General features: G+C 39.3%; 104 protein-coding genes, 3 pseudogenes and 1 riboswitch (2 of these 108 cut by a window edge). Of the genes and pseudogenes, 68 read left to right on the top strand and 39 right to left on the bottom strand.

Annotated elements, in window-relative coordinates:
* The 8 genes from queG to QFZ73_RS06590 all read left to right on the top strand — a co-directional run.
* A protein-coding gene (queG, locus tag QFZ73_RS06625; RefSeq protein WP_307264419.1) for a tRNA epoxyqueuosine(34) reductase QueG crosses the window boundary here: on the top strand, positions 1-992 show its 3' portion. It extends 148 nt beyond the left edge of the window; only the last 992 of its 1,140 coding nucleotides appear in the window; its start codon lies beyond the left edge, outside the window; it ends in the stop codon at positions 990-992.
* Positions 993-1,190: 198 nt separating this feature from the next.
* Positions 1,191-2,048 carry an amidase domain-containing protein gene (locus QFZ73_RS06620; protein WP_251437274.1) on the top strand — a complete coding sequence of 286 codons (858 nt, stop codon included), beginning with the start codon at positions 1,191-1,193 and terminating at the stop codon, positions 2,046-2,048.
* 67 nt (positions 2,049-2,115) lie between these two features.
* The gene (trmL, locus tag QFZ73_RS06615) at positions 2,116-2,604 is read left to right on the top strand and encodes a tRNA (uridine(34)/cytosine(34)/5-carboxymethylaminomethyluridine(34)-2'-O)-methyltransferase TrmL (RefSeq protein WP_098370923.1); all 489 of its coding nucleotides are present in this window, start codon (positions 2,116-2,118) and stop codon (positions 2,602-2,604) included.
* A gap of 81 nt (positions 2,605-2,685) precedes the next feature.
* Positions 2,686-3,435: an oxygen-insensitive NADPH nitroreductase gene (gene nfsA / locus QFZ73_RS06610; protein WP_251437273.1), complete on the top strand. Its 750-nt coding sequence runs from the start codon at positions 2,686-2,688 to the stop codon at positions 3,433-3,435.
* A gap of 303 nt (positions 3,436-3,738) precedes the next feature.
* Positions 3,739-4,587: an ABC transporter ATP-binding protein gene (locus QFZ73_RS06605; protein WP_307264413.1), complete on the top strand. Its 849-nt coding sequence runs from the start codon at positions 3,739-3,741 to the stop codon at positions 4,585-4,587.
* Positions 4,538-5,458 carry an iron-hydroxamate ABC transporter substrate-binding protein gene (locus QFZ73_RS06600; RefSeq protein WP_251437271.1) on the top strand — a complete coding sequence of 307 codons (921 nt, stop codon included), beginning with the start codon at positions 4,538-4,540 and terminating at the stop codon, positions 5,456-5,458. The genes QFZ73_RS06605 and QFZ73_RS06600 overlap by 50 nt, the downstream gene beginning before the upstream one ends.
* A gap of 66 nt (positions 5,459-5,524) precedes the next feature.
* Entirely contained in the window at positions 5,525-6,535 is a 1,011-nt protein-coding gene (locus QFZ73_RS06595) for a FecCD family ABC transporter permease (RefSeq protein WP_307264410.1), read from the top strand.
* A complete protein-coding gene (locus tag QFZ73_RS06590) occupies positions 6,532-7,539 on the top strand; it encodes a FecCD family ABC transporter permease (protein WP_307264405.1) in 1,008 nt (335 codons plus the stop codon). Before QFZ73_RS06595 ends, QFZ73_RS06590 begins: the two co-directional genes overlap by 4 nt.
* 81 nt (positions 7,540-7,620) lie before the next feature.
* On the opposite strand, the gene QFZ73_RS06585 is transcribed toward QFZ73_RS06590, so the two are convergent.
* On the bottom strand, positions 7,621-8,571 hold the full coding sequence (locus QFZ73_RS06585) for a response regulator (RefSeq protein ID WP_251437266.1): 951 nt from the start codon (positions 8,569-8,571) through the stop codon (positions 7,621-7,623).
* Between the two features lie 4 nt (positions 8,572-8,575).
* Positions 8,576-9,839, bottom strand: a pseudogene (locus QFZ73_RS06580) (ATP-binding protein).
* Between the two features lie 436 nt (positions 9,840-10,275).
* Between QFZ73_RS06580 and QFZ73_RS06575 the strand changes: the two are divergent.
* The 3 genes from QFZ73_RS06575 to QFZ73_RS06565 all read left to right on the top strand — a co-directional run bounded on the left by QFZ73_RS06575 (position 10,276) and on the right by QFZ73_RS06565 (position 15,512).
* Positions 10,276-11,265, top strand: a complete 990-nt coding sequence (locus QFZ73_RS06575) for a glutaminase (protein ID WP_251437293.1) — start codon at positions 10,276-10,278, stop codon at positions 11,263-11,265.
* 204 nt (positions 11,266-11,469) lie between these two features.
* On the top strand, positions 11,470-13,104 hold the full coding sequence (locus QFZ73_RS06570) for a glutamate/serine transporter AimA (RefSeq protein WP_251437265.1): 1,635 nt from the start codon (positions 11,470-11,472) through the stop codon (positions 13,102-13,104).
* Between the two features lie 512 nt (positions 13,105-13,616).
* Positions 13,617-15,512 (top strand): PrkA family serine protein kinase, encoded by a 1,896-nt coding sequence (locus QFZ73_RS06565; protein WP_251437263.1) that lies wholly within the window; start codon positions 13,617-13,619, stop codon positions 15,510-15,512.
* A gap of 232 nt (positions 15,513-15,744) precedes the next feature.
* Here the strand turns inward: QFZ73_RS06565 and QFZ73_RS06560 are convergent, their stop codons facing one another.
* Positions 15,745-15,954 carry a hypothetical protein gene (locus tag QFZ73_RS06560; protein WP_063235974.1) on the bottom strand — a complete coding sequence of 70 codons (210 nt, stop codon included), beginning with the start codon at positions 15,952-15,954 and terminating at the stop codon, positions 15,745-15,747.
* 118 nt (positions 15,955-16,072) lie between these two features.
* On the opposite strand from QFZ73_RS06560, the gene QFZ73_RS06555 reads away from it, so the two are divergent.
* Both QFZ73_RS06555 and yhbH read left to right on the top strand, forming a co-directional pair.
* Positions 16,073-16,252 (top strand): hypothetical protein, encoded by a 180-nt coding sequence (locus QFZ73_RS06555; RefSeq protein WP_063235975.1) that lies wholly within the window; start codon positions 16,073-16,075, stop codon positions 16,250-16,252.
* A gap of 492 nt (positions 16,253-16,744) precedes the next feature.
* Positions 16,745-17,914: a sporulation protein YhbH gene (gene yhbH / locus QFZ73_RS06550; RefSeq protein ID WP_307264395.1), complete on the top strand. Its 1,170-nt coding sequence runs from the start codon at positions 16,745-16,747 to the stop codon at positions 17,912-17,914.
* 313 nt (positions 17,915-18,227) lie between these two features.
* On the opposite strand, the gene QFZ73_RS06545 is transcribed toward yhbH, so the two are convergent.
* The 3 genes from QFZ73_RS06545 to QFZ73_RS06535 all read right to left on the bottom strand — a co-directional run bounded on the left by QFZ73_RS06545 (position 18,228) and on the right by QFZ73_RS06535 (position 21,990).
* Positions 18,228-19,409 (bottom strand): CynX/NimT family MFS transporter, encoded by a 1,182-nt coding sequence (locus tag QFZ73_RS06545; protein ID WP_307272642.1) that lies wholly within the window; start codon positions 19,407-19,409, stop codon positions 18,228-18,230.
* 56 nt (positions 19,410-19,465) lie between these two features.
* On the bottom strand, positions 19,466-20,143 hold the full coding sequence (locus QFZ73_RS06540; RefSeq protein WP_307264392.1) for a FadR/GntR family transcriptional regulator: 678 nt from the start codon (positions 20,141-20,143) through the stop codon (positions 19,466-19,468).
* 515 nt (positions 20,144-20,658) lie between these two features.
* Complete coding sequence (locus tag QFZ73_RS06535) at positions 20,659-21,990, bottom strand: amino acid permease (RefSeq protein WP_307272638.1); 1,332 nt, start codon at positions 21,988-21,990, stop codon at positions 20,659-20,661.
* Between the two features lie 453 nt (positions 21,991-22,443).
* Here QFZ73_RS06535 and QFZ73_RS06530 point away from each other — a divergent pair, with 453 nt between their 5' ends.
* Entirely contained in the window at positions 22,444-22,551 is a 108-nt protein-coding gene (locus QFZ73_RS06530; protein WP_373458995.1) for a YjcZ family sporulation protein, read from the top strand.
* A 346-nt stretch (positions 22,552-22,897) separates the two neighbouring features.
* On the opposite strand, the gene QFZ73_RS06525 is transcribed toward QFZ73_RS06530, so the two are convergent.
* A complete protein-coding gene (locus tag QFZ73_RS06525) occupies positions 22,898-24,292 on the bottom strand; it encodes a cytochrome P450 (RefSeq protein ID WP_307264390.1) in 1,395 nt (464 codons plus the stop codon).
* Between the two features lie 607 nt (positions 24,293-24,899).
* Positions 24,900-25,760, bottom strand: a complete 861-nt coding sequence (gene galU / locus QFZ73_RS06520; RefSeq protein WP_251438232.1) for a UTP--glucose-1-phosphate uridylyltransferase GalU — start codon at positions 25,758-25,760, stop codon at positions 24,900-24,902.
* A 177-nt stretch (positions 25,761-25,937) separates the two neighbouring features.
* Here galU and QFZ73_RS06515 point away from each other — a divergent pair, with 177 nt between their 5' ends.
* The 8 genes from QFZ73_RS06515 to QFZ73_RS06480 all read left to right on the top strand — a co-directional run bounded on the left by QFZ73_RS06515 (position 25,938) and on the right by QFZ73_RS06480 (position 35,133).
* The gene (locus QFZ73_RS06515) at positions 25,938-27,602 is read left to right on the top strand and encodes a DUF6044 family protein (RefSeq protein WP_307272635.1); all 1,665 of its coding nucleotides are present in this window, start codon (positions 25,938-25,940) and stop codon (positions 27,600-27,602) included.
* Positions 27,603-27,617: 15 nt separating this feature from the next.
* The gene (locus QFZ73_RS06510) at positions 27,618-28,640 is read left to right on the top strand and encodes a glycosyltransferase family 2 protein (protein ID WP_307264384.1); all 1,023 of its coding nucleotides are present in this window, start codon (positions 27,618-27,620) and stop codon (positions 28,638-28,640) included.
* Positions 28,600-29,055: a GtrA family protein gene (locus QFZ73_RS06505; RefSeq protein WP_251438234.1), complete on the top strand. Its 456-nt coding sequence runs from the start codon at positions 28,600-28,602 to the stop codon at positions 29,053-29,055. Before QFZ73_RS06510 ends, QFZ73_RS06505 begins: the two co-directional genes overlap by 41 nt.
* A 349-nt stretch (positions 29,056-29,404) precedes the next feature.
* Positions 29,405-29,548: riboswitch (cyclic di-AMP (ydaO/yuaA leader) on the top strand.
* 139 nt (positions 29,549-29,687) lie between these two features.
* The gene (locus QFZ73_RS06500; protein WP_307264379.1) at positions 29,688-31,514 is read left to right on the top strand and encodes an APC family permease; all 1,827 of its coding nucleotides are present in this window, start codon (positions 29,688-29,690) and stop codon (positions 31,512-31,514) included.
* Between the two features lie 930 nt (positions 31,515-32,444).
* On the top strand, positions 32,445-32,681 hold the full coding sequence (locus QFZ73_RS06495) for a copper amine oxidase (protein WP_251438236.1): 237 nt from the start codon (positions 32,445-32,447) through the stop codon (positions 32,679-32,681).
* Between the two features lie 49 nt (positions 32,682-32,730).
* Positions 32,731-33,111 (top strand): hypothetical protein, encoded by a 381-nt coding sequence (locus tag QFZ73_RS06490; protein ID WP_307264374.1) that lies wholly within the window; start codon positions 32,731-32,733, stop codon positions 33,109-33,111.
* Positions 33,112-33,477: 366 nt separating this feature from the next.
* The gene (locus QFZ73_RS06485) at positions 33,478-34,332 is read left to right on the top strand and encodes a RhaT/GlcU family sugar-proton symporter (protein ID WP_251435363.1); all 855 of its coding nucleotides are present in this window, start codon (positions 33,478-33,480) and stop codon (positions 34,330-34,332) included.
* Positions 34,333-34,347: 15 nt separating this feature from the next.
* Positions 34,348-35,133 carry a glucose 1-dehydrogenase gene (locus QFZ73_RS06480; RefSeq protein WP_307264370.1) on the top strand — a complete coding sequence of 262 codons (786 nt, stop codon included), beginning with the start codon at positions 34,348-34,350 and terminating at the stop codon, positions 35,131-35,133.
* Between the two features lie 79 nt (positions 35,134-35,212).
* Here the strand turns inward: QFZ73_RS06480 and QFZ73_RS06475 are convergent, their stop codons facing one another.
* The gene (locus QFZ73_RS06475) at positions 35,213-35,758 is read right to left on the bottom strand and encodes an NADPH-dependent FMN reductase (RefSeq protein WP_307264366.1); all 546 of its coding nucleotides are present in this window, start codon (positions 35,756-35,758) and stop codon (positions 35,213-35,215) included.
* A gap of 117 nt (positions 35,759-35,875) precedes the next feature.
* The gene (locus tag QFZ73_RS06470) at positions 35,876-36,832 is read right to left on the bottom strand and encodes a bile acid:sodium symporter family protein (RefSeq protein WP_307264363.1); all 957 of its coding nucleotides are present in this window, start codon (positions 36,830-36,832) and stop codon (positions 35,876-35,878) included.
* Positions 36,833-37,142: 310 nt separating this feature from the next.
* On the opposite strand from QFZ73_RS06470, the gene QFZ73_RS06465 reads away from it, so the two are divergent.
* The 4 genes from QFZ73_RS06465 (at position 37,143) to cobT (ending at position 40,399) form a co-directional block, all read left to right on the top strand.
* The gene (locus QFZ73_RS06465) at positions 37,143-37,559 is read left to right on the top strand and encodes an RrF2 family transcriptional regulator (RefSeq protein WP_307264360.1); all 417 of its coding nucleotides are present in this window, start codon (positions 37,143-37,145) and stop codon (positions 37,557-37,559) included.
* A 114-nt stretch (positions 37,560-37,673) separates the two neighbouring features.
* Positions 37,674-38,381 (top strand): nitroreductase family protein, encoded by a 708-nt coding sequence (locus QFZ73_RS06460; protein WP_251435371.1) that lies wholly within the window; start codon positions 37,674-37,676, stop codon positions 38,379-38,381.
* A gap of 289 nt (positions 38,382-38,670) precedes the next feature.
* A complete protein-coding gene (gene lepB / locus QFZ73_RS06455; protein WP_251435373.1) occupies positions 38,671-39,219 on the top strand; it encodes a signal peptidase I in 549 nt (182 codons plus the stop codon).
* A 133-nt stretch (positions 39,220-39,352) separates the two neighbouring features.
* A complete protein-coding gene (cobT, locus tag QFZ73_RS06450; RefSeq protein ID WP_307264353.1) occupies positions 39,353-40,399 on the top strand; it encodes a nicotinate-nucleotide--dimethylbenzimidazole phosphoribosyltransferase in 1,047 nt (348 codons plus the stop codon).
* A gap of 73 nt (positions 40,400-40,472) precedes the next feature.
* Here cobT and QFZ73_RS06445 read toward each other — a convergent pair whose 3' ends face one another.
* Entirely contained in the window at positions 40,473-41,873 is a 1,401-nt protein-coding gene (locus QFZ73_RS06445) for a sigma-54 interaction domain-containing protein (protein WP_373458914.1), read from the bottom strand.
* Between the two features lie 259 nt (positions 41,874-42,132).
* Between QFZ73_RS06445 and QFZ73_RS06440 the strand changes: the two genes are divergently transcribed.
* Together QFZ73_RS06440 and QFZ73_RS06435 are read left to right on the top strand one after the other, a co-directional pair.
* The gene (locus QFZ73_RS06440) at positions 42,133-43,815 is read left to right on the top strand and encodes an alpha-keto acid decarboxylase family protein (RefSeq protein ID WP_373458913.1); all 1,683 of its coding nucleotides are present in this window, start codon (positions 42,133-42,135) and stop codon (positions 43,813-43,815) included.
* A 705-nt stretch (positions 43,816-44,520) separates the two neighbouring features.
* On the top strand, positions 44,521-44,685 hold the full coding sequence (locus tag QFZ73_RS06435) for a hypothetical protein (RefSeq protein ID WP_307264344.1): 165 nt from the start codon (positions 44,521-44,523) through the stop codon (positions 44,683-44,685).
* A gap of 168 nt (positions 44,686-44,853) precedes the next feature.
* Here the strand turns inward: QFZ73_RS06435 and QFZ73_RS06430 are convergent, their stop codons facing one another.
* The 6 genes from QFZ73_RS06430 to QFZ73_RS06405 form a co-directional block, all read right to left on the bottom strand.
* Positions 44,854-46,026, bottom strand: coding sequence for a C40 family peptidase (locus QFZ73_RS06430; RefSeq protein WP_251435386.1), 1,173 nt, complete (start codon positions 46,024-46,026; stop codon positions 44,854-44,856).
* 293 nt (positions 46,027-46,319) lie between these two features.
* Positions 46,320-46,496 carry a TIGR03943 family putative permease subunit gene (locus tag QFZ73_RS06425; protein ID WP_307264340.1) on the bottom strand — a complete coding sequence of 59 codons (177 nt, stop codon included), beginning with the start codon at positions 46,494-46,496 and terminating at the stop codon, positions 46,320-46,322.
* The gene (locus QFZ73_RS06420) at positions 46,477-47,157 is read right to left on the bottom strand and encodes a TIGR03943 family putative permease subunit (RefSeq protein ID WP_307264337.1); all 681 of its coding nucleotides are present in this window, start codon (positions 47,155-47,157) and stop codon (positions 46,477-46,479) included. The genes QFZ73_RS06425 and QFZ73_RS06420 overlap by 20 nt, the downstream gene beginning before the upstream one ends.
* A gap of 14 nt (positions 47,158-47,171) precedes the next feature.
* A complete protein-coding gene (locus QFZ73_RS06415) occupies positions 47,172-48,053 on the bottom strand; it encodes a permease (protein WP_373458912.1) in 882 nt (293 codons plus the stop codon).
* Positions 48,054-48,568: 515 nt separating this feature from the next.
* Positions 48,569-49,201 carry a DNA-3-methyladenine glycosylase gene (locus tag QFZ73_RS06410; RefSeq protein WP_251435391.1) on the bottom strand — a complete coding sequence of 211 codons (633 nt, stop codon included), beginning with the start codon at positions 49,199-49,201 and terminating at the stop codon, positions 48,569-48,571.
* A 115-nt stretch (positions 49,202-49,316) separates the two neighbouring features.
* Positions 49,317-50,873, bottom strand: a complete 1,557-nt coding sequence (locus QFZ73_RS06405; protein WP_307264335.1) for an MDR family MFS transporter — start codon at positions 50,871-50,873, stop codon at positions 49,317-49,319.
* A gap of 271 nt (positions 50,874-51,144) precedes the next feature.
* Here QFZ73_RS06405 and proC point away from each other — a divergent pair, with 271 nt between their 5' ends.
* Positions 51,145-51,951, top strand: a complete 807-nt coding sequence (gene proC, locus QFZ73_RS06400; protein WP_251435395.1) for a pyrroline-5-carboxylate reductase — start codon at positions 51,145-51,147, stop codon at positions 51,949-51,951.
* Between the two features lie 84 nt (positions 51,952-52,035).
* Positions 52,036-53,403, top strand: coding sequence for an FAD-binding oxidoreductase (locus QFZ73_RS06395; protein ID WP_307264330.1), 1,368 nt, complete (start codon positions 52,036-52,038; stop codon positions 53,401-53,403).
* A 335-nt stretch (positions 53,404-53,738) separates the two neighbouring features.
* Here QFZ73_RS06395 and ald read toward each other — a convergent pair whose 3' ends face one another.
* The 6 genes from ald to QFZ73_RS06365 all read right to left on the bottom strand — a co-directional run bounded on the left by ald (position 53,739) and on the right by QFZ73_RS06365 (position 60,446).
* On the bottom strand, positions 53,739-54,872 hold the full coding sequence (gene ald, locus QFZ73_RS06390) for an alanine dehydrogenase (protein WP_076367639.1): 1,134 nt from the start codon (positions 54,870-54,872) through the stop codon (positions 53,739-53,741).
* A gap of 171 nt (positions 54,873-55,043) precedes the next feature.
* Positions 55,044-55,865 (bottom strand): EcsC family protein, encoded by an 822-nt coding sequence (locus QFZ73_RS06385; RefSeq protein WP_307264326.1) that lies wholly within the window; start codon positions 55,863-55,865, stop codon positions 55,044-55,046.
* Between the two features lie 49 nt (positions 55,866-55,914).
* Positions 55,915-57,171 (bottom strand): PucR family transcriptional regulator, encoded by a 1,257-nt coding sequence (locus QFZ73_RS06380; protein WP_307264323.1) that lies wholly within the window; start codon positions 57,169-57,171, stop codon positions 55,915-55,917.
* A 137-nt stretch (positions 57,172-57,308) separates the two neighbouring features.
* Positions 57,309-58,307, bottom strand: a complete 999-nt coding sequence (locus QFZ73_RS06375; protein ID WP_141993004.1) for an inorganic phosphate transporter — start codon at positions 58,305-58,307, stop codon at positions 57,309-57,311.
* Between the two features lie 15 nt (positions 58,308-58,322).
* Positions 58,323-58,943, bottom strand: coding sequence for a DUF47 domain-containing protein (locus QFZ73_RS06370; protein ID WP_063235631.1), 621 nt, complete (start codon positions 58,941-58,943; stop codon positions 58,323-58,325).
* Between the two features lie 504 nt (positions 58,944-59,447).
* Positions 59,448-60,446: an inorganic phosphate transporter gene (locus QFZ73_RS06365; RefSeq protein WP_251435407.1), complete on the bottom strand. Its 999-nt coding sequence runs from the start codon at positions 60,444-60,446 to the stop codon at positions 59,448-59,450.
* Between the two features lie 395 nt (positions 60,447-60,841).
* Between QFZ73_RS06365 and QFZ73_RS06360 the strand changes: the two genes are divergently transcribed.
* Both QFZ73_RS06360 and QFZ73_RS06355 read left to right on the top strand, forming a co-directional pair.
* Positions 60,842-61,672, top strand: a complete 831-nt coding sequence (locus QFZ73_RS06360; protein WP_307264316.1) for an aldo/keto reductase — start codon at positions 60,842-60,844, stop codon at positions 61,670-61,672.
* 475 nt (positions 61,673-62,147) lie between these two features.
* The gene (locus QFZ73_RS06355) at positions 62,148-62,402 is read left to right on the top strand and encodes a GlsB/YeaQ/YmgE family stress response membrane protein (RefSeq protein ID WP_170946860.1); all 255 of its coding nucleotides are present in this window, start codon (positions 62,148-62,150) and stop codon (positions 62,400-62,402) included.
* Between the two features lie 218 nt (positions 62,403-62,620).
* Here the strand turns inward: QFZ73_RS06355 and QFZ73_RS06350 are convergent, their stop codons facing one another.
* Positions 62,621-63,532: an RluA family pseudouridine synthase gene (locus QFZ73_RS06350; RefSeq protein ID WP_307264312.1), complete on the bottom strand. Its 912-nt coding sequence runs from the start codon at positions 63,530-63,532 to the stop codon at positions 62,621-62,623.
* Between the two features lie 225 nt (positions 63,533-63,757).
* Between QFZ73_RS06350 and QFZ73_RS06345 the strand changes: the two genes are divergently transcribed.
* Positions 63,758-64,177 (top strand): DUF5365 family protein, encoded by a 420-nt coding sequence (locus tag QFZ73_RS06345; protein ID WP_251435415.1) that lies wholly within the window; start codon positions 63,758-63,760, stop codon positions 64,175-64,177.
* 68 nt (positions 64,178-64,245) lie between these two features.
* Here the strand turns inward: QFZ73_RS06345 and QFZ73_RS06340 are convergent, their stop codons facing one another.
* Together QFZ73_RS06340 and QFZ73_RS06335 are read right to left on the bottom strand one after the other, a co-directional pair.
* Positions 64,246-64,716 (bottom strand): thioredoxin family protein, encoded by a 471-nt coding sequence (locus tag QFZ73_RS06340; RefSeq protein ID WP_307264308.1) that lies wholly within the window; start codon positions 64,714-64,716, stop codon positions 64,246-64,248.
* A complete protein-coding gene (locus tag QFZ73_RS06335; RefSeq protein WP_307264305.1) occupies positions 64,713-65,153 on the bottom strand; it encodes a disulfide oxidoreductase in 441 nt (146 codons plus the stop codon). Before QFZ73_RS06335 ends, QFZ73_RS06340 begins: the two co-directional genes overlap by 4 nt.
* A 202-nt stretch (positions 65,154-65,355) precedes the next feature.
* Between QFZ73_RS06335 and QFZ73_RS06330 the strand changes: the two genes are divergently transcribed.
* The 3 genes from QFZ73_RS06330 (at position 65,356) to QFZ73_RS06320 (ending at position 69,483) form a co-directional block, all read left to right on the top strand.
* The gene (locus QFZ73_RS06330) at positions 65,356-66,903 is read left to right on the top strand and encodes a carbon-nitrogen hydrolase family protein (protein WP_307264302.1); all 1,548 of its coding nucleotides are present in this window, start codon (positions 65,356-65,358) and stop codon (positions 66,901-66,903) included.
* 154 nt (positions 66,904-67,057) lie between these two features.
* Positions 67,058-68,788 carry a phospho-sugar mutase gene (locus QFZ73_RS06325; protein WP_307264299.1) on the top strand — a complete coding sequence of 577 codons (1,731 nt, stop codon included), beginning with the start codon at positions 67,058-67,060 and terminating at the stop codon, positions 68,786-68,788.
* Positions 68,789-68,955: 167 nt separating this feature from the next.
* A complete protein-coding gene (locus tag QFZ73_RS06320) occupies positions 68,956-69,483 on the top strand; it encodes an NADPH-dependent FMN reductase (protein WP_307264296.1) in 528 nt (175 codons plus the stop codon).
* 131 nt (positions 69,484-69,614) lie between these two features.
* Here the strand turns inward: QFZ73_RS06320 and QFZ73_RS06315 are convergent, their stop codons facing one another.
* Entirely contained in the window at positions 69,615-69,857 is a 243-nt protein-coding gene (locus QFZ73_RS06315; RefSeq protein ID WP_048689737.1) for a YhdB family protein, read from the bottom strand.
* 132 nt (positions 69,858-69,989) lie between these two features.
* Between QFZ73_RS06315 and QFZ73_RS06310 the strand changes: the two genes are divergently transcribed.
* The 9 genes from QFZ73_RS06310 to QFZ73_RS06270 all read left to right on the top strand — a co-directional run bounded on the left by QFZ73_RS06310 (position 69,990) and on the right by QFZ73_RS06270 (position 79,432).
* The gene (locus QFZ73_RS06310; protein ID WP_307264286.1) at positions 69,990-70,958 is read left to right on the top strand and encodes a M14 family zinc carboxypeptidase; all 969 of its coding nucleotides are present in this window, start codon (positions 69,990-69,992) and stop codon (positions 70,956-70,958) included.
* Positions 70,959-71,007: 49 nt separating this feature from the next.
* Entirely contained in the window at positions 71,008-71,328 is a 321-nt protein-coding gene (locus tag QFZ73_RS06305) for a DUF3889 domain-containing protein (RefSeq protein WP_251435427.1), read from the top strand.
* A 241-nt stretch (positions 71,329-71,569) separates the two neighbouring features.
* The gene (locus tag QFZ73_RS06300) at positions 71,570-72,451 is read left to right on the top strand and encodes a radical SAM/SPASM domain-containing protein (RefSeq protein WP_307264279.1); all 882 of its coding nucleotides are present in this window, start codon (positions 71,570-71,572) and stop codon (positions 72,449-72,451) included.
* A 201-nt stretch (positions 72,452-72,652) separates the two neighbouring features.
* Entirely contained in the window at positions 72,653-73,495 is an 843-nt protein-coding gene (locus QFZ73_RS06295) for a MurR/RpiR family transcriptional regulator (RefSeq protein WP_063235642.1), read from the top strand.
* A gap of 63 nt (positions 73,496-73,558) precedes the next feature.
* On the top strand, positions 73,559-74,710 hold the full coding sequence (locus tag QFZ73_RS06290) for a M20 peptidase aminoacylase family protein (RefSeq protein ID WP_307264275.1): 1,152 nt from the start codon (positions 73,559-73,561) through the stop codon (positions 74,708-74,710).
* The gene (locus QFZ73_RS06285; RefSeq protein ID WP_307264272.1) at positions 74,707-75,501 is read left to right on the top strand and encodes a GNAT family N-acetyltransferase; all 795 of its coding nucleotides are present in this window, start codon (positions 74,707-74,709) and stop codon (positions 75,499-75,501) included. Before QFZ73_RS06290 ends, QFZ73_RS06285 begins: the two co-directional genes overlap by 4 nt.
* A 13-nt stretch (positions 75,502-75,514) precedes the next feature.
* Positions 75,515-76,624, top strand: coding sequence for an o-succinylbenzoate synthase (menC, locus tag QFZ73_RS06280; protein ID WP_307264269.1), 1,110 nt, complete (start codon positions 75,515-75,517; stop codon positions 76,622-76,624).
* A 142-nt stretch (positions 76,625-76,766) separates the two neighbouring features.
* Positions 76,767-77,846, top strand: coding sequence for a YkvI family membrane protein (locus QFZ73_RS06275; RefSeq protein WP_307264267.1), 1,080 nt, complete (start codon positions 76,767-76,769; stop codon positions 77,844-77,846).
* A 170-nt stretch (positions 77,847-78,016) separates the two neighbouring features.
* The gene (locus QFZ73_RS06270; RefSeq protein ID WP_251435438.1) at positions 78,017-79,432 is read left to right on the top strand and encodes a SpoVR family protein; all 1,416 of its coding nucleotides are present in this window, start codon (positions 78,017-78,019) and stop codon (positions 79,430-79,432) included.
* Between the two features lie 381 nt (positions 79,433-79,813).
* Here the strand turns inward: QFZ73_RS06270 and QFZ73_RS06265 are convergent, their stop codons facing one another.
* Complete coding sequence (locus QFZ73_RS06265) at positions 79,814-80,104, bottom strand: oxidoreductase (RefSeq protein ID WP_307272628.1); 291 nt, start codon at positions 80,102-80,104, stop codon at positions 79,814-79,816.
* Between the two features lie 364 nt (positions 80,105-80,468).
* Between QFZ73_RS06265 and QFZ73_RS28880 the strand changes: the two genes are divergently transcribed.
* The 4 genes from QFZ73_RS28880 to arsC all read left to right on the top strand — a co-directional run bounded on the left by QFZ73_RS28880 (position 80,469) and on the right by arsC (position 83,194).
* Positions 80,469-80,795 (top strand): LysR substrate-binding domain-containing protein, encoded by a 327-nt coding sequence (locus QFZ73_RS28880; protein ID WP_373458994.1) that lies wholly within the window; start codon positions 80,469-80,471, stop codon positions 80,793-80,795.
* A 283-nt stretch (positions 80,796-81,078) separates the two neighbouring features.
* Positions 81,079-81,426, top strand: a complete 348-nt coding sequence (locus QFZ73_RS06260) for an ArsR/SmtB family transcription factor (protein ID WP_251435440.1) — start codon at positions 81,079-81,081, stop codon at positions 81,424-81,426.
* 17 nt (positions 81,427-81,443) lie between these two features.
* Positions 81,444-82,742: an arsenic transporter gene (locus QFZ73_RS06255; protein ID WP_307264260.1), complete on the top strand. Its 1,299-nt coding sequence runs from the start codon at positions 81,444-81,446 to the stop codon at positions 82,740-82,742.
* 32 nt (positions 82,743-82,774) lie between these two features.
* The gene (arsC, locus tag QFZ73_RS06250) at positions 82,775-83,194 is read left to right on the top strand and encodes an arsenate reductase (thioredoxin) (RefSeq protein ID WP_251435445.1); all 420 of its coding nucleotides are present in this window, start codon (positions 82,775-82,777) and stop codon (positions 83,192-83,194) included.
* A gap of 188 nt (positions 83,195-83,382) precedes the next feature.
* On the opposite strand, the gene QFZ73_RS06245 is transcribed toward arsC, so the two are convergent.
* Positions 83,383-84,159, bottom strand: a complete 777-nt coding sequence (locus QFZ73_RS06245) for a SurA N-terminal domain-containing protein (protein WP_307264255.1) — start codon at positions 84,157-84,159, stop codon at positions 83,383-83,385.
* Between the two features lie 269 nt (positions 84,160-84,428).
* Between QFZ73_RS06245 and QFZ73_RS06240 the strand changes: the two genes are divergently transcribed.
* Positions 84,429-84,764, top strand: a complete 336-nt coding sequence (locus QFZ73_RS06240; RefSeq protein WP_251435451.1) for a hypothetical protein — start codon at positions 84,429-84,431, stop codon at positions 84,762-84,764.
* A 216-nt stretch (positions 84,765-84,980) separates the two neighbouring features.
* Here QFZ73_RS06240 and QFZ73_RS06235 read toward each other — a convergent pair whose 3' ends face one another.
* Genes QFZ73_RS06235 through QFZ73_RS06225 form a run of 3 tightly spaced genes read right to left on the bottom strand, consistent with a single transcriptional unit; the run spans position 84,981 to position 87,515 of the window.
* Positions 84,981-85,532, bottom strand: coding sequence for a TVP38/TMEM64 family protein (locus tag QFZ73_RS06235; protein WP_251435453.1), 552 nt, complete (start codon positions 85,530-85,532; stop codon positions 84,981-84,983).
* Positions 85,529-86,212 carry a response regulator transcription factor gene (locus QFZ73_RS06230; protein WP_307264249.1) on the bottom strand — a complete coding sequence of 228 codons (684 nt, stop codon included), beginning with the start codon at positions 86,210-86,212 and terminating at the stop codon, positions 85,529-85,531. The genes QFZ73_RS06235 and QFZ73_RS06230 overlap by 4 nt, the downstream gene beginning before the upstream one ends.
* The gene (locus QFZ73_RS06225) at positions 86,190-87,515 is read right to left on the bottom strand and encodes a HAMP domain-containing sensor histidine kinase (protein ID WP_307264246.1); all 1,326 of its coding nucleotides are present in this window, start codon (positions 87,513-87,515) and stop codon (positions 86,190-86,192) included. Before QFZ73_RS06225 ends, QFZ73_RS06230 begins: the two co-directional genes overlap by 23 nt.
* Positions 87,516-88,498: 983 nt before the next feature.
* On the opposite strand from QFZ73_RS06225, the gene chrS reads away from it, so the two are divergent.
* Entirely contained in the window at positions 88,499-88,975 is a 477-nt protein-coding gene (gene chrS, locus QFZ73_RS06220) for a chromate efflux transcriptional regulator ChrS (protein WP_307264243.1), read from the top strand.
* Between the two features lie 37 nt (positions 88,976-89,012).
* On the opposite strand, the gene chrA is transcribed toward chrS, so the two are convergent.
* The 4 genes and pseudogenes from chrA to QFZ73_RS06200 all read right to left on the bottom strand — a co-directional run bounded on the left by chrA (position 89,013) and on the right by QFZ73_RS06200 (position 92,230).
* Positions 89,013-89,564 carry a chromate efflux transporter ChrA gene (gene chrA, locus QFZ73_RS06215; protein WP_063232396.1) on the bottom strand — a complete coding sequence of 184 codons (552 nt, stop codon included), beginning with the start codon at positions 89,562-89,564 and terminating at the stop codon, positions 89,013-89,015.
* Positions 89,564-90,151, bottom strand: coding sequence for a chromate efflux transporter ChrB (gene chrB / locus QFZ73_RS06210; protein WP_285847343.1), 588 nt, complete (start codon positions 90,149-90,151; stop codon positions 89,564-89,566). The genes chrA and chrB overlap by 1 nt, the downstream gene beginning before the upstream one ends.
* A gap of 402 nt (positions 90,152-90,553) precedes the next feature.
* Positions 90,554-91,427, bottom strand: a pseudogene (locus tag QFZ73_RS06205) (DMT family transporter).
* A 590-nt stretch (positions 91,428-92,017) separates the two neighbouring features.
* A complete protein-coding gene (locus QFZ73_RS06200) occupies positions 92,018-92,230 on the bottom strand; it encodes a hypothetical protein (RefSeq protein ID WP_101224302.1) in 213 nt (70 codons plus the stop codon).
* 461 nt (positions 92,231-92,691) lie between these two features.
* On the opposite strand from QFZ73_RS06200, the gene QFZ73_RS06195 reads away from it, so the two are divergent.
* Positions 92,692-92,985 carry a response regulator gene (locus tag QFZ73_RS06195; protein WP_307264232.1) on the top strand — a complete coding sequence of 98 codons (294 nt, stop codon included), beginning with the start codon at positions 92,692-92,694 and terminating at the stop codon, positions 92,983-92,985.
* Between the two features lie 172 nt (positions 92,986-93,157).
* Here the strand turns inward: QFZ73_RS06195 and QFZ73_RS06190 are convergent, their stop codons facing one another.
* Positions 93,158-93,487, bottom strand: a complete 330-nt coding sequence (locus QFZ73_RS06190; RefSeq protein WP_307264229.1) for a transposase — start codon at positions 93,485-93,487, stop codon at positions 93,158-93,160.
* A gap of 168 nt (positions 93,488-93,655) precedes the next feature.
* On the opposite strand from QFZ73_RS06190, the gene QFZ73_RS06185 reads away from it, so the two are divergent.
* The 4 genes from QFZ73_RS06185 to QFZ73_RS06170 are packed head-to-tail and all read left to right on the top strand — an operon-like array spanning position 93,656 to position 97,054.
* Positions 93,656-94,324: a GntR family transcriptional regulator gene (locus QFZ73_RS06185; RefSeq protein ID WP_251435460.1), complete on the top strand. Its 669-nt coding sequence runs from the start codon at positions 93,656-93,658 to the stop codon at positions 94,322-94,324.
* Positions 94,308-94,979, top strand: coding sequence for a DUF2848 family protein (locus QFZ73_RS06180; protein ID WP_251435461.1), 672 nt, complete (start codon positions 94,308-94,310; stop codon positions 94,977-94,979). The genes QFZ73_RS06185 and QFZ73_RS06180 overlap by 17 nt, the downstream gene beginning before the upstream one ends.
* Positions 94,980-94,991: 12 nt before the next feature.
* Complete coding sequence (locus tag QFZ73_RS06175) at positions 94,992-96,260, top strand: MFS transporter (protein WP_251435463.1); 1,269 nt, start codon at positions 94,992-94,994, stop codon at positions 96,258-96,260.
* Between the two features lie 5 nt (positions 96,261-96,265).
* Positions 96,266-97,054, top strand: coding sequence for a carbon-nitrogen family hydrolase (locus tag QFZ73_RS06170; protein ID WP_251435466.1), 789 nt, complete (start codon positions 96,266-96,268; stop codon positions 97,052-97,054).
* Positions 97,055-97,197: 143 nt separating this feature from the next.
* Here the strand turns inward: QFZ73_RS06170 and QFZ73_RS06165 are convergent, their stop codons facing one another.
* Positions 97,198-98,376 (bottom strand): HAD family hydrolase, encoded by a 1,179-nt coding sequence (locus QFZ73_RS06165; protein ID WP_307264216.1) that lies wholly within the window; start codon positions 98,374-98,376, stop codon positions 97,198-97,200.
* An 868-nt stretch (positions 98,377-99,244) separates the two neighbouring features.
* Positions 99,245-100,065 (bottom strand): annotated as a pseudogene (locus tag QFZ73_RS29135) (transposase); the annotation flags it as partial.
* Between the two features lie 377 nt (positions 100,066-100,442).
* Here QFZ73_RS29135 and QFZ73_RS06155 point away from each other — a divergent pair.
* The 12 genes from QFZ73_RS06155 to QFZ73_RS06095 form a co-directional block, all read left to right on the top strand.
* On the top strand, positions 100,443-101,798 hold the full coding sequence (locus QFZ73_RS06155) for an APC family permease (protein WP_307264210.1): 1,356 nt from the start codon (positions 100,443-100,445) through the stop codon (positions 101,796-101,798).
* Positions 101,799-101,825: 27 nt separating this feature from the next.
* Positions 101,826-103,451, top strand: coding sequence for an amidohydrolase (locus tag QFZ73_RS06150; protein WP_307264207.1), 1,626 nt, complete (start codon positions 101,826-101,828; stop codon positions 103,449-103,451).
* A gap of 32 nt (positions 103,452-103,483) precedes the next feature.
* Positions 103,484-104,383, top strand: a complete 900-nt coding sequence (locus QFZ73_RS06145; RefSeq protein ID WP_307264204.1) for a carbon-nitrogen hydrolase — start codon at positions 103,484-103,486, stop codon at positions 104,381-104,383.
* Between the two features lie 569 nt (positions 104,384-104,952).
* Positions 104,953-105,093 carry a hypothetical protein gene (locus QFZ73_RS06140; protein WP_153246179.1) on the top strand — a complete coding sequence of 47 codons (141 nt, stop codon included), beginning with the start codon at positions 104,953-104,955 and terminating at the stop codon, positions 105,091-105,093.
* 1,101 nt (positions 105,094-106,194) lie between these two features.
* Positions 106,195-107,499: an MFS transporter gene (locus QFZ73_RS06130; RefSeq protein ID WP_251435478.1), complete on the top strand. Its 1,305-nt coding sequence runs from the start codon at positions 106,195-106,197 to the stop codon at positions 107,497-107,499.
* A gap of 327 nt (positions 107,500-107,826) precedes the next feature.
* Positions 107,827-108,744 (top strand): class II fructose-bisphosphate aldolase, encoded by a 918-nt coding sequence (locus QFZ73_RS06125; protein ID WP_251435481.1) that lies wholly within the window; start codon positions 107,827-107,829, stop codon positions 108,742-108,744.
* A 147-nt stretch (positions 108,745-108,891) separates the two neighbouring features.
* Complete coding sequence (gene tpx, locus QFZ73_RS06120; protein WP_307264196.1) at positions 108,892-109,422, top strand: thiol peroxidase; 531 nt, start codon at positions 108,892-108,894, stop codon at positions 109,420-109,422.
* A gap of 600 nt (positions 109,423-110,022) precedes the next feature.
* Positions 110,023-110,688 (top strand): GntR family transcriptional regulator, encoded by a 666-nt coding sequence (locus QFZ73_RS06115; protein ID WP_307264192.1) that lies wholly within the window; start codon positions 110,023-110,025, stop codon positions 110,686-110,688.
* A gap of 368 nt (positions 110,689-111,056) precedes the next feature.
* Positions 111,057-112,454: an NCS1 family transporter gene (locus QFZ73_RS06110; protein ID WP_251435490.1), complete on the top strand. Its 1,398-nt coding sequence runs from the start codon at positions 111,057-111,059 to the stop codon at positions 112,452-112,454.
* A gap of 132 nt (positions 112,455-112,586) precedes the next feature.
* Positions 112,587-113,969, top strand: coding sequence for an allantoinase AllB (allB, locus tag QFZ73_RS06105; protein ID WP_307264188.1), 1,383 nt, complete (start codon positions 112,587-112,589; stop codon positions 113,967-113,969).
* Between the two features lie 166 nt (positions 113,970-114,135).
* The gene (locus QFZ73_RS06100; RefSeq protein ID WP_251435496.1) at positions 114,136-114,891 is read left to right on the top strand and encodes an IclR family transcriptional regulator; all 756 of its coding nucleotides are present in this window, start codon (positions 114,136-114,138) and stop codon (positions 114,889-114,891) included.
* 312 nt (positions 114,892-115,203) lie between these two features.
* On the top strand, positions 115,204-115,343 hold the start of the coding sequence (locus QFZ73_RS06095; protein WP_307264182.1) for an IS1182 family transposase. 1,219 nt of this gene lie beyond the right edge of the window; only the first 140 of its 1,359 coding nucleotides appear in the window; its start codon is at positions 115,204-115,206; its stop codon lies beyond the right edge, outside the window.

Raw genomic sequence — 115,343 nt, 5'->3', positions numbered from 1 at the left:
AAGAAGCCGATATAGAAAAAAGGGTCATGCCTGAATTGATATTCGATAAACCGCAATCCATCATTTCGATTGCGCTTGCTTATCCTTCGAAATTGAAGGATGCTCCGCAAAGTACAAAAAGTGAGCGCCGAGGGATCTTTTGCCGGGCTTCTTGGGGAACGGATTATCATACCGTTCTTCGTAATAAATTGCAGTTACTTGAGGATTTCATTAAAGATAAAGTGCCCGGGGCAGTGACGAAGTCCATGGTCGATACGGGCGAATTATCAGATAGGGCAGTGGCTGAGCGTGCAGGAATTGGCTGGAGTGCAAAAAACAGTATGATCATCACTCCGGAATTCGGGTCTTATGTATACTTGGGCGACATGATTACCAACCTGCCATTTGAACCGGATCAACCGATGGAAGATCAATGCGGGACATGCAATAAATGTGTCGATGTTTGCCCGACTGGTGCGCTCGTTCAGGGCGGGCAGCTAAATTCCAAGCGTTGCATTGCGTTCTTAACGCAGACAAAAGGTTTCCTTCCTGATGAGTTCAGGACAAAAATAGGCAATCGTTTGTATGGATGTGATACATGCCAGACCGTTTGTCCGAAAAACAAAGGAATGGATTTTCATTTTCATGAAGAGATGGAACCCGACCCTGAACTTGCAAAACCGCTGTTGAAACCACTGCTTACGATTTCAAATCGTGACTTTAAAGAGACATATGGCCATGTATCGGGCTCTTGGCGCGGAAAAAAACCAATCCAACGAAATGCCATTTTAGCATTGGCCCACTTCAAAGATGAAACGGCATTGCCCCAATTGATACAGGTGATGAAGGATGATCCGCGGCCTGTCATACGGGGAACGGCGGCCTGGGCAGTTGGAAAAATCGGTCGGGAGCAGGCCATTTCCATTCTGGAAGAAGCACGAATGAAGGAAACGGATGAAGAGGTACTGACGGAAATTGAGAAAGGGCTGCAGTTTACCTTGGAAACAAAATGATATATAAAATGCAGCCGCTCCGTTAAATATTAACGGGGCGGTTTTTTTGATTTAGATATTCCGGTGCCTTCAAGAAAACCTTTATAGTAATTTCTTTAGACTTAAAGTCGATCGAACCCCCACATTTAATGAAGTTGTGTTTTTGTCATGCCCTCTTACATACACATTAGCATAGATGGTAAGAAGGAGGGCATGAACTTGAGGGAACAATTGCAACGCCTTTTACAAGAAAGAGTGGAGCTTTATACCTCCGATGATCTGGAACGGAGTGAAAGGAAGTTACATTTGAAAAAGGAATTGATGAGGAACCGCGCTGCGGAAATTGTTCGGGTGAATGCGGCAGGCAAGGTTCATTCGAAGAGGAAGGAAGACAGTGATACAGTCCTGACATATCATGTGCACCTGCAATATTTATTGAAACAGGAGGATTCCTTTTATATAGAAGAAGAAATGGAAGAAAGGGAGGCCTGGTTTCGAAATGGGTATATAGTGGATGAACGTGAGCTGATTCCCAGCTTTGAAACCGAAGAGGCACCGCCAAAATGTGATCCAGGCGCAGAGCGTCTCGCATATAAGTATGATCGAATGAAGGCCGTCCAATATGCCGAGCGTTGGTGGAATGAATTCAACCCGGCTTATCATAAATTCACAGATGATTGTACGAATTACATTTCACAATGTTTACATGCGGGAGGAATACCGATGTGGGGGGCGCCAAACAAAAGTAAGGGCTGGTGGATAAGAGGGAAAAGCTGGAGTTACACATGGACGACGGCCCATTCTTTATATCATCTGCTCAGAGCCGGGAATGCCATCAGGACAAAGCAGGTGGAGTCGGCCAAGGAACTGAATTTGGGTGATATCCTCTGCATAGATTTCGAAGGGGACGGACGGTTTGATCATAACTTGATCGTAACGGCGAAGGATCAGGACGGCGTGCCGCTTGTGAATGCACATACGATGAACAGCCGTCACCGGTATTGGACGTATGAGGATTCAACCAGGTACACACCGAATATCGTTTATAAATTCTTTGTGATCTTGGATGGAAGGTGATTGGTTTTTAGTCTTTTTTGTTTAATGCTATAATTAAGGTGAAGTTCAAACTAGAGGTGAAAATGAAGTGTCAATACATGTAGTTTTATATCAACCACAGATTCCAGCAAATACAGGTAATATCGCAAGAACGTGTGCAGGGACGGATACGTCTTTACATCTCATTCGCCCGCTCGGTTTCTCGACGGATGACAAACAGCTCAAACGTGCCGGGCTCGATTACTGGGAAAATGTAAAGATCCATTATTATGATTCGTTAGAAGAGTTTTATGAAAGAAATGCCGGCGGTGAATTTTATTACTTAACGAAATTCGGAGAGCAGCCGCATTCCAGCTTCGATTACAGTGATCAAGACAGTGAGATATACTTCATTTTTGGCCGTGAAACGACGGGTCTCCCGAAAGAGCTGATCCAAGAAAATATGGATCGGTGCCTGCGGATTCCAATGACGGATAAAGTGCGTTCCCTAAATCTGTCGAACACGGCTGCCATCTTGGTTTATGAAGCACTGAGACAGCAAAATTACCGTGAATTGGATTTGAAAACAAAAGGTTGAGTTTCATCCATGCCATACTGTCATCGGGGATACTTCAGCCCCGATGATGGATACTTTACATATTCTTTAGGGGTGGGAGCATTGAATAATATTATTGAGAAGATTTTAGATCACCGTTCCATTCGTTCTTTTGAGGACAAGCTATTGTCTGAGGAGCAAATCAATACGATTGTGGAATGTGCCCAAGCTGCATCGACTTCAAGTTATATTCAAGCGTATTCAATCATAGGGGTAACCGATCCGGAAAAGAAAGCCAAGCTTGCTGAACTTGCCGGACCGCAATCTTATGTAGAGAAGAATGGACATCTATTCGTTTTTTGCGCCGATTTATATCGTCAGGATATGGTTTCCGAAATGGAAAACACGGACCTGTCCGAATCGATTGAAAGTACGGAGAAATTCATGGTTGCCTGTATTGACGCTGCTCTTGCGGCTCAAAATGCAGCATTGGCAGCAGAATCGATGGATCTTGGCATTTGCTATATAGGCGGGATCCGCAATAATCTCCCGGAAGTGTCAGCGATTTTGAATATACCGCATCGCGTTTTACCATTATTCGCTCTAGTGGTCGGATATCCGAAAAACCGTTCGGATAAAAAGCCGCGTTTGCCGCTTTCCAATATCTATCATGAAAATGGATATCAGGAGGATAAGCAAGAGTTCATCGGACAACTTGAAGAGTATAATGAAACGATTTCCAGTTATTACGAGCGACGGACTAAAGGTGAACGAAAAGACACGTGGACCGAGCAAATGGCTGGAATGCTTGGTAAGAAAAGCAGGTTGTACATGAAAGATTACGTTGAGAAACAAGGATTTAAGAAACATTGATGATAAAATGCCCTATTAGGAATATTATTCTTGCCTTCTCATAAAGGACATCTTTCAAAGTCCTGGGTAAGGGCCAAACAGTAAAGATCCCGGAAATGTTTCCGGGATCTTTACTGTTTTCATTTGTCAGTTGGGATATACGGTTCGGATCAAAAAATCCTGGCAGAATTTCTTCTTATATACCCATGAAATTACCATTGACAATATATTTAGATAGAATTATAGTAATTAAGTAATAGATAATGATAATCATTTTCATTTGAGTTTTTACTTATCTATTTTTAAGTAAATGGAGGTTGAAAAATGGTTCGCCTATATACAGAGAATTTAAATATTGGTTATGGTGAACGTTTAATTGTAAAAGATCTCAGTGTGGAAATTCCAGATAAAAAAATCACAACGATCATCGGTTCAAATGGATGTGGAAAATCCACACTTTTGAAAGCGATCACCAGGATCATTCCAAATCAATCAGGTACGGTTGTTTTAGATGGGGTGAATATCTCAAAGGAAAGCACTAAGATCCTTGCAAGAAAAATGGCCATACTTCCGCAGGCACCCGAGAGTGCAAGCGGATTGACAGTTGGGGAGCTCGTATCATATGGGCGCTTTCCCTATCAAAAGGGTTTTGGGCGCCTGACCCAAAAAGACTATGATGTGATTGATTGGGTACTTGAAGTGACCGGCACGAAAGACTTCAAGTTCCGTCCGGTGGATGCTCTTTCAGGAGGTCAGCGCCAGCGTGTTTGGATTGCCATGGCCCTTGCCCAGGAAACGGAAATCATCTTCCTTGATGAGCCGACCACCTATTTGGATATGGCGCATCAACTGGAAGTTCTAGAATTATTACAGAGGCTGAATGTAGAACAGGGACGTACAATTGTCATGGTTCTTCATGATTTAAACCAAGCTGCTCGCTTTGCCGACTATATCATTGCCTTAAAGGACGGGGAAATAGTCAAAGCGGGAAATTGTGAAGAAGTCATCACTCATGAAGTGCTTAAGGAAGTATTCCATATTGATGCGGTTATCGGACGAGATCAACGAACGAACAAACCAATGTGCAGCACATACAATTTATTAAAAGGAGATTTGACAAAAAATGAAAAAGATATTGATCCCGTTTATACTGCTGTTAGTGTTAATTATTAGTGCTTGTGGTAACGAGTCAACCGAAAAAGAAAAAAGCCCCTCATCCAAAAAGGAAAAATCAGGTACCATCACATATCAATCTGAAAATGGTCCTGTTGAAGTTCCGGCAAATCCTAAGCGTGTTTTAGTACTATCTACTTTCGCTGGTAACGTAATGGCTTTGGATGTTAACCTTGTAGGGGTTGATTCCTGGTCTAAAATGAACCCGAATTTTAAAGAGTTAAAAGACGTCGAGGAAGTTACGGACGAAAACCTGGAAAAAATCATCGAATTGAATCCGGATTTAATCATTGGTTTATCAACGATTAAAAATGTCGATAAATTAAAGGAAATTGCTCCAACTGTAACATATACATACGGAAAAGTGGACTATTTAACACAACATGTAGAAATTGGTAAACTTTTGAATAAAGAAAAAGAAGCCCAAGCTTGGGTGGATGATTTCAAAAAACGGGCAAAAACAACCGGTGAAGACATTAAAGCTAAAATCGGTGAAGATACTACAGTTTCCGTATTTGAAAAGTTTGACAAACAGTTCTATGTGTTTGGCGATAATTGGGGCCGCGGAACGGAAATCCTTTATCAAGAAATGAAATTGGCCATGCCTGAAAAAGTAAAAGAAGTGGCGTTGAAAGATGGTTACTTTGCTTTATCTTTAGAAGTTCTGGCAGACTATGCTGGAGATTATGTGATTTTGAGTAATAATAAAGACGAGGACAATTCATTCCAACAAACTGATACGTATAAAAACATTCCTGCTGTTAAAAACAAGAAACTATTTGAAGTTAATGCAAAAGAATTCTACTTCAATGACCCAATAACATTAGATTACCAATTAGACTTCTTTTCCAAAAGTTTTCTTGGAAAATAATACAGCGAGGGAGAGGGATTCCAATTCCTCTCCTTTTATTCTATAAAAAAGAGATGAGAGAGACAGATGACTAATGAAAATCAACATTTCATCCCATTTATATATAAACTGATCATAGGGATTGCTCTATTCATAGCCATGTTCATTATTTCAATGGCATTTGGTGCGGCTGATGTTACCGTGAAAGATGTCTGGCAAGCCCTGACATCAGATGCTGCCGGTGAAAAGATTTCAATCATTCGGGAAATCCGACTCCCTCGTGAAGTGGGGGCAATCTTTGTTGGTGCAGCACTTGCCGTTTCTGGTGCCATCATGCAGGGAATGACCAGGAATCCACTTGCTGATCCGGGGTTGCTTGGATTGACGGCAGGAGCCAATGCAGGTCTGGCCATTACTTTGGCATTTATTCCAAATGCTAATAACTTAGGGATCATGACTGCATGTTTTATAGGTTCCGCTGTGGGGGCAACCATGGTTTTCGGGATAGGTGCGATGAAAAAGGGAGGATTTTCCCCTTTGCGGATCGTTTTGGCCGGTGCTGCAGTCTCTGCCTTCCTATTTGCCGTTTCGCAAGGGGTAGGCATTTATTTCAAAGTATCAAAAGATGTATCGATGTGGACTGCAGGAGGGAATATCGGAACATCATGGGTACAGCTTCGTGTAATCGTCCCGTTCATTTTAATAGGCATCCTGATCTCCCTTATCTTTTCCAGACAGCTCACCATACTTAGCTTAAGTGAAGAAGTGGCGGTAGGCTTAGGTCAAAAGACAACACAAATAAAGGCGGTTCTCTTCGTAGTCATCATTCTCCTGGCAGGCGCTGCCGTTGCACTTGTTGGAAATATGGTGTTCATCGGGTTAATGGTCCCCCATATGGTTCGGGCTATCGTGGGTACGGATTATCGATTCATCCTCCCTATGTCCGCAATTTTGGGTGCCACTTTCATGCTACTTGCCGATACGATCGGCCGTACCATCAATTCACCATATGAAACACCTGTAGTAGCGGTTGTTGCGATGATAGGTTTACCTTTCTTCCTCCTAATCGTGCGTAAAGGAGGTAAAGCATTTTCATGATCCAGTCAGCTTTAGTCAAAAAACAGCGATGGATAATAGGTGCATTATCTGCACTCATTATCATTACGATCATTATCGGGACGTGTTCGGGATATTCTAATCTTTCTTTAGGACGACTCTTTCCAACGCTTCTCGGGCAAGGGACGTTTAAAGAGGAATTCATATTATTTTCCGTCCGATTACCACGAATCATCATTACCATTTTAGCAGGCATGGCCCTTGCACTGTCGGGAGCCATCCTACAAGGAATCACACGTAATGATTTAGCCGATCCCGGAATCATCGGAATCAACTCAGGAGCTGGTGTTGCCATAGCCGCTTTCTTTCTGTTTTTCCCGCTTGACGCCGGTTCGTTTGTTTATATGGTTCCGCTTGTCGGTTTTATCGGCGCATTATTGACGGCCTGTTTAATATATATCCTCTCATTCAAGAGAGAGGGTGGCCTTGCACCCGTTCGGTTAGTGTTGATCGGCGTTGGTTTTTCAATGGCGCTTTCAGGTCTGATGATTGTCCTCATTTCATCAGCAGAACGAGCAAAAGTCGATTTCATAGCAAAATGGTTGGCGGGAAATATATGGGGCACGGATTGGCCTTTCATTTGGGCAGTTCTTCCATGGTTAATCATCCTCATTCCATTCACTTTATATAAAGCAAATCGTTTGAATCTGCTTGGTTTAAGTGAACCGGTCGCAATCGGGGTCGGTGTATCGATTGAAAAGGAGCGGATCGTATTGCTAATCACGGCTGTAGCACTGGCCGCGGCTGCCGTTTCTGTTACAGGCGGAATTGCATTCATTGGACTCATGTCCCCGCATATAGCAAAATCTTTGGTAGGACCTCGAAATCAACTATTCATTCCGGTTGCCATTTTAATCGGTGGATGGCTATTGTTGCTTGCCGATACGATCGGCCGTAATATAGTTGAACCCGAGGGGATTCCTGCAGGCATCATGGTTGCATTGATCGGTGCACCTTATTTCATGTATTTATTGTTGAAAAAATAAGATATTGTTAAAATCCCTTGAAATCATTCAGGGGATTTTATGTTTTTTGGTGCTTCCGTAATTTTTTGTTTTAATCATGTATTATCTATATCTAATTATTTCATCTGGATTCAATCGTTTCGCTTCGAAATAAAATACTTGAATAAACTTTTTTGTATTTACCCGGGTAGGTGTAAGAACTATTTTTGAATCATTTTGCAGTTCTTTCATCTTTTGGCGAACGACTGTGAAATCAAAAAATTTAGAAGCGTAATTTTCAAACTTCGGATTCGAAAAATCCGTTAAACCGAGCGAAGCAAAATGATTTAACGAATGGTTAATCGTTCTGCGTATTCTCTGTTCGGCAGCTTTTATTTCCCGATTGATATCAACCGGCAAAGCTGATGTTCCGAGCTTTTTTTTGGTGATTTCTACAAAGATCTCTTTAAGGGTAGGGAAATGCTGTCCAAAAGTAAAAGTCCGTTCATACATAAATAAATATTGAAGCATTTCGATTAAATCTTTTGCCCCATTTTCTCCCACGATCCCTAATTCCGATAAAAGGAATTCGCCCACCTCCCTTATACTTTTTTCATTAAAATTATTTGATTTATCAACAACTTTTGGCTGTTCAAAATTCAATACACTATTTAAAGAGGCTTGGATATTAGTGATCGATCTTTCTAAATGAATGCGTTCCATAACTTTTCGGATGACTGTTAATATTTCAATACGATTGATTGGTTTAGTAATATAATAATCGATTCCGAGCGAGTATGCCTCACCAATCAACTCCTTGGATTCAACCTGCGAAATCATTATTATTTTCCCGTTAAATGTACTTTTTATATGACGAAGTGTCTCAATGCCATCCCGAATGGGCATTAATAAATCAATAAATAATATATCAATTTGTTTTAAATTCAAAATATGTCCTTCTAATAGACTGCCATCTTCCGCTTCCTCCACCACTTCTCCTAAATCTTCGTTCTCTATAATTTGGCTTAAGTTTGAACGTATGGCACAATCATCATCTGTTATAAAAAAACGCATGGAATCACCCTTTCTGAATCAACTTCTGGATTGGTAACTTTATTGAAAAAACAGCGCCATTAAAACTATTCTCAAACAGGATATCCCCCCCCAGTTCTTTCACGACTTCTTTAACATATGAGAGTCCAATCCCTGTTGAAGGTGTCCCGAACTGATCATATTTTGATGTGAATCCAGGTTTGAATATAACGTTCTGATATTTTGGAGGGATCCCAGGTCCATTATCAGCAACTTTAAATTCTAAATTATCGTAAAGCTCACACAAATTTAAACTAATGATTCCCTTTTCTTTAATTGCTTCGACTGCATTGGCGACTAAATTATTTAAAAGAGATAATACGGTATATACATGATAATGTGAATCATTGTTTCCCTCTAATGAGTATTCAAATTGAATATCCTTTCCTAATGATAAGGCATATTTTTCATTAATTCGGATAATTAAATGAAAAAGTTCAACAGCATTCATATAATCTTTAAAACTCTCATTGGAGATCAATTTGGAGAGACCAGCAAAAATTCGTTGATTATCTTTCTTGACTTCATGCATTTCACCGGCGATGCGCAATGCTTTTTGACTATATTGCTGTGTAAGGACAAGTGGTTGCTTTTCCCGTTTTTCCAGTGCTTTTAATTCGCGATACAAATCATACGATTCCTTTGTAATATTCTCTGCATTTTTTAAGGTTTTTTTTAAATGAATCGTTTCCTCGTATAAATTGGAAATGAGCATCAGCATATGTTCATTTTGTTTTCTGATTTGCCTCTCCCTTGATTGTGCTTCATAAAGTTTCATCATATTAAAAAAGCTCAAAACGATAAAACTGTGGCCGAATGCGATCACGATCATCTCATTTAGTGAACCAAACGTAATCGTTGTTTCTAATACAATATATTGAAAGATTAATTCTACAGAGTCGGACAATATTTCGATAATGAGACCAATAAATCCAATAATCAAAGATCTGTTATTGAAAGCGGTTGATTTTCGCAAAATAAAATAGAACGGAATAGGTAAAATAAAAGAAAAAACTAGGATAATGAGCGTGAAAAGCGGAAATCCAGGAGAAATTATCCTGCATGAAAAAGTCGATTAGAATGCGAAATACCACAACCATTGTTCCTGTCAAGATGCCCGAAAATATGGCAGGTGTTTTTTGTAATAATAGTAAAAAGAAGAAAAATGCAGGCACACCAAAACTTACTCGAAACGTTTCATTGAAAGGATAAAAACTCAATTCGCCTGCTAATGGCACAGTTAACAACATCAAAGCAAGGACATAGACCTCTTTTTTCATTAACGTACTGAGATACAAGTCGTCACCTCCTAATTTGTTTAAAAAATCAGTATACAGTTTCATCGGCTTCAATACAACGCTTACTTTGTTCCTGAATAGAACGGCTTATAATCAATTATGGCAAAACCAATCTGTTTTTCTATCCACAAAAAATGGTAACGGGACATGTGAGATGATCACGTTTATTTAGTGGATTTTTATTTTTTAGATTTTGTAGGTTTTCGTATGATTATGTAGTTCCCGATTTATAATTAATGGGAGACAGAAATTTTTGAAAGCGCTTAACAATTTTTAGAATATTCATTATTTTTTCATCGAATCTATTACATGTAAGCTTGATGGCATTCGGTAAAACGTTCATATAGAAAATATAATGATACAACAACTGAAGAGGTGGAAGAATGTGATTGAAGAATTGTCGAAAGAGTATGACATTCACGTTAATAGTCAAAGAAAATCCGACTTAGATGAATGGGTAGCACATTACAGATCCTTTGCTATTGAAGGACAAACCGCTAATTATATACCGGCATTGAGAAATGCACATTTATCGCAATTGGGCATTACCATACTGGAGCCGGGTGGAACAATGATCAAGTCAGGGGATTGGGAAGTAACGTTCACGCTGCAAAGTATTTCAAAAGTGCTTAGCTTTATAGCCGCATGTTTGGGTCGCGGCATTTCTTATGTGTTAGATAGGGTCGATGTGGAACCGACTGGGGATGCTTTCAATTCCATTATTCGTTTAGAAATGCATAAGCCGGGAAAGCCGTTTAATCCTATGATAAATGCTGGGGCGATTACAGTAGCTTCGCTTCTCCCAGGGAATTCTTCACAAAAGAAATTGGAATTTCTCTATGAGCTATTTGAAAATTTGTTAGGGAAGCGCCCGACAATCAATGAGGAAGTGTATCAATCCGAGTGGCAAACCTCTCATAGAAATAGGGCTTTAGCTCACTATTTAAAAGAGACGAATTATTTGGAATCGGAAGTAGAGGAAGCTTTAGAGGTTTACCTCATGCAATGTTCCATAGAAGTAACCACAGAAGACATAGCCCTGCTTGGACTGATTCTTGCTCAAGATGGTTATCATCCCATTCGTAAAGAACAAGTAATCCCTAAAAAATTGGCAAAGCTGGCCAAAGCATTAATGCTTACTTGCGGTATGTACAATGCTTCGGGGAAATTTGCGGCTTTTATTGGGGTGCCAGCCAAAAGTGGAGTATCTGGCGGGATTATGGCACTAGTTCCTCCAAGTGCCAGAAACGGAATGCCTTTTCAAGATGGATGTGGCATTGGTATTTATGGACCAGCCATCGATGAATATGGGAATAGCGTAGCAGGTAGTATGTTATTGAAACAAATGGCACAAGAATGGGATTTAAGCATTTTCTGAAATGCAGAAAAATTCAGTTCCGGTGTAATTAATAGAAGCAATAAGGGGACATCCTTAAGATTCCCTTATCAATTTCCAAACTTTTACAAGAGGTGATGTAAATGCAGCAATTACTTTAAGATTAATTGGACGCACTAGCACAAATCATTAATCCAGTTACTTTTAAACGTAAGGAATAATTTTGGAAAGCATGGTGAAAAATATATGAATAATATGCAGCGAAAGATGGGAACATTTTCGTTAATGATGGTAGGACTCGGGTCAATTATTGGCTCAGGTTGGTTATTCGGAGCTTGGAGAGCGGCACAGATTGCAGGACCAGCTGCCATTATCTCTTGGATTATCGGGATGGTTGTTATTTTATTTATCGCACTATCTTACAGTGAATTAGGGTCTATGTTTCCTGAAGCTGGGGGAATGGTAAAATACACGCAGTACTCTCATGGTTCTTTTTTAGGGTTTATTGCAGGCTGGGCAAACTGGATTGCAATCGTTTCCGTAATTCCAGTTGAAGCGATTGCTTCTGTTCAATATATGAGCTCATGGCCATGGGAATGGGCACAGTGGACACATGGTTTAGTAGAAAATGGAAGTCTTACTGGGGGAGGCTTGGCAATTGCCTCTGTATTGCTGATTGTCTACTTTTTATTAAATTACTGGACAGTCAGTTTGTTTTCGAAAGCTAATTCATTTATTACAGTCTTTAAGGTTATTATTCCTGGACTTACGATTGGATCACTTTTATTTGCCGGGTTTCATGCATCCAATTTTACATCTGCAGGAAGTATCGCTCCTAATGGTTGGGCAAGTGTACTTACTGCTGTAGCAACTTCTGGTATCATCTTTGCATTTAACGGTTTTCAAAGTCCGATTAATATGGCAGGTGAGGCAAAGAATCCTGGACGTTCGATCCCAATTGCAGTAATTGGCTCCATTTTAATTGCAACGGTCATCTACGTTTTATTACAGGTTGCGTTTATTGGAGCCGTTGATCCGTCCATGATTGTGAATGGATGGCAACATTTGAATTTCAATTCACCGTTTGCTGACTTGGCAATTGTTTTAGGCATAAACTGGTTGGTTATTTTACTATACGTAGATGCTTTTATTTCTCCTTCCGGGACGGGAATAACATACACGGCGACAACATCACGAATGCTTTATGGAATGGAAAAGAATAAATATTTACCAAGCGTGTTTGGAAAACTGCATCCTCTTTATGGTATTCCGCGTCAAGCCATGTTTTTTAATCTAGGCGTATCTTTCTTATTTTTATTCATGTTTAGAGGCTGGGGCGTATTGGCAGAGGTTATTTCAGTTGCGACTTTAGTCTCTTATATTACAGGTCCAGTTACTGTTATGACATTAAGACGCACAGGTCAGAACTTGTACAGACCATTACGTTTAAAAGGATTAAGCATCATTGCGCCACTGGGCTTTGTTTTTGCTTCTTTGGTTCTATATTGGGCAAGATGGCCGCTGACAGGTCAAGTATTATTTATCATTATGGCTGGTCTTCCCGTTTATTTCTATTATCAATCAAAAATAAAATGGAAGGGATTCCGTCAAAACTTTTCAGCAGGGCTTTGGATGGTTGTTTACTTACTCTGTATGATGACCATTTCATACTTAGGCAGTGAAAAGTTTGGTGGACTGAACATAATCCCATTTGGTTTAGATATGGTCATCATTACATGTTTATCACTAATGTTTTATAGTTGGGCAATAAAGAGTGGTTTCCAAACGGAATATTTGGAACAAGGACAAAAAGTAAATGAAGAACTGAGATCGATGGAGAACAACGTTGCATCTCAAACTGATAAAAAGAACGCTGTATAAATGATGAAGCCACTTCATTGATTGGCATGCTCCAATAAGCTATTACATTCGTTGAATGACTTCGAAAGTGCTTCTTTCCATTTATATTGATGAGGACGTAAAAAAGGGGACGGCAAATTTAATTTGCTGTCCCCTTTTTTGGAATTTAAGAAAAGGCTGTTATTTTTCTATTTCACACCTGGTTTATCATTATACCCGGCAGTGAAGATAGCGGCTAAAAATGTAATAGCAACTCCAATGATAATAACTGTGCCCATGCTGTGACCTCCCTTTACCCATATTGTCCCACTTAAGTATAGGCTTAGTATACCCTAATTTTTAGCAGGAGTGCACACAAATTTTCTTGTCAGCATATTTGTCATCAATTCTTCAATGATTAAGCCTTTTTCGATACATGGAGAGTCAAGGGGGATTCGAAACAATGCCCATCCACTTTTTAAAGTCTGACATGTTTGTCAGACTTGGAGCATAGATTTAAGTATTCTCTGAAAGTGACAGGGGGAGGTTCCTTAATGGATATTTTAAAGAAAATCGAAAAATTTAGAGAAGATGAACAGAAGCTGAAGTGGGAAGGCACCTTCGCAGAGTACTTAGAAATATTGAAAGAAACGCCTTTAGTTGCTCAATCTGCTCATTCACGTGTATACAACATGATCAGAGATGCAGGGATAGAAGAAGTAAATGGGACAAAGAAATACAATTTTTTCAGCGGTCAGTTGTTTGGTCTTGAAGATTCACTGGAAAGGCTCATTGAGGAATATTTCCATCCGGCGGCCAAGCGGCTCGATGTCCGTAAGCGGATATTGCTTCTCATGGGTCCGGTGTCAGGCGGGAAGTCCACACTCGTTTCTTTACTGAAGCGTGGACTTGAAAATTATTCGTTAAAAGACTCTGGTGCGATTTATGCAATAAAAGGATGCCCGATGCATGAAGATCCACTTCATCTCATTCCGCAATATTTACGGGATGATTTTTATGAAGAATATGGCATCCGGATTGAAGGAAACCTATCGCCGCTGAATGTAATGAGGTTAGAACAGGAGTATGGAAGCAGGATTGAAGATGTGATGGTCGAGCGTATTTTCCTTTCGGAGGATAAGCGAGTTGGAATTGGAACATTCAGTCCTTCTGACCCTAAGTCACAGGATATTGCTGATTTGACGGGCAGCATCGATTTTTCGACCATTGCCGAATACGGATCTGAATCAGATCCGCGTGCCTATCGTTTTGATGGCGAGCTGAACAAGGCTAACCGCGGGATGATGGAGTTCCAGGAGATGCTGAAATGTGATGAGAAGTTCTTATGGCATTTGCTATCATTGACACAAGAGGGGAATTTTAAAGCAGGCCGTTTTGCATTGATCAGTGCAGATGAACTCATTGTGGCTCATACGAATGAAACGGAATATAAAGCGTTCATTTCCAATAAGAAAAATGAAGCATTGCATTCCCGTATCATTGTCATGCCTATTCCATATAATCTGAAGGTTACCGAGGAAGAAAAGATTTATGAAAAAATGATCCGTGAAAGTGATGTCTCGGATGTTCATATAGCCCCGCATACATTAAGGGTGGCGGCAATCTTCAGCATCATGACCCGCCTGAAGGATCCCAAAAAGGGCGATATCGATTTAGTGAAAAAGATGAGGCTTTATGATGGGGAAAATGTCGAAGGATTTAATTCCGCAGACATCAATGAATTGAAAAAGGAATATCAGGACGAAGGCATGAGCGGAATCGATCCGCGTTACGTGATTAACCGAATTTCCTCTACGATCATTCGTAAGGAAAATCCGTCCATTAATGCATTGGATGTACTTATGTCATTAAAAGCAGGTCTTGACCAGCATCCGTCCATTACGAACGAACTTCGGGAGAGGTATTTGAATTTCATTTCACTTGCACGTAAAGAATACGATGCCATTGCAAAAAATGAAGTGCAAAAGGCATTTGTTTATTCATATGAAGAGTCGGCGAAGATCCTGATGGATAATTATCTGGATAATGTCGAAGCATACTGCAATAAATCAAGGCTGCGCGATCCATTGACTGGGGAAGAAATCAACCCTGATGAAAAATTGATGCGCTCGATAGAAGAGCAAATTGGAATTTCCGAGAATGCAAAAAAAGCATTCCGCGAAGAAATATTAATTCGCATTTCTGCATATGCGCGTAAAGGTAAGCGATTCGACTATAATTCCCATGATCGTTTACGGGAAGCGATCCAGAAAAAACTATTCGCGGATTTGAAGGATGTCGTTAAGATCACTACTTCAACGAAGACACCAGACGAAAGGCAACTGAAGAAGGTGAACGAGGTCATTACGAGACTTATCGACGAGCACGGATATAATTCGACTTCAGCCAATGATTTGCTGCGCTATGTGGGCAGCTTGTTAAATAGGTAATCCATACTTTTTTGCCCCTGCCCCATATAGGGCAGGGGTTTATATCCTCTTGCGGAAGGTGGAATGCTTGAAAAGTGGATTAGAGGAAATCCAATCAATTCCCTTCAACTCCTGAATTCCCATATTATGTATCTTTTGAAGGTGTTAAAGGGTGCTTTGACAAGGAATGAGAAATAATAAACCAACAAAGTACCGGGCCCTTCTGAATGGAGGAGCCCGGTGCTTTTGATTTCTATTTAGTTACATTCAAGCCATACTGTTCAATAAGTGTAATAAGTTGATTCGGTGATAGTTTGTCTTCGCTATGATCGATTTTAATTTCCCCATCATCAACATCGATGATCGCACGTTCCACACCTTCCGTTTTCAAAAGTATGGACTCCAGATTTAAAATCGGGCCTTCTGACGTTGCTTCCTTTACATAAAGGGTAGTTGTTTGCATACTCCTTGCACCTCCTTGCATTTGCTCATAATGTCTTATCTATACCCCATATTTCCATTAGATATGTTACGTTTTGGATTTGGAAATATTGGGTATCAATAAGTAGAGGTGATGGCAAATGAGTAAAGAGGAATTGAAAAAAGAACATGTTCCGGAAAATAGCTCCATGGCTAAGGACTATGAAGAGATGAAAGAACTTGGAAAGCAGATGGAAAATCAAAGGACGAATGAAGAATTGAAAGAGTGGGATAAACGCCCAGGTACAGTTCAACATGAAATAGAGGAAGATAAAGATTGACGAAAATCACAACCAGAATCATTCTATCTGTGTAAAAGGGTGTCCAAAAAACTACTGGGACACCCTTTTTGGTGTGTTTCATTGCTCTTTAAATTGGAAGTCCCTTGTTTTGCAAATCAATTACGTAGCTAAGTTCAAAAAGATATTTTGAATTATCCTATAATCCGACAAATGGAACCTGCAAAAAAAACGAACGGACCTGAAGATCATCAGGTCTGTTCGTTTATTTTGCAGTAACATTTATAAAAAAAACTTTAAAGGGCCTCTAATGCCCATGTCAGGACTTGTCTAGTTCGTAGGCAAACATCCATTATTGAATTTTATTGTAAATTATCCAGCATCGCTGCATAAGATAGAGTAATACTTTTCTTTTAATCCGTTTTTCGCACTGTATTTTTTATTGGAAAACCGGAATGATGTGGGCATCCCACACTAATTTATTATATGAAGGAATGATGAAAAGTGTGCAAACATTTTTAAGGGGGGAAGAGAATGTCGGAAGAGAGTAATCAACAGTATGTTATCTCACAGGAAAATTGGTCCCTCCATCGGAAAGGCTATGATGATCAACAACGTCATCAGGAAAAGGTGCAGGAAGCGATCAAGAATAATTTGCCTGATTTAATTTCAGAAGAAAGCATCGTAATGTCCAATGGCCGGGATGTTATCAAGATCCCCATTCGCTCCTTGGATGAATACAAAATTCGTTATAACTATGATAAAAACAAACATGTAGGGCAAGGCGATGGAGACAGTAAAGTGGGCGATGTGGTCGCAAGGGATGGCTCACCGTCCGATGCAGGAGCCGGTAAGGGCCAAGGTGCAGGTGACAAGGCCGGCGAGGATTATTATGAAGCCGAAGTGTCGATGATGGAATTGGAGGAAGCCCTGTTCAGTCAATTGGAACTCCCTAATCTCCAGAAGAAAGAACACGCGGAGCACACGCTTGAACACATCGAGTTCAACGATATCCGCAAGACAGGCCTAATGGGAAATATCGATAAAAAGAAAACGATGATATCGGCTTTCAAACGGAATGCCTTAAGGGGGGCCCCAGGTTTTCATCCTATTTATAAGGAAGACTTTAAATTCAAAACCTGGAATGAGATTCAGAAACCCGATTCCAAAGCAGTTGTACTGGCAATGATGGATACTTCCGGAAGTATGGGGTTATGGGAAAAATATATGGCTCGAAGCTTTTTCTTTTGGATGAACCGTTTCTTGAGGACAAAATATGAAACGGTGGAAATCGAGTTCATTGCCCATCATACAGAAGCGAAAGTTGTTTCGGAAGAGGATTTCTTTTCAAAAGGGGAAAGCGGCGGTACGATTTGTTCATCCGTATACCGAAAAGCATTAGAACTTATTGATCATAAATATGACCCTGTGAAGTTTAATATCTATCCGTTTCACTTTTCCGATGGGGATAACCTAACATCCGATAACGTCCGATGCGTTAAGCTTGTTGAGGAACTCATGAAGGTTTCCAATATGTTCGGGTATGGGGAAGTCAATCAATACAATCGTCATTCGACATTGATGACAGCTTATAAGAACATCGATAATGAAAAATTCAGGTACTATATTCTTAAGCAAAAGTCTGACGTTTTCCATGCGATGAAGAGCTTTTTTAAAGACGAAGAAAATAAGAAATATGCATAAAAAAGGAAAAGTGGAAAGTTCAAAATAATTGTAGGTTAAAAAGGCGTGCGATTCACATTGTACGTCTTTTTTCAAATCTTCTTTTTTTGCAGTGTCATGGTAACGGATAAGATACATAAATTCGAATTACTTATGAAAAGGACGTTACTCAACAGAAGCTACGGCCTTTTCATCCGCTATATGATCATTCGTTTGAAGTTTATATGTAAAAGTTCACAATATTTATAAGTTGAACAGAATCAAAAGAAAGACAAAAAACAACCATACCCTTATATGGAAGTATGGTTGTTTTAACAAAATTTCATGAATGATTTCATTGAGTGGTTACATACTCATTTTTTCCTGCACGCATTCCAACAATGAAAATAAGTGCCGATATTACGGCCAACATCAATAAGGGAACTGTCCAGCTGTGTGTAACGTCATGAAGCAATCCGAATAATACAGGTCCAATGGCAGCTAAGAGGTAACCGAATGATTGAGCCATTCCTGATAATTCCGTCGCCTCATGGGTGCTTTGTGTTCGAAGACTAAAGAACATCATGGATAAACTGAATATGGTTCCGACCCCAATTCCGATCAATACCATGCATACTAGGATGAACAGAGTGCTTCCATATAATATGCCGAATATCCCTGTAATTAGGAAGACGACAGGCGGGACCACTAACAGACGCTGACTTTGTAAGCGTCCAGCTAAAATGGGCACAAGGAATGTTATGGGAATGACGGCAAGCTGCATGATGGATAACATCCAGCCAGCCTCATCAGCATTCAGGCCCTTTTGCTCGAGGATTTCCGGCATCCAGGTAATGACTGTATAGAAAATAAACGATTGCAATCCCATGAAGAAAGTGATTTGCCAAGCTAAACCAGAACGCCATAAGTTAATCTTTTTATCCTTTTGAGCCGTTGGTACATCCTTACCTGACCTGAATGGCCGTCTTAATTGAGGCATCCATAAGAAAACTGTAATAAGTGATAAAATTCCCCAACATCCAAGGGCACCAGCCCATCCCAATCCGGATGAAGCAAGGGGAATGCTGATTCCGGAACCTATTGCGCCACATAAATTCATGGAAACAGCATAGGTTCCTGTCATTAAACCGATATTCCTGGCAAAGTTATGCTTAATCAGACTGGGTAACAATACATTGCCGATTGCGATGGCTAACCCGATTAAAATGGTCCCTATGAACAATGTGGGCACTCCGCCAACTGAGCGTATCCCAATCCCGATCGTTAATAATATCAGGGAAATTAAAAGGGTAAGCTCCATTCCGAAACGCCGTGCTATCCTAGGTGCAAATGGTGATAATAAAGCGAAAGAAAGCAAAGGCAATGTCGTTAATGAACCTGATAATGTATTGGATATCCCCAAGTTATCACGGATTGTAGTGACAAGGGGGCCAACCGATGTTAAGGGAGCCCTCAGATTTGCTCCAAGAAGGATGATCCCGATGATGAGTAGTCCAACTCTGGGTTTAATATCCATTTTTGTTTGTTCTAGTTGATTTGCCGCTTGATGAATGCCCATAATCTCCTCCTTACTTACTCTAAAGATTTTTTGAATTGTGCAATGTACTCATTGACTGCTTCGGTTGCCCGGTTCACATCTTGTTCGATGATGGCATCTACAAGGCTGCAATGAATGTTCAAATGAAAGTTCGCATCAGTACTCAACTCAACTATCTGATGGATGGATTCATGCAGGGAGTGTTCCATATGTTCGTACAAATCAATCAATAAATCATTATGTGATGAACCCATAATCGATTTATGTAACTGTATATCCGCTTCTTCGAAAGCCTTGATATCCTTTGCTTCGGCAGCTCTGCTGCATGCTGTTATATGAAACCGCAATCGTTCTATATCTTCCTGATTACGTCTTAATGCCGCTAACTGAGCTCCCTCTCTTTCAAGGGCATGACGGACCTCTAACGTTTCTAATAAACTTGACTGCTGGATCCTTCTTTCAAATGCAGCCCCCAATGCACTTGATGCCCTTACGAATGTCCCCTTTCCTTGTTTCGTTACTAAAAGCCCTGCATAAACAAGTGATCGTACAGCTTCTCTTAATGTATTTCTGCTTACATCGAACTGTTGGATCAAATCCATTTCAGGGGGGATTTGATTTCCAATTTTCCATTCACCTGATTCGATTAACGATTCGATTTGGGAAACCACTTGCTCTACAAGTGATAATCGATTTGTTTTAGATATGGTCAATATATACACCTCTAAATTTGTAGGATGATTGGTTCATTGGTTATTTTAACATATGTATGTTGAAAATATAAATAAGAATGTTGAAGCACCCGGAAATTTGTAAAACAAAATTTCTTAGAAAGAAAAAAGAGTTCCAGTTGATTTCAGAAATCCGCTTCCTTTCGGCCGACTGTCTGCCAAGCCTCCTCGCCGCAAGCGTCTCCGGGGTCTCGGCTAGCCAGTTATTCGGCAGGAGTATGGCAAATTTCTTCAATCCAGGGATATAAAAAAGTAAAAAAATATAGGTAATGATTCCCTCAAGAAATCATGAAAGGGGTTCGCGTCCAGGCCAGGGGAAGACCCCACAGGCGCAAAGAGCGAGAGGGGGGACCGTCCGCGGAAAGCGAGTCCCTGGAGTTCAAATCAACGCTCAAATTGTGCTAGTACTAAAAAAACTGTAGGCAAACTCGACTTTCATCGAGTTTGTCTACAGTCAGAAATCCCTGGTATTAAAATTCAGGGGGGGTATAATATTTCTATTTTTTTTGTTTGACAATGAAAGAGAGAAGGATAAATACTACTAACGTGACAAGACATACTGTGGTCCCAATGATGTTTTGCTTATTAAAGATAAATGCCAAAAAGATAATGCTTAAAGCAGTGATGGCTAATATAGTTGTATATGGGTACCATTTTACCCGGAAACCTGGTTTACTTGTGTATTGATTACGCAGCTTCAATTGCGCGGAACAAATACTGATCCATAATAATAAAACTGTGAATCCGGGAATGGCCATAAGGTAGCTTAAAATCAGGTCGGGAGTCAAATAGGATAAAAACACACCAGCCAATATACATAATGTAGTTAAAAATATACCATTAAGCGGGATACCCTTTTTGGTTGTTTTTAAAAATGCCTGAGGCGCTTCCCCGTTCTGGGAAAGAGTGAACAATGTCCTTGAGGTAGCATATATACCTGAATTTGCAGCTGATAATACAGCGGTTAAAAGAATGAAATTCATAATATCGGCTGCTCCGGGAAGACCTGATAAGCTGAAAACCTGAATGAAAGGACTTACTTCAGTGCTTACTTGGTTCCAAGGTATTACCCCACAAATAATAAGTATTGGCAAGACATAGAAAAGAATCACCCGCCATACTGTTCCTTTAATGATTTTTGGTATGACTCGCTGGCTATCTTTTGTTTCCGTGACCGCTACACCAATTAATTCTGCACCCCCATATGAAAACATTACCACTAAAAGTGCACTTAACATTCCGTCAATTCCTTGGGGGAAAAAGCCCCCATGTGCCGTGTAATTAGAAAATGAAGCCGAACTAGGAAGAAGTCCCAGCATGATCAAAGCACCTAAAATAATAAAGGCAATCAAGGTTATTATTTTAATTCCTGCGAACCAAAACTCGAGTTCTCCATAGTATTTTACTTGAAACAAATTTATTCCTATAATTAATGAGGCGCAAAGGATACTTAACAGCCATAATGGTACTGATGGAAACCAATATTGTAGAAAGCTACCGGCGGCGACTATTTCCACAATGATCACGATAATCCAGTTAAACCAATAGAGCCATCCGACAATGAAGGATAGTTGAAACCCAAAAGCTTTATTAATGAGACGTTGTACGTTCAAATTAGGAAAAGCGGTTGCCATCTCTCCTAATGCCGCCATTACGATAAATAACAATAGCCCCCCTATTAAATAGGCTATCACAACACTTGGACCTGCCATATTTAATGTATCGGAGCTCCCCTTAAAAATCCCTGTTCCTATCATTCCGGCTAAAGCAATGAACTGGACATGCCTCGGCAATAAGCCCTTTTTTAAATCTTGATGAGTCTTCTCCATTTTATTCATGCCTTTCTTTCATTATTTTAATAAAATACTCTATCAGAAAAACTAAGGGTTCTTCTGTTATTGAACGCTTTCACGCGCTAAAGTAATTATATTAATATATCATGATTCGGAAAAATGTCAATTTAGGCAGGTGAACTGGAAATGATTCCTTTAACAGTAAAGGATCAATTCTCCTTATTATGTAAAAATATTTCTAATTTTATGAAATGGAAAGCAAACTGATAGTTGACTTATATGGATGGAATCGAATTTTAATTTAACAAAATGGCACAAGGCAATTCTGCATCATTTGAGTTAAATACATATTGAAAAAGGGAAGAGAGTAAATGTCTAATTTCGTTATTACTTACATTTTGTTTGGTATGTGATGTAATCAGTTCAAGTCCTTCCTTAAAAACGAATAAGGAGATGTTCATATTTGTCAGGGTGTGATGGCGGCTTTGGATTGGCGGAGGTTTCGCCTTTATAGTCGTTTTGTTTCTCCTTTTAGTGGTTCCTGGAGCCAGCATTTGTGGCGGCGGAGGCACCCAGGGTTATGGAACAAACTGCTGAATAACAAAAAACCGACCATTCCCAAGGTCGGTTTTTTTTAAATATACGGTTTGAAGCGGGAAAGGCTAACGAAACTATCCGTTCTCATATATAAAGGGGAGAGGGGGCGGCTGTAGGTTTTCGGTTTCTTGTATCGGTTCAATTTCGCTTAGAAATTTCAAATAACCGGTATATACCTGCGAGGCCATCCCTAAATAGTGCAATTCAGTGTGGATGATTCCCTTCCGTGGTGAATGGAGCATGTACATTTTTTCATCCCTCCCTTCTAAAAGAATAGACCAGTCTGTTATAGGAGTTAATCGAACCAATATGAATGTTATGTTTATATGAGATCATTCTTATTACTTCAAAAATTGGATGCCCCATGTTCGAAGGCTTCTGCATCTCTTTCTTCTATTATTATGCGCAGTCCATTCTTGGGTCTGAGTGTAAGGGATGGAAGAGGGGTTACTTCATGGTGGTCAGGTGCAAGCTTTATCTTATATCGTTGGGCAATGCAGGCCAGGACAAACACCGCTTCCATCATGGCAAAATGATTGCCAATACAAACCCGCGGCCCTCCGCCAAATGGAAAGTAAGCGAACGCAGGCAGGCTTTTCATAAAGTTATTTTCAAATCGCTCAGGAATAAATGATTCCGGTTGATCAAAATACTCTGGATTATGCTGCATCACGTAAGAACTTATTAGAATCATATCGCCTTTTTTAAAGCGATATCCTCCTATTACGACATCCTCCGTCACATCACGGGATAAGATATACAGTGGCGGGTACACGCGAAGTGTTTCATGAATGATATTTTGAGTGTATGGTAATTTCATGAAATCTTCAGGCTTGGGTTTCCGGTGACCGATTGTGCTATTCACTTCACTGAAAAGCTTGGCTTGAATTTCTGGATGCTTCGAAATTGCATACAGTGCCCAGGAAAGAGCATTTGCTGTCGTTTCATGACCGGCAAGAAAAATAGTCATTAATTCATCACGGACCTGATGGTTTGTCATCCCTAATCCGTCGTCGGCATCACGGGCGTCCATCAGGATCCCAAGCATGTCTTCATGTTTTACTGTGTCGTTCTTCCGTTTTTCAATAATGCCGTAAATCACTTTATCAAGTCTTTGTATCGCCCTTTTAAATTCACGGTTGATTTTAGTCGGTACCCATAATGGCATACGGAAAATCTTTCTCATCCTTTTGACTGTTATTCTTAAAGCTGTTTCCAGCGGTTTCCCAACGATTTCATACCCATCCTTGAATTCCATGCTGAACATGGTCTTGCTGATAATCCCGAGAGTGATGTTCATCATATCCTTCGTTATAATCCGTTCATCATCATGTTGCCAAGTTGATATATAATCCATTGTGGTATCAATCATATCCTTGGCGTATTGGCTAATATGAGTCTTTTTGAAAGAGGGTTGGATAAGCCTTCTTTGTCGCATATGAAAGTCTTTTTCGCTTGTAAGTAGACCTTCACCGATAAGCGGTTTTAAAACATTGAAGTCCTTGGATTTGACGAAGGACTTTTGTTTTGTTACTAGAATTTGTTTTATTAAATCAGGATTTAAAACGTGATAAACATTTTGGAATGGTCCTAAACGGAATTTAGCGACTTCCCCATATTCCTTTGCCAATCGGGTCAGAAAGCCAATGGGATCTGTTTGAAACTCCTTTGTATGTCCGGTAATCAGCCTTCCTTTTGGAACCTTTGGAGAAGTGCGGAAGACATCATCAGCGTGGCTCAATGTAGTTATTCCCCTTTCTTAAAATAATTACATGTAATCATTCTATGAGGATATGCTAAATCGGTTTGGACAAGTTGTTAAAGAAAGGGCGGATAATTCTATGGAAGAAATAAAGTTACATAAGTTAGCAAAAAAAAACTCTGGATAATAGAGCCAGAGTCTTTCATGAAAGCTTTAGATTAATGTTATGGGATTCAAGTTCTTTCTTCACCGTCCCCATGTAGGAAACGATCATTTTTTTCATTTATGGGCCGGCCAAATTGTGCATTGATTTCCTTAACCACTTGATCTAAAAATTCATCGGATATTATTGGATTATTAGTTTTTTTGTGCATGTGTTTCTATACAATCCTTTCTGGATATCGTTGTTTGGATCAAAAATGAAGGATACGTTATCAACATATCCTCACTTATAATAAATTATTCTTTTTCTGTCCAACTTTTTCACTTGCTTTTACATTTCACGGTAGCGTTAATAATAAACAGTTATATTTTGCTTAGAGATTAGGGTACGGGGATATGTTAGCGATACAACCAAAAGGGTTAATTCGATGTGGAAATGGCCCAATCACCTCTAGGTAATTGGGCGTGGGTCATATTGATTTCATTAAGGGAACAGCTGTCTTAAATATGTTATTAGCTGATCACGAAGTTCAGGTCGTTTCATGGCGAAATCTATTGAAGCTTGGAGGAAGCCGAATTTATCGCCGACGTCATATCGATTTCCTTCGATGATATATGAATATAATGGTTCCCTTTCTAACAAAAGGTCTAGAGCCTCGGTAAGCTGGATCTCCCCCTTCCGATCGGGCTGTACGGTTTCAAGGATTTCAAAAATCGCAGGTGATAAAATATATCGGCCAATAATCGCCTGTGTTGATGGTGCATCCTCCACTTTTGGCTTTTCCACTAAGTTCCTTACCAGAAATAAATCCTCATATCGTTCTTGGAAATTTACGATCCCATACTTGGAGACATCGGCAGGTGACACTTCCTTACATCCGATAATGCTCGCTCGAACCTTGTTGTACCGTTCCATTAACTGCTTCAAAGCTGGAACCTGGCTATCCACGATATCATCCCCTAACAGGACGGCAAAAGGTTCGTCTCCGATAAAAGTTTTGGCACATAAAACTGCATGCCCCAGACCTAAAGGTTCCTTTTGTCTTACATAGTGGATATCCACCATGTTGGAAATGTTCTCCACGATCTTAAGCAGATCATTTTGACCTTTCATTTGCAGAAGCATTTCAAGTTCAATGGATTTATCGAAATGATCTTCGATGGCACGTTTGTTTTTACCCGTAACGATGATAATATCTGTAATTCCTGATTGTACCGCTTCCTCGATAATATATTGAATGGTCGGCTTATCGACAATCGGCAGCATTTCCTTTGGTTGGGCTTTAGTAGCAGGTAAAAATCGTGTTCCTAAACCGGCTGCTGGAATCACCGCTTTCTTTATCATAGCCCAGCCCCTTTTTAAAGTTCTTTTATATGCTTTTTGTTCTACCCTTCATTTTATGTGGTCATTGGTTGACCTATATCAATAAAGGGGAAAATAAATCCTTGAAAAAGAATAGATTTACCTCCATAGCAAATATTATGGATATATGAATTTGGTCAAGAGGTGTATATTTTGCCAATTGAAAATCAAGAAAGAAAACAAATCCTTTTTGCCTTTCTCGTCATTGTTTTATATCTTTCTCCTTTATTCATCCTTGGAGAAAATGCGCATATTCGCGTACATGATAATTTGGATTCCAACCTTGCCTGGTATAAAGTCCTTTCAGAAAGCGGTGAGTTATTCGGCGCAATAGACGCCAAAATTCCCCAGATTATGAATGGGCTGCCCCGAAATGCTTTTGGCAGTGAGTTCAGTATTATCGTGTGGCTTTATGCTCTTTTTCCGACAATGGTTGCATATGCAATAAGCCAGGCATTAACAAGGTTTATTGCATTCTTTGGTATGTATATCCTATTGAAGAAACATTTGGTTGCAGGGAGTCGATCAGGTTGGATTAGGGTTGGAACATCCTTAGCCTTTGCCCTTACCCCATTTTGGCCATCGGGAATGCTCAGTACACTTGGGATGCCATTAGCACTTTGGGCTTTTTTGAATATTCGCAGCAAGGACCATTCTTGGAAGAATTATTTGGTCCTTACCCTTTTACCGCTTTATTCAAGCATCGTGCTTGGCTTTTTCTTTTTCCTTGTTGCAATGGGCTTTCTTTGGCTAACGGATGTGATCAGGAGAAAAGGGTGGAATATAACGTTTCTTCTTTCGATCGTGTATATGACCGCCATTTTTGGTTTGGTGGAGTATCGTCTGGTCGCTTCATTCATTTTTGATTCGGAGCCAAACAGCAGATATGAATATTTCCACGCCAGGCTGCCGCTCGAATGGGTCATTAAGCTTACTTTCAAAAATTTCGTTCTTGGACATACGCATGTCATGACTGTACATGCGCTTATCATCCTGCCGATTACAGTCTTTGCCCTTTATATTATTCTGACCAAAAAACTTTGGAGACAGGAAAAGGTTTATGTTTTTTTATTCGGCTTGAATTTTATGCTCTCAGCGTGGTACGCATTTTGGTTTTATAAAGGCTGGCTTCCTTTAACGGAAAGGATTCACACCCTGGATACCTTTAATTTTGCCAGATTTCACTTTTTAAGGCCGATGGTAATTTACTTGGGGTTTGCCCTCGCGATAAAAATCATTTGGGAACACAGCGATTATGCTAAGAAAACCCTTTCTATTTTCATCGCCGTTCAAATTATGATTTTAATAGGTTTCAATGAAGAAATCACTCACAATAAAAAACCGTCTTTTAAACAGTTCTATTCAGAAAGCCTTTTTCAGGAAATAAAAGATCATATTGACCTTCCACCGGAAGAATATCGTGTTGCTAGCATTGGGCTGCACCCAGCAATTGCACAATTTAATGGATTTTACACGCTGGATAGCTATAACAATTTCTATCCGCTTACCTACAAACATCACTTTCGTCAAATAATTGAAAACGAATTGGCTAAGAATAAAAACATCAGAATCTACTTTGATGAATGGGGAGGACGTTGTTACCTATTTACCGATGAGCTTGGGAAGCATTATATGTTCAAGAAAAGCTCGAAGAAAGAGCTGGACAATTTGGACCTTAATATGGATGCGTTTAAAGGATTAGGTGGTAAGTATATATTTTCTGCCATACCAATCAACAACGCGAAGGAAAACGGATTGGTACTAGATAGGATTTTTGAAAAAAAAGGAAGCGTATGGAAAATTCATTTATACAGAGTCATGTGAAAAGGGGGGAATAGAGTGAATTCACCGATACTAACGATTGTTGTACCTTGTTATAACGAAGAAAGCGTATTGCAGGATACCATTTCCCAGCTTTGTGGATTAATGAGGGGGTTAGTCGAAGAAAACATTGTTTCTGGTCAAAGTAAAATCCTATTGGTTGATGATGGAAGCAAAGATCAAACATGGAAGATCATTTATAAGGAAACGATTAATAATGAATTTGTCCGCGGGCTAAAGCTTTCCCGGAATGCAGGACATCAAAATGCACTCCTGGCAGGATTGTTTACAGCCAAGGAAGCCTCGGATTGTGTGATATCCATTGATGCAGATTTACAGGATGATATTCAAGTCATCCCTGAATTCATTCGGAAATTCAATGAAGGATGTGAAATTGTATATGGTGTCCGCCAAAAAAGGGACCTTGATACATTTTTTAAACGAACATCTGCAACTGTTTTTTATAAATTGATGAACAAGATGGGGGTTAACCTTGTCTATAATCATGCCGATTTCCGGCTAATGAGTAAAAGGGCGATAGCGGAGTTGGAACGATTTGATGAAACGAATCTTTTTTTACGGGGGATCGTACCGCTCATTGGGTTTAAGACGGACTCTGTTTATTATGACCGAAAAGAAAGATTGGCTGGGGAAACGAAGTATCCATTTAAGAAGATGGTTGCGTTTGCGCTTGATGGCGTTACTTCCTTTTCAGTTACACCGATCCGGCTTGTATTATGGCTAGGATGTCTTTCCTTTTTCATTAGCTTAATCTTTGGGTCTTACTTTTTATGGTTAAAGTTTTATGGTCAGACCGAAACGGGTTGGACCTCATTAATCACCTCCATATGGTTGATCGGTGGACTACAGTTGATCGCTGTCGGCTTGATCGGGGAATATATCGGTAAAATCTATAATGAATCCAAACGCCGGCCTAAATATATTGTTGATTTGGATTTATTTAATCCGCTCGATTTAAAAAAACGGGAGCAACTAGACAATGAACGGAACAGTATTGAAAAACTATCTAAAACACACTAACTCCTTTATCCGCTTTTTATTGGTTGGAATAGTCAATACAGCTGTTGGACTTTCCATCATGCTTTTTCTCATGAATGTCCTTGAGTTATCTTACTGGATCTCCACCTTTTTCGGCAATGGTACTGGAGCTGTAACGAGTTTTCTTTTGAACAGGACTTTTACCTTTAAAAGCAATATAGAATGGCGGAGAGGAGTTGCCCGTTTCTTTTGCGTCATCCTGATTTGTTATTCCGCAGCTTATTCTTTAGGCCAAGCTATAGCAGAATCAATGGAAGGATCCGTTCATTTATCCATCCAACAAAATGTGGCTGTGCTGATAGGAGCAATTTTTTACACAGTTCTTAACTATATTGGCCAGAAATACTTTGTCTTTAAAAAAAGCAATTTGAGACCAATTCAAGAAGGAAGGAACTAATTAGGGTGGATCAGTGGAATAATGCCCTCGATTGGATGGGAAATAAAAGTTGATTCGGAAAGCGAAATTGACTATCCAAGCTGGGGCAGATCTGTTTAATTTCGTCTTTCGCGTTCTCCATGTGGGGATCATTTTATCATTTTGGGACCACCTTTTGTTCAGTGACCCCCTGATCATTTTCTTTTTGACGTTTTTACTTACCTCCTTTCCTCCCTTCGAATCATGTGTTTGCATGACTTATGTTCTATACGTCAAGAACAAAACTTCACCTCCAAAGATTATTCTATTAATGTGCAAAATTTTCATTTACTTTTCCATTTCACGGGAGTATGATAATCAACAGTTTCATATTTCTAAATCGCTTAAACCTTATGGTGCGGGGGACCCGTTATAGGGATTGCTACTACAATCCAAGGGGTGAATCCTTTCAAGGTAGGGCTACTCTTAGGTCCGAATCCGACAGCTAACCTCGTAAGCGTTATAGGAGAAGGAAGGTGGAGCTTGTTAGACAAAAAAATTAATGTCTACAGGTCTATTTAGCCATGACTTGTAGGCATTTTTCTATTTCGTCTTGTTTTTTGCTACAGCTGGGTAACATAAACTTATAAATTAAATATGGTGGTGAATTCTTGATGTTATCTTCTATAAAGAGGTTCTTGATTGGGAGACCTTTAAAATCAAATGCACTTGGTGAACAAAAGCTTAACAAAACAAAGGCTTTGGCGATATTATCTTCTGATGCTTTGTCTTCGGTTGCTTATGGACCGGAGCAAATATTGATCGTCCTGATCACGGTCGGTGCTGCGGCATTCTGGTATTCCATCCCTATCGCGATTGGGGTATTGATCCTGTTAACTGCTTTGATTTTGTCCTATAGACAAATCATTTTCGCTTATCCACATGGCGGGGGGGCATATGTGGTTTCAAAAAATAATTTAGGTGTCAATCCAGGGTTGATAGCTGGAGGATCCTTGTTGGTCGATTATATATTAACTGTCGCTGTAAGTGTTTCTGCAGGTACGGATGCCATCACGTCCGCTTTTCCCGGTCTGCATTCATATAATGTCATCATAGCCATCATTTTCGTCATTCTACTTACAATCCTGAACCTTCGGGGGGTTACGGAGTCGGCCTCTGTTTTGGCCTATCCGGTGTACTTATTCGTTTTAGCATTGTTTATCTTGATTGGTGTTGGCATTTACAAGATTTTGACGGGCGGGGTTTCACCGGAATTGCACACGTCCATCGGGACTCCGGTAGCGGGCATCAGTTTATTTATACTGCTAAGAGCATTCGCATCAGGAAGCTCCGCATTGACAGGAGTCGAAGCGATTTCCAATGCAATCCCGAACTTTAAAGATCCAGCCCCGAATAATGCTGCAAAAACTTTAATAGCGATGGGTTCCTTACTAGCTGTATTATTTTCGGGAATCGTATACTTAGCCTATTATTTAAGCATTGTTCCAAGCGCGGAGGTAACGGTCGTCTCCCAGATTGCTGAAGAGATCTTTGGACGGAATTTCATGTATTTCTTCATTCAAGGTACGACTGCATTGATCTTGATACTGGCGGCCAATACTGGCTATTCGGCTTTCCCTCTGCTTGCGGTAAATCTTGCGAAGGATAAATTCATACCAAGGGCGTTTACGATAAGAGGGGACCGATTAGGGTATTCCAATGGAATTATCATACTGGGACTTGCATCCATCATCTTAATAGTCGCGTTTGAAGGACATACAGAAAATCTCATTCCGCTTTATGCGGTAGGGGTATTCATTCCATTTACGTTGTCCCAGACCGGGATGATTGTTAAATGGATTCGCGAAAAGCCAAAAGGCTGGATGATGAAACTAACCATTAATTCAATTGGTGCCATGATTAGCTTTATCGTCACGATGATATTCTTTTTAACCAAATTTACTCAGGTATGGTCTGTTTTGATTTTTTTACCCATCATCATTTTAATTTTTCATCGAATTAGAAAGCATTATGAAGCAGTTGGTGACCAACTAAGGATTACAACATGTGAGCCGATCTTACCAATTGAAGGAAATATCATCATTGTACCTGTGGCGGGTATAACCCATGTGGTTGAGAACTCTTTAAATTATGCAAAATCTCTATCGGCAAATCAGGTTATTGCCGTTTATGTTGCTTTTGAAAGAGAAGATGAAAAGAAATTCGGAGAAAAATGGAAAAAGTGGCAGCCGGATGTCAGACTAGTTACACTGAATTCTTATTACAGAAGTATCATTCAGCCACTAACTAAATTTGTGGATACAGTTGAACATAAGGCCAGGGAATCCAATTATAAAGTTACGGTGATCATCCCCCAATTCATTCCAAAGAAGGGCTGGCACAATATACTTCATAACCAATCAAGTTTACTGATTCGCGCCTACTTACTTTATAGAAGAAATGTGGTTATTACGACAGTGCCATATCATTTGAAGAAGTAAGTTCCATTTCTAAGAAAGGAAGCAAACCTTCATCAGGTTTGCTGAGACTGTAGACAAATTCGAAGAAATCGAGTTTGCCTACAGTTTTTTTATGGCTTGTACAATTTGAACGATTATTTCCGCTCCAGGCACTCGCTTTCCGCTGGCGGTCCGCCCTCGGCTTGCGCCTGCGGGGCCTCCCTTGACGCACTTCCCCCGCAGGGAGTCTCGTACACCCTTTCCAATCAACTTTGTTATAGCATTTAGTTAGAAACCATACCTGAGGAGTTGAAGGTGTTGCTTTGGGAACATCATTTGATGAAAGAGATGTTTTCCGAACCCCTTTTGTCTACAAACTGAAGAAGCAAACTTTCACATGGTTTGCCTACAGTTTTTTTATGGCTTGTACATTTGGGCGTTGATTTCCGCTCCAGGCACTCGCTTTCCGCTGGCGGTCCGCCCTCGGCTTGCGCCTGTGGGGTCTCCCTTGGACGCGCTTTTCCCGCAGGAGTCTCGCACCTTCCTCTCCATTCAACTTTGGGATAACATTTAGTTAGAAACCATACCTGAGGAGTTGAAGTTGAAGGTGTTGGTTTGGGTCAGTTGGTTCAGGAACATCATTTGATGAAAGATACGTTTCCCAACCCCCCCTTTAGTCTACAAACTGAAGAAGCAAACCTTCATATGGTTTACTTTTTTTATAGGGCTCTGTTCGTATATATTTATAAACTCATAAATAAAAAGACAGTCACTACAGTTGTCTTTTCTCCAACTAATGCCCCCGATAGTTGAAGAGGAACATTAATTAAAATCTCATTAAATTCACAGTACCGATTATTGCTAATGAAGTCCATACAAGAAAAAGGATCGCAGTAAGATAATGGGATGCTTCCTCTTTTATGGTTTTAATTAATGATATTATAAAAAAAACTATATGCAGGGGGAGAAGGGTTGGAAGAGTGGGTTAAAGCCGAGCGTTCCATTGAAAATGAAGATGTGGTGGTCTGGTATAACATGGGACACCATCATATAACCCGACCTGAAGATTGGCCAGTCATGCCGACCGCTTATATTAGCTTCATTTTAAAACCAACGGGCTTTTTCAATCGGAATCCAGCTCTTGATGTGCCTCCATCAAAACCAAAGAATTCAGCTTGCCAAATGGGTGGTCATTCTTCCTGTCATTAAAAATCAGACGTTTCACTAACTAATGCTAGTAAAGGGGGAAACGAATCGAATGCTGCTGCTGACCAGTTTTATGATAGTCGTGGCATATACATTTTACTTTTCTAAAAAAGCCCATCAGAAAAAAGATCATATTGGTGTTAGCCTGGGTAAATGCATGGTCATGATGTTAAGCATGACGACAAGTTTAACCTTAAGTTTAATGCTGTCATTCCTGTTGCCCGGCAAGCTGGTGGTTTTAACCGTTCTAGCCATCGCAATATGTGCAGTGGCAGGCTTCATCATCGGAAGGCCATTCGGGTTAATATCGGTTATGGAATCTCAATCAACAACTCTGATGGGGGCAATGATGGGAGCCATGCTGCCTCTTGATTCACAAACTTTCATGCTCGTTTCGATGGACCTGATTACCTTGCCAGTATATTCTTTGTGACTTTTTAAATAAAAAGAGAGGATATAAAAGAAACAAAAAGTGGGAGGGGATTTGCTCCTTTCATTCTGACCCTCTTGTTCTCCATTATCATTATTGGGACAACGGCTGTTTGGGAAAGTGATTATTTCAAGGTCGGTGATGATTCGGAAATGGACATGCAACATCATCAACATGATGGGTAGCTATTGCAATAACTTCACTATCATCAAAAAGGGCTGCGTTTGCAGCCCTTTTTGTGTTGAACACTTTTTGGGGGAAACACTTCATAAAATTACCAAGGGTCATTTCAAATAATGCGTACATATTAAAAGAAGACAAAATGAAATTTTCTGCTTAGTTTTGAACTTACATATATGGGGGTTGAAAATGGATATATTATTAGCTCTCTTGCCGGCATTATTCTGGGGAAGCATCGTTTTATTTAATGTGAAACTCGGGGGTGGACCCTATAGTCAAACACTAGGTACAACGATTGGTGCCTTGATTTTTTCAATTGGTGTTTATATTTTTGCCGATATTAAGTTGTCACTTCTGGTGTTTGGAGTCGGAGTCGTATCTGGATTGTTTTGGGCCGTTGGACAAGCTAATCAGCTTAAGAGCATTGATTTAATGGGAGTATCCAAAACGATGCCGATATCAACTGGATTGCAGCTCATTTCAACCACATTATTCGGGGTCATAGTTTTTAACGAATGGTCTACAATGAAAGCGATTATTTTAGGCGTTTTGGCATTAGTCTTCATTATTATAGGAATCGTCTTGACCTCCTTGGAAGATAAAGAATCAAAAGAGGGCAAGTCGGGAAACTTGAAGAAAGGAATTGTTATTCTCCTCATCTCGACATTCGGTTATTTGGTTTATGTGGTCGTGGCCCGTCTATTTGATGTTGATGGCTGGTCAGCGTTGTTCCCTCAAGCGATCGGGATGGTGATAGGCGGTCTGTTATTGACTTTTAAACATAAACCATTTAACAAATATACGATTCGCAATATCATTCCGGGATTGATATGGGCTGCAGGGAACATGTTTTTATTCATATCACAGCCCCGTGTGGGAGTGGCTACCAGTTTTTCCCTTTCGCAAATGGGCATAGTCATCTCAACTCTCGGCGGGATAATCATTTTACGTGAAAAGAAAACGAAGCGTCAACTAATTGGAATTGTAATTGGAATTATCTTGATCATCATAGCTGGGATTATGCTCGGATTGGCAAAAAGTTAATTGGAGGGTGATTAAATGTATTCAGATTTAGAAGGTAAGGTAGTTGTTATAACGGGTTCATCCACTGGTTTAGGAAAAGCGATGGCCATTCGCTTTGCTAAGGAAAAGGCAAAGGTCGTGGTTAATTATCGCACTAAATCAGAGGAAGCGGATAGTGTAATGGAAGAAATCAAAACAAATGGTGGGGAAGCTATTGCAATAAAAGGCGATGTCACCGTTGAAGAAGATGTGATTAACCTTGTTCAATCAGCGATAAAGAACTTCGGGAAACTCGATATATTCATCAATAATGCAGGAATTGAAAATCCGGTTCCATCTCACGAGATGCCGTTAAGTGACTGGAATAGGGTAATCAATACAAACTTAACCGGAAATTTCTTAGGCTGCCGTGAAGCTATCAAGTATTTTGTCGAGAACGATATTAAAGGGAATGTGATAAACATGTCCAGTGTACATGAGATGATTCCCTGGCCTTTATTCGTTCACTATGCGGCAAGCAAGGGCGGGGTGAAGCTGCTTACGGAAACCCTGGCTCTTGAATATGCACCAAAAGGGATCCGTGTGAACAGCATTGGTCCTGGAGCCATCGCCACGCCAATAAATGCCGACAAGCTTGAAGATCCCGAAAAGAAAAAGGATCTTGAAAGCATGATTCCGATGGGGTATATCGGAAAGCCTGAAGAAATTGCTGCGGTTGCTGCATGGCTGGCATCTTCAGAGTCCAGTTATGTAACGGGCATCACTCTATTCGCTGACGGAGGAATGACAAAATACCCTGCATTCCAAGCGGGAAGAGGATGAACTTTGTTTAATTCCCTCTTTTATCATGCAACAAGAATCCCAGCAGGATCAAACCTGCTGGGATTCTTGTTAAAAAGCATTAACGAGTATGATGGTTATACCAGCTAATGAAGTTATCGACGACAGTATCGATAAACTGGACAGTTGACTCATGTGTAAGCCTGCCTTCGTTATCGATTTTGTCATGCACTGCACCAACATATACTTCATTTCCGGGAAGGAGTGGGGAGGAGATGCCTATTGCGAATAAGATTTCACGCAAATGCAATTGAGCTTTAACCGTTCCTAATTGCCCCATTGACGCACCCATGATCCATGATGGTTTGCCGATCAAGACTTTATCGACACGTGATAACCAATCGATTGCATTGCCCAATACACCTGGAATCGTACCATTGTATTCAGGTGTTACCCACAAGACTGCATCTGCTTCGGCCACTTTGCTTTTAAATTCTTTTACAACTAATGGAGGGTCATTTTCAATATCTTGATCATAAAAAGGTAAATCCCGAATGTTCAAGATTTCTAGAGCAAACCGGTCATGATATCTAGTTTGAATATATTTGGCAAGCTTAAGGTTGTAAGACTCTTTACGGATACTTCCCACTATTGCAACAACTTTCATCTTCAATACCTCCAAGGATTTGTAATGGATAATCATGTAAATGTGTTCCACCACCTATTATAATTGGAATATTAATGAAAGGGAAAAAGGATGCCTAGGAAATAATCATTTGGCGGATCACCCTTCATTCACACCACGATGAAAATGCTTTTCCATGACATAGCCAAAAAAGGAGGCAAGCATTTGTTGAAACAGCATGCCAAGTACAACGGGTACCGCCACGGCAGCAGGGAAATAGGTGGTTGCTAGAACGGCTCCTGCACTGATGTTCCGCATACCGCCTGTAAATGTCAAGGTGAAGATATCCGCCCTATCCCATCTTAAACATGCACCGACCATCCAAGAAAGGGCATAACCTGAAGCAGCTATGAACAAAACCAAGAAGGCTATGATCATTAATTTCTTATCGAAATGGGTTAAATAAGGCGCAATTTTTGAACTGTTCAATATGACTACGATTCCAACGCTTATCTTGGAAAAAGGAGCTAAGCGGGGGGATAGTGTATATTGTATCTTCCCTTCTGTAACCTGATTCAAGAACATGGCAAGCATGGAGGGAAGAACGACCATTCCGATTAATCCTTTCACCATCGACCCTAAATCCATTTCGATCGAACCGCCCCCAAAAAGGGAAACACTGTAAGGAACGATGAATGGCGAGAGAAGGGTATCGATTAAGATGATGGTTAGGGCAAGTACGGCATTCCCGTTATAAATGGATACCCAGATCATACTGGTGACACCAGTTGGAATCACTACAGCCAGGACCAGGCCGGTAATCGTGAAAGCATCACCATGAAACACTAAATGGCCGAGACCAAAAGCCCAAATAGGCATAAGCATATGTAGGATGATCAATACGATTAATACAGGTAAAGGGTGGGTGACTGCCTGTTGCAGAGATTTAAAGTTAGAGCCTAAACTTCCGGAAAATGTAATGAAGGCAAATATCCATGGAACAAGAAAGGTGTAATCCATTAGATGTTCTGCCAATAATACCCCAATAGCCACACTTATCGGCGTGATGAGAGGCATAACTTTATCCAATTGTTTATTTATTGTTTTCAGCATCATTCATCCACTTTCTGAGCAAAGTACATTCTATTAAGTAAGTTTACCATATTCCAATAAATATAATTTGTAAGACAAGTAATTTGTCTATTTATTTTTGTCTGGATTTTTTAAAATGGTGAAAAGCATGTATTGGCAGGATAGATCTGGTGGGAGATCGTTCCTATTACTATCACTGCCCTGGAACTCCCAGCGGTCCAAAAAAGGGTTTTCCCGATGATATTCATTAAAAAGAGATTTTGGCAGGATTGTTCGATGAAGCGTTGTATATTCATTGAAAAATAGTTTAAAGTAGAGGATAGAGGTGAAAGAAATGTCAGAAAAGGTTTCCAGTATAATGTGGTTTAGTCTTGCAGTACAAGCCCTGATAGTTCTTGCTGATCATGATGGATTATGTAATAGTAATAAATTGGCCGATAAGCTTGATTCGGAGTCAGGTTTTCTTAGAAAAATATTAAGTAATTTAGTGAAGGCAGGGCTGATTCAAGCGAAGGAAGGCAGGGATGGGGGATATTCACTTGCCAAAAATCCCGAACAAATCATTCTTGCAGATATATACTCTGCAATTAAATCCGAACCTTTTTCAAAGGGCTTTCTTGATGTGAATGATAAAAAGTGCTTTCAACCATCTTCCCGCGAGGCTTTATGCGGTTTGAAAAACGAGATGGAGAGCTGGATTATACAAGGCTTGGAGCAGAAGACGATTGCTGATTTACTATCAAAATCTTAAAGTGAAAAACGAAACTGACAGGGTTTCGTTTTTCTTAAACTGTATTTGACAAAAGAACAGTACGCGTTATATACTGTTCCTGTATTAATAACAGTTAAATGGAGGTCATTAAAAATGACAAAAAATATAATGAGTAAAGAAGAGTACCTAAATAAATCGAAAGAAATGAGTATACCGCTTGAAAAGCCGAAGGTCCTTACTGATACGGACTTCATTACGGTAGCAAAAGAACGGAGATCTGTTCGCCAGTACGATGCTGAATACGTGATGACTGAAGAGGAAATTCGTGAAATCCTGGAGATTGCGATTCAAGCACCGTCTTCTTCCAACTTACAACCATGGAGATTCCTTGTGATTCAAGATAAGCAAACCCAGCAAGAATTGCTCCCCATCGCCAATAACCAACAACAAATCGTCGATGCATCTGCTGTCATTGCCGTTTTAGCTGATATAGAAGGTTACAAAAATGCAGAGCGGATTTATGGTGAATTAGTCAATAAAGGGATCATGAAGAATGAAATCAAAGAGCCATATGTAGCCTCAATCATGCATAATTACGGTAACTTTTCTGCTGAGAAAGCTTTAAGTGTAGCCATGATTGACGGTGGCTTGGTTTCCATGCAGATCATGTTAGCTGCAAAAGCAAAAGGATATGATACAGTTCCAATGGGAGGGTTCGATGAAGCCAAATTTGTTGATGCATTCAATGTTCCGGAAAACTTCAAACCTGTCATGTTAATTTCCCTTGGAAAAGGAACTAAAGCAGGGTTTGAAAAAGTCCGTTTGCCACTCGATACTATATTGACTTGGAATAAATACTAAGTTTCATAATATAAGGATGTTGGAGCAAGGGTGATACTAAGAAAAAAGGGATAGCTGAAATTCGCTATCCTTTTTTCTATATTGGATTTGCTCTGCGCTCCTGTTAATAAAAATGATTAATTCTCGCAAGCGATAAATGGATATGTTACAATTTTTCCAGATATTTCTTTTGGGATATCTCCTCGAAAATCACCCACCGCTCAGCATTAAGGGATTAAAAGCGCTAAAGAATTGGTCTAGACGCTGCGTGCCAATATTAGCCGTTGACAATGGATGGGAGGGAGCCCTTATGAAGAATGAAGTGAAAAGTGAAGTGTTCTCGTGGTTGAAATCTATCTTATTCGCTTTAATCATCGTTTTCATTTGCCAACAGTTTTTATTTACACCAGTTACAGTAAAAGGTGAATCAATGGAGCCGACTTATGAAAATGATGACCGGATCGTGGTAGCTAAAATCGGAAAGCCGGAGCGCTTCGATATGGTCGTATTTTATGCCCCGGACGCGGAAGAGAATTATATAAAAAGGGTGATAGGTTTACCAGGTGACAGTGTCGAAATGAAAGATGATGTCTTATATATCAATGGTAAAAAGTATACGGAACCATATTTGAAAACAAAAAAGGAGGAAATTCCACCTGAAGAAAATCTGACGGAGAATTTCACCCTGAATGATTTACTTGGGAAATCCAAGGTGCCTGTTGGTCATTTATTTGTCATGGGGGATAATAGAAGGAACAGTTGGGATGGAAGAAGATTTGGTTTTATTTCTGAGGAATCACTTGTAGGCAAAGTGAAATTTCGAATCTACCCATTAAATGAAATGGGAGTGCCGAAGTAAATGGATCACAGAGAATACAAGTGAGGGCCAAAAGGATAATTATATGGACTAAATTGTATTTATAGCAGATGATGGTTAAGAACCTTTTCCGATGGTTAAGGTTTTTTCATTTTGGATTGTAGGGGGTATTAATATGACGAATGGGTTAGCTGCCATCTCCATCCCGATGCTGGATGAAGAAATGGGACGGCAGGTTAAAGGACATGTCGATTCGCTGACGGTTCCTCAGGGAAGCCTAGGACGGCTTGAAGAATGGATAATCGAACTGGCCAAGATGACAGGAGAGGCATTTCCGGACATTTCGAAACCGGGGGTGATCGTGTTTGCAGCCGATCATGGAATTACGGAAGAAGGGGTTTCGGCTTATCCAAAAGAAGTGACGGAACAAATGGCACTCAATTTCCTGAATGACGGTGCTGCCATAAATGTATTAAGCCGCGCGATAGATGCTTACTTGGACATTGTCGATATAGGGATCGATGCAGATATCGAAGCACCGGGATTAACTTCGAGAAAAGTCCGCAATGGAACTAGAAACTTTTATAAGGAAGAGGCAATGACAAAGGAAGAAGTAATTCAAGCGCTTGAAATTGGATATGACCGTGCACAGAAAATGATTGCCCGTGGAGCGAACTGCCTGATTCTTGGTGAAATGGGAATCGGAAATACGACTTCCAGTACCGCCATCATCTCCATCGTAAGCGGGAAAAGCGTCGAATCACTAGTGGGGAAGGGAACAGGATTGAAGTCAGAAGGCATTTTACATAAGCGAAGAATAATTGAAGAAGCGATATCATTTAGAAATCCTAGTCCTGATGATCCAATCAATATTTTGATGAAAATCGGTGGATTCGAAATTGCAGGTATGGCAGGGGCCATGCTAGCTGCAGCTAATAACCGTATACCCATTCTTGTTGATGGTTTCATTACAACCACGGCTGCTGTATTGGCCAACCTGATTTCCGGACGTGCAGCCGATTATATGTTTGTTGGACATCGATCTGCAGAACCGGGTCATAGAACGGCCATAGAACTGCTTGGCAAGGAGCCGATCCTCGACCTGGGAATGAGAATCGGGGAAGGAACAGGGGCCGCCTTGTCATACCCCATCCTTAAGGCAGCGACATTGGTCATTAAAGAAATGGCAACATTTGAATCTGCAGGTGTGTCAAATAAATAAGAAATAGGAGACCTTCATGTGAAGGTCTCCTATTTCTATATGCTCAAAAGGGGAGATTGCAGTGAAATATTTTTTACTTAATGGGTAGTTGACCTTTATATTTCTTCATTTTCCTGACGACGGAAGGCTGGCTGATCCCTAAGAATTTAGCCATTTCATATGTGGACTTACATTGTTTACTCGCTTTCATCATCATCCATTTTTCCACTTGTTCGAGCGCGGTATTGAGATCACGGTCATCAACCATCATATCGTCGATCATTAAGGTATCATCCATTTTCTCCAAAGATTCTTGTCCATGGAAATGGGAGGGGAGAAAGCCTGGGAAAATGATGGAGTCTTCCGAGGTCAAAATGAGCCGTTCAATCAGGTTTTCCAATTCACGCACGTTTCCTGACCATTTATGCTGAATAAGTATTTCGTAAGTTGAAGGGTGCAATTTCTTATCTGACTTGTATTTCCTGTTGATGATTTCGAGATTATGATTGATTAAGATGGCAATATCTTCTTTTCTTTCTCGTAATGGCGGTATTTGAATGGGAATCACATTTAAGCGGTAATACAAATCGAGCCTGAATGTTCCCTTTTCCACCATTTCCTCAAGGTTTTGATTGGTTGCCGTTACAAGCCGAAAATCTATCTTATGCTCTTTTTTTCCTCCCACTCTTTTAAAAGTCTTCTCTTGCAGGACATTCAATAATTTCACTTGCATATCCAGGGGAAGCTCCCCGATTTCATCGAGAAATAAGGTTCCGTTATCTGCTTGTTCAACCAGCCCTTGCTTCCCCTGCTTTTGCGCACCGGTGAAGGATCCCGCTTCGTATCCAAACATTTCGGATTCAAAGAGACTTTCTGGGATGGTACTGCAGTTGACTTCGATGAATGGCTCTTTGCTGCGGTAACTCTGATTATGTAGCCGGCGGGCGAAGACGCTCTTTCCCACACCGGATTCCCCAAGAAGCATGACGGTGGCATCCGTTTTGGAAACACGGTGTATCGTTTTGGCGATTTGCCGCATTTCCTTGCTGCGAAAGATCAGCTCCTCCTGTTCCCTAAGTTCCTCGACCTCCGATTGGTATTCTTGAATCTTTTTCTCCAATTGACCGTACTGATCCTGGAGGTTCCTGATTTCAGTTTGATCTTGGGCATAACTGACGACACGAATCAATTCACCATGTTCATCAAAGATGGGATAGGCAGTCGACATGACGATTTTTCCTGTCTTCGTATGCTGCATGATCTGGACAGGTGTTTTCTCTTTCAATACCATGGCGGAAATCGAAGGTGAAAGGATTCCTTCCGTTTCGAGCTGGTAAACGGATTTCCCCAGATAATGGTCTGGTTCGATTCCATATATCCACCAATGGTTAGGATTCGTGAATAAAATGAATCCTTTTTCATCGGTCACGGTAATATTGTTATTGGATGTGTTGATGATGCATTCCAAAACTCTTTTGACATTGTTATCACTCATCATTTTCCCCCTTATCCACTGTTCCGTGATTCAAATATAAATCAAAAACAGAGGTGGAATCAAGAATTTTCAGATATTTTGATTTATATTTGAATCATTTTTTAGTAGATTCCATGGCTGGGATCATGTCAATCACATCATTCAGCAAAGTTAAAACTAGACCTAATAGAGTAGCGAACCTACCTTATGTATATGGATACTTACGGTTAACCCACTTATGTTTGGGTATAAATAAAGTAGAGAGTAATCGAATGAAGGAGTGATTGACTTGGCTGGAAACAGAACCTTGGGACAATATTTATACGACTGCTTAAAAGCAGAAGGCATTACAGAGATTTTTGGTGTGCCAGGAGACTATAATTTCTCATTGCTAGATACTTTGGAAGATTACGATGGGATTGAGTTTATTAATGGACGAAATGAACTAAATGCTGGATACGCAGCGGATGCTTATGCCCGGGTGAAGGGCATGTCGGCACTCATTACCACCTTTGGTGTCGGTGAAATGAGCGCATGTAATGCAATCGCTGGCGCGTACAGTGAAAATGTGCCGCTCATACATATTGTCGGCTCGCCAAAGTCCATGATGCAACAGGAGAAGGAGCTTGCCCATCATACGTTAATGGATGGAGATTTTGATGTTTTCCGAAAGGTTTATGAGTATATCACCAGTTATACGGCAATTCTTACACCAGAAAACGCAGCTAGGGAGATACCGGCTGCAATCAGAATCGCTAAAGAAAAGAAAAAGCCCGTTTATTTGGTAGTGGCTATCGATCTTGTTGAAAAACCGTTGCTTTCTCACAGTGAGACTTCTGAAAATGTGGCCAAAACGAATGTCGATGCGGTGCAGTCAGCAGTGGAACATATAAAAGGTATGTTAAAACATGTAAACAAAGCGGTTCTGCTTGTGGACGTGAAAACACTTCGTTATAACCTGCAGAAACCCGTACTGCAGCTCGCTGAGAGGTTAAATGTTCCAGTTGCTTCGTTAATGCAGGGAAAAAGCGGGTTTGATGAGAGCCATCCCCAGTATATTGGTGTATACGGCGGAGCTTTCGGAAGTATGGATGTAACTCAGACTGTAGAAGAAGCGGATTTCATCATAGCCGTTGGTGCTGTTTGGTCAGACGTCAATACTTCCAAAGGTACAGCAAAGCTTAACCCGTTGAAAATGTTGGAAATTCAACCTGACACATTAAAAGTGGGAGAAGCCAGTTATATGAATGTCAGGGCGGAGGAAATTCTAAATGCCCTCCAGGACATTGGCTACCGGCAGAACGAATCTGTCGGAAACATCTCGTTTCCGTATGACACAATGGTGGAAGACCCATCAGCACCACTGGAAGCGGCTTCCTATTATCCTCGAATTCAGCAAATGTTGAAGGAAAATGACATTGTGGTCACGGAAACAGGAACATTCTCTTATGGCATGTCACAGGTCAGGTTGCCGAAAGGGGCGACCTACATAGCTCAGGGAGGCTGGCAAAGCATCGGATATGCGACGCCCGCAGCTTTCGGTGCTTGTATAGCGGATAGAAACCGGCGTGTTCTTTTGTTTACCGGAGACGGCTCGATACAGCTGACAGCACAGGAAATAAGCTCGATGCTGGAGAACGGCTGCAAGCCCATCGTGTTCATCCTCAACAATAACGGCTACACGATAGAAAAATTCTTAAACGTCAAAGTCGATATAGAAAAGCAGAAATACAACGAGATACCAGAGTGGGATTATACAAAACTGGCTGAAGCGTTTGGTCAAGAGGCATTTACAGCAAAAGTCGAGACGAATGGTGAATTGGATGATGCCATTACAAATGCTCAGGACATGAACGCCGATAAGCTTTGCCTTATAGAATTGGTCGTGAAAGATCAAATGGATGCACCGGATTATTTGCAAAAAATGAGGCAGTATCTTGAAAAGCAAGAAAAACTAAAGTAATACCAAAAGGAAGTTCGGAATCTCACCCCGGACCATGATTTAAAAACATGACTAGATTATCCTTAATGGTTTTTTACTGTAATCCTTATTGGATTGAAGAAATTTGCTACACCCCTGCCGAATAACTGGCTAGCTGAGATCCCGCTAGATGCTTGAGGCGAGGAGGCTTGGCAGCCAGTCGGCGCAAAGGGAGCGGATTTCTGAGATGGAATGTGTTTCTATTAAAAACTGTAGGCAAACTTGCTCTTCTTATTAGTCAGTCTGAAAGGTCTTCTTTGATGAAGGCCTTTTTTTTGTTGGCAATGGTTTTACAGTACTTACTACTTATACGGTCCGATCAAGGACAAGAAGGGCAAGTTGAAAAAGTAAACAAGATATTTCCAGAATGACAATACCAGTATTGGTCACTGTCATTTCAAAATTGAAACCAGGAATTTTTAAATTAAGAGTATTATTATAATGTCACGAAGTAATAGGGAATATATTTTTCCTAAGTGGAGAAAACCATTCTTTTTACGTTTGGCAATTTCCATGGATAAAGGGGCACAAAAATGCTTAAAAATGTATCATTAGGACGGTTAATAGAGCCGAATAAAGAAAATCTCAACAATAATCAGCTGTTCATAGATCTTATTTAAGAAAAAGTCCATAAAAAGTGAGAGGAAATGCAGGAATGACATCTAACAAAACAGGCAGGTGATGAAAATGTTATTAAGAAGAGCCTGGTTATTACAACAAACGATGACCTATCATAGAAAAAAGAAGGCTGAAATAGCTGAACGAAAGGAATTATCAAGCTTGGAAGGAGTCCGTATCAGTAAACAACTTAATTATGCGATTATGGTGATGCAAAGGTTAATGCGCGAGTGAGGATGAGAAGGGTTATAAGCCATAACACCAGTTGGCGGCAATTTGACATTATAATACGTAAAAAAGCGTGTATGATATTTTATCAAAACACGCTTTTTCCATTTGCCCTTTTATAGAGTTTATTTAAGTGAGTGTGTAGCTAACATTTGTTTTCTGCCATATCATTATTTAGTTAAGAACACGGACTGCCTTTACAAAGCCAGGTCCCCAGTAAGAATTGTTAATGTTTGCGTAGGATACACCTTTAGATGTAGAAGCATTGAGCATTTGACCGTTACCGGCATAAATTCCCACATGATTGATTACACCATCATTATTGGTATCAAAAAATACTAAATCCCCTTTTTGGAGGGATTTTGAAGATACAGCTGTACCAACGTGTGATTGTGCCACTGAATTTCGAGGCAAGGAAACACCTGCACTTTGGAATGCCCTTAATGTGAATGAAGAGCAATCAAATACGTCAGTGCGTGAAGTGCTCGCACCGTAAACATACTTGGCTCCCATGTATTTAGCGCCAGCTGCCAAAACTTGATCCGCTTTGGTCGATTTGGACGGTTTTTTAATTGCAGTTGCAGATGCTTTCCCAGAAACACGGATGGTTTGGCCTATACGAATACGATTGGAATTAGAAATATTAGGGTTTATTTTAAGTAAGGCACTAAGGGAAAGGTTATATCTTTTAGCGATTGTTGATAAGGAATCCCCTAATTTAACCACATAAACTTCTGTTGTATTTTTACTATTATCCGGATTGCTGGTAAGGGTATTAACCTTTAAGATCTGGCCGGGAAAAATAAGGCTACTAGTCAAATGGTTTTTAGACTTTAATTGTTGGATAGTCATATTATTGACTCTGGCAATTTTGTCCAGGGAGTCGCCGGATTTGACTGTATATGTAGCATTAGATTGACTGTTTTTAGCCGTAAAGCTGGATGCAGGGGCTTGTCCGGAAACCCGGATGGATTGGCCAATATAAATGCGGTCCGAATTAGATATATCAGTGTTTAATTTAAGCAGGGCACTAAGGGAAAGGTTATATTTTTTAGCAATTTTAGATAAAGTATCCCCCAATTTAACCACATATTTTCCGGTTTTATCCTTATTTTTATCTGCCTGGGCTTTAGTATTAACCTTCAAGACTTGGCCGGGAAAAATAAGGTTACTAGTCAAATGGTTTTGAGATTTTAATTGTTGGACAGTTGTATTATTAGCTTTAGAGATTTTATCAAGGGTGTCCCCTGATTTAACTTGATAAGAACCAGCATAAGCAGAGGTGCCGGCGATAAGGGTACCTATAATAGTTCCTGCAAGAATGAAAGAGTTTTTCGAATTGTTCATTTAGGAAAGTTCCTCCTGATGTGGTAAAAAAATATGTAGCATTTATATTATAAAGGTAAGGCAAATAAAAAACATGACCCATATAAATAAAATTCAACTTTTTCGTCATTTTTCAGGTTATTTTGTAGATCTGTCACATCGAGTGGATTCAAGTGGGGAGTAAAAGAGCCATATCTTTAATTTGCATAAAGAGATAACTAGTCTAAAAGAGCATTTCATAAAATGGAAGTTTTGAGGTAATAAAAAAGAAAGGAAAGAACAATATAATATCCTTACCTTTCCATGATGAATTTTTAATATTGTCTATAAACGTAGGGATCATCTGGTTTAGCGATTTTACTATGTGATGATACTTTGAGCAGGGGAATGGTTTTCTTGAATGGCTGATAATAAATCGATTCCAATTCACCTGTCACGGAATACCACTCATCATTTTTAGGATGCATTCCTTCAGGAAATTCGATTAGCATACCGAATACCCCAGAGTCTGCTACACAGTGAATGACCCCAAAACGACAACAGGAATACCTGGTTTTTGGCTAGCTCATCTGAATTGTACGAAAATCCGGTTAACGTTATTTGCTTGCCAGTGAACTTTCCAGGAGAGTAATAGATGGCTTCTAAATCGTTTAGATAGTTTTTATCGGTTAATTGAAGACTATCACGATCAACCAAGCCTTTAAGAGAGTTATCCATTAAAGTTAAATAGTCATCCTTGCCATAATAAAGACTCGTATCCGGCTGCAGAAATTGATGTTGGCTATATTCATCCGAGTCTTCATATACTGGGAAATGAAATCCTTTTTTTTCTACGATATTGGAGTCCATAGTGGCAACAGGCAAAAAGAGACCGGTTAAAATGGGAATGAAGTATAGGAAGTAAGTAAGGTTCCTTTTCCATTTCTTATTTTCCTGGGAGTGATCATGTCCGCACTGACAATCAACACATTCTTCCTGATTATCTTCCTTAAAATATAAGTAAGATCCCATTAACGTGAATATTGCCAGTATATAGATGGCAATCTGTGAAACATATGAATATTCCATATTAATGTATTTCGATATATTCCCTGAGGCGTGTAAATGCATGAATAAAAAAGTAAGTCCAAGTAATATGAATAATCTTCCCATATAAAACACCCTCTTTAAGAAATAAACAATAAAGTTAGGCCTAAGACGGAAATAAATATATAGGCCATCAAACATAAAACGAATTTTGTTTTGAAGGTACCTAAAAGCATGATCGTATTTTTAATATCAAACATGGCCCCAAATACAAGAAAAGCAACTAGTGAAGAGGGCGAGAAGGTACTTCTAAAAGAACTTGCAACAAAGGCGTCCGCTTGGGAACACAAGGACATGACATAGGACAAAGCCATCATGACTGCATTCCCGGATAGTTTTCCTTGACCTATTTCAAGCAATAGGGATGTTTTCAAAAAGGTTTGAATGGCAGCTGCCAGCAGTGCACCAATGATTAAGTATTTTCCAACAGAAAAGAACTCTTCGATCGAGTGTTTAAACATCCCCGTTATTTTGTCTTTAAATGTAAGTTTATGGTGATGTATATGTTCGATATGTTCCTGTTTAAGCTGATTTGTCTTAAATTGAAAAGACAGGATGCATGCAATGATCAGGACGACCACGAATGCAATTCCGCCACGATAGAAAACCATGCTCCAGCTATTACCAAACGCAATATAGGTGGAAAACAGGACGATCGGATTGAGAATGGGTGCAGAAAGCATAAAGGCAATGGCCGCTGATAGAGGAACCCCTTTAGCAATCAAACGGCGGGTAATCGGGACGATCCCGCACTCGCACGCAAGAAAAGAGACCCCTGCACCTATTGCGGATAGAACTGATAAGATCGGATTTTTCGGTATAATCTTTGCAATCATCTCTTCTGATACAAACATTTGGATGATTCCAGATATAAGGACTCCCAGTAGAATGAAGGGAAGGGATTCAATAAGGATACTAATAAAAATCGTATTCATTTGCAAAAGGGCCTGAACGTTCATCATAAACCACCTTCCATATTGCTGACTTTACTATAGTAGGTTTGTAATGGAAGGAAGTCAATTTATTATTACTGGTGTAATAGGCTGGAAGTTGAAAAGGGAGGAAAATAATAGGAATGGGATTGTAGAATATTGAGGGATGTTGAATAATGTAAGGATTAGTTTGGCAGTTGAAAAGGGGGACGGAATAGTGAAAGGTTATTAGTTGTCACTAAGAAGGGTAAGAATTACTTCAACTAACGCCTTGTTCCTTTTGAGTTTATGGCTGTCATTAGCTATATTCATAAAACGTTCATTCACGACTTTTTGATATGGATTTCGGGATGCGAAGTCATTGTTTTTTCATTACCCCATTATTCAGGCCGACTAGGATAGAACTCCAAAACACTCTATACTGGTATAATTCCCTTTTTAAATTTCGATTCCCTTGTATTTAACTATTCTTACGGAAATAGTAAAATCCCCTCTAAGTGTTTGTATAACTACCATAGTTACACCGTTCACTTAGGGGGATAACATCACTGGGATTTTTTCGGTACCCCTTTATTAATTAGGTTCTTACGGGATATAAACGGATTGTCGGTAACCCAGAAACGCCAAGGGTAATCTTTTGCTACCCCTGAGTTGTCAATTCCGACGCGGGGGCCGCTGGATATGTGTTCAGGCTGTTTTCCGGCAGCTAGATATAGCGGGGGATCCGTAAAAGAGTGACCATAATCATCCATGGTGATGCCTAGTGCCTTTGTTAACTTCCCAGGTCCATCGGTCCATTTACGAATATCGGCAATTCCGCGTCTTTCATGCATTAACTCAAGCCCGGAATAGGGTTCAACCGCCCGGATTAAAATGGCCTCCGGATTTTCAGGCCCGCCGCTTACGACATTGACCAGTGTATGTGTGTGCATGACGTATGTATATATCAAACCGGAATTTCCGAACATCACTTCCGTCCGTTTTGTCCTTCTATTTCCAAAACTATGTGCGGCCCTGTCCCCAGGTCCAATATATGCCTCTGTTTCAACAATGAATCCAGAAGAGGTTCCTTCCGCTGTTTCTTTTACAATCAGGCAGCCAAGAAGGGATTTTGCCAGTTCAAGCGTGGGCTGCTGATAAAAATCAACAGGCAAAATTGAATGGTTTTTCTTGTTTATAGTATCACCCCATTTAGTCTCATACAGGTAAAATTCCCTTATCAATGAAAAAGAAACATAGGATTCGAAGCATTAAAAGGCCGGCTGATAATATCAGCCGGTCCCGAGCATATTTTTAGCCTAATACTTTTTCCGTTTCTTGATCTCTTTTGATTCGGCCCGAACCCACGGAAAGTGCCACTAATATCCCCGCGGAAACAAAAAAGATACCGGTGATGAAAACACTGGAGAATGCCTCGATCCAAGCATTTTCAATCGTTTTTACAAGGACATTGCTGACTTCTGCGGGCATTTTAAGGTTCTCAGGATATAGCATGATGTTGAATAACGCATCCGTTTTATCGGCTAATGCTTTCAGTGCCTCATGCAATATAGGGTCCTTTTGGCTTACGACCGCATCATCCATATTTTGCTGGAGATTATGATTCATGACAGCGTTCAAAATCGTGATGCCCATCGTTCCTCCTATTGATCGGAAGAATGTCGAAGCCGCTGTAACCGACCCTAGCTGTGATTTTGGAAATTCGTTTTGAACGGCAATCATCAATGTCGGCATGACAAGACCCATACCTATTCCAAGGATGGCCATGAATGAGTACGCAGTGAATATAGTCGTACTGCCGTCCATCGTACTCATTAGGAAAAAGCCGAGCGTCGCAAACGCCATTCCAAAGGTGAGCACGGTACGAAAACGGAATTTCAATAGTAACCGCCCGCCAATGATGCTGGAAAGAATCATACCGATCATCATCGGAGTCATGGTCGACCCCGCTTTTGTTGGTGAAACTCCCAGTACGCCTTGCATGAACAGCGGGACGAACATGATTGCCCCGAACATGCCAAGGCCAAGCAGGAATCCCAAAATATTCGTGGTGGAAAAAACCCTATTTTTAAAATCAAGGATCGGTTCGACTGCTCTTCTTTCAAAAATGATGAAGAGGGCAATGAAGACAAGAGTGCTGCCGAAAATCAAGAGAGATTCTAGTGATAACCATTCGAACTTATCACCACCGAAGGTCAAGCCGAGAAGTAACAGGACAATACCAGGAATCAAGGTGAAAATCCCTAGATAATCGATATTCACTTTCTCTGCTTTCCTTATGGCTTCATGTTTCAATCCTACATAAATCAAAATGGCAGATAGTAAGCCCGTCGGTACATTGATCAGAAAGATCCAATGCCAGCTGATATGGTCAACGATCAGGCCGCCCAGAAAAGGGCCAATGACGGAACTTAAACCAAAAAGGGCTCCAAATACACCCTGCCATTTGGCTCTTTGTTCAGCAGAGAATATATCGCCGATTATCGTTTGGGATAAAGGCATGATCATTCCGCCGCCGATTCCCTGCAGCCCCCTGTAGATGATCAATTGCTCCATCGAAGTGGCTGTGGCACATAAAAACGAACCGATCGTAAAAATGATCGTACCAAGCAGATAAAGGGAACGCCTGCCATATAAATCAGATAGCTTTCCAACAATGGGCACAACAGTTGTTGAGACTATTAAATAGGCAGTCGTCACCCATGCAAAGATGGTAAAACCATTCAATTCCCCGATGATTGTCGGCATGGCCGTACCGACGATCGTCTGTTCCAATGAACTGAAAAACATTCCTATGATCAAACCTGTTAAGACAAGCTTGGTATTGACCGCTTTTTTTTCCATTTTCATACGGTTTCTCCATTCCTAGAACTGTATTCCACATTCGTTTGTGACTGAAAGGTCAAAATTATAAATCTGAAATGACCAATTAGTCAACGTTTTTTTGCTAAAAATTTCAATTGCATGAAGGTGGATAAAGATTCATCCATAACACTTAAGTAATTCGACCAGAAACCACCAATTCCTTCCTGATTAATATCTCCAACGTGTTTCCAATTATCAAATCCGATATAATAAATAAGAAGGAATATAGATGAACTTATGATTGGAAGTGTAAGATATGAATAAAAAAATCGGGTTTATTGGATGCGGTAAAATGGGTGAGGCAATGCTTGAGGGCATGTTGCTTGCAGAGGTCATTGCACCAGAAGGAATCATGGTCAGTACTGCAAGTGTGGAAACCAAAACTAAAATCACCACGAAATATAAGGTTAAAGGCACTTTGGATAATAAAGAGGTTGCCGGTTTTGCCGATTTTCTCTTTCTTGGGATCCAACCTGCCATGCATAAGCAAGTGCTTGAAGAAGTGAAGAATCATGTGAAAGAAGACGCTGTGATCATCACTATGGCAGCGGGAATCACTATATCTCGAGTTGAGAACAGCTTCGGAAAAAAAGTGAAGGTTGTCCGGACGATGCCAAACACTCCTTCGCTTGTCGGTGAAGGCATGACGGCCATGAGCATAAATGATGAAATTACCGATGCTGATATAGAGGATTTGACTGCACTGCTGAATAGTTTCGGTAAAACGGAAATCCTCCATGAAGATTTGATGGACGCAGTACCGGCCATCAGCGGTTCGTCGCCTGCTTATGTATACATGTTCATCGAGGCGCTGGCTGATGGCGGGGTCCGTGATGGCATTCCGCGGAAACAAGCATACCGAATGGCGGCACAAGCTGTACTGGGAGCTGCTAAAATGGTACTCGAAACGGAAAGACACCCTGCTGCTTTAAAGGATGATGTCTGCACACCGGGCGGTTCAACGATAGCTGCTGTGGCGTCTTTAGAAGAGAATCAGCTAAGATCCAGCATTCTACAAGCAATGAAGGCCTGCACGGATAAAACGAAAGGTTTCAGTAAGTGAAGAAAGATGGATTGCCTATTAGCGGGCAATCTCATTTTGTGTGATATTTTCAGAATGTTTGGTAAAAAAAGAGGAGGCTGCATAATGAATGGTTATATAGAAGAATTAAGGAAGATACTGACGGAAGAACAAGTAACGGTGAATGAAACTTTATTGGAACAGCACAGCCATGATGAATCCTATCACACTCCGCATTTACCGGATGTGGTCATATACCCAAGGGATACTGCGGAAGTCAGTGCAGTAATGCGGTATGCGAATGAGCATGGAATACCGGTCATTCCTTTTGGATTAGGATCAAGTTTGGAGGGGCATGTCGTTCCAGTCAAAGGGGGAATTTCCCTGGATTTGTCCTTGATGAATCAAATATTGGAAATCAGGGAAAATGATTTCCTTGTAAAGGTCCAACCAGGAGTGACAAGGACGCAACTCAATAAAGAATTAAAAAAATACGGTTTGTTCTTTTCCGTCGATCCTGGTGCCGATGCTACATTGGGAGGGATGGCAGCAACGAATGCAAGTGGGACGACCTCGGTCAAATATGGGATAATGCGTGATCAAGTCAGGGATTTGGAGGTGGTTTTAGCAAACGGTGAAGTGATTCATTCCGGAAGTTTAGCGACAAAATCATCATCAGGCATTCATTTGAATGGCTTGTTTGTCGGTTCCGAAGGTACGCTAGGTGTATTTACTGAACTGACATTAAAGGTCTATGGCATTCCTGAAGTCACAATGGCTGGGAGAGCTTCATTTCCAACCGTCGAACAGGCAGTATCTGCGGTTAATGGGATCATGCTTGCTGGAATCCCGATTGCACGAATTGAATTGGTTGATGCCGAGTCCATTAAAAAAGTTAATCAATTCATGGACAAATCCTATGATGTCCAACCAACTTTATTCCTCGAGTTTCATGGGAATTTTGCCGGACTGGAACAGGACGTCAAATTTGCCAAGGAAATCGTAAGTGATTTTGGCTGTGGGGATATCCAGTTTGAAACCGATTCAAAAGCACGGAATGCCTTATGGGAAGCGCGCCATAATCTCGCGTACGCATTCATTCACAGCGCACCTGGAAAGAAGCTGATGGTGACCGACGTAAGTGTGCCCCTTCATGAATTATCGAAGGCCATACTGGATACAAGGAAGAAAGTAGAACAATCCAAAGTGGAGGGTGCGATTGTAGGACATGTAGGTGACGGGAATTATCACGTATTGTTCATGATCGATCTGAAAAATCCTGAAGAAGTTAAAGAAGCGAAGAGATTAAATGAAGAAATCGTCGAATATGCACTAACCAAAGGCGGTACATGTACGGGTGAACATGGGGTAGGACTTGGAAAATTGAAGTATCAGCGTAGGGAGCATGGAGGAGCTTACGAAGTGATGAAAACGATCAAACAGGCACTGGATCCGAAAGGAATAATGAATCCTGGGAAGATTTTCATAGATTAAGAGGGATATTCCATTTTGTTGGATTAGTAATAACACGACTTGATCCCATATAAAATGTAGTGGCATATCTTGCCTATTATATGGGGCCAAGTTCCAATTACAAATCACGTAATTTAAACATATAATCAAAAATGACTTTCGTCTTTAATTCGAGCTATAATCGGAAAAATCGCCCGTCCGAGCAGATGATTCGACCTATACCCGGATAATCCGAACGTTGTGCGAGATAATCCGGCCTAGATCCAGATATTGTCCAAGGAAGTACAGCTTCAACGAGGTTCTCGTCCAAAAAAATAAGACTCCAGACACAATCTTGTCTGGAGTCTTATTTTTTATTAAGCGTTAATGTTGTTTGAGTTTAAGGCGTTTTCAACACTTACATAGTTGTAGCCAAGGTCTGTGGCAACTGCTTCGAACGTGATTTCACCGTTCGCTACATTGACGCCTTTTGCAAGTGCATCATTTTCAAGGATCGCTTTGATGGCACCTTTGTTTGCAATTTGAAGTGCAAATGGTACTGTTACGTTAGTTAAAGCAACTGTAGAAGTTTGAGGCACTGCTCCTGGCATATTCGCCACTGCATAATGCACTACTCCATGTTTTACATAAGTAGGGTTATCATGTGTTGTTATGTGGTCGACCGTTTCAAAGATACCGCCTTGGTCGATTGCAACATCGACAATGACTGAACCTGGAGACATCGATTTAACCATTTCTTCAGTAACGAGCTTAGGTGCTTTAGCACCTGGAATCAATACAGCACCGATTACTAAATCGGCATCTTTGACTGCTTCTGCAATATTATAAGGGTTGGAGATAAGTGTAGTCAGTTCATTCCCGAAAATATCATCAAGTTGACGAAGGCGGTCAGGGCTTAAGTCAAGAATGGTAACATCTGCGCCTAATCCAATAGCGATTTTAGCAGCATTCGTTCCAACCATACCTCCGCCGACAACAGCGACTTTACCACGTTTAACTCCAGGAACTCCGCTTAAGAGAATTCCTTTGCCGCCGTTATTTTTTTCAAGGAACTGAGCACCGATTTGTGCAGCCATGCGTCCTGCAACTTCACTCATTGGTGTCAATAAAGGAAGTGTGCGGTTTACTGCAACCGTTTCATAAGCAATGGCCAAGACACCGCTTTCTTTTAGGGCCTGAGCTAGTGCCGGTTCAGCCGCAAGATGTAAATATGTGAAAAGGATTAAATCTTTTCGGAAATATTTATATTCAGATGAGATAGGTTCTTTTACTTTCATGATCATTTCTGTGCTTGACCAAACGCTAGCAGCGTCCTCGACTATAACAGCACCAGCTTCTTGATATGATTCATTTGTAAAACTGCTTCCTAGCCCTGCGTTCATTTCGATTAATACTTCGTGCCCTGCGTTGACTAATGCTACAACCCCAGCTGGAGTGATAGCTACACGGTTTTCATTGTTTTTAATCTCTTTTGGAATTCCTATTCTCATCTTAATCCCTCCAATAATATGTTTTACTATTTGTATCACAAGTATAGTTGGAAAAAGAAACAGTTAGTATGTGGAAATCAGAAAAATGAAAAAGGTGTATTTGTGGAATTCCACAAACGCAGTTTCAAAAAACATGGACTCGCCAGGTTAAAGATCCTTTTAAACCTGAATTCAATTCTTTGCATTAGGATCTTGAATGCGCTCTAAAATCCTTCTTTTTTTATAAAGCATGATTCCCGTATCTGCTATATCGGCAATCATGGAACGATTTGTAAGGGCACCAAATATTATTCCGGCAACAGGAACCATTTGCAAAAGCTTTTTCCAGCCAAACTGATCACGGTATGTATAAACAACTTCCCGCCACCCTTGCAGTTCGGATGCTATTTCCCTTTTTGATTGGGAATCAGTCTGGTTCATTTTCGACAATTCATTTAATAGAGCCTTTTTGCCGACTACATCCGATGTTGTGAATTGCAGACATTTGACGATGAAAATACGTTCTTCGCGGTCTCTAGGATTAAAGCCATATGTGATGGCGATATCCTGAAGGGTTTTGATCGACATGCCGAGAAGAAGGGGGATGTCGATGGCCAAGGTGAAGATTCCGCCAATCCCTGTAGTGGCACCTTGAACCGTTGCCAATTTGCTGCCTGAATTTTTAATATCCTGACTCACGCTATCCATGATATGGAGGGGGATGCTTGAAACATCTTCCAGGGCAGTAATATCCAACTCAGGAACCTTTGCTTGCAGCTGACTTAGAATATGAGCTTCTTTCGTTAAATATTTTCCGCCATTCTGAATGTAGCTGCCGATTTCATCAAGCATGACACCTAATTTTTTCTGAATGAAATCCGGTGTCAACTTATCCAATAGCTTGAAGGGGATCCGCCCAATCCGTTCCCAAAACCATAGTCCTTTCTGATCTTTCTCCCATTTTTCAATGATTGTTAATTCTTTTTCAAGTTCTTCTTTTGTTTCAAATATCATATGATCAACCTTTCTACACTTCTTGTATTCCATATCAGGGAATATATCATTAATTTTTCTTGAAAAATTCATCATATTGATTAAGTTTAATATTAAGAAAGAGGGACATTTTTTGAATCGGGTCTTTTAACCGGATATTTCCCACTTCCGTGATCCTTTTTAATCGGTAATTCAATGTATTCACATGGATATGAAGATTTTTTGAAGCTTCATTAGGGTTGCAGTCTTTCTCTAGATAGACAGTGAGTGTTTGCAGCATTTCCGTCTGGTTTTTCATGTCGTATGCTTTTAGCTTAAGGATGGAAGGATGAACGCGACGCTGTTTGTTGCTTGCGAGTGTTTCAATCATTTGAAACATGCCAAGTTCTTCATAATGTAAAATGAGTCTCATGTCATCTGGGAAAATATTCTTCATTTTTAGGGTGTATTGAGCTTCTTCGTAACTTGATTTAACATCCATTAAGTTTTTATACATATTGCCAGCCGTTCCAAGGATATGTTCAACACCGAAACGCCGTTTCATCTCCAAAATGAAAAAAGGAATGAACTCATAAACCGATGAAGTGAAAGTAGGGCTGTTTTCCTGGTTGGCTCCTGCGAAAAGAATAAGCTTGTTATGGTCAATGGCAAATAAGGAACTGTTTATCTTTTGGGTAGTCGTTAACATGTATGAAATGTAGCGCTCCACTTCGCGATTGATCTCTTTAGGAAATTCGAATACCAATATGGAAAAAACCACTGGAACATGGATGGAGAATTTCGTGTAATTTTCAATTATTTCCGATTCTTCTTGGTAGTGCCCGGTCAACATGCGCCAAAGGAACTCTTGATGACCTGCTTCTTTCCTTTTCTTTTTCAATTGCAATTGCTGTAACTGGTTCTTCGCTTCCTTGGCAGCGAATTGCAGAAATTTCATATCTTCTTCGGAGAACGGTTCATTTACTTCCAAAGCCCAAATGAATCCAAGTACTTCGTTATTTTTCCGGATGGAAACCGCAACCCTGTTACCGAGACCGACATCATTGATGGCCCCGATTTTAATGGGGGCATCTCCTTTCAATAACGCGGGGATGAAGCCATCTTTCCATAAACTGTTGATGACCTTTTCAGGGACACGTCTTCCGATTATGGTCATGATACGAGCCTGATCCGTAGTATCATCGTGTGTGCTATAAGCAAGTAAGCGGTGGTTACCGTCCTCGATTGTAATGGGGCAACCTAAAACAGAACTGATCCTATCGGCAAACTCCATCATATCTCCATAAAGGTCTTTAAAAATATCTCTATTTTTTTCGAATTCCTTCATTTTTATTTTGCCCCTCGCTAAAAAAAATTCCTTCTCCTTGAAGTTTAAACGATTTCCTATTAATAAGCATAGATAAATCCCTTGTTAAAACAGAAAATCCCTACCGATGGAAACCGGAAGGGATTTGATTTTTCATTTTAGAATAGGAAGTTAATCAAAAGATAGAGCAAACCTGCTAATGTTGCCGAGATGGGAATGGTAATGAACCAAGTGATGATCATTCTTTTTGCCGTTCCCCATTTTACGCCCTTGACGCGATGTGCTGATCCAACACCTAGGATTGAAGACGAAATAACATGGGTTGTACTGACTGGCATGTGTATTACAGTCGCACCGAAAATGATAAAGGCCCCGGTTAAATCCGCTGCAACACCATTGACCGGACGGATTTTCATGATTTTGCCGCCAACGGTTTTAATGATTTTCCATCCGCCGACGGAAGTTCCAAGTCCCATTGCCAGCGCACAGGAGAATTGAACCCAGAAGGGGATATCAGTACTTGATGCATAACCATTTGCAATAAGGGCCATCGTGATGATACCCATCGCTTTTTGAGCGTCGTTCGTTCCGTGGGTATACGATTGAAGTGCTGCAGTAGCAATTTGTATAGTACGGAATTTTTGGTTTGTTTTTGTCAGGTTATTGTTTTTAAAGACTACTTTAAAGATGCTGTATACGATAAACCCGATTGCAAAAGCAATTAGCGGGGAGAAGATCAAAGCTTGAAGAATTTTCATGAATCCTTCCCATTTAATGCCTGCGAAACCAGCTGCTGCAATGGCGGCACCTGCAATCGAACCAATCAATGCGTGGGAGGAACTGCTTGGTATTCCGTAATACCAGGTAAGAAGGTTCCATATGATAGCGGCAAGCAGAGCAGCCATGATTACATATGAACCATTCGGAAGCGTGAACGGATCCACGATATCCTTCGTTATGGTTTTCGCTACTCCAGTAAATGTCATAGCTCCGACGAAATTCATGATGGCTGCCATGATGATGGCATGCCTAGGCTTCATGGCCTTTGTTGAAACAGCAGTCGCTATTGCATTGGCTGTATCATGAAAACCATTGATGAAGTCAAATGCTAAAGCAAAGAAAACGATTAATATTGTTAAAATTAATAAAGTATCCATTTATTGGGGTACTCCTTAGGCGTTTTTCATTATGATTGTTTCAAGTGTATTGGCCACTGCTTGACAGTGGTCGGCGATCTCTTCAAGGCTTTCGTATATTTCTTTATATTGAATGATCCTGATTGGATCTTTTTCAACTGTAAACAAGTTTTTGATTGATTGACGTTGGATTCCGTCACAAACGGATTCAAGATCTTTAATTTTGATTGCATTTTCACGAATCATTGGCAATTTTTTAGTGGATAGTGTATCGACAGCATTTTCAATTTCATACGTACACTGTTTGATTGCATCCACAAACTTAAGCATATACTCGTCTGCATTGACAATTGAGTACATTTCGAATAATGCCGCACAGTGTTCCAAACCGTCTATGACATCATCCATTCTCATGGTTAATTCAAGGATATCCTCCCGTTCGATAGGAGTGATGAAGGCATTGTTCAGCTCTTTAATCACATTATGAACCATTGAATCGCCTTTATGCTCATAGTCTTTCATCGTATCTGAAAATACTTTTAGATCGGAGATGTTTTTGAGTTTATAATCCGCGAAATAGTCAGCACCTTCTTTAAGGTTTTGAGCGATGTTAAAAAGCATTACTGCGAATTTGTCTTTTTTTGATTTAAAAGCCATGTTAAAGCCTCCCAATTAGTCATGCAAATTTACGCACCTTAGTCGTACGCTTAGTATTAACAAATTGATTGTAACGAATTCATGTAGTATCCGGGAAGGTTTTTCGACGAAAATTTACAAAATCTTAATAAAACTTTACATAAAAAAACAAGGAAAATTAAAAAATGGGAAAAACCCTGCATTTATAAGGGGGGATTTGTAAAAAAAAGCCTTTCCGATATGGAAAGGCAGAGTTTGTAGACAAAAGGGGTTCCATCTGAATTTTTAAACAAAGTTGATTGGAACTGAGGGTACGAGACTCCTGCGGGAAAAACGCGTCCAAGGGAGACCCCACAGGGGCTAATAGCGCCGAGGAGGCTCCCGGAACGCCCTCGGAAAGCGAGTGCCAGGAGTGGAAATCAACGTTCATATTAACACTCCCTCACAAAAAAATGTAGGCAATCTTAATTAATTATCGAGTTTTTCTACAGTCTGAGGCTTTCCGATATGGAAAGGCAAAAGGTTCTATAAAAATAAAGCAATCAAATAGTAAATGGTTCCAGCTAAGGAAGCGGAAATTGGCAATGTAATGAACCAAGTGATCAACATGTTTTTTGCGGTTCCCCATTTTACCCCTTTGATGCGGTGTGCAGAACCGACCCCAAGTATTGAAGAAGAAATGACATGTGTCGTGCTGACCGGCATATGCAGGAAGGTTGCACCGAAAATGATGGCCGCTCCAGTCATATCGGCAGCCACACCATTAACCGGCCGGATTTTCATGATTTTACCGCCAACGGTTTTGATGATCTTCCAACCTCCGATTGATGTACCAAGCGCCATGGCTATTGCGCAGGATAATTGTACCCAGAAAGGAACTTCAGAGGTAGAGGCATATCCGTTAGCGATCAAAGCCATCGTGATGATACCCATGGATTTTTGAGCATCATTCGTTCCATGTGTATAAGACTGGATGGCCGCCGTGAGAATTTGTATTCTCCTGAATCGCTTATTGGTTTTTCCTAAGTTATTATTTTTGAATACTACCTTGAAGATACTGTATACAATGAATCCAAGCGTAAAGGCAAGGATAGGGGATAGAATCAATGCTTGTACAATTTTAGTGAATCCATTCCATTTAATCGCATCGAATCCACTAGCCACGATGGCAGCTCCCGCTATTGAACCAATGATTGCATGGGAGGAACTGCTTGGAATGCCAAAATACCAAGTGATCAAATTCCATATTATTGCCGAAAGCAGGGCAGCAAGGATTACATAAGAACCATTGTTCAATGTGAAAGGATCAACGATATCCTTCGTAATGGTATGAGCTACACCGGTAAAGGTAAGTGCTCCTAATAAATTCATGACCGCAGCCATGAAGATTGCATGACGTGGTTTAAGCGCCTTGGTTGATACTGCTGTAGCGATGGCGTTAGCCGTATCATGGAAACCATTGATAAAGTCAAAGACCAAAGCAAAAATAATAATTAGCGCGGTTAAGATGAATATGCTATTCATACATGGAGGACTCCCTTGATTTCAAGTATGTAAAGTGTATATGGATTGTGGCCAATGAATGGGCGCAGGACGGTTTGCAACTCCTCAATATATAGAATGGGAGTTTTGCGTTTGATTATTCTTTAAAGATGGCACCTTCTTTTTTACTTGGTTTTAAGTCGAACTATTCAATTGTAACGAATTTCATACCTATAAGGATAGATGTTTCGTCATTTTTTTACAAAATATTTAACTTAGTGAATGATTAAAAAGATAAAATGTTCCCTTTTTATATATAAATGGTATTTAAGGATGTGTTTTCGCTTAAGGGACTCTATAAATCCCGAGGCTTATGGTTAGAAATAGAAGGTGGGGGGATGTATAATTGGTAAATAAAAGTAAGGGGGAATAATGGAATGATTTCAAATATTGGGGAAACGATCACCTTACATAATGGAGTTGAAATGCCACAGTTGGGTTTCGGTGTATTTAAAGTGAAAAACGGAAATGAAACGGTTGAGTCCGTCAAGAAAGCGATCGAAGTTGGATATCGTGCGATTGACACGGCGGCCATTTATGAAAATGAAGAAGGTGTTGGTCAGGCGATTCGGGAATGCGGAGTGCCCCGTGAAGAATTGTTCATTACATCTAAAGTGTGGAATACAGAGCAGGGATACGAAACGACGCTCCAGGCATTTGATGATAGTTTAAATCGCCTTGGTTTGGAATACCTGGATTTATACCTGATCCACTGGCCGGGAAAAGATAAATATCTGGAAACCTGGAGGGCATTGGAAAAGCTTTATAAGGAAGGTAAGGTGAAATCAATCGGTGTAAGTAATTTCCATGTTCATCATTTGGAAAATTTACTTGCAAACAGTGAAGTGAAACCGGTCGTCAATCAAATTGAATTGCATGCACTTTTGACTCAAGTCGAAATTCGTGATTACTGTGCAAAACATGAAATAAAGGTAGAATCTTGGAGCCCGCTAGGCAGAGGGAACCTATTGGAAGAGCCGACAATCAATCATATAGCGAAGAAGCATGGGAAAAGTTCAGCACAAGTGTTGATTAGGTGGCATCTGCAAAATGATCTAGTTGTAATTCCTAAATCGATTACGCCGTCCCGTATCGAGGAAAATGCACAGGTATTTGACTTTACATTAAGCCTGAATGAAATGAATCAAATAGATGCCTTGAACAAAAATGAACGGTTCGGTAGCAATCCCGATGAACTTTTGTTCTAAAAAGAATACGGCAAATGATAGGAGGGTGTCCCGATAATGGGGCACTTTTTTTCTTTTTCCTTTATGAACATAATTGAAACAGTTACTGCTTATACTAACTATGTGACAAAGTAAAGCCTATGGTATACCCGTTTAATATGTCTGATAATCCTGTTTTCGTTTCCAAATATTTTTAAAAAAAATTAGGTTTTAGATTAATTAAACGGGGAAAATAATGAGTACAGCGGCAAACAAAAAGAAAAAATTCACTAACATGAGGATTGTCCAATCAGTTACTCAAGGGCTATAGCTAGCTAACTCTACCCAAAAACTAAAACATTCACATTCATTAGATATTGTGCGAATCGGCATCATACCATTTGAATGTAAAAGTTAAAAGAACTGAAAACAGACAGGACAAAATGGAAGTGATTGGTTTTCTTGGAGTCTGCTGCAGGAATTAAAAAATTAACTAATTTGAAGGAGGAAATATATTATGGGATTTTTATGGTCATTAATTATCGGAGGTATCATTGGTTGGTTAGCAGGTATGATCGTTGGACGTGACGTACCATTTGGAATTATCGGTAACATTATCGCTGGTTTTGTTGGAGCTTGGTTAGGTTCATTAATTCTTGGGAATTGGGGACCTTCAGTAGCAGATTTCGCTATAATTCCAGCACTGATTGGTGCAATCGTATTTGTCTTCATCTTAAGCCTTATCTTAAAAGGCATGAGAAAAGCGTCATAATACAAAAATAAAGCTGGCCCAAGTGGCCAGCTATTTTTTTGTGCCAAAATGAACGGGTTTCGTCCCAACATGCTTATATATCAACCGTAAAGGAGGATTATCCGTCTAACATAGCCCGTTCGCTGGTTGCGCAAAAAAATATAAGCAACAATTTCGAAATAATATTAATGAAGAAATAAGAACACCGTTTCGAAATGAAACGGTGTGTTCTTTTTGTATTATAAGTGATCGTCGAATATTTCAGGTCTATCAATGAAAGGAGCTTCAATGATCATTTTTAATTCTGAAATGGGGTGGATGAATTCGATTTTCCTTGCATGCAGGGCTTGACGATGAAATGTCTTTTTTCCGCCATATAAGGTATCTCCGGCCAAGGGGTGATTCAAATGACTGAAATGCACCCTGATCTGGTGGGTTCGGCCGCTTTCCAGGGTGCAGCTGACGAGCGTCAAGTTTTTCTTGGAATTGCGATTGATCACCCGATAATGGGTGACTGCCGTCTGCCCTGTAGGGGAAACCCTTCGTCTCGTGGCATGGTGCCGGTCACGGCCAATTTTTTCTTTGATATCGCCTTCATCTTTTTTAATGTTTCCTTCGACTAATGCTAGATAAGTCCGTTTGATTTCCCTTTCTTCCAACATTCTATCCAGCATGGACCCACTGAGGCGGTTTTTTGCAAAAAGGACCGCACCGGTGGTATCTTTATCAAGCCTATGAATATGCTTGATCATACAGGTCTGGCCGGTTTTTTGAAGATGGTGCACCACTCCATTGATGAGGGAGTGTGCTTCACCGGGTAGAGAAGGGTGAGTATCCATTCCAGCCGGTTTATTGGCTATCAACAACACATCATCTTCATATAAGATGGAAATTCCTAAGTCTGTCGCTTGAACTGTTTCATTTTCAGCGTGATCCAATAAGGGGATGCTGATCGTATCTCCTTCGTTAAGGATGGTTGACCATGTAACGGAACTCCCGTTCACTGTCACTTCTTTACTCATCCTCCATTCATGCACTAACTTCTTTGGGGCCTTCCATCGCTCCTTAAAAAGCTTTTCCAATGTTAATTCATTCCAATTTTGGAGAACATCTATTATTAAATGTTGGTTAGTTATTTTGAAATTTTCCAATTTAACTCCTACTTTCGACTCGTTTGGTTGTGCTTAAATGTAAAAAATATATAATAATTACGGATAAGTAAGAAACCTTGGGCCTATTGCTAAGATTTTCGGTGGTGGAAATTACCACATATTTTTTACAATTTTTATGTTATTCTATAGGGAAAGAAATCGCTTGTCCTAGAATATACATATAATAGATAGGTCTAACGGATCTGAAAAAAGGTGGTTTTTTTAGTGAAGACGGTCTTTTCTTCAACGGAAGAACAAGAGCAGGAAATAGCGAGTCTCGTTTCTCGTTTCTACGAATCTGTATTTCCAAAATACTTTACGGAAAGTGAAATCCTTCACTTCCGCGAGATTGGCGTTTTAGAGCCCAATCAAAATTCCTTTACTTACTTGGCAACATTAAGAGACGCATTTCAAGTCATGACATGTCTTCAAGTCCTCATGTCGATATTAGACAAACAGAAGGAAGAAGATTCTATAGTGATGGAATCTAAATCTGAAGAATTGTTCCAACATAACATCACGCTATTGAATGAATACGGAATATTCTTTCCTTTTTATTATGACCATTTTTCAAGTATAAACCATGAAGAGAGTGATGATATGCAGATGTTGGACATCCAGGTGGCGAATCAATATTTAGTATAAGGCAAAAAAAATGAGCCGGCTATAACGGGAGAAGCATTTCCGTTAGGGCCGGCTCATTTTTTCCATCCTTAATTAATATCGTGGTCCTCGAACCATTTCTCGAAGGTTTCCTCATCTTTATAGCCAACGATGCGTTCTTGTTCTTTGCCATTTTTATAGTGAACGATGGTCGGTGTGCTTTTGATGCCATAATCGCTCCATCCTTGTTCAAACTCCAAAAGATTGTATTGAACTAGGTCGATTCCCAATTTTTCTGCCAAAGGGGCTACGATTGGCGTTGTTTTTTGACAGTGCGGGCAATCAGGACTATAAAAATAAACGGTCATATCTTTTTTATCCTGGAGGTCCTGCTCCAATTCTTCCGGCAGGATCAAGTTTTGGTAATTGGGGTCATCCAACTGATTGACCGTAGCGGGTTTAAGTTTATCCTTGCCGTATGGATTTCCTTTTGTTTTTTCTTCTTTTTTCATGTTTGAAAAAACGCCCAGCAGGACAAATATCGCGACGATTATCAATAAAAATATAGCCATTTTCTTCATAAAGCTGCAACCTCCTTGGATCTTGTCCATATGATGTAACTGCAAATGAAAATAATGATGAATGCAGTCAAGGCTAGGAACGGGATGGTGATGAAACCAAATACGTTTATATATTGTCCTGTACATGGAACCCTTCCGCATGCAAGGGTGTGGTCAGAAAAGAATGAAACCTTTTGTATCAAATAATGGTATGTGGAAATGAATGCACCGATAGCAGATAATATCATGGTATAAAAGCTGATCCAATGATCTTTTCGAATGATTGCAATTCCTAATATGATTGTAAAAGGATACATGATGATCCGCTGATACCAACATAGCGCACAAGGTTCATATTGCTTAATTTCAGAAAAATATAAGCTTCCAAACATAGCAATGATGGAAGCAGCCCAGGCAACAAATAATAAGTTTTCCAGACTGCGTTTTGTATTGTTCATGGTTCCTCTTCCCCATCTCTTTTTGCTCTCATGAAAAGTATAGTATGTATGGACGGCGTCTGTAAAATATATATTCTTTTTAAGGGACATTAAGAATGGATTTTATCCATGTAATTTTGAAAACCTTGGGTAGGTTCGCCTGTTTTAATTTTTGAATAAGGGGTATAATTCTTATGGAAGAGATTAAAGGAGTCTGAGGAAAATGCCTAATTTGGACCTGCATAAATATGAGAAAATAATGGAAATACGTAATATGAGGCTAGGAGACATAGATGAAATAATTGCTTTGCAGTCGAGTTGCTTTCCAGGAATGGTTCCCTGGAAGCGGAATCAGCTTGAGAGCCATCTGGCAATTTTTCCGGAAGGACAGTTCGTGGCTGAATATGATGGGAAAGTGATTGGCTCATGTTCCAGCCTCATTATTAATTTTGACGAATATGATGATCGCCATACATGGGACGATGTAACAGATGGTGGGTACATCACGAATCATAATCCGGACGGTTATAATTTATATGGAATCGAGGTCATGGTCCATCCAAAATTCCGCAGGATGAAAATTGGTCAAAGACTATATGATTCAAGGAAAGAACTTGTTGCACATTTGAATTTAAAAAGCATCATTATCGGCGGCAGGATCCCCAATTACCATAAACATGCGGATGAACTGTTACCAAGGGAATATGTGAAAGAAGTGCAATTGCATAAAATATATGATCCGGTTCTATCGTTCCAGCTTTTAAATGGGTTCACGCTTATGAGGATCAATCCGAATTACTTGCCGGATGATCTGCAATCCAATAAGTATGCTACGCTCATGGAGTGGAATAACGTCGATTATCAGCCGAAAACAAAACGTTATTATAAAACATCCGAACCGGTACGGATCTGCGTCGTGCAATACATGCTGCGTAAAATCGATTCATTCGAAGACTTCGCTAATCAAGTCGAGTATTTCACCGACGTTGCTTCGGATGCTAATGCGGATTTCGCCGTGTTCCCGGAATTGTTCACCACCCAGCTGATGTCTTTCTTGAATGAAAGGTCACCAAGCTTGGCTGTACGGAAACTGTCGGACTTCACGGAGCAGTACATTGAGTTGTTTACCACTTTAGCTGTAAGGTATAACGTCAATATCATCGGCGGTTCCCATTTCGTAAAAGAAGATGATGACAATATCTATAATATCGCTTATTTATTCCGTCGTGATGGGACGATTGAAAAGCAATATAAAATTCATATCACACCGAATGAAAGAAAATGGTGGGGTATTAACGCTGGTGACCGCGTTCGTGTTTTTGATACGGATTGTGGAAAAATCGCCATACAAATTTGTTATGATATTGAATTTCCGGAACTCGCCCGGATTGCTACCGACATGGGAGCCAAAATCATATTCACTCCATTTTGTACAGAAGACAGGCAAGGCTATCTGCGCGTTCGTTATTGTGCCCAGGCCCGTGCTGTGGAAAACCAAATTTATACCGTCATTTCCGGAACGGTCGGGAATCTTCCGCAAACGGAAAATATGGATATCCAATATGCCCAATCTGGAATATTCGCTCCATCGGATTTTGAATTTGCGCGTGACGGCATAGTCGGGGAAACCAGCCCGAACCTTGAGATGGTCCTGATTGGCGATGTTGATTTGGAAATCTTAAGGCGGGAGCGTCAGTCTGGTACTGTAAGGCAATTGAAAGATCGCCGCCATGATATTTACAATCTGCATTACAAAGATGGCGAAAAATAAAAAGGTAAATGGGGCTCGTGATGGGAAGAACGCAAAATTCGGTTCCTTCCATTACGAGCCTTCACTTCATTTATTGGAATAAATGTGATAATTTTGTATATGTAGGCAGATACATAATAATTACAAATAAGGCGTTTGGGAGGAGATGTTGGAGATGGAATGGAAATCTTTATATACCACTTGGGCAGGGTACCAGAATTTAAATGGGGAATTACGTGTCCTCCTTGAGGAAATGCAGCAGGATGAAGCACAACTCGAAGATGCTTTTTATAAAAATTTAGAATTTGGAACAGGCGGAATGCGTGGGGAAATCGGAGCGGGAACGAACCGGATGAATCTTTATACTGTAAGGAAGGCAACGGTTGGGTTAGCTCAATATATCTCTTCGTTTGGGGAAGAGGTAAAAGGAAGAGGGGCTGTGATTGCTTATGATTCGAGACATAAGTCTCCGGAATTTGCACTCGAAGCAGCTAAAACCTTGGCAACATTTGGGGTGAAGGCTTATTTATTCGATGAATTGCGTCCGACACCAGAATTATCATTTGCGGTTCGCGAGCTGAATGCTTTTGCTGGTATCGTCATCACGGCAAGCCACAATCCGCCTGAGTATAATGGATACAAGGTTTATGGGCCAGATGGAGCACAATTGCCACCGGAAGCAGCGGATCAAGTGATCAGCTATGTGAATGCCATTGAAAGTGAGCTTGAAATTCAAATTGAAGAAGCTGAAGTCCTTAAAGGACAGGGCCTAATCGAAATGATTGGGGAGGAATTGGATGCGGCATATAACCGTGAGTTGCTCACAGTTCCCGAGAATCCGCAGCTTGCCGAGGAAATAGATGTGTCAGTCGTCTTTACGCCGCTTCATGGTACGGCAAATAAATCAGTTAGACGGGCACTCCACAGCTTAGGATATCAAAATTTGCATATCGTTAAGGAACAAGAACTGCCAGATCCAGATTTTTCAACAGTGAAGTCTCCCAATCCAGAGGAACCAGCAGCGTTTGAAATGGCGATCGAGCTTGGAAACAAAGTGGAAGCGGACTTATTGATAGCAACGGACCCGGATGCCGATCGGCTTGGAATTGCCGTGAAAAACGAGATGGGTCAATATGTTGTCCTGACTGGAAATCAAACAGGTGCACTTTTCCTGGATTATTTACTGTCCCAGAAAAAAGAAAAAGGGAAGCTTCCTCAAAATGGAGTCGTCTTAAAAACCATCGTCACTTCTGAAATCGGGCGGACGATTGCGGAGTCATATGGCTTGAAGACGGTTGATGTACTTACAGGGTTTAAGTTCATCGCCGAGAAAATAAATCAGTATCATGAAAGCGGGGAAAATAGCTTTTTGTTCGGATATGAAGAAAGCTACGGTTATCTGATTAAAGACTTTGCACGTGATAAGGATGCCATTCAAGCGGCAGTGCTGGCTGTTGAAGTCTGTGCTCATTATAAAAAGCAGGGATTGACACTATATGAAGGGTTGCTGAATGTGTTTGAAAAGTACGGATTTTACTTGGAGGGATTGCGTTCATTGACTTTAAAGGGCATTGAGGGAGCGAAACAGATTCAAGGAATATTGAATCAATTCCGTCAAAATCCTCCTGTCCGGATAGCTGGCATTCAGGTAGTCGCTGAAGAAGATTATCAAAGCGGCAAAAAGCGTACATTACTTTCAAATGGTGAAGAATTGATCGAGCTTCCGAAATCAAATGTATTGAAGTATTTCCTTGAAGATGGTACATGGGTTTGCCTCCGTCCTTCAGGCACTGAACCGAAAATTAAATTCTATTTCGGTGTCCAAGGTAAATCAATGCCGGAAGCTAAGTCCAAGTTATCGGGAGTCATGGAAGATTTCATGAGCAAGATTGAAGCATTAGTTTAAATATATGAAAGCTAAACGAAAGACTTATTCGGTCTTTCGTTTTTTTCGTGATGGCAAATTTTCAGCAGCATGAATTATCAAAATTCTAGGAAATTCCGCTTCGGTTTTGGTATACTGTATTGGCGACTGATCTCGGAAAACATCGGGAATAATGGAGGTATATATTCATGAAATTAGTAATCATTAATGGTTCACCACGTAAACAAGGGCGTACGGGGATAGCTTCACGCTACATATCCAAGAAATACGGAGCGGAACTTATTGATTTAAGCAATAGTGAAATCCCTTTATATTCAGGTGAAGGTGAGCAATATCAATTGGAAGTGATTCAAGGTCTTCGGAAAAGCATCGAGGAAGCTGATGGCGTAATTCTGACCACTCCGGAATATCATGGCTCCATGAGCGGTGCCTTGAAAAATGCCTTGGATTTTCTAAGCAGTGAACAATTCACGCATAAACCAGTAGCATTATTGGCTGTAGCCGGCGGAGGAAAAGGCGGGATCAATGCCTTGAATTCCATGAGGACAGTGGGTCGAAGCCTTTATGCAAATGTGATCGCAAAACAATTGGTTCTGGATCCACATTGCTTCGATTACGAAAATGATGGTTTATTTGAAGAGTCTGCCGTATTAGTGGAAGGTATGATAGAAGAGTTTAAAATGTATGCAGCTGCATATGCTACAATGAAAAAATAATGAAATGAGGGTCAGGTATTCACATACCTGACCCTTCCTTGTTTTTACAGGGTTTCACCAGCCAAAGTTATATCCCCGATAATCGATCCTCTTGTATAAATTTTCCCGTTTTGCAAAAACTATAGTTGATTTTAGCTTGGAAGTTCACTTAAATAATCACTTGTTTTTTCTGCCGCATGATCCAGATAACGAAGCAGTGCATACAACTGGGATTGAACGATTTGATAATCATGCTCAAACCTGTAAGCGTGCAAAAAATGTTCTATTTTTTTCGAAAGAAAGTGATCTTTCGTTCGAACCATCAATACTAACAAGCTGTCCCAATCAGAACGGTGTGTGTGAAACAATGCCTGATCATAATCCGCAATCCTCATGTTCTTCTCCCCCTTAATAAGGAGCTATTTGTATTTTGTTCAGATATGACAGAACATTTCCTTACAATAAGTGGCGATGTATTTGAACCGGGGTTGTTGCTTTTTACCTGAATAAAAATAAAAGGTGAGTACATGAGAAAAATAATGGTAATTGGAATATTGGTGCTGCTTTTTTTCCCTGAACCATCACTTGCGGCAGAAGTGTATTCCCCTGAACAGATGGAAGTGGATCTGCAAGGAATCCAAAAGCAGTATGAACTGGACGTTCAAATAATCGGGACAACTGAAAAGGGGAAAAGTATAAAGGCAGTCAAGTTAGGAAAAGGAAAAAGATCGATTTTGCTAGTGGGAGCACATCATGGACGGGAATGGCTCAGCTCCATACTTTTAATGCGCATGCTTGAAGAGTATGCAGCCGCCTATCGAGCGGGCAAACCTGTTGGAGAATATCGGACGGAATCATTGGATGAAATGAGCATCTGGTTCATCCCGATGCTGAATCCAGATGGAGTCAGCATCCAGCAAGGAGATTTATCCAACTTAAATGTTCTTGAAAAGGCTGCAGTATGGAAAATGAACCGATATAGCAGGAATTGGTCCCGGTGGAAAGCCAACGCTAAAGGTATTGATTTAAATAGGCAATATCCGGCTGGATGGAAAGAAGTAATGAGTCATGAAATGAAACCAACGTATCAATTTTATAAAGGTGGAAAACCATTAGAAGCAGCTGAAGTAAAAGCGCTTACGGATTTCACGAAGGAAGTCGATCCCCTTATGGCTGTTTCCTATCATACCTCAGGAAGGGAAATCTTTTGGCATTACAAAAATAAACGGAAAAATATGGCGAGGGATTATGGGATTGCCAAAAAGACTGCCGAATTGACTGGATATGAACTGACCTTTCCAGAACAAGAAGCGGTAGGAAGCGGGTTTACGGATTGGTTCATAACTAAATTCCACCGCCCGGGTATGACGATTGAACTTAGTTATTTAGTGGATGAAACCAATCCACCGTTGACTGTGTTTCCTGAGGAATGGAAGAGGAATCGATTAGTTGGAATCATGCTTGTAAATGAAGCGAAGCAGCTGCATAACAACTGAACGATTTTACATAATAATACTAAGAGGAAAGTATGAGGAGGAAAACAATTTGAAAAAAGTCATCGTGATGTTAATGGGGATTTTTTTGATTATACAATCAGGGGCGATTTCAGCACAGGCCCAAAAACCCGATTACGAAAAATACGGAAAGATTGCGATTGCTGTAGTGCAGGCAGATTATCCTGAAGTTGAGATTACCGATTACGAATATAAAGGCAGAAAAACTGCAGCGAAAAATCTAGTCGAAGACGATTTCAGATTTTCAATCAAGGATAAAGGAAATGAGTTCCATGTCATCGTGACCGTACAACATGATTTGAAAAATGAAAAATTACTTAGTTTGAAGGTCACAGAGCAAAAAGGGAAGTGAAATCAGAACAAACGGGAAATTTAATGTATGCCACTTACCGAACATCTTCACCTCGAGAAGATGTTTTTTTTCTGGTTGCATTTAAATGTTTTATGGAAATAATGGATATCGGATTAGTGCCAATGGGCTGTGATGCCTGTCAAAGCAGCTGCCATGAAGTTTTCATTGCATTTATGAGCAGCTAACCAGTATAGTTAGTATCAGATTGAAACAATAAGCTTGATTGTAGGGGTATTAGAAAATGAGAAAGTTTAAGAAAGTTTATGTGGAAATTACGAATATATGTAATTTGAAGTGTAATTTTTGTCCAAGCTCCAGCTTGCAAAGGACCCTGAAATTCATGGATCCTGAAGGGTTTACGCATGTAATCAAGAAAATCAAACCACATACCGATCATATTTATTTTCATCTGATGGGTGAACCATTTTTAAATAAAAATTTGGGTACATTCCTGGATATCAGTGCTGAAAATGACCTGAAGGTTAATATTACAACGAATGGTACCTTGATTCAAAAGGTAAAAGACAAGCTGCTCTCCAAAAAAGCCCTTCGGCAGGTGAATATTTCACTTCATAGCTTTGAGGCAAACGATACGAGCAATAGTCTTGACTCTTATGTCAGTAATATTGCCGATTTCATAAATGAAGCAAATGAAAAAAGTGAAGTGATTTGTGCCATTCGTTTATGGAATATGGATACGGATGAATTAAAAGCGAGTAATGGCCTTAACGACGATATTCTTAGCATGTTGGAGGAGAAGCTTTCATTGGACATTCGCTTAAGTGAAGCTCTTCAGCGAAAGAATAATATTAAGTTGAAGGACCGGGTATATATAAACATGGCCGAAAAATTCGAGTGGCCGGAATTGGACCGTGACATTATCGATGAAAATATTTTCTGCTATGCTCTTAGAAATCAGTTAGGCATCTTGGTGGATGGTACAGTCGTACCATGTTGCTTGGACAGTGAAGGGAAAATACCGCTGGGAAATATATTCGAAACATCACTTGAAGACATTTTAAATGGTGAACGGGCGAAAAATATGTACGATGGTTTTTCAAGAAGATGTGCAGTTGAAGAATTATGTAAACGCTGTGGCTATGCAAAGCGTCATAAAAAATAAGATTAAGAAAACCACGGAGTATATCTTCGTGGTTTTTTTGTGGATTGAAGGATACTGTCCTTCTTTTTTATTTAAAATTCAGAATATTATTGTTTTATTAATAGTCCCGTGATAAAATACTCTCTATTATTGATGAAGTTAAAACTTCAAATTGTCACATTAAAAGTTTTGGATTCATATCTTGCTTAGAGGGGATGTTTTATGGATTTACAGCAAAAAGTTAAAGAAGTATTCCCTGATTTATCTACTGGCCAAAAAAAGGTAGCAAAATACTTGTTAGTGCATTCACATACATTTGCAGTCACTTCAGCTCAAAATCTCGGAAAAAATATAGGAGTCAGTGAAACGACCATCATCCGCTTTTGCTATTCATTGGGGTTAAGTGGATATGCGGAACTTCAAAAACTTATACGCAATCAGTTGATATACGAGAGCAGCAGTTTGAATGAGTATCATTCTTCAAAACTTGAAGCCGCGAATCAGCCAAACTTCATGGCTCAAGTGATGGGGCAGGATATCATAAGTATCGAAAAGACAATGAAAAATTTATCAAATGAAGATTTCTCCAAAACAGTTGATAAATTGGCGGCAGCTGACAATGTTTTGATATCCGGACACCGGTTATCATTTTCGGCAGCACATTGGTTAACCTTTACGCTGAGGCTTGTTAGGGAAGAGGTCCATTTATATAGGCCTGATACAGATGATATTTTTTTACTGTTGGATAAAATGACTGAAAATTCCGTTTTTGTAGCCATTTCATTTCACCGCTATGTTAAAGAGACTGTGAAAATTACGGAAATGGCCAAAAAAGCGGGTGCATTTGTAATTGGGGTCACGGATTCTGAACTGGCTCCAATTGCTGAATACACTGACATTTTATTGCCCATTTCAACACCTAGGACTTCCACTATCGATACGGCACCGGTGTTATTCTCCTTATTGAATAGTTTAGTAGCCGGTGTATCGATTAAAGACGAACAGGGTTTCAAAGAAAGAAAAGCTATATATGATGCGTTCAATCAAGACGATTATTTCTTTTGAGATAAAACTTCCATCAGTTAGGTGAACAAGCCGATTAAACCGGGATACAAGGGGGAGACAGTAATGGATATCAAACAATCTATCGGAAAATTAAGGCCTCGTATACTCGATATCTTTGACCATTTGCACGCACATCCTGAAACGAGTTGGAATGAAGTGAATACGACAGCTTTCATTTCAAATATTTTAACGGGAAATCAATGTACGGTGAAAACATTCGAGGACTGTACAGGGGTGATTGGGGAAATCGGGGAAGGGAATTTCACAGTCGGAATACGATCGGATATCGATGCACTTTGGCAGGAGGTGAATGGGACGTTTCAGGCCAATCATTCCTGTGGACACGATGGGCATATGGCCTTGGCACTTGGAGTATTCCTGGTATTGAAGGAAATGGACTTTCAACCAAGAGGCAAACTGAAATTCATTTTTCAACCTGCTGAAGAAAAAGGTATGGGCGCCTTGAAGATGATTGAAGAAAAAGTTTTGGATGATGTCGATTTCCTGTATGGTGTGCACTTAAGACCGGTTGAGGAAGTGAAGGATGGGCAAGCGGCACCAGCCATTGTCCATGGAGCCGCTCAGTTCATTAAAGGTGAAATAGCGGGGACGGATGCACATGGAGCAAGACCGCATCAAGGACAAAATGCCATCGAGATAGGAGCAGCATTCATCACTTTATTAAATGGTATCCATCTTAATCCATCCATTCCTTATTCAGTGAAAATGACGCAGTTTTTTGCTGGTGGCGAAAGTTCCAATATCATCCCAGGGAGAGCCACTTTCTCATTGGATTTACGGGCACAGGATAATGCTGTGATGGAAGAGCTCACCAAAAAGGTGGAAAAGGTTGCAGAATCTTTGGCCATTGTCCATGGAGTCGATGTGAAACTCGAACCGGGAACCAATGTTGCTGCAGCTATCGTGAACGATCAAGCACAGGAAATAATGTCTGAAGCGATAGCCGATACACTCGGTGAAGAGAATCTGGTAGCCCCTGTCATTACAACAGGAGGAGAAGACTTTCATTTTTATACGTTGAAAAGACCTGAACTCAAGGCGACGATGCTTGGATTGGGCTGTGATTTAGCACCAGGGCTCCATCATCCGAACATGACGTTCAACAAAGAAGCTTTGTTATCGGGAATTGAAATCCTGACCAAAGCCATCATTCTGACTTTCGAGAAATATGGAAAGGGGGGGCCACTTACATGACTGATGAATTAATCATTAAATCCTTATCAACACTAGAGGATTTACAAGAAGTGCAGCGATTGGAAGTCCTTGTATGGGGCATGGATTGCGTTCCCACTCATCAGACGATTACGGCAGTCAAAAACGGCGGGCTTGTTTTAGGCGGCTACATCAATGGCCAGTTAGTCGGGTTTCAATATAGTTTCCCGGGATTCAAGGACGGAAGGGTGTATCTTTGTTCACATATGTTAGCCATCCATCCGGCTCATCAAAAGAAGGGCTACGGCAGGTTACTTAAACTTGCACAAAAAGAAGAAGCACTCAAAAAAGGCTACGACTTGATCACATGGACGTATGACCCATTGGAAAGTGTGAATGCAAACTTGAATATCGGTAAGCTAAAAGCTGTTTGCTCTACATATATGGAAGATTGTTATGGAAATATGAATGATACCCTCAATGAAGGATTGTCCACTGATCGGTTCATGGTGGAATGGAATATACGGCAGGAAGCAAAGGGAGAGACCTCACCTTCTGATAAAGCCATACACATCGTAACGACAGGAATGAATGACCAAGGCTTTCCTCACATCAAGGATTATCATTTCGAAACCAATGCCGAGGTGATCGCCATACCCATCCCGACGGATATTCAAAAAATCAAAAAAGGTGATCTCTGCCTTGCGATTGATTGGCGGTTAAAAACGGGTGAATTATTCAAAACGCTATTTGCCAAAGGATATGTTGCAGTCGGAATCGAACGGAGGCAAGGTGAAAACATTCAAAACTATTTATTAAAAAAACAAGAATAAGAGGGGAATCGGGATGAAAATAACTGAAGTGCGTTTACGTCATTTAAATATGGATTTGGTAGCTCCCTTTACAACAAGCTTTGGAACGTTTGTAGATAAGGAGTTCATTCTTGTGGAAGTGAAAAATGGAAAGGGGCTTTCAGGTTGGGCTGAATCAGTGGCTTTTTCAGCACCTTGGTATAACGAAGAAACAATAAAAACCAATTGGACCATGCTGGAGGATTTTCTGATTCCGCTTGTATTGGATAAAGAAATGGAGCATCCTCGTGATGTATCGGATATGTTCTCGCACATTCGTAAAAATAATATGGCAAAATCGGCTATCGAGGGTGCCATCTGGGATTTATATGCAAAAGAAAAGAATATCCCATTAAGCAGGGCTTTAGGCGGGGAACTGGAAAAAATCGATGTTGGGATCAGTATCGGCATCCAAAAAACGGTACCTGAATTACTGGCGAAGATAGAAGCTGGATTGAAGGATGGGTATAAAAGAATCAAAATGAAAATTCAACCAGGTTGGGATGTAGATGTAATCAGGGAAGTACGCAATCGATATCCCGATGTCCCGATCATGGCAGATGCTAACTCCGCTTACCGTCTGAAAGACATCGAATTACTGAAGCAGCTTGATCAATTTGATTTAATGATGATCGAGCAGCCCTTGTCATCGGATGATATTGTCGATCATGCCACATTACAAGCAGAAATCAAAACTCCGATTTGCTTGGATGAAAGTATACATTCCGTGGAGGATGCAAGAAAAGCCCTTGAATTGGGAAGCTGTAAAATCATTAATATTAAGATCGGCAGGGTTGGCGGTTTAACGGAAGCAATGAAAATACATGAATTATGTAAAGAAAGGCATGTACCGGTTTGGTGCGGAGGCATGTTGGAATCTGGTGTGGGACGTGCCCATAATATCGCATTGACAACACTTGATAACTTCACGATGCCTGGTGATACCGCAGCATCCGCGAATTATTGGCATAAAGACATCATCCAACCAGAGGTTACAGTGGAAGATGGAGTCATAACCGTTCCAAAGGCGGCAGGAATTGGCTATGAAGTCGATTACGCTGCGGTCGATGAATTCACTTCCTATAGTAAAAGATATACCAAATGATAAATGTAAAGAGTTGGAATAAAAGAGCCTCCCAGCTTCAATTAGCTGGGAGGCTCTTAAAGAACAGGATAATGATGAAAGGGAGGATATTTCTTTTATCTTAAATTGTCAGAATAATCATATAATTAGGGTGGTAGTTGATATGAAAAACAGTATAAATCTTGCAGGAGCATATATTGGAATCATCATTGGTGCAGGTTTCGCTTCAGGACAAGAAGTATTACAGTTCTTTACGAGTTTTGGAATCTACAGTGTATTGGGAATTGTGGTGGCGACAGCTTTATTCGCGTTTTTAGGCATGCAAGTTACTCAATTGGGGAGCATTCTCCAAACACGCTCCCATAAAGGCATCATCGATCATATTTGCGGCCGCTATATAGGCAGGGTGGTCGATATTGTTATCACATTTTTCTTGTTTGGCGTTACAGTCATCATGATTGCCGGTTCAGGAACGATATTTGAAGAACAATTCGGGATTCCAAGTATAGTTGGTGCAATCGTCATGACAGTACTCACGATTGGTACTCTTTTACTTAATGTTAACAAAATAATGTCCATCATTAGTGCAGTCACACCGTTTTTATTTATTATCATGATTATTATTTCAGGTTATTCATTTTTCACATCCGATCTAAGTTTCAATCAAATCATTTCATCTTCAAGTAAAGGAACGGCTGCAACCGGAAATTGGATGATGGGTTCATTACTTTATGTTTCATATAATATGACTGCCGGAATTGCCATGCTGGCCGTAATGGGAGGGACCTTCAAGAATAAGAAAGCGGCTGGTATGGGAGGAATTCTAGGAGGTATCGGATTGGGGATCTTGCTATTCTTGATCAATTTGGGGATGATGTCCGACTTGAAGGGCATAGAAGGCTCAGGTATGCCTACCCTTCATTTGGCGAATCAGATTTCTCCATGGTTGGGATATATCCTATCAATCATCCTTTTAGGAATGATTTATAATACAGCTGTCGGGATGCTGTATGCATTCACCGCCAGGATGGTGCCTGCCGAAACGAAACGCTTTAAAATATCCGTGATCATGGTCGGGATCCTCGCTTTTCTCGCAAGTTTCGTTGGCTTTATTAAATTGGTTGGGACTGTATACCCAATCACGGGATACTTAGGTTTTGTCATCATTGCAGCGCTCATCATTTCCTGGATCCGTTCAAAAACGAAAAAAGAGGCTGTGAATAAGGAATTCGCGAAATTTTAATATCAAAGGGAAAATTAAGCTTGAGTGCAGAATGCATGAATCGTTTGACCTGACATCTTCTTCATGGAGGTGTTTTTTTCTGTTATCGAGGACCTTTACTCATGATCACGGCATTTTTCCTCCTTTTTTTCATACATTAGTTTAAAGGCGGAAGACAAGGGGGATATCGGATGAATGAAGCGGAGCAAAAGGCTCTGGAATATGCCATTAGTGAAATTACCGAAATAGCAACTGGGTTCGGGTTGGATTTTTACCCGATGCGGTATGAAATTTGCCCTTCTGAAATCATTTATACATTTGGTGCCTATGGGATGCCGACCCGTTTTTCTCATTGGAGCTTTGGGAAGCAATTTCATAAAATGAAGCTGCAGTACGACTTTGGATTAAGTAAGATCTATGAACTGGTCATTAACTCTGATCCTTGTTACGCTTTTCTGCTGGACTCCAATTCACTTGTACAAAATAAATTGATTGTTGCCCACGTTTTGGCGCATTGTGATTTCTTTAAGAATAATGTGCGCTTCAATAATACTAAGAGAGATATGGTAGAAAGTATGTCGGCAACGGCAGAAAGAATCCGTGAATATGAAATCCTGCATGGCAAAAAGGAAGTGGAAACCTTCCTCGATGCACTTTTAGCCATTGAAGAACATATCGATCCGTCGCTGATGAGACCGAAGCTTGCCTGGACGATGGAAGATGAGGAAGAAGAAGAGGAAATAAAGCCGACAGCCACACAATACGATGATTTATGGAACCTTGATAATAAGGATAAACCGAAGGAATCCAACATTAAAAAAAGAAAAAAATTCCCGCCAAGGCCTGAAAAGGATATTATGCTTTTCATAGAACAGTACAGCAGGGATTTAACCGATTGGCAACGGGATATCATGACGATGATCAGGGAAGAGATGCTGTATTTCTGGCCGCAGCTGGAAACGAAAATCATGAACGAAGGCTGGGCATCCTATTGGCATCAGCGCATAATCCGTGAATTGGATTTATCCTCAGGGGAAGCCATTGAATTCGCAAAACTGAACGCAGGCGTCGTGCAGCCATCACGGACCAGCATCAATCCTTATTATCTTGGATTGAAAGTGCTTGAAGATATTGAAGAACGCTATGATAATCCAACCGAAGAAATGATCAGGCTGGGCGTCAAGCCTGGATCTGGCCGGGAAAAGATGTTCGAAGTCAGGGAAATCGAATCGGATATTTCCTTTCTCCGCAATTATTTGACCAAAGATCTGGTCATGCGGGAGGATATGTATTTATTCCAAAAGCAGGGCAAGGATTATAAAATCGTCGATAAGGCATGGGAACAGGTTCGTGATCAACTCGTCAGTATGAGGGTTAACGGCGGATTCCCCTATATCACAGTAAATGATGGAGACTTCATGCGTAATGGGGAACTTTATCTAAAGCATTGGTATGAAGGTATTGAACTGGATTTGAAATATCTCGAAAAAGTCATGCCATACATCCATCAGCTCTGGGGCCGCTCCGTGCATATGGAAACAGTCATGGAAGGAAAAGAAGTCCTGTTTTCCTATGATGGAAAAGGTATTCACCGGAAATATTTATAAAGCTGAAAAAACTGCCGGTCACCGGCAGTTTTCTTGTTTTTGTCTGATAAAGCCCAAGGCTGGTCTTTTAATACGGATACTTTTTATTTCAAGATGCAATATTAAATTCCTTTTGGAAAAGGCGTTGTTAAACATTTTATTTTTTCATCTATAATTCGAAATCTTTAATAACAGTAGTTGGGTGTAATACTTTTCCGAATCGAACGCTTCTATAGGTTCTTCATTTTGAACTTTCTATACCCAGTCTTGATTAGCCAATGCTCCTTTACCTAAAGTTATAATATCAGCATGACCATTATTAATCATATCAGAAGCTCTTTCTGGCTTCTCTAACTGTCCATTTGCGATTATAGGTAATTGACTAATACTCTTTGGCAAGTGCTACAAGTGAAGCTTTTCCTGTTTCAAATGCTGAGTGCCACGCTTTAAATTCTGTGAAATACCAATAGTAAAGTCTTCTCCTACCGATTTTCTAACTTCATGAATCATTTCTACTAATAACCTAACTCTGTTTTCTGTTTTGCCACCATATTCATCAGTACGTTGGTTTGTATATTCCGTTAGAAATGCATCTAATAAATAACCATTTGCTCCATGTAGTTCTATCCCATCAAAGCCAACAGATTTAGCGCGTTTTGCAGCTTCAACAAAACTGTTTTTAACATCGGCTATTTTTTCTTTTGTTATTTATCTAGGTAATTGAAATGTCCTTCACCTAAATGGAATTTTAGCTGTTCTCCTTTTGGTTGAACAGAAGAAGGGAGCGACTGTTTCATCAGTGAAATGATTTCCCTGAGAAAATGGCCCAGTGTGTTGTAACTGTATAAAGATTGCTGATCCTGCTGAATGAACGGCATTGACAACTTTTTTCCACTCTTTTGCTTGCTCATCAAATATATTTCACAAGAAGTCTTCAAAATGGGGAAGTTGACATAGCCTTCTCATTGGAAAAAGATGGTTGGAGACAAGAAGAACTTAACTCTGAAAAACTTATAAGAGAAAGAATGTTTTTTTCAGCCCTCTAGATGTTAAAGATATATCTCAAACAGTACTGTACTCCGAACCTAGATGTAGTTATAAATCGGTTTTTGTTGAATATTCGCAATCAGAATATGAACGTAACAGAAAGTTTAGAGTTTCAAAGTATAGAAGCACTAAAACCATCGTTAAAAGTGGTTTAGGCATATCACTAGTTCCTTACTTTTCGGACGAAGACTTAGAAAGCAATAAACTAAAAGTAGAAATTATTCCACAACACCATTCCTCCATATCAAAATATTTGACTTATCATAAGGATAACTGGCTTTCTCCTTCTATAATTCGTATGTTTGAACTCATACAATACCACGCTGAAAATTGGTGATTCTTAAATAGGGCTGACTTAAAAGCGTCACTTTGATTTTTATTAAATAACCTGCCCTATTAGTTCATAAAGAAATCAACAACACCCTTTAACAGAGCATTTGGAAAAGATTTTCCCCCCCTAGTCGTGGGGGCGTACAGGCTAAGTTCTCCTTAGGCGGAGATATTTTAAAATTATTTTGTTGGATATTTAATGCTTGATTAAATAAGAATATGCTTATACACTGATATTGAATCATCGTATAAGCATATTCTTATTTGTTCGATTGTGCAGGAGGGATAACATGCAAACGAATGAAGCGTTGGATATAGAAGCTACGGCAAACGTTCTTAAACTTTTAGGGGATAAAACACGTTTGACGATGGTAAAAATTATGTCTGAACATGAATGTTGTGTCTGTGAATTTGTAGACCTGTTTGATATGAGCCAACCTGCTATTAGCCAACATTTACGAAAGTTGAAAGATAGCGGAATTGTGAATGAAGCGAGAAGAGGACAATGGATATTTTACTCATTAAACCAAACATCCTCGTATTACTCATTTATTCAAACGGTTATCAAGGACTTGCCAAGTCAAGCATTTAAAGTAGAAGAATTAATCGCACAAGGAAAACGAATTTGTTGTAACTAACGAGGAGGAGAACATCAGTGGGTACAGTTATATTAGCTAGTATCATCTTTTTGCTGACGTTGACATTCGTCATCTGGCAACCCAAGGGATTGTCAATCGGCTGGTCAGCATGCGGGGGGGCGGTACTTGCCTTACTCGTTGGAGTTGTTGACTTCGACGATGTAATTACCGTTACGGGTATTGTATGGAACGCGACGTTGGCGTTCATTGCTATTATCATTATTTCTTTAATTTTAGATGCAATTGGTTTCTTTGAATGGGCTGCCTTGCATATGGCGAGAGCCGCCAAAGGAAATGGAGTAAGAATGTTTTTGTATGTGAGTATTCTCGGAGCCCTAGTCGCTGCGTTCTTCGCAAATGACGGAGCCGCGCTCATCTTAACTCCGATTGTATTGGCGATGGTTCGAAACTTGAAGCTGGAAGAGAGAATGATCTTCCCATTTATCATCGCGAGTGGGTTTATTGCGGACACTACATCCTTACCGCTTGTCGTAAGTAATCTAGTCAACATTGTTTCTGCTGACTTTTTTGATATCGGGTTTATTGAGTTCGCATCTAGAATGATCGTTCCCAACCTGTTTTCATTAGCAGCTAGCATCCTGGTATTATATTTGTATTTTAGAAAGAGCATTCCGAAGAATTATGATATGGCTCAATTGAAGAAGCCAGTCGATGCCATTCGGGATGTGAAAATGTTTCGCCTGTCTGGGATTGTTTTAGGCATTCTGTTGGTAGGCTATTTTATCAGTGAATTTTTCAACATTCCTGTATCCATCATTGCAGGTGTTATCGCCATTTTCTTCTTGTTTATGGCAAGACGAAGTCCAGCTGTTAATACCAAGACCGTTGTAAAAGGCGCACCATGGGCTATTGTGTTCTTCTCCATTGGAATGTATGTCGTGGTGTATGGATTGAGAAACGTTGGATTGACGAACATTTTAGCTGACCTTATACAAGTAACGGCTGATCAAGGATTATTCGCTGCTACTGTCGGAATGGGCTTCATCGCCGCCATTCTGTCATCCATTATGAATAACATGCCAACCGTTATGATTGATGCCCTTGCCATTTCCGACACCCATACAACAGGCGCAATCAGGGAGGCCCTTATTTATGCAAATGTCATCGGTTCGGACTTGGGCCCGAAAATCACTCCGATCGGTTCTTTGGCTACGTTATTGTGGCTGCATGTCCTTTCATTAAAAGGCGTGAAGATCTCATGGGGAACCTACTTTAAAACGGGAATCATCTTAACCATCCCAACATTGTTCATCACATTAGTCGGCCTATATATATGGTTGCAAATTATTCATTAAACACTTTCTTACTGAAAAAGGAGAGAAACAGAATGACTAAAAAAACACTTTACTTCTTATGTACAGGTAACTCTTGCAGAAGCCAAATGGCAGAGGCATGGGGGAAGAAATATTTAGGTAACGAATGGCAAGTGCTTAGTGCAGGAATCGAGGCTCATGGGTTAAATCCAAAAGCTGTAAAAGCAATGAATGAAGTTGGATTGGACATCTCCAATCAAACATCGGATATCATCGACCCAGACATATTGAATAATGCCGATTTTGTCGTTACGTTATGTGGCGATGCGGCAGACAAATGTCCAATGACGCCACCGCATGTTAAACGTGAACACTGGGGCTTTGATGACCCGGCAAAAGCGGAAGGAACAGATGAAGAAAAATGGGCTACCTTCCAACGTGTTCGTGATGAAATTGGCGAAAGAATTGCACGTTTCTCAAAAACGGGTGAATAAATAAAATTGAAAAGCTGTGAGTGGACTGCGGCAGCAGTTGTTGTTAATAAATTGCACAGCTAGTTATAATTAGCAATAGAGAGCGACCTTGAACATGCTTGGGATGTTAAACGCGTTAATGCGGTTTGGTAGGCGGACGAAAGACCATAAAGAAAGAGCTGCCAATTTTTTGGCAGCTCTTTTCTTCATTAAATCTTAATATCAACCTTAGCATTTTTCTGAAGTTCTTCCACATGCTTCACAAGCTTTTCCTGTTTCTTTTGCTTTTCTAGTTGTTCCTTGATTTGCGGTTTCATTTCTTCGAGTTTCTGTACCTTTTGCCCACTTGTTTTAGCTTGCCCTGCAACCTGGTCGTAATACTTTTGGATTTCTTCATCAGTTGCTTCTTCCACTTTAATCTCTTTTTCAACGTACTTCGTATATGGGATGTTCTCTGCAATCTGAGCATTCAGAGTTTCCGAATTCAGGCCTGCTTGCTTCATCGCTTCCTTGAATTTCTCTTCACTCTCATATTGCTTTTTGATTTCGGCAAGTTGCTTATCAATTTCGGCCTTGGAAGCTGTGTAGCCCTTTTTATCAGCTGCTTGAAGCAGCAATTTTTGCCCCACTAAAGAGTTGAGCGTTTGCTCTTTAATTTGTTTGGCTCCCTCCTTGGTTGTCGGGTCTTGTCCTAATTGCTGCATTTGCATTTGTGTGGTAGACAACAGGGTATTATATTCTGCACCTGAAATTTTTTCGTCATTGACGATGGCCACCGTTTTCTTTTCATCCACCTTTTGCTTGTCTAGTTTCTTCTGCATTTCTTCCATCTGTTTTTGCTGTTCCTCGGTTGCTTTAGCCGTTTCTTTCTCAGTTGTTTTAGTTTCTTTCTCGTCATTTTTCTTATCAGCTTCATCGTTCGAACCACAAGCCGTCAGAACAACTGCCAATAATCCAATGATGATTGGGTACAATAGTTTCTTCATATTCAGTCTCCTCTCGAAATACAGTGCTAAAAAATCATCTAATGCGCATTATAAAGGAATTTCCCATTAAAACACAATATTTTCATTCTTTTTTCCAGAAAACAGGAAGATAGTATAGGCATTATCTCATTATATAAGTGTAACATTCGCGGATATGAACCCATTTACCCTTCGTCATGCAATATGCTAAAAGGAATGCGAAGGCTGATCCTGGTGCAGTAAGAAACTTGTAATCTATCTCTTACTCACAAAACGATGCTTAGTAACTATTGTATATAAAACTTGTATGGTATTATATACCTTATCATCCGGATATAGTTCATTTAGCCTATCTATTTGGAATTTCATATTATGAACAGACGACAGGGTATTCAAGGAACAGTATCATTGGGTTCAAAGCTGGATTTATTTTAAATAAGATTTCAAGGGAAATAAACAATGATGTGATCAGCAGCCTGGAAGTGGCTGAAACATCATCTTTCATAAACGAACAAAAAGGAAAGCATTTCGATCCATCCATAGTGGAGTCTTTCTGTTGCTATTTTAGTGAAAAGGCGGCGCAGAAAAAAGGCTGCGAAACCGTTCCCGGCACAGGGATATATTAAACAACGAACTCGTCGAATATCTTTTCCTGATATAATGGGGTAATCCTTCGTGGAAGGAAAAGGTCGAATCCACCTTCTGGATCTGGTCGGTAACCCTTGGAGACCAAGGGTTACCGGCTCTTGAAAAAATTTTAATAGAAGGTAGGTGCCTTATCAATGTAGGGTTAAAAAGGAAGTCCCCTACCAATTTAACCTAAAAGTAGAAAAGCTTTTTTACTACATTCCTTTTTTCTTATTTCTATTAAAGTAATAAACGACTGCGATCACCAGAATCAACAGTACCAAAACAATCCTTACATCGTCCGATGCCTTCAATACTTGTGTCACCGAATACGCCTCGACAAGGAGGGCAGGCAGTTTTCCGATGGATGTCGCGAGAAAGAAAATCATCATTCCGGTCTTGCTTAATGCTGCTGTAAGGTTGATCACGCCGGATGGTATAAAAGGAAGGAGCCTAAGCATCAGGATCATCCAAAATGCATGAAACCCTTGTGACTTTTGCAGCTTCATGACCCACCGGTTCTTCATGAACTTGGGTTGGAATGTTTGAAAGCCCTTTCGATATAACCAAAAACTGACCACTGCTCCGGCAATTTCCCCCATGTAAGAAAGGATCAATCCCTTTTCAAATCCAAATACGGTGATATTGGCAGCCGTGATGAATACGCTTGGAATAAAACCAAGCACGCTAATCAATATATTGAATACTAAACTTACAGCAATGGAAAAAGGGCCGCTGGATAGTAATGCCTCAGAAATGAAATTCATATCAATCCCACAGAACTCCATTTATATCCGATGCCCCAGACCGTTTTCAAATGTTGATCTGCTGGAAAACCGGCATGACGCAATTTCTCTCTAATATTTCGAATATGGGAATCGATTGTCCGATCTTCCGTATCCGTTTTAAATCCCCATATGGTCGAAAGGAGGTGGTCTCTGGAATACACATGATCTGGGGATTTTAAAAACAAGCACAACAGTGAGAACTCTTTTGGTGTTAATGGGATTGTTTTGGTATTATAATGTGCCTCATAAGCGGATTCATTTAATTTTAGCCCCCTAAAGATCACATGATTATCCTGATTATGCACTCGCCGCGTCACCGCTTCGATTCTGGCAAGTAAAACATCTTCATTAAATGGTTTCGTAATATAATCGTCTGCGCCCTTTTTCAACCCTTTCACCATTTCTTGTGCAGCATCCCGGGCTGTGAGCATGATTATGGGAATATTGGAAAACGCACGGATCCTTTCGCACGTTTCCCACCCATCCATCTCAGGCATCATTACATCAAGAAGTACTATGTCCGCATGTTCACGATCTAAGAACTGTAAGGCTTCATGTCCAGATTTCATCTTCATGCATGTATATCCGTGAGGTTTAATGTATAGCTCTAATAGATCAAGCATTCTCTGTTCATCATCAACCAGAACTACTGTCTTCATTTGTTGTCTCCTTAAATGTGATGGTGAAGCATGTTCCTTGCTCCAAGTTGCTTTTAACCGAAATGGTTCCTCCTTGTATCTCCACTAATTGCTTGACGATGGAGAGCCCCAATCCGAATCCACCGGTATCTCTGGCGCGTGATTTCTCGACACGATATAAACGATCAAAGATATGGGGGATATCTTCAGGGGGAATGCCAACCCCTTGATCGATTACGGAGATGGAAATCCTGCCAAGGCATTCAGTGGTTTTGATGGTGGTGACTGTATATTCGTTCGAGTACTTCAGCGCATTATCCAGCAGGTTAAGAATGACTTGCTCAAACCGTGAGGGATCTATATCTAAAAATAAATCATTCTTACATTCCAGATTCAATTGGATTCTTTCATTTGCAAAAGCAGGCAGCACTTTTTCATGAATGTTTTGCAGGAATGAAGAGAGCTGGACGGTTTCTTTTGATATGGTGAATGTATTTACATCCATTCTAGCTATATTGAATAGTTCGTCCAATAATCTGTTTAATCGTTCAGATTCATCATGGATGATCTCTAAGTATCGTGTTCGTTCGGATGCATCCAAATCTTTCCTGCGGGCAATATCAGCGTATCCCTTGATATAAGTTAGCGGCGTGCGCAGTTCATGAGAGATACTCGCCAGAAATTCATTGCGTTCCTTCTTTAAGTAGTTCAATTCATTAGCCAAGCTTTGAATGGATTGGGCAAGCTCCCCGAGTTCATCATGAGACCGTACTGGCACAGCCACTGAAAAATTCCCTTTGCTGAGTTTAGTTGTCGCTTCCTTCATCGCAATTAGCGGTCTAGTCAAAGCTTTTGACAGAAAATAAATGGTGATCAGCATGAAGAAAAGAAGCAATGCAGTCGCAAAACGGAAATGCCTATTCAATTGTGCGATTAAATCCTCAACATCCCTAGTATCTTTGAACATATAAACATAGCCTTTTTTTTCCTTGTCACTGATAAATGGCGTAACGGTGGCTATATATCTTTCATCCTTCCAACTTGATTGGATAACCAGACCTTTTCTGGGTATTTGCGGGATGTTTTTTGCCAAGATTTTTTTCATTCCCCCATTTACCTTTTCGGAAGATATCAGAATATCCCCTCTTGTGTTCGTAATCACGACATCTGTATCGGTATGGTATTCCATCAGGCCGATATGCTGAAGGGTAGAGTCGGAATACGTGATTTCCAAAACATCACGATGACTATTGCCGCGGGCCTTCAGTGATTCCAATTCTTGATTGATACGGGAATGGATCACTTTATTATGTAAGTAAATCATCGAAACGGTTTCCATCAAAAAAATGCAAACAAATATAGATAGTCCGAGCTTATATGAGATTTTCAGGGCATTCACCTTCTTATAGAATAAAGTCAGTTTAGCGAAAAAGTATGAAGAAAGTATGCATTTTTTTCAATTTCTACGCATCTTCTTAAACTACCATAATCCGATTGATCACTTGTTGCAAGAAGGACAACATTTTAATGGACCCAAACTGCATTTTTTCAGTCTTGGTTATATGGTAATCGGAAATCAGGTTGTATTTTGACACTTACTCTAAATAAACATAAGCCTTACTAAACAGCACAAAAATCAATTGGAAATATACATAACTCTTTTGGTTAGTGGCTGACTTTTACCTTCAGTTTTTTTGATTTAGTCAATTCGAAATGTTTTGCATCAAGGAAACATTTTGTCATAAATGAATACTATGTAAAAAAGGAGCTGATCCATATGAATTGTACAAACCGTACGCAAAAGAAAATAATGGCTTATTCCGCATTATTCAAAAAAATGGGCATTCTCAATGATGAGGAATACAAAAACATCGCAAAGACCTTTCAAACTAAGGGTTGAGGAAGTGTCCATTGGATATTCATAAGCTTTTATCCTGCATTAAACGGTCTGTAAAACCCCCGCCTTCCATTTTTCGAATGAGGAGGGGGACTGCAGTCTATTAGGAACTCATTTGCTCCCTTTAATTGCAGAGAGGATGATAGTTTCGCCCATATCCCTTAAGGGGGTGACGTCTTCAAGCCATACCGCTGGACGAAATGATGTATCCTAAGTTTAAAAAATTACATATATGATGGAATATGCAAATTGGAGAGTGATTATTGAAAATGGGCAGGCCATTATATATTTGGCTATTGCTTAATTTCTCCGTTTTTAATGGAGGTTAAAGAGTGAAAAGGAAGATTGTTGTGATCCGATGGTGTTCTCTGCGATAATGGAATAAAGAAATCGAAAAGGAGTTACGTAGGATGGCAGAGGACTTTAAGATTCCCAGCTTGAAAGTTGATGAAATCGATAAGAAAATCATATCGGTTTTACATGAAGATGCACGAATTTCGTATACCGACTTAGCGAAGAAAGTGGAGCTTTCCAGAGTTGCGGTTCAGATGAGAATTAATCATCTTGTTGAAAACGGGGTGATCGAGAGGTTCACTGCGGTCATAAATCCAGCTAAGGTCGGCATCCATGTCTCGGCATTCTTTAACGTTGAGGTTGAGCCAAAATATCTGGAATCGGTCGCACAGCAATTAGAAAGGGAACCGGCTGTAACGAGTTTATATCATATGACCGGTCCGAGTAAACTCCATATGCACGGAATCTTTACTGATAATCAGGAGATGGAACGCTTTCTCAATGAGAAGCTGTATGCGGTCGTCGGTGTTGTCAGCGTTGATTGCCAAATTCTCATTAAACGCTATAAAAGCCGGATGGGCATGAAGCTTTAAATGAAAAAATCCCCCTATATAGGTGGATTTTTTATTATCATGTGAGCGGTATGATAAAGCCGCCGTACGCAAAGGCAAGAATGATTACGAATGCGGGGTGAATCTTGAATTTACCTAAAGCCAGGAAGGCCAATCCAGCGATGACGATTGAATGGATGTAGCCGATGGACCCGACCGCATCCGCGGCCATATTCCAGGTGAGCAATAACATCATGATCGCAATCACGGGCTGTACAAGCAGTGACATGCCTTTTACAATAGGGGATTGCTTGTATTTTCGCAGGATTTTTAATAAATATATCAAAGCCACGGCTGAAGGGATGATCGTGCCTGCCAATGCAGCTAGAAATCCTGGCCAGCCATATACATCATATCCGACATATGCGGCTATTTTCGTGGCGATTGGTCCTGGGAGTGAATTTCCTAACGCAAGCATTTGTGAGAACTCGGTATTATCAAGCCAGCCATAACGGGTGACGATTTGATCATACATTAGCGGAATCGAGGCTGGACCTCCGCCGTAACCAAGAATATTGGCTATGAAAAACGCCAGAAAAACAGCAACTCCTATTGGGATAATAAGACCCATTAAGCGGATTCCTCCTTCCTATCAGTCTTCTTTTTTCTCAATCTATCCTTTAATTTAAAATGGAACGCCCCATATATAAGGAAAATCATGATGACGATACCCGGATGCAGGGAAATGATCTGCAGAAGGAAAAAGGAAATCGCAAAAAAGGTGATTCCGAACACCTTTCCTAACCCTTTTACCGCCTTTTCGCCAAACTCATAAGCCATTTGACCAAGCATGACGGCAACAACCGGCATGACAGCAGCGATCATATTGCTGATCATCGCTGAATTACTTAAAACATTAATGAACGCAATCAAGAAAACCATCGCAAAGCATGAAGGTAAAACGTGAGCGGCCACACTTACGAGGGCTCCCGGCCAGCCTTTTAATTTATAACCAAGATATGCTGCCATCTTAGTGGCAATCGGTCCTGGCAGTGTATTGGCAATCGCCAAAGTATCCCCGAATTCATCATCGTCGAGCCAGTGATAGCGGGAAACTGCTTCATGGCGGATGAGCGGGATGACAGATGGCCCGCCGCCGAAACCTAATATCCCCGTTCTCATCATCCCAATCGTCAATTCAGTATATGGTTTTTTCAAGAACGATTCCTCCTTTGTTATAAAATTTAGCATTCATTTCCAAAAGATTATGAATTAATGATAACAAAAATGTTTTCGAAATGTATATAAAATTCAAATGATAATTACGTAATGAATGTATAAATGGTATTTATTAAGTGAATAGACTGATAGGAATGAAAAAAAACAACTTTTTGTCTTAAAAATCAAGAATCCGTTGGGACGGTGCGGCGATGAGTTCTTGGATTCCGCCTTATTATTAACATAAAGGGGTATTAGTAAGGAGAAATTACAAACAAAAAAACAAATTTTCCCCAATCCCCCTTTTTTAACACAAAAAGCACCCTATAAGCAGCCTTTTTTAAGTGAGTGCTCTACAGGGTACATTTTTATATATAACTCTAATAAACTTTTTAATGTGGGTTATTCTTCCCGAATGACTAATAACACACCGATAAATATTAATATTGTACCTATCCAAAAAGACAAGCCGATTTGTTCACCTAGTATTAACCAACCTAAAAAAGTACCGACTATAGGTTGTAAAAAGAAAAATAATCCACCACTTGAAGCGGTAAGCATTTGCAGTCCGCGATTCCACAGTAAAAAGGCACATGCTGTGGAAATAACGCCCAAGTATAGAAGGCGGCCCCATATGGATGGATGCATGATTGCTTGAAAATCAAGCTCATCCAGTCGACTGATTGTAACAGGGTGTTAAAAAGACAATTGCCACAAGCACTGCATAGGTCGTTATAACAATTTGTGAATATTGCCCAGGTACACGTTTAATTAAAACAGACATAAGTGCCCAAGTTAATGCAGCAATAAGCAGTGATAAGCCCCCAAGTTGATGAGATAAGCCGATATGGGCATTTCCGACAATGATACCGACACCGATTGTCGCTAAAATAACAGAAATTGATTTTTTAAACGTGATCTTTTCTTTTAAAATGATACGTGCAAATATCACCATAAATGCAGGTGTTGTTGAAGTAATGATGGCTCCCATTTGTGCAGTGGATAGCAGTGTACCGACTTCCTGGGTTACGATGGAAATTGTGTTTCCAACAAGTCCGATAATGAAAACCAAAAGCCAGTCTCGTTTTTCAATCCGCCAAGATTGTTTTGTTATAAAACCAATTGTTAGCAATGCTAAAATCGCAATTACATATCGTAATAATACTAATTCAAGTGGTGGAACAACGTCTACCACAACTTTTACCACAACATACATCCCGCCCCAAATGCTAGCAGCGAGTGATAAATATAAAGAACCTAATATAGTGTTTTTCATTTTGTACCCTCCGTTTTAACTAAACATTTCCAGTCCCTAACGGAGATGCAATTTTCTGCCGTTAAGGAAGAATAACTGCAGGTACATCATTTTCGAATAGTGGTGACCACATCATCAGCTTTCAGCTCACTTTCAAAAATATTTATTTTCAATGATTTTAGCTATTCCGAGCTGCTAGGGATCATTCGTTTCAAACATCAGTAAGTTATAAAATATAATCATTTAAATATACAAGGTTTTAGATTGTTAAAACAACAAATAATAGTATTAAAGCTAGCGTACCATTAAGATTATCCATCAATCAAGATAGTATACTAAAACTTGAAACACATGAAAAACCCCCACCTGATCCTATTAACAACTGGTAGGGTTTCTATTTGGCTTAATGGATTCTAGTTGGGATAAAAAGAGGGATTTATAGGGAAGGGAAGCAAATGGTACAGTAATAATGCTGGTCAAATTGTCGGTAGCTAATAATGTAAGTGATAAGGCTGGAAAGAAAAGGTGGATTAGGATTAAAGAGCCCCCTTAAAGAGTTTAATCCTAATCCACCTTTAAGTTAAATTTGGTGCATGACCTTTCCGAAAGCATCACAATCCGTTATATTTTCTTTCAATTTTCCTGAACTCATCTGATAGTTCAAATAGGGTGTGTAATACGGCTGTTTGAATATATAGATTCATATAATTATCATTGCTTTTCTTTTGAAAAGATAAATCATGTTTTTCATTAATTTTCCGAGTTATACATGCATTAATTTCGCTCCACATTTCTTTCGTTCCTTCTTTAATTTTAGTCTCCATAATCTCCCACTCCTTTTTTATTAGTTTATCCAATCTATTACATTCTTATACTTATTTTTTGGCCAAACTGGTAACTTTTTCTTATCTTAAAATTAATTTCTCCGTTAATTTGCATAAACTGCCGTTTATGAATGGGTTTAGGCATTAACCAGTGCATGATTCTTTGCGTAGGAAAAGGAGAGCGAAGGGAATATAGTGTTCAAAATATTTTTTTGTAGTAATTAATAACCTCTAATGGATGATGACTTCTACTTATTTTTCGAGTTTGCTTTCATTCAGCAGGACACCTTAAGGGGGATTTCGGGGGAGTCACTGCCGCATCTCTCCTCTAAAGTTTCTTTAATTGGGCCATATTCTGGAGTGACGTATTGTACAAATGACAGGAGTTTGGAATAATTAGCATTATGAAATTAAAGAAAATTTAAACCTTTATCGATTCAGTCCATGAATAGGAGATTGTTATGTTTAAAATTATGATAATTGAAGATGACGAAAAGATTAGAAAAATAGTAGCCGATACCCTAACAAAGTGGAAATATGAAGTTGTAGAGGTAATGGAGTTTGACCATATTTTAGATGAATTTGAGAAATCCCAGCCTGATTTAGTTTTATTGGATATAAACTTGCCAACCTTTGATGGCTTTTATTGGTGTCAGCAGATTCGTGCAATCTCAAGTGTGCCCATACTGTTCCTTTCCTCTAGAAATCAAAACATGGACATCATTGAGTTGCTTTGGCAGCTCCTTTTTGTATGAAAACACAATAGTAAAAAAGCCATGCTAAAATAAACCCTAATCGTTAATAGTAAATGGGCAGAAGCAATTCGTCCCTTCATTTTTCCTTGCCGTATGGTAATCCTTTTTCGATGTGAAGCAATTCGATTATTTTGCCTTGATGTCGCTAATACACATTCTACGGCCAACGTTTTTAAAGCTTTATTTCCTTGTGTGGTTTTACTCGTTTTTTTTTACCAGCACTTTCGTAATTTCCAGGACTCACACCAGCCCAAGAGGCAAGATGTTCCTTTGAGGTTTCCTTCATACTTAATTCCTCTTCTAAACCTGCTTTGCAAGAGTTTCTTGCTTCTTTTAAGTTTATTAGATAAACTTTGAATTGATCTACGAAAGTATCGGCGAAATAATAACCTAATTCATTAAACTCACTATATAAATGGGTAATACACACTGGTTCTCCTTTTCCTTTAGTAAAGATCTCAAACTTTCCACGTGATGTACTTATAAACATTCTCTCCCACATAACGGTCCCCCTAAAAAATAAAAATGTATATAATTGTAAAATATGCATCTTTTAGAGAAAATCCTTCCAAGTTACTAAGAACTAACTGCCCCTATAGTTTTTATTTTGAATTGACTGAATTTTCGGTTTGTTATATAATTGGTATACCACATACCAAGAGGAGGAAAAATGAAAAAAATAGAGTCAGTTATGCCGTTAAGAGATATAGCTTTTGAGGCAATAAAGAAATCAATTTTGAATTATGAACTACTACCTGGTCAAGCAATTTATGAGAGAGACTTAAGTGAAAAATTAGGTGTAAGCAGGACTCCTGTCAGAGAATCTCTGTCGTTGTTAGAAAGAGAAAAATGGATAATTTCAAAACCACGGGTTGGTACATTTATTAATGAAATAACAGAGGAAAATGTAATTGAAGTAATGGAAATTCGAATGATTATTGACCGATTCTCATTAGAAAAAATGTGTGGAAATATTACTCTAGATCAAATAAAAGTTTTAGAAGGTTACATTACGGAGCAAGAAAAAAATAAAACAGATCACCAAAGATTTATTGAATTAGATAAAGAGTTTCATTCTGAAATTGTATTATTAACTAAAAATCAGCGATTAGAAAAATGGTTTGAGGAAATTGGTGATCAAATTAGATGGTTTGGGTTAAAAGCAATAACTGAGAAGTCGCGTATTGAGGAAACAATATCTGAACACAAAGCAATTGTGGAAGGTTTAAAATCACAAGATATTAATCAACTTCTGGTAGCATCAAATAACCATGTGGAAAATACCAAAAATGAAATTATTAATCAATTGAGGAGGAATTCAAATGAGAAAAGTAATTAATTTACATCTATCTAATGGAGAGGTTAAAAAACATGAAATTGATATTAATAAAGTAATCGTTGTTGGATATGGGGGAAGAAATATAGAAAAAATTCAAGAACACATAGATGAATTAAAAGAAATAGGGATTGCACCTCCACCTCATGTACCGATGATATATCCACAAAAAATAGAACAATTGAATTTTTCCAATGAATGTAATGGAAGTAAATTTTCCTCAGGGGAAGCAGAATATGTGTTATTCCATGACGGAAAAGAATGGTTGGTCACCCTTGGCAGCGATCATACTGATCGAGAAGTAGAAAAAGAAGATATTTTAAAATCTAAATCAATATGTGATAAACCTCTTGCAACTGATTTTTGGAGATTAGCAGATTTAAAAGAAGACTGGGATAATATTATTTTACGTTCTTATGTCACTTCAAATGGGGAAAAATGTTTATATCAAGAAGACACTTTAGAAGCACTCTTAGAGATTGATGTTTTATTGGAAAAGATGAAAAAATTAGGGGAAAAGGATTTAAAACATACTGTTATTTTTTCAGGTACTGTTCCTACAAAAAGTGGATTTATTTTTGGTGATAAATTTGAATATGAAATTGAACATCCCAAGTTAAACAGAAAAATTAAACATCATTATTCCATGGTTTATTAAGGAGGGATTATTTTGAAAAAGAAACCTACTAAAGTTAGATGGGGACTAGCATTCTTTTTCTTTATAATTGGTGTAATCGCTTACATGGATAGGTCAAATATTTCAATAATAGCAAAACCAATGATGGATGATTTAGGCTTAGATAAAGTTCAGTTTGGTATGCTTGCATCATTATTCTCATTAGGTTACGCGTTAGTTCAAATTCCAGCAGGACTTATGGCAGAAAAGTTTGGTCCAAGAAAAATGATCACTTTTGCTCTAGTATGGTGGTCAGTATTTACGGGTTTGACGGGTGTAGTTAAATCTCACGGTCTATTGTATATGGTGAGATTCTTATTTGGAATAGGTGAAGGCCCGATGTTTCCAGCTAACGCTGTATTTAATACAAACTGGTTTAGAAGAGATGAAAAGGCCAGAGCATCTAGTGCTTTATTGGCAGGTTCATATTTTGGACCAGTTATAGCCCCAATCGTTACGGTTTATATATATCAATATTTTGGTTGGCAAGCTGTATTTTATATTTTTGGATTAATAGGAATAATCATTGCGGGTGTATGGTACGTTTTAGCCCGAGACTATCCTGAAATTCACAAATTAGTGAATAAACAAGAAAAAGAATATATACTTGAAGACAGAGAAATTGTTGATACTGCCAAAGTTAGAGCACCATGGAATACTTTTCTGAAAAGCTATAGATTTTGGGCGTTAGGATTGCAATATTTTGTTGTTTTATATATTATTACTTTCTTTTTAGTTTGGTTACCTACCTATCTACTGGAAGATAGAGGATTCTCATTAAGTAAAATGGGATTTGCTGCAAGCCTACCTTGGTTAGCAATACTGATAACTGTAATGACTGGTGGTATTCTTTCTGACTACTTAGTACGTAAAGGTTTTTCAAAACAAATATCTAGATCCTCTTTAGCCATATCAGGTTTAATAGTATTTATTATTTCAATGTACTTTGCTGTTATGACAGTTTCGCCCTATATGAATGTTTTATGGTTATCATTATGCTTGGGTTCACTAGGATTCACAGTAGTGTGTTCATGGGCTTCTGCTACAGACTTAGGCAGAAACTTTTCAGGTTCCGTTTCAGGTTGGATGAACTTGTGGGGAAATCTAGGCGCATTTGTATCACCGTTATTATGTGGATGGTTAGCAGAAAATTTCGGATGGAATATCACACTGGGAGTAACTGTAATTCCTGTGTTTATTGCAGCTATATTATGGTTGTTTGTAAAACCGGATACTTCATTACTAAATAATATTGAGGAGTGAATAATGTGAATTATTTGGTATTTCAAATGGATTTAGCAGTTGGGAATCCAGAAGAGAATAGGAAAATCATTGAACGCTGGTTAAAAGCTAACTACAGTGATGATTTGGACGTTATAGTACTTCCTGAAATGTGGTCTACGGGTTATGCGTTAGAAGAATTAAAAGAAATCTGCAAAGTGGATGGTAATCAATCAATTGAATTTTTACAATCACTGGCTAAGAAGTTTAATGTAAACTTGGTGGGTGGCTCGATTGCCGTACTAGAAGGTCAAGATATCTTTAATCGTGCAGTTATTGTAAATCGAATGGGTGAGATTGTTCATACATATGACAAGATGCACCTTGTTCCGATGTTAGATGAACCCAAGTTTTTAACAGGCGGTCATAATCAAGTGGAAGTATTTGAACTTGAAGGTGTGAAAATGGGGATTATTATTTGTTACGATTTACGATTCCCTGAAATTATTCGTGACTTAGCATTACAAGGTATTCAAGTGTTACATATCGTAGCAGAATGGCCACTCGCAAGGGAGAAACATTGGAATACGTTACTTCGTGCGCGCGCAATTGAGAACCAAATGTATGTTGTTGCATCAAATGTAACGGGAACAAAGTTAGGAGTGGAATTCGCAGGTTGCTCACAAATTGTAGATCCATGGGGAGACATTGTTCAAAAATTAGATCAAGAAGTTGGTGAATTAAAGGCAACTTTAGATTTAGAAAAAGTACCTCAAATAAGAAAAGATGTTCCCATATTCGATTCCAGAGTACCAGAAAAGTATAGAAAGTTATAAAGTAGAAGCTACTCCAGAGAAACAATCTGGAGTAGCTTTTTAGGTTTAATTCTTTTGGTATAACCAAGCATAAGTTTAACATGGAAAATTCAGATAAGGATATATTTAGATAATTTCTTATACAACTCCTGGGACGAATCTTTTTATGGATTCGCCAATAATTTTTCTTCATTTGACCCAAGCTTGATCGTGTATTCAGTCAGTATCCATAAGCCTGTATTCTCATTTCTTCCTTGGAGAACATATTTCGGGTTGTTTTTGCCCATCCGTTCTGCAGCTGTTTTCGCAAGCTTGCCGATATCACCTGTTTTGAGGCGGTTGATAATTAAACCGAGTTTCAAACTCTTAATTGTCAGCATTTCATAATCTGTGCTGCTGTCTCCCGCTATGAATATCGGACCGTATCCGCCCCGCGTTTTGGAGATGGCGTGTTCGATCACTTCCACCTTACCTTCTCGAGCAGTGATTGGCCAATTGTCTTCATATTCTGCTTGAGTAATTCCTTCCTTCTTTTTTAATCTCATCCCAAAGACATTTTCCTTTGGAAGGTTGTAGCCGTATTTTGGATTTGACGAAAATACCTCCACCACCTCTTCCATCGAAGCCGAAATAACATAAACGTCAATCCCATTCTCCATAAAAGTATGCATTAAGTTTGCGATTTCCGAGGCCAGACGCAGTCCTGTTGTATAGGTAACTTGAACAGTACCAGCTTTTCCTAACATGGACCCAGGACTTATAAGCGTCACCGATGCCATTTCCGCCCCTAAATTATAATCATTTGAAGCCTCTGCAAGCTGCTGAACTTCTTCGGTCGACATGTTGGCAAATAAATAAAGCACCCATGGATATCCAATTTCAACACCGTATGTTTCCCCAATGGCTTCATACAGAAAGTACATTTTCGCTTTAAAATCTTTAAATTGATCAGTTGAATGAAGCGTTTCTAACCGCTCTTTTCCATTCATCCCATTATAGTTGGAATAAAGAAATTCGTAATCGCGCTTCAGATCCTCAGCGATTTCCTTGAGAGTGACCGCATCTCCTTGAAGGTTTTTAAACTCGTGTGAAAAGGGTCCATTCGGCACATTCTTTTTGATCACTTCATAAAACTCTTCCGGTTGCATGGTATATGCCAAGTGATCAATTTGATAAAGAAAGAGGGCCTCCTCCGTATCATTCATGATGCTCGTATGATCCCAATCAAAAACAACATAAGGTTTTCGATTTGGATCGTATCCTGTACTTCCAGCACCATGCTTATCAATTAGGTTTTGAACAGACTTATAGGTGTCAGGAGCCCATTCTCCTTTATCCAACACTTGAATACAATGGCCCTCCCTTTTTTGTAGACTCGAAACTGCTTTTCCGCTTGCCCAAATAAAGATTTTAATTTGGTTCTATTATTCATATTATCCCCCCTGAAAAATACAAAAGACGCCTGCCCAATAGCTCGTTATTAGCTATTGAAACAGGCGCCATTGCCGATTGATTCTTTTATGCGTAAATATTATCGAGAATTTTCAAAATAGTCAAATATTTATTCGTGGTTCTTTTCTTAACAATTGTAACTTTATAAAAAAGATTGATCATTTCTGTGATCCTTATTCAATTAAGCGCCCGTTTTGCTCAAAAATCACAAAAGAGCTAGATTAGTAAGGTACTAGAATTCCAAACATCGGACAACAAAAAAACCAATCAACTTGTTTATTTTTCATTAGTTCTCCAAAATGTTTTTTTAACCTATTATCAATTAAATGGTAATACAAAAAAAGAGTTACAAAACAACTCTTATTATAAACCTTATCTTTAACAAAACTCCCTCTATAAACATTGATGTATCAACGGTTTGCACCACTCGGTGTATTAGGGGAATTATTTTTTCATTCTTTTAAACAGAGTATTGAAATTCTGGTTTTTATTACTAAATTGAGCGTACGCTTCGCTAAAACTAATGGAAATCATTAGCTATTTTCTCCACTATGTGATGCACAATAGATATCTGCGAAACTTATGATGACGTACCCTCCCATGTCTCTTAGCGTCATTTGCGCTTACATTCCTTCGTTCGGTCTATTCATAAGGCAGAGGGGCCTGCTAAGCTGCCCCGGGGACTCTTGGTCTTAGTTTAGTAATGTTTCTGGCTTCTCCGTGTCATCTTTCTTGTTATATATCGATAGTTAGAAATGCTTACGCTGCCTCTGAGAGGCAGTAGAGATCCTTCATCATATTCTGCTCATTAAAATGAACTTTCTTTTTACAAATACCATGCAATGCTTTCAACAGTACCACCATCGATTACTTTCCGCGTAAGGGATTTTGTTGGCGTGTTGTGTAATATTCATGAAGCTGTTTAAAACCCCTCGTTGTGACGAATGAGTGGTACTATTACTTTGAAAAGAAATATATCTAAGTCGCTTTCTTCCTCGTTTGGAGATATGTTTTTGTCACTTATGTTGACCCGATGAGATTTCCCGTAATGTTAATCCCGCTAGTTTAATCAATTGGCGTGGATTTTCATAAAGTGAAAAGCTTCCAACTTCTGAAAGCAAATCAACAATGGTTGCATCTCCTAATCAGGAACTGAAGCCAGCAGCTCATATTCCATAGTTGTTTGGGCCATTTCGGATAATTGACTATTCACAGATTCAATTTCGTTTTCTAGTAAGCGATAACTGACGCAGGAGCGTGGCAATTTCATGTCGAGCCATCTGTGTCCCTTCTGTCAGTCCAATTGAGTTCGTCGCTGCTTCAATGAGTAGCTTTTCTTTTGGTAGCTGTGGGGCTCTCATTCCCTTTACCTTACGGTAAAAAAAGACAAGCTCCTCAGCACTTTTTCCATCGATATCCTATGGCAACGGTGTCATTTCCAATTTAGCTAGAGCCATCTTTCCGAAAGCTGGAAAGACTTGAGTAAACTCGGAAAAATAACGAACAAGCCAACAAATGATTCGGTTTTTAATACTAGCTAAATCTTGCGTTAACTTTGAACGAAGAGTAGATCCGATACGTGCATTTTGATTCCTTTATCAAATTTTTCTCTGAATCCTTAATGCAGCGTGGGCATTAGTAAAATAATAAACGGCCTGCTAACTTTGAAATAACTTAATGATTAGATAATTCTTAGATATCCGAATAGTGAGCGCCGAGGATGGACTACAGGAAAAGAAAAGTATTAAATAATGATTGCAATATCCCGTCTCTAACGACTAATTATGCAATCTTAAATAATTGATGTAAAATTGCATAAAAATATTAATCTATTAAATAATCTGTATATTGTAATTATTGTGAAAATATCATTAATTCAATCGTTAAATGATCAATCTCCGCTTGGTATGATATTTGCATGTTAGTTAATTAATCACGAATAAGGGTGGAGTGATACATGGAGAATGCAAAATTAAGACGTTCGTTAACGGTATTTCCTTTAGTGCTATTTGGATTGGCTTATATGGCACCTACAACAGTTTTTTCTACTTATGGGGTGGTTGCGGAAATAACGAAAGGGATGGTGCCAGCTGCTTATATTATAGCTTTAGTTGGTATGTTGTTTACAGCCTATAGTTATGGTCAAATGGTTAAGGCCTATCCTGTTGCTGGTTCTGCATATACATTTACTCAAAAGGCTCTAAACCCTCATCTTGGCTTCTTAGTAGGCTGGGTTATACTATTGGACTATTTATTTTTGCCAATGATCAATGGATTACTAATCGCCATTTACTTAAACGCATATTTTCCATCCGTTCCTTTTTCCGTCTGGTTAATTGGCTTTGTAATTTTAATCACCACTGTAAATATAATTGGAGTGAAAATAGCAACAAAAATAAATCTTTTATTAGTTGCCTGTCAATTCTTAATAATAGTTATATTTACATTCCTCTCAATTAAAGGGTTACTTAACGGAATGGGTTCAGGAACATTATTCATGAGTTCTCCATTTGTGAATGGAGATATACCACTATCTTTAGTATTAGCGGGATCTTCCATTTTATGTTTATCTTTTTTAGGATTTGATGCTGTTACTACATTTTCAGAGGAAACCATTAATCCGAAAAAAATAATACCAAAGGCTATTTTCCTCGTCGCATTAATTGGGGGAGGTCTGTTTGTCACCATCTCATACATCAGTCACCTTGTTTACCCAAATTTCCAAGCCTTTAAGGATCCTGATTCCGCCTCCATGGAAATTGCCATGTACATCGGGGGTAATTTATTTCAATCTATTTTTTTAGCAGGTTATATTACCGGGGGGCTGGCGTCTGGTTTATCAGCTCATGCAAGTGTTTCGCGACTTTTGTATGCGATGGGGAGAGATGGAGTTCTCCCCAAGAGAATTTTTGGTCATATTCATCCAAAATTTCAAACTCCGACATACAACATCATCTTAGTGGGCGTTTTTGCTTTATCTGCGTTATTTATTGATTTAGTGACAGCATCATCCTTTATTAACTTTGGGGCGCTCGTTGCATTTACGTTTGTTAATCTTTCGGTTATTTCCCATTATTTCATTAAAGAAAAACAGCGAAACGGAATGAACACACTAAAGTACCTTATATTGCCGTTGATTGGTACTGGTTTCACAATTTGGTTATGGACTAGTCTCGATTCAAAAGCACTTTTACTCGGACTAGGATGGTTTGGAATTGGTTTCATCATGCTCCTTTCTAATACGAAAATGTTTAGTGAACGGCCACCAGAGCTTTCTATTGATAGTGCGATTGAAAAAGAAATTCAAGCATAAAAGCTATATTCATCAAGGAGGATAAAAATGGTAAAGGCAGACATCATTCTTTCTGGTCAACATGTTTTTACTGGGTTACAAGATGAGCCAATAAAAGCAGCTATCGCCATTAAAGATAATAAAATTATTAAAATCGGTTCTAAAGAAGATATATTGTCATTCCTTGGAGATCAAACAAAAGTGTATGACATGGAAGACGGACTAATCATTCCGGGATTTCATGATTTTCATATGCACATTATGATGGGAAGCATTTTACAGAAGGACAGTGCCAAATTATTTGATGCAGCTTCAGAAGAAGATGCAGCCAAAATAGTAGGTGAATTTGCAGAAACGAGACCAAATGATGAGTGGATATTTGGTGTTGGCTGGGATCATACCAATTGGAAGAACAAAGTGCTGCCACATCGAACAACACTAGATAAATATATTTGTGATCGTCCTGTTTTATTATTCAATGCAGAAGTGCATTACGCATGGATCAATAGTAAAGCAATGGAAATGATTCAATTAACGAAGGATACACTAGATCCGGAATATGGAGAAATTGGAAAAGATGAAAATGGGGAACTGACTGGCCTTCTATTTGAACAGGCAATTGGGTATGCATCAGAACATGCATACAAATTACCGAAAGAAAAACGTGAAAACCTTTTCCAAGGTTTTCTTAATGAAACAAAAAGATTGGGAATCACATCCGTTAATGATTTATACGGAGCTAAAATTGCACCAAATCCATTAGACGATCTTGAAATTTTTAAGGAATTTGAGAGAGAAGGGTTACTTACAACCAGAATTCACTTTTCGCCTGAGTTAAAAATGGATTTAGCTGCCGCAAAGGAATTACAAAAAAATTATCAGTCAGACAAGCTTACCTTTTCTGGATTAAAACAATTTATAGATGGTGTTGTGACAAGTCATACTGCTTTTTTATTGGATCATTACAAAGACCGTCCTGAAACAAAAGGCGGAACCACTTATCCAGCTGAAACAATTAAACAATTAGTAAAAAAGGCAGATAAGGAAAATTTTCAAATTCGTTTCCATGCGATTGGTAACGGTGCAGTCCGCTTAGCATTGGATGCATTTGAAGAAGCGAGAAACGTAAATGGACAAAGAGATGCTAGACATGTCATTGAACATGTGGAGGTATTGCATCCGGATGATGTTCAACGCTTTAAGGAATTAGATGTAATCGCTTCATTTCAACCTAAACATATCGAATTAATGGAAAGTGAGGCATATACAGCCAGAATCAGTGAAAAACAACAACCTCTCTATTATCCTATCAAAACACTAGTGGATACTGGTGCTAAAATTGCCTTTGGTACAGATTTTCCTGTAGTGCCCCTAAATCCCATGATGGGCATTTATCAGGCAATCACGAGAAAAGATTTAACCGGGAAGGCGTGGCAAGAGTCGGAAGGAATAACATTAGCACAAGCGTTAAAATATTACACGTCTACACCGGCATTCGGGTCTTTCAGAGATAAAGAATTAGGCACATTGGAAGCAGGGAAGATAGCGGATATCGCAGTATTAAATAAAAATTTATTTAGCATATCAACAGAGGAAATTCTTGAAACAGAAGTGAAGATGACGATTATGGATGGAAAGATAGTATATGAAAACCAGGTCGTCCAAACTGTATAAGATAAAAATGATGAAAGGTAGGTAGTGAGAAAATGTCAAAAGTAAAAGTTGGGCTTATTCAAATTCATTGCGGTGAATTCATTGCGGAAAATATTCAAAAAACGGTAGAGAAAATAAAAGAAACAGTAAATAAAGGTGCACAAATCGTTTGCTTACAGGAATTATTTTCTTCGCAATATTTTCCGCAAACGGTTAGCGTGAAAAATTATGATTTAGCAGAAGATGTAGATAGCGGTACATTGGCCGAAATGGGTGAATTAGCAAAGGAATTGGCCATTGTCTTGATTGTCCCTTTTTACGAAAGAGCAGGTGCTGGTATTTATTTTAATAGTGCAGCTGTATTTGATGCTGATGGGGAATGTTTAGGGATTACAAGAAAAAATCATATTCCGGATGGTCCCCAGTATCATGAAAAATATTATTTCGTTCCAGGCAATACCGGATATCCTGTCTATGAAACGGCTTATGGAAAAATAGGAGTTGGGATTTGTTGGGACGAGTGGTATCCAGAAGTTGCCCGAATTTTGAGCTTACAAGGTGCAGAAATATTATTCTATCCTTCTGCTATTGGTTCAGAGCCAGATCATCCCGAGATATCAACAAGATTATCCTGGGAAAAGGCAATTTCCGCTCATGGCATTTCTAATGGTGTATTTGTTGCTGCAACAAATCGAGTGGGCCAGGAAAAGGACATGAATTTTTACGGCGGTTCATTCATTAGCGATACATTCGGGAATATTTTAGCTTCACTTGATGATGAAGAAGGAATTATTGTGCAAGAAATTGATTTAAAAGAAATAGAAGAGACTAGAAAAATTCTGCAATTCTTTAGAGACCGTCGTGTCGATACATACGGCCCCATATTACAAAAAGAAATACTTCCAACCCCATCCCCTTCAAAAAAGGGAACAAACAAAGCGCTGTTTAGTTAATCATTAAAGAAATGGAAGGCGGGAGTACCTGCTCAGACTGTAGACAAACCTGATAATGATCGAGTTTGCCGAAATTAATATTCTCCACTCTAGGCACTCGCTTTCCGCGGCGGCCCCGGAGCCTTCTCGGGCGCCCTTTCCGCCTGTAGGGTCTCCCTTGGACTGCTAAATTTTAGGTAAGTTATTGGTGGTAGAACTAAAAACACTGGTGTGCTTGTAGCAGTTACAAATAATTACTGACTGCATTGCTTAGATAATCTATCGTTCAAATGGTAAAAACCAATTTTCCTATATGGAGAGTTGGTTTTTTACGTTATTCAATTGGTCGTTAATGTAACAGGCATTCTATATCTTGCTTTATGGAAATAACGGGTGAATCAGCTTTTGATCGGAGCTGTGGCTAAGGCGGCTTTTTCTTTATAAGACGGTTAGCGAAGAACAATATGGGAAATACTAATAGAATGAAATTCTTACCGAATTTTCAGAAAAATACATTGACGGGAAATTACGGTTGTTATATATTATTAATAAGTTAAATTTGTTGTTATATAACAGAAGGAGGAATCTAGATGATGAACATTTATGATAAAGCTTATGAAAGTTATTTAAAGATTTGTGAAAGATATGAAATCGAGTCGATAAACATCGACCATTTCATCAAAAATTTAACTAAAGATCAGTTGGATGAATACAGTAAATTAGCCGTTTAAACGAAAGGACGTGATTGCACAAGATGGACCTCCCGGTTGATGTAGATGTAGAAGCCAGTTAGAAACCCCACCAGTTGCTATGGAACAGGTGGGGTTTTGTCATGTGTTTTAAGAGCTCATTTTTAATTAATAGGATAACTCGGCAGTTGCACAGATGTGTTTTGGCGATTTATACTCGCGTTAGCCCTCTTTATTGTTGTTTAGCACTTTAAAAGCTCGCCCGAAGAGCAAAGGTAACAATCAAAATGTTCATCGTATTCATGGTCATGTTTGCGAAAGAACCCTTCTTTTGTTCGAGGACGTGTATAGGGTAAAGCCATTATGGTTTCTTTGTTAAATAGGCAGCTTGTAATTGCTGGTGTTTTATAAGCTGCATCTGCTCTTATAAAACCAAAACAATAAAATATCAATCACTATTACATTATTAGTAAAAGAGTGGGTGAAAATATAAAATTCAGAATTTTCTTGAAAGTGATTCATACACATGTTAGAATTCATTTCAGGTAAGAATATTATAAATAAGATGATATTGGAATTATTCCGAAACTCGGTTTCCTAATAAGCAACGAAAAACCAATAATGAAGGATTAAAGGATTTATGTAGGAAATAAAGTCTACGGGGATTTGAAACATTAATCGACGCCTTCTTGCCTATTACCTTAAAACATCATGAATCAGCACAATGATTGTTTTACATATCGACATAACTAATCATTCTTTTTTTACAAGATTTTTTGGTAATAGAAAGAAACGTTGTTGCTTATTGAGGAACTATGAGCGTCGATTAAACATCTTCAGTTTTAATATTCTTCAAATCTATTGATAAGGGGGTGAGAAAGATGATTTGAAAGCGCTTCTTTGAAATCAAACTATAGAAAGTTTGACGGGAAATAATATTAAATAAAATTAGCTTACAACACCAATAAAAGTTATGTCGATGTAAATATGCTAATGATTTATTTTTTTGTATGTAAGAAATGTAAGCGCTTGTATAAAAGTTGTCAGTTGGTAATGTCCCGTGTTTTAGACTGTAACATCGTAACTAGTTTAGAAAAGGCACAACTTTACATGATAGAAAATCATTCAGGAGGTTTTTGTTTAATGAACAAACAACTGCAGATGAAAAAGAAATCTAAATGGAAAGTTCGTTATACTGTCTTATTCGTATTATGGTTATGTTGGCTGTTTTCTTTCCTGGATCGAATGGTTATCACTATTGCATTGCCTTATATTGGTGAAGATCTTAATTTAACGGCAACAGCTCAAGGATTACTGTTAAGTATTTTCTTTGCGGGGTATGCACTGTTCCAAATTCCGGGCGGGATGTTATCAGATAAATTTGGCTTTCGTCGTGTGATGAGCATTGCGATTGTTTGGTGGTCAATTTTCACATCATTGACTGGTTTTATTTTTTCTTATCCACTTATGTTACTTATTCGATTCGTTTTCGGTTTAGGTGAAGCATGTTTACCAGGTGCTGCTTATAAAGGAATAGCTAATTACTTTCCTAGTAAGCAACGAGGAACAGCTACTGGAATTCAGTCAACAGTTAATACGTTAGGACCGGCTATTGCTGCTATTGCTGCTGCAGCAATTATTGGGGCATTTGGATGGCGTACAGTTTTTATCGTAATGGGTATTCCGGGCATTATACTCGGTCTGTATATATGGTTTAGATTCAAAGATAATCCGAAAGATCATCCTAAAATGACGAAAGAAGAGCTTTCAGAATTAGATGAGGACATTCAGTTTGAAAAATCGAATGAAGAAAAGAACTCAGGAGTTTCCTTTAAGGAACTATTTAGAAAACCGATTTTATGGCAAATGGCGTTCATTTGGTTCTTCTTTGATATTACTTTCTGGGGCTTCACTTCTTGGCTTCCATCTTACCTGATAAATGTTAGAGGGCTTTCTTTAATGGATACTGGTATTTTCAGTGCCTTACCGTATTTAGTAGGTACAGTCTCAATTGTTCTTGGTGGGTACTTGTCAGATAAAGTAAAAGGAAAAAGAAAATGGGTGTTTATCCCTAATGCTGTAATTAGTGGGTTAGCATTATTATTAATGCTTCAATCTAGTTCTACTGCAATGGTCATTACGTATCAATGTGTTGCAGCATTCTTCATGTTCTTAGCTCAAGGAGCATTCTGGGGTCTGGTTGTTGACACGCTTCCTGCGAAAATAATGGCTGCAGGTTCATCTACTGTTAACTGTTTCGGATCAATTGCAGGTTTTATCTCCCCGTTACTTATGGGTTATATGATTGAAAGCAGCGGTGGTTCTTACAATTCAACTTTCATATTAATGATTGCAGCAATAATTGTAGCAGCAATTGTTGCCCTTACGATTGGCAATAATACCGAAAAAGAAAATTCATTAAATTCAGAAACAATAGTGGAAGCTTAATTTGAATTGCAAATTTATCAGTAAGTAAATGGTTTAATTTTTCTTTGTTGAGAATAGTAATATTATAAAAATGATGCGAATATTTTTTACATGGTATTAGCATTATATTTACAAAACCCTTGTTGATAAGCGGCTGTCAGATGGCGAATCCTCATACATAGAAAATGCAGACATTTTTTTTCAGATAGTGGGTAAGAAAAAGAGGGGAGGTGTTGTAATTTCGGAAAAGTAATTAAAATTAAAAGGAAACACAATTGCTTATTAGGCAACTGAAAGGGGGTGAATGAACGAAATAAGTTAAATCATCTTTAAGGGGAGTTTGATTGAATGAAAGTAAATTTAAAACCAAACAATGTTAGTTCATTAACAAAGGTACTTGCAGTAGCTACGCAAAATCAATTTGCTGTCGGTTCGTTTACTCCTAGAGCTACAAAGATGGTAGCTCCTATACTTAGAGCGGCCCAAGAAAAGAAATCTGCTGTTATTGTTCAAACTTCTGAGAGGGAGCAGGAACGATATGGAATTAATTTAGCGGAATTTAGCCGAGAGTTTTATCGTGTGATCCAAGAGGAGAACATTACGATCCCTGCTGTGTTACATTTAGATCATACGAAGGATTTCAATGTAATTGCTGAAGCCATCGAAGTTGGTTTTACATCTGTTATGATTGATGCATCAGAGCAACCATTTAAGAAAAATATTGAGATAACAAAAAAGGTTGTTGAGTATGCACATTCAAGAGGCGTAACTGTTGAAGCTGAATTAGGCAAGATAGGGACAACCGACTTTATTGAAACCGACGTTGATGAAGAGCTATTTACAGAGCCTGAAGAAGCAAAACAGTTTGTTGAAGAGACATGTATTGATGCATTAGCGGTTTCTGTCGGAACTTCACATGGGGTTTATCTTGTTAAAGATCCAAAAATTGATATTGAACGTTTAATGGAAATTCGTGCATTAACATCTGTACCTTTAGTGTTACATGGCGGTTCAGGCACTCCTTCAGAGATGATTAAGAATGCAATTCAAATTCCTAATGGTGGAATTTGTAAAGTGAATATTGCAACAGATTTAGAACATATGATGATAAAAACTCTTAATCGAGAAAATCATGTTACAGAAAAAGAGTGGTCGGAACTGCCAACTGAAACTTTAACTTTAGTCCAAAACGCAGTTCAGGACGTAGTAAAAGAAAAAATTGAAAACTTTTTAATAAGTAGCGATAGCGCTTCTTACTATGTTTAAGAAGTAATATGATACTAACTTTGAACTGTACCCCTTATTTTAGACACATAAGATAAACCCTTTAACGACATAATAGATGGCTATACTACTTATCGTTGAAGATGCCTTTTATAGAAGAATTGCTAAGTTAATAGGAGGAAAAATAATATGTCTTTAGAAAGATCAAGTATAGTAACATTTGCTGGTAATCCAGTTACGTTGATTGGGAGTGAAATTCGTGTTGGTGATAAAGCGCCAAATTTTGAAGTATTAGCAAACGATCTTTCAAAAGTTACACTTGAAGATTCAAAAGGGAAAGTCCGCCTTATTTCATGTGTTCCCTCTCTTGATACAGGAGTATGTGACGCACAAACACGGAAATTTAACCAATTAGCTAGCAATCTAGGAAATGATGTAGAAGTGTTAACAATTAGTGTAGATCTTCCATTTGCACAAAAAAGATGGTGTGGAGCAGCAGGAATAGAACAAGCCCAAACCCTTTCAGATCATTTTAAGATGTCATTTGGAACAGCTTATGGCACATATATAAAGGAACATCGGTTAGAATGCCGTGCAGTATTCGTTGTAGATGAAAAAGATGTCGTACAGTATGTTGAATACGTTCCGGAAATTACGGCACACCCAAACTATGAAGCAGCTATAAAAGCAATTAAGTCATTTATAAAAGTTAAAAAGTGATATTAGTAAGCAATATACACTATGTTTAAAGAACGCATATTGTTTTTCATTAATCCTAAGAAGTAAAATGTTTACGGCATTGAAATCTTTTTTTCTCAGTTTATTTTATAATAGAAAGGCTGCCTTACAAAAGGTCAGCCTCTTCTCCTATATGGTTTTAATAATGGGGTGGAGAGGTGCAAAAAGTTGTTATTACCTTAAAGGAATAGGCTTAAAGTTAAAAACTGCATCCTGCTATGATAATAGTATTTAATTTTTGTTAATAAGGGGTTAATAATATTCTGAATTTTATAATTTTTTGTTGAAAAACTAAATTAGTGGTGATAGTATAAAAATGTGAAATAAAGAATATAATGTTATATTTCACTTATTAATTGAAACAGTGTTGCTTATTAGGAGACAAGAAGAGATGACTAGATCTTTTGAATTTTGGCAATGATCTTTGAAAACAGATAGATTGAAGCATTTTAAACAACTTAATTTAAATGATCAGGTTGTAAAAAATTTAGTACAATCATCCAATTCAAATATTTTTTTACCCAGTATTGTATACAATACTGCATTCAATTTTGAATTCTTCTTGAGGGAAGGTATAAAGTGTTGAATAGTTTAGAAATAGATATCTATAAAAAAATCAAGCAAGCTATTATCCAGCAAAAGCTTCGGCCAAATATGCAACTAATAGAAAAGGATCTTGCTGAATCGTTTGGGGTAAGCCGTACCCCTGTTCGAAATGTTCTGCGCAGATTGGAATATGAAAAATTAGTGAAAATTAAAGAGCATAAAGGGACCTTTGTCTCTTGTTCAACAATTGAAGAAGCAAAAGAAGTATTTGAAATGAGGAGTATCTTAGAAGGGGAAGCAGTGCGAAGAGCATGCAGACTCTCTAACGAGGAACAATTACAAGAACTAGAGACTCTAGTTGAAGAAGAACGACATATTTATGGTAGTCTGGATTATTATGAATCCTTAAAAATATCTGGGGATTTTCATTTGAAAATAGCTGAAATCGCAGGGAATTCGTATTTTTATCAATATCTCGAAGACTTAATTTCCCTAACTTATGTGATTATAGCAATCTATGGAAGATTTAAAATGGAAACATGTGGTTCTCACGATCATTTGCAAATTTTTAATGCCATTAAGCAAAGGGATGTTGATCTTGCAGAACGCTTATCTTTCACTCATCTTAGTGAAATTGAGTCGAATCTTCATTTTAATGAGGAATTACAGATCTCGTCTTCCTTATCAGATATATTTCTTTAATTGTAAATTGATATACGATTATTGAAAGCGCTTACTAATGAAGGTTTTTAAGGAGGTGATACAGTCCTTCGAAAGCATTTTCAAATTTAAAGTAGTTGTCATGTTGTTTTTTTTGCGAATTTAAAGAAACACTGTTGCTTAATGTGCGACAACCCCTCGAGTCAAACAAAATAAGATGGTGGAGGATCGATGGGAAATAGTACTTTTAACAAAACAAATTCGCATTTTAATTCCTGTGAATGAAGAACAGAAAAGACCACTTAGAAGGAAGTTTGTATCATATCATAGCCTTGGCAAACATCTAAGACCTAACTTGTTAACCAATGCATTAAAATGCGGCAAACAATAAAAAAGGGGTTGGATGTATCATGTCTACAAATTTAGAAAGTTACGTTCCACAAGAAACGCAGATCCAACATGATACGGGTGTGGATGAATCACTTAATCCGAAAACCGAGGAAGGTAGGACGGTAAGTCCGTTAGACTATATTTTCATGTGGGTTGGTGACGGTGTTAATCTAGGTAATATGACGCTTGGAGCTAGTATGATTGTAGCGGGAATCGCTACGTTAAACATCTTTCAGACATTTGCCGCAGCTATCATGGCAATTGGTATCATTTCAACTGTTTTTGCTTTAAATGACAGGCTCGGATACAGAACGGGAATACCATATGTTGTACAGCTTAGAATGTCCTTTGGGCTGAAAGGTTCCGTAATATCATCACTGATGCGCGGTATTCCCGCCATCGTTTGGTACGGTTTTCAAAGTTGGATTGGCGGTACTGCCTTAAATGAAATTGCGAAGATTATTACGGGCGGCGCCTTTGATAATGTTGCCATTTGCTTTGTAGTGCTACAGTTGGTGCAAATTGGGCTCTCGCTGTATGGATTCCATGCCATTAAATGGGTGGAAACGCTTGCGTCTATTGTTATTGTACTAGCGCTTCTCTATGTATTTGGCGTTCTACTAACGTCCTATAGCGATGTTATTGCAGAAAAATGGGTTCATGCAGAAGGATCATGGGGCTTACCTTTCTTTGCATTGATCATGATGTTTATGGGAAATTATGCGGCTATCTTTTTAAGTGCAGCGGACTATTCAAGAGAGCTAAAATCTGGTATTAGCGACACAAAACGCGGGTTTTTGTACTTTCTACCTATTTTAATAGCGTACGGCTTGACACTTGCAATCGGTGGAATGCTTGCTTCCGCAACCGGCATCAACAATCCTGTGAAAGCGTTTGCGGTCGTGGTGGATAACTCTTATATTACATTCTTTGTATCCGCATTTATTGTTTTGGGTGCTGTTGCAGTAAACATGGTTGCCAATATTATTCCGCCAACCTATGTTATTACATTGCTTACAAAAATGAAATATAAACCTGCAGTTACCATAACCGGACTGCTTGCATTTTGCTCATTCCCTTGGGTTCTTGTGCAGGATTCTTCGGCAAAGGGTCTTGGAATTTTCATTCTTATATATTCCGCATTTTTAGGACCGATTGTTTCTATATTATTAGTCGAATATTATATATTAAGAAAGCAAAAGGTAAATGTTGCAGATTTGTATAAGGAAGACGGTCCATTTGCCGGGTATAATCCAGCAGCGGTGCTTGCACTGCTTATCGGCGCCGGTGCAGCCTTTGTGAAAGTGGAGCTGGCATGGATTATCGGCGTTGTTGTGGCAGGTATTGCATATTTGCTTTTGATGAAATTTGCATTTAAAGATTCAAAATTCAAAAAGGGTACTATTTTTGAAAAGTAAACCTGTATTTCTATGTTTCTGGGGATTATTCTCTCTATCTACTTATATTGGATTGATGCAATCTTAGGATGAAATAAACAAGGCAGTTGAGTAATGGTAATATACTGAAAATTGCAAAAAGGGGTTGGGAGAATGAAGTTTGATTTAGTTATAAAGAACGGAAGTGTAGTAATTGAAAATACAGTAGAACAACTAGATATCGGTATACTTAATGGTAAAATTGCAGAAATTTCAAAAGAAATAGTCGGAGAATCTGCTGAAATTATAGATGCTTCTCATCAATATGTCATGCCTGGGATGATAGATGCCCATGTCCATATTTGCGAGCCAGGCAGAACGGAGTGGGAAGGGTTTGTAACAGGAACTCAAGCACTAGCTGCAGGAGGGACAACATCATTTGTTGATATGCCATTAAACGCTTTGCCGGCAACGACTACAAAGAGGTCACTGCATTTAAAATTAAAATCTGCTGAAAATAGGTCGTATGTTGATTATGCTTTGTATGGTGGGTTAGTTCCTGATAATCTCGAAGATTTAGAGGACCTTTCTAACGAAGGTGTTGTGGCCTTCAAATGTTTCATGGCAACATGTGGTAGTGAGGAAATTGGAGATTTTAAAAATGTTGATGATTTTATTCTATATCGAGGTATGAAAAAACTATCAGAATTGGGGCATATTTTATCTATACATGCTGAGAATGCAGAGCTTACTGATAAACTGGCAATTGAAAAGAAAAAACAAGGGAAGACAACAGCAAGAGATTATGTAGAGTCCCGCCCCATTTTTACTGAGGTTGATGCTGTAAAACGTGCTTTGTTATTAGGTAAAGAGACTGGATGTAAATTACATTTTGTTCATATTAGCAGTGAAGAGGCTGTTGAAGAAATCCTTAAAGCACGTAAACTAGGCCAAGAGGTTACGATAGAATCGTGTCCTCACTATTTCACGTTAGATACGGAAACATTTGAAAGGATAGGACCTGTTGCGAAATGCGCTCCACCGCTTCGTACTAAAACAGAACAAGATAAATTATGGGAAGCTCTTAAGGAGGGGAAAATTGATATCCTGGCCTCAGACCATTCCCCATGTCCTCCAGAAATGAAGCAGAGCAACACCAATAATATGTTTGATGTGTGGGGAGGGATTAGTGGCTGCCAAAATAATGTTGATTTAATGTTTGACGAGGCTGTTAAGAATCGTGGGGTTTCTGTAAGTGATTTTTCTAAGATGATTGCTACAAAACCTGCAGAAATATTTAACTTAAGAAATAAAGGAAGCATTAAAGTTTCCTATGACGCTGATATCATTCTCCTTGATCCAAATAAATCATACACCATTCAGCCAGAAGATTTGTATTACCGCCATCAACAAAGCCCTTATGTTGGAAGAAAGATTAACTGTCGAGTGACGAAAACGTTTGTAAGGGGACAACTAGTATTTGATTTTGAGAAAGGGATTGTAAGTCATCCAATCGGGAAGTTTATTTCGGCAAAAAGCAGTTTCGTACAAGCATAAAGTTCTCTAAAGAAGGTTGACCTAAAAGGGCACTTAAGTTGCTCTTAATGGCGTCATACCTTCTTTTTGTTTTATTTTTTGAATGGTATTATGTCTGTGGATTGCTCTTGTGGTAAAATAAAGAAACAGGATCAGTAATATAGGATTTAATCGGAGGTTAATATAAATGGTTAAGTCAGTAGATAGGGCGTTAACAATTATTTCATTAGTAAGCAAGCGTAAAGAAGGAATTGGGGTTACTGAGCTGGCCTCCAACCTAGATTTAAATAAAAGCTCTATATTCAGATTATTAAGTACTCTTGTAGATCATGGATTCATCGAACAAAATCCTGAAACTAAAAAATATAGATTAGGCTATAAATATTTAGAATTAAGTTCGATGCTACTTGAATCTATTGACTTGAGAACTCAAGCTAAACCTTTTCTGGAAGAGTTAGAATCACATATTAATGAAGTGATCCACTTGACCGTATATGATCAAGGAGAGGTAATCTATATTGAAAAACTTGAGGGAAGTGAAACCCTTAGAACACATTCACAAGTAGGAAGACGTGCCCCAATGCATTGTACGGCAGTTGGGAAGGTAATCTTAGCCCATCTGCCATTAAATGAGATCGTAGATATAATTGACAAGCATGGTTTACCAAAACATACTGAACAAACGATTATAGATAAAGATACTTTTTTTAAAGAATTGGGAAAAATAAGGAACGAAGGTATTGGTAGAGAAGTTGAAGAAAATGAACAAGGAATCACCTGTATTGCAGCGCCAATTTTTGATAATCGGAAGAAAATTACTGCTGCTGTTAGTATATCAGGACCAAGCATCCGAATGACTGAAGAAAGATTAACTGAAATTAAACCAATTATAATGGATATTGGTAAAAAGATTTCCAAAAGGCTTGGTTACACAGATAATTAAATAATGTGAAAAAAGAATTGGTATAAGACCAATTCTTTTCAGACTGTAGACAAACTCGATGAAAATCGAGTTTGTCTATTTTTATGGCTTGTACAATTTGGACGTTGATTTCCACTCCAGGCACTCGCTTTCCGCGGGCGGTCGGGGAGCCTCCTCGGCTTTCGCCTGCGGGGTCTCCCCTAGACGCGCTTTCCCCGCAGGAGTCTCGTACCTTCCGTTCCAATCAACTTTGTCTTACCTTTTAGATAGAACACTTTTGCCTGGAGTCATTTTTGTTTTAAAATAGAAGTATTAAAACTTGAGGTGATGAGGATGCTTTCTAAACATGATTCTATTCAGCGAGATCAACTTGAAATGATTACTTTAGATCAACTGGTGCCACCGAACCATTTGGTTCGTAAAATGGAGGCTGCCATTGACTTCACTTTCATTTATGACTTGGTGAAAGATAT

This window comes from Peribacillus sp. V2I11, assembly GCF_030817135.1.
Lineage (GTDB): Bacteria > Bacillota > Bacilli > Bacillales > DSM-1321 > Peribacillus > Peribacillus simplex.
Note: the sequence above shows the minus strand (reverse complement) of the source record. Positions and strands in the feature narration are given on the sequence as shown.

Coding starts and splice junctions, on each gene's coding strand:
- QFZ73_RS06505 (WP_251438234.1), top strand. CDS start 28,600: ATGAACGGAACAGTATTGAAAAACTATCTAAAACACACTAACTCCTTT.
- QFZ73_RS06375 (WP_141993004.1), bottom strand. CDS start 58,307: ATGGATACTTTATTAATTTTAACAATATTAATCGTTTTCTTTGCTTTA.
- QFZ73_RS06340 (WP_307264308.1), bottom strand. CDS start 64,716: ATGAAGAAAATGGCTATATTTTTATTGATAATCGTCGCGATATTTGTC.
- QFZ73_RS06595 (WP_307264410.1), top strand. CDS start 5,525: ATGACTAATGAAAATCAACATTTCATCCCATTTATATATAAACTGATC.
- QFZ73_RS06405 (WP_307264335.1), bottom strand. CDS start 50,873: ATGAAAATGGAAAAAAAAGCGGTCAATACCAAGCTTGTCTTAACAGGT.
- QFZ73_RS06235 (WP_251435453.1), bottom strand. CDS start 85,532: ATGAATTTCATTTCTGAGGCATTACTATCCAGCGGCCCTTTTTCCATT.
- menC (WP_307264269.1), top strand. CDS start 75,515: ATGAAAATAACTGAAGTGCGTTTACGTCATTTAAATATGGATTTGGTA.
- QFZ73_RS06185 (WP_251435460.1), top strand. CDS start 93,656: ATGAAAAAAATAGAGTCAGTTATGCCGTTAAGAGATATAGCTTTTGAG.
- QFZ73_RS06245 (WP_307264255.1), bottom strand. CDS start 84,159: ATGAAGAAACTATTGTACCCAATCATCATTGGATTATTGGCAGTTGTT.
- QFZ73_RS06335 (WP_307264305.1), bottom strand. CDS start 65,153: ATGAACAATACAAAACGCAGTCTGGAAAACTTATTATTTGTTGCCTGG.
- QFZ73_RS06420 (WP_307264337.1), bottom strand. CDS start 47,157: ATGGGAAGATTATTCATATTACTTGGACTTACTTTTTTATTCATGCAT.
- yhbH (WP_307264395.1), top strand. CDS start 16,745: ATGTCGGAAGAGAGTAATCAACAGTATGTTATCTCACAGGAAAATTGG.
- QFZ73_RS06490 (WP_307264374.1), top strand. CDS start 32,731: ATGCTGCTGCTGACCAGTTTTATGATAGTCGTGGCATATACATTTTAC.
- QFZ73_RS06435 (WP_307264344.1), top strand. CDS start 44,521: ATGTTATTAAGAAGAGCCTGGTTATTACAACAAACGATGACCTATCAT.
- QFZ73_RS06535 (WP_307272638.1), bottom strand. CDS start 21,990: ATGGAGAAGACTCATCAAGATTTAAAAAAGGGCTTATTGCCGAGGCAT.
- QFZ73_RS06200 (WP_101224302.1), bottom strand. CDS start 92,230: ATGGAGACTAAAATTAAAGAAGGAACGAAAGAAATGTGGAGCGAAATT.
- QFZ73_RS06415 (WP_373458912.1), bottom strand. CDS start 48,053: ATGATGAACGTTCAGGCCCTTTTGCAAATGAATACGATTTTTATTAGT.
- QFZ73_RS06465 (WP_307264360.1), top strand. CDS start 37,143: ATGTCAGAAAAGGTTTCCAGTATAATGTGGTTTAGTCTTGCAGTACAA.
- QFZ73_RS06460 (WP_251435371.1), top strand. CDS start 37,674: ATGACAAAAAATATAATGAGTAAAGAAGAGTACCTAAATAAATCGAAA.
- QFZ73_RS06380 (WP_307264323.1), bottom strand. CDS start 57,171: ATGAAGGAATTCGAAAAAAATAGAGATATTTTTAAAGACCTTTATGGA.
- ald (WP_076367639.1), bottom strand. CDS start 54,872: ATGAGAATAGGAATTCCAAAAGAGATTAAAAACAATGAAAACCGTGTA.
- QFZ73_RS06300 (WP_307264279.1), top strand. CDS start 71,570: ATGAGAAAGTTTAAGAAAGTTTATGTGGAAATTACGAATATATGTAAT.
- lepB (WP_251435373.1), top strand. CDS start 38,671: ATGAAGAATGAAGTGAAAAGTGAAGTGTTCTCGTGGTTGAAATCTATC.
- QFZ73_RS06290 (WP_307264275.1), top strand. CDS start 73,559: ATGGATATCAAACAATCTATCGGAAAATTAAGGCCTCGTATACTCGAT.
- QFZ73_RS06310 (WP_307264286.1), top strand. CDS start 69,990: ATGAGAAAAATAATGGTAATTGGAATATTGGTGCTGCTTTTTTTCCCT.
- QFZ73_RS06395 (WP_307264330.1), top strand. CDS start 52,036: ATGAATGGTTATATAGAAGAATTAAGGAAGATACTGACGGAAGAACAA.
- QFZ73_RS06130 (WP_251435478.1), top strand. CDS start 106,195: ATGAACAAACAACTGCAGATGAAAAAGAAATCTAAATGGAAAGTTCGT.
- allB (WP_307264188.1), top strand. CDS start 112,587: ATGAAGTTTGATTTAGTTATAAAGAACGGAAGTGTAGTAATTGAAAAT.
- QFZ73_RS06125 (WP_251435481.1), top strand. CDS start 107,827: ATGAAAGTAAATTTAAAACCAAACAATGTTAGTTCATTAACAAAGGTA.
- QFZ73_RS06230 (WP_307264249.1), bottom strand. CDS start 86,212: ATGAAGACAGTAGTTCTGGTTGATGATGAACAGAGAATGCTTGATCTA.
- QFZ73_RS06485 (WP_251435363.1), top strand. CDS start 33,478: ATGGATATATTATTAGCTCTCTTGCCGGCATTATTCTGGGGAAGCATC.
- arsC (WP_251435445.1), top strand. CDS start 82,775: ATGACTAAAAAAACACTTTACTTCTTATGTACAGGTAACTCTTGCAGA.
- QFZ73_RS06100 (WP_251435496.1), top strand. CDS start 114,136: ATGGTTAAGTCAGTAGATAGGGCGTTAACAATTATTTCATTAGTAAGC.
- QFZ73_RS06385 (WP_307264326.1), bottom strand. CDS start 55,865: ATGATATTTGAAACAAAAGAAGAACTTGAAAAAGAATTAACAATCATT.
- QFZ73_RS06480 (WP_307264370.1), top strand. CDS start 34,348: ATGTATTCAGATTTAGAAGGTAAGGTAGTTGTTATAACGGGTTCATCC.
- QFZ73_RS06150 (WP_307264207.1), top strand. CDS start 101,826: ATGGTAAAGGCAGACATCATTCTTTCTGGTCAACATGTTTTTACTGGG.
- proC (WP_251435395.1), top strand. CDS start 51,145: ATGAATAAAAAAATCGGGTTTATTGGATGCGGTAAAATGGGTGAGGCA.
- QFZ73_RS06260 (WP_251435440.1), top strand. CDS start 81,079: ATGCAAACGAATGAAGCGTTGGATATAGAAGCTACGGCAAACGTTCTT.
- QFZ73_RS06145 (WP_307264204.1), top strand. CDS start 103,484: ATGTCAAAAGTAAAAGTTGGGCTTATTCAAATTCATTGCGGTGAATTC.
- QFZ73_RS06315 (WP_048689737.1), bottom strand. CDS start 69,857: ATGAGGATTGCGGATTATGATCAGGCATTGTTTCACACACACCGTTCT.
- QFZ73_RS06445 (WP_373458914.1), bottom strand. CDS start 41,873: ATGAGTGATAACAATGTCAAAAGAGTTTTGGAATGCATCATCAACACA.
- QFZ73_RS06325 (WP_307264299.1), top strand. CDS start 67,058: ATGGAATGGAAATCTTTATATACCACTTGGGCAGGGTACCAGAATTTA.
- tpx (WP_307264196.1), top strand. CDS start 108,892: ATGTCTTTAGAAAGATCAAGTATAGTAACATTTGCTGGTAATCCAGTT.
- QFZ73_RS06195 (WP_307264232.1), top strand. CDS start 92,692: ATGTTTAAAATTATGATAATTGAAGATGACGAAAAGATTAGAAAAATA.
- QFZ73_RS06320 (WP_307264296.1), top strand. CDS start 68,956: ATGAAATTAGTAATCATTAATGGTTCACCACGTAAACAAGGGCGTACG.
- QFZ73_RS06605 (WP_307264413.1), top strand. CDS start 3,739: ATGGTTCGCCTATATACAGAGAATTTAAATATTGGTTATGGTGAACGT.
- QFZ73_RS06570 (WP_251437265.1), top strand. CDS start 11,470: ATGAATAATATGCAGCGAAAGATGGGAACATTTTCGTTAATGATGGTA.
- QFZ73_RS06295 (WP_063235642.1), top strand. CDS start 72,653: ATGGATTTACAGCAAAAAGTTAAAGAAGTATTCCCTGATTTATCTACT.
- QFZ73_RS06475 (WP_307264366.1), bottom strand. CDS start 35,758: ATGAAAGTTGTTGCAATAGTGGGAAGTATCCGTAAAGAGTCTTACAAC.
- QFZ73_RS06370 (WP_063235631.1), bottom strand. CDS start 58,943: ATGGCTTTTAAATCAAAAAAAGACAAATTCGCAGTAATGCTTTTTAAC.
- QFZ73_RS06270 (WP_251435438.1), top strand. CDS start 78,017: ATGAATGAAGCGGAGCAAAAGGCTCTGGAATATGCCATTAGTGAAATT.
- QFZ73_RS06355 (WP_170946860.1), top strand. CDS start 62,148: ATGGGATTTTTATGGTCATTAATTATCGGAGGTATCATTGGTTGGTTA.
- QFZ73_RS06560 (WP_063235974.1), bottom strand. CDS start 15,954: ATGCAAACAACTACCCTTTATGTAAAGGAAGCAACGTCAGAAGGCCCG.
- QFZ73_RS06155 (WP_307264210.1), top strand. CDS start 100,443: ATGGAGAATGCAAAATTAAGACGTTCGTTAACGGTATTTCCTTTAGTG.
- QFZ73_RS06590 (WP_307264405.1), top strand. CDS start 6,532: ATGATCCAGTCAGCTTTAGTCAAAAAACAGCGATGGATAATAGGTGCA.
- QFZ73_RS06360 (WP_307264316.1), top strand. CDS start 60,842: ATGATTTCAAATATTGGGGAAACGATCACCTTACATAATGGAGTTGAA.
- QFZ73_RS06110 (WP_251435490.1), top strand. CDS start 111,057: ATGTCTACAAATTTAGAAAGTTACGTTCCACAAGAAACGCAGATCCAA.
- QFZ73_RS06365 (WP_251435407.1), bottom strand. CDS start 60,446: ATGAATAGCATATTCATCTTAACCGCGCTAATTATTATTTTTGCTTTG.
- QFZ73_RS06545 (WP_307272642.1), bottom strand. CDS start 19,409: ATGGATATTAAACCCAGAGTTGGACTACTCATCATCGGGATCATCCTT.
- QFZ73_RS06225 (WP_307264246.1), bottom strand. CDS start 87,515: ATGATTTACTTACATAATAAAGTGATCCATTCCCGTATCAATCAAGAA.
- QFZ73_RS06190 (WP_307264229.1), bottom strand. CDS start 93,487: ATGTGGGAGAGAATGTTTATAAGTACATCACGTGGAAAGTTTGAGATC.
- QFZ73_RS06585 (WP_251437266.1), bottom strand. CDS start 8,571: ATGCGTTTTTTTATAACAGATGATGATTGTGCCATACGTTCAAACTTA.
- chrA (WP_063232396.1), bottom strand. CDS start 89,564: ATGGGTCTTATTATCCCAATAGGAGTTGCTGTTTTTCTGGCGTTTTTC.
- galU (WP_251438232.1), bottom strand. CDS start 25,760: ATGATAAAGAAAGCGGTGATTCCAGCAGCCGGTTTAGGAACACGATTT.
- cobT (WP_307264353.1), top strand. CDS start 39,353: ATGACGAATGGGTTAGCTGCCATCTCCATCCCGATGCTGGATGAAGAA.
- QFZ73_RS06140 (WP_153246179.1), top strand. CDS start 104,953: ATGATGAACATTTATGATAAAGCTTATGAAAGTTATTTAAAGATTTGT.
- QFZ73_RS06285 (WP_307264272.1), top strand. CDS start 74,707: ATGACTGATGAATTAATCATTAAATCCTTATCAACACTAGAGGATTTA.
- QFZ73_RS06555 (WP_063235975.1), top strand. CDS start 16,073: ATGAGTAAAGAGGAATTGAAAAAAGAACATGTTCCGGAAAATAGCTCC.
- QFZ73_RS06330 (WP_307264302.1), top strand. CDS start 65,356: ATGCCTAATTTGGACCTGCATAAATATGAGAAAATAATGGAAATACGT.
- QFZ73_RS06275 (WP_307264267.1), top strand. CDS start 76,767: ATGAAAAACAGTATAAATCTTGCAGGAGCATATATTGGAATCATCATT.
- QFZ73_RS06565 (WP_251437263.1), top strand. CDS start 13,617: ATGGATATTTTAAAGAAAATCGAAAAATTTAGAGAAGATGAACAGAAG.
- QFZ73_RS06425 (WP_307264340.1), bottom strand. CDS start 46,496: ATGCTAATCGAATTTCCTGAAGGAATGCATCCTAAAAATGATGAGTGG.
- QFZ73_RS06500 (WP_307264379.1), top strand. CDS start 29,688: ATGTTATCTTCTATAAAGAGGTTCTTGATTGGGAGACCTTTAAAATCA.
- QFZ73_RS06430 (WP_251435386.1), bottom strand. CDS start 46,026: ATGAACAATTCGAAAAACTCTTTCATTCTTGCAGGAACTATTATAGGT.
- QFZ73_RS06600 (WP_251437271.1), top strand. CDS start 4,538: ATGAAAAAGATATTGATCCCGTTTATACTGCTGTTAGTGTTAATTATT.
- QFZ73_RS06180 (WP_251435461.1), top strand. CDS start 94,308: ATGAGAAAAGTAATTAATTTACATCTATCTAATGGAGAGGTTAAAAAA.
- chrS (WP_307264243.1), top strand. CDS start 88,499: ATGGCAGAGGACTTTAAGATTCCCAGCTTGAAAGTTGATGAAATCGAT.
- QFZ73_RS06470 (WP_307264363.1), bottom strand. CDS start 36,832: ATGATGCTGAAAACAATAAATAAACAATTGGATAAAGTTATGCCTCTC.